We start from the raw sequence: 115,343 nt of genomic DNA, 5'->3' as shown, positions 1-115,343 counted from the left end.
GGCCAACGAGAGACCTTACGCATGAAGATACCAGGGTGCACGAGCATTGTTTTGCCTACGTGCGCCAGTGCTTCGACCTCTGCAACGCCTGGGGAGCCGGCTTCGTGGCGGGGCCCATGTATTCCGCCGTGGGCAAGGCGCGCATGGTGCCGCCTGAACAAAGGAAAACAGAATGGGACCGCGCGGTGCGCAACCTGCATAAGATGTGCGAAGAAGCAAAAGCTGCCGGCCTGGCATTGGCGCTGGAACCGTTGAACCGTTTTGAATCGGACCTGGTGAACACTGCCGAAGACGTGATGCGGCTGGTGCGGGACATCGATCATCCGGCGGCAGGCGTATTGCTGGACAGCTTTCATATGTCGATAGAAGAAAGGAACATGGAACAGGCCATCGTTACCGCCGGAGAAAGGCTGCTGCATGTGCAGGTATCCGAGAATTACCGCGGCGTGCCGGGCACGGGGCAAACGCCCTGGGACAGCTTCAGGCGCGGATTGGAGCGGGCGGGGTATAAAGGCGTGGTGTCCATCGAAAGCTTTACGCCTGAAATAAAAGAACTGGCGGGGGCCGTCTGCATCTGGAAGAACCTGGCAGACAGCCAGGACGGCTTTGCCGAAGACGGTCATCGATTCCTCAAAACATTATTAAAATAACGAGAATATGGAACAACGCAGGATCAACGTAGCCATTGCCGGGCTGGGGTTTGGCGCGGAATTTATTCCCATTTACCAGCAACACCCCGATGCAAACATCGTGGCCATCTGCCAGCGCACCCGCTCCCGGCTCGACGAGATCGGCGATGCTTTCGGCATCAGTAAACGTTTCACCGACTACGACGAAATGCTGCGGGATCCGGAAATAGATGCCGTGCATATCAACACGCCCATCCCTGACCACGGCGCGCAGACCATCAAAGCGCTGAAAGCCGGCAAACACGTGGCTTGCACCGTGCCGATGGCCACCACCGTGGAGGAATGCGAAGAGATCGTGCGGCTCTGCAAAGAAAAAGGGCTCACGTATATGATGATGGAAACAGTGGTGTACAGCCGGGAGTTCCTGTTCATGAAAGAATTGTATGAAAAAGGAGAGCTGGGCAAAGTGCAGTTCCTGAAAGCCAGCCACCAGCAGGATATGGACGGCTGGCCGGGTTACTGGCCGGGCCTTCCGCCGATGTATTACGCCACGCATTGCGTGGGCCCCGTGCTGGGGCTGCTGCGCAGCGAAGCGGAGTACGTATCCTGCTTCGGCTCCGGCACCATCCGCGAAGAAATGCATGGTCATTACGGGTCGCCTTATGCCGTGGAGACCACGCAGATCAAGCTGCGCAATTCCGACCTGAGCGCGCATGTATACCGATCTTTGTTCGATGTGGCGCGGCAGTACAGGGAAAGTTTTGAAGTATACGGCTCGCTGAAGTCCGTAGAATGGCCGCTGATAGAAGGGAAACCGCTGGTGGTGCATACCGCCAAGAAACCCGAGCCGGAGATACCGGCCGAAACGGAATGCCCCGATTATGCGAAGCTGCTGCCGGAACCTATACAGCGTTTTACCACCAAGGGCGTGTACGACGCGGACGAGCACCAGCACCTGTCGTTCGCGCAGGGCGGCGGCCATGGCGGCTCTCACCCGCACCTGGTGCATGCTTTTGTGAAAGCGCTGAAGGAGGGGAGCAGCCCGTACCCGAACGCGGTGCAATCCGCCAATATCACCTGCGTGGGCATCCTCGCGCATGAATCCGCCAAAGAGGGCGGGAAGATCATTTACCTGCCGTCTTTTACCCTTGCTGACTGACAGGGATATCATATTTATACCATTTACCCTTTGCTGAATAAACCATGGTCCGATACCGCGAACGGGAACTGCTGGTATACAGGCAACCATATCCTACAGGCATTCGCCCGGCAACCCGTTCTGCCGGGCCAGCCTTTCATCTTTGATCTGTGCCCGGCGGCCATAGTGCTAAATGACCGAATAATTGCTATTTTGCGCGGCATAAGCAACTATTATCATGTTGAAACAACGGAAAGACGTACTATCCTGGCTCGGCGAAAAAGAATGGCTGGCCCCCTCATTGTGGTTCGGTTTGTCTATGATCGTTGCCTGCAAAGAATTTTTCAGCGGCAATTATAACAACTACACCATTTTCAAACATGTTTTTCTGCACACTATTCACGGGCAGACCCTTTACGGTCCTTACCCCGAGTACTTCGACGTGAATAACTACGGGCCGCTGTTCAGCGTGCTCATTGCGCCCTTCGCCCTGATGCCGGATATGATCGGCGCCATTCTCTGGATGCTGTTCAACGCCGCCGTGCTTTTCCTGTCTATCCGCCAGCTGCCGCTTACGCGCATCCAGCAGAATCTGGTGCTGATATTCGCCAGCCACGAGCTGATGGCGGCCAGCAGCTACTTCCAGTTCAATCCCATCGTTGCCGCCTGCCTTATTTTCAGCTTTGCGCTGATCCGGAAAGGGAAAGAATTCTGGGCCGCGTTTTTCATCATGTTCGGCGCCCTGACAAAGCTCTACGGTATTGTAGGCCTTTCGTTTTTCTTTTTTACCAACAACAAATGGCGGCTGATCTACAGCATGTTCATCTGGGGCGTGGTACTGTTCGCCCTGCCCATGGTCCTTTCTTCGCCGTCGTTTATTGTGAGAAGCTACCGGGAATGGTATGAAGCGCTGGTATTCAAGAATGAGCGGAACGCCCAGTTCGACAAAGGGATACTGCTACAGGACATTTCCGCGATGGGTTTCATCAAACGCGTGTTCGGCCTGCATTACATGAGCAATCTCTGGGTGATAGGCCCTGCCCTCGTCCTGTTTGCCGCACAGTACCTGCGGCTGAAATACCGGGAGTACGCCAGCTACCAGCTGTATATCCTCTGTTCCGCCCTGCTGTTCACCGTGCTGTACAGCAGCAGCTCCGAATCGCCCACGTATATTATCGCGTTCATTGCGCCCTGCATCTGGTATGTGATGCAGCCTAAAACCTGGCAGAACAACGCTTTTTTCATATTCGTGCTCATCGGGTGCAGCTTTTCGCATTCGGACCTGGTGACGCCCTGGGTGAAAAAGAACATCGTGGTGCCGTACGCCTTCAAGGCATTTCCCTGCCTCGTGATGTGGCTGGTGATCGTTTACCAGGTGCTCACGCGAAGGTTCCTGCGAACCGTTTAAGATAACAAAGAAGGCTGCCTTAAAGGCGGCCTTCTTTATGCCGTTTGGGGCCGAAACGCAGGTTCATCAGTACAATAGCCGCCAGTATCAAGGCAATGCCCGTCCATTGCCAGGCATTCACCGCCTCGTGCAGCAGGAAGTAAGCCATGAGCACGGATACGGGTATCTCCACCGAAGCAATGATGCTGCCCAGGCCGCTGCCGGTGATGGGCATGCCTTTGGTGAACATCAGCGGCGGCAATACTGTACCGAATACGGCCAGGATGATCCCCCATTTCCAGAGCACCGCGGGATTGAATTGCTGTAAAAGCGCGGGGCCCCACACGAGCGCAACGATCACCGTTGCGCCGCATAGCAGGAACAGGCTGCGTTGCAGCGGGGAACGTTCCGTGGCAATATGCTGCGAAGCATAAATGGAGACGGAATACGCCACCGCCGCCAGCAGCCCGAACCCGACGCCCGCCCAGTGAATAACGACCTGCGAGCCCAGCAGGTCCGTGGCCAGCAAAGTGCCGGCCAGCACGATCAGCACAGCGATCACCTTTTGCAAAGAAGGCAATTTCTTTTCCAGTATGCTTTCCAGCAGCACGCCTATCCACACCGCCTGCATCAGCAGCACGATACAGACCGAAACCGATATGTAACGCACGGAGAGGTAATAAAAAATGCTGGTGAGCCCCATAGAGGTGCCCGCCAGCATCAGTTTCAGCTTGTCTTTTGTATTGGCCCGCGCCTGCGGGAGCCTCCGGCTTTTGGTAGCCAGGTTCATCACCGCCAGGATGATGAAGCCAAGGAAAGCCTGTGCGAATGTGACCTCAGCGGTCGTAAAACCTTCGTTGTTGGCAAGTTTCACGAATGTAGCCAGTATCCCGTAGCTGGATGCGCCAATGGCCACCAGCATAATTCCTTTCCATGTATTTCCTTTCATTCTGGTGGCAAATGTACACTTATCGTTTTAACTGGTAAGTGCCGGCTTCCGCGCCGAACGAACGCACCAGGCGGTTCCAGGAATTGATCTGGCAAACGGCCAGCGTGAGCACGGCAATTTCCTGTTTGGAAAAGAAGTTCAGCAGCTCGTCGTGCAGGTGATGGGTATGCTGCTCTGCGGGCATATGGGTGAGGGTTTCCGCGAAAGCCAGCACGGCCTGCTCTTTAGGCGTGTAATAGTTTGTTTCGCGCCATACGGAAACAGACAGCAGGCGGACGGGCTCTTCACCTGCATGAACGGCTTCTTTGTAATGCATGTCCATACAGTACGCGCAGCTGTTGATCTGTGAAACGCGCATCTGTAAAAGCTTTATCAGCTTCTGATCCAGTCCTGACTTGTAGATGTAAGCCTGAACGCCGCTCATCACTTCCATGAGTCCGGCGGGAATGTCCTCTTGATTAATTCTGGCCATGGTAAAATTGATTTTATATAAAGACATTTCCCGGGGCCGGAATGTGACAGCTAAACCATATTTTTTTTCAGATAACGTAATTTATCCGGGTTGCGGATAATGAAAACGTTGCTGATGGAGCCGTTGAGGAAGGTAAACACCTGGCAGCCTATGAGTTCGCCCTTGTAATGATACAATATCGCGGGTTGGTTATTGATTTCCGTGACCTGCGCGTCGAAATGCACGTAGGCTTTCCTGTAAAGACCTGAAAGGAATGCGATGGCCGGTTTCCTGCCGGTAACCGGGTTGATGGCCGCCGCAACCTTGCCGCCGCCGTCGGAGATGACGGTGATGTCTTCATTGAGCAGCTGTTCCAGCTTTTTAAGATCGTTGCGCAGGATGGCCTCCTGGTATTTACGGATATCCGTGCCCGTATACGGCTGTATAATGGGCGCATCCAGCTGCCTGCGGGCGCGGGTGAGCAGCTGCCGCGAATAATCTTCGCTGATGCCCAGCGTGGCCGCTATTTCGGCATGATCGTAATCGAAAGCTTCGCGGAGAATAAATACGGCGCGCTGGCGCGGGTTAAGCTTTTCGAGCAATACCATGAGGGAGTAGGAGAGCAGGTCGCCGCGCAGCAGGGAACTGTCCGCCCCTTCGGTGGATACCGGCTCCGGCAGCCACTCCCCGGGATAATCCGCAGCCTGCAGCTGCTGTTGTTTTTTACGGTTGATGGAGCGGTTGATGACAGTTCTTACAAGATAGGCTTTTTCGTCCTGCACATGGCTCCTGTCTGCCTGCATATAGTGCAGGTATGCATCCTGCACGATGTCTTTAGCTTCTTCCAGTGAACCGGTAATGTTGTAAGCATAAGTGGTCAGCAATGGTCTGATCGATTCCATGCCGGAAAATTATATAATCTCTCAGTAATCGCATGAAAATCGTTAACTTCCATATAACCATATTTGATACGGAACCATATTCAGTAACCAAAACAATGACGTATGAATCGCATACACCTGCTTTGCCTTGCATTGTTGGCAATCTCATTCACAAACGGAGCCCATGCACAATCCACCCCGGGAAAATTTTACATGAAAGTGTCCGGCGGTTATTTCTTCAGCGTGTCTCCCGGCCAGTTCCCCGACGTAGGGCCGTACCCGCCAAGAGATGAACGCGTGGCTATTAATCCAACCACCGGCGCAACGACCACCCTTTCGGAAAAAGTGCTCACCGGCTCATACGGCGAAGGCGTTCGCGGCGGATTGTCATTCGGCTACGTCCTCAATAAAAATTTCTCCATCGAGGGAACGTTCTGTTATTACCACAGCAGCAAAAACCTGATGACGAAAAACGTGACCACCATACAAGGCACCAATACAGTCGTAGGCAGCATCGAATCGCACGGGCATGTGAACGCCGTGGATTTTGCGCCCAGCCTGGTAGTAAGTCCGGGTTACGAGAAGTTTAATCCTTATGTGCGCTTTGGCGTTGTAGTGCCGTTGTGGGGAAGGCTGTACATTGAAACAGAGGCCACCCGCACCAGCGCGGTGCCCGGCCAGCCCGCGGCGGTAGTGGCGCAAACGGCCATTCACAGGAAAGAAGAGATCAAACCCAATCCCACCTTTGGTTTCCAGGGCGCGCTGGGCTTTAATTACGCGGTAGCGCGCAGGCTGGATATATTTGCGGAAGCGGAATACCGCAATGTGCCGGTAAAGGGTAAAAGCAAGGAAGTAACGGAATACGATGAAGTGACACGCGTTGTGAACACCGCCACGGGCGCAGAGATCGGCCGGCAAACGCGCGGCCTGAACGACCTGAGCACAGCGGAACGGGAAACGGAGTATAAAACAGTGCTGGATGAAAGCTCCAACACGCCGACCAGTACCACCGGCTCCAAAACGAATTACAAAAACGATAACGCCCCTGCCAACGACCTGAAATCATATATCAATGTCGGCGGCTTGGGATTAAATGCGGGCGTGAGATTCCGTTTTTAAACCAATTACAGCAATGGAAATAAACAGCGCCGGAAGGATACCTTCCGGCGCTGCCGTTTTATAAATATCGCATACGGCTACCAGCCGCCGCCACCGCCGCCTCCACCGCCACCGCCGGAAGAACCGCCGCCGCTGCTGCCGGAGCTCCAGCTGGAACTTCCGCTGGAGCTGCTGCTGGAACTGCCGCCTGAGCTGGGCGGCGGCGTGGGGTCTACCTGGGCGCTCATTACGGAAGAGGTAAGGCGGTTGGAGAAAGAGGATGAAAAACGGGTATAGTTCAGGTTGTCTCCCGCATACCAGGCGGGATCGTAGTTCGCCTGTTCCAGCACGCTGCTGAACTTGTCCGCCCACTGGTTCTCCAGGTCCAGCGCAATAGCGTAGGGCAGGAGCTTTTCGAACAGTGCCGGGGTGTGCTCCGGCGGCGTGAGCATATCCAGCCGGTGCTCTTCCGCCGTTTCAAGATACATCCTGAACCCTTCGATCTTCGCGTTCATAGCCGCTCCCAGCGGCGTGGGCGCCTTGATCAGTCGGATATAAAGGAAGTAAGCCAGGCTCATACCGGTCATGAACACCAGCGCGGTAAACGGCACTTCGTCCAGGTAAGAGAACATGATCACGACAGGCACGAGCGTGAAGGGGATACCGAAAATAAAATATACTACCGAAGCGCAGCCTTCCCTGATCTTTTTAAAACCGCTCAGGAGCATGCCCACGCCTACGCCCATGAAAGGCGTGAGGAAAAGCAGCAGGAAAAACGTACCGGCATTGATCAGCAGCATGTAAAGGAACAGCGTAACGCCGGTGAGTAAGCCGCCAATAAGTATCTGTTTGGTGTTCGGCAGGAAATAATCCTTTATTTTATGCTGTTCGGCCAAAGCCGCGCTGAAGGATTCGTTGGCGGCTTCAAATATCTTGTGCTGCTTGTTGTCCAGCGCAATTTCGCGGCGGGAGCTGAGCAGGCCGGAGAATAATTTTTGTTCTTCCTTCGGCAGGCCGTCAGGCGCATCGATGTGTTTTTCCAGGGCATATTCCCTCCGCCCGCTCTCTTTGATGCGGATGATCTTTTTCACAGCCAGGCTTACGAGTGCGGCGGCATTCGTTTTATTGTCCGCCCCGCGTTTCCAGATATACCGCAAAGCGGCCGGCGAAAGTCCCTGCGGCGGCTCGAAAGCGGGCACTGCTACGGGCTGCTCCGGGTCTACGCCGTGTTTCTTCCAGGTGGAAAAGAAATAGAACAGGAGGCCGGCGCCGCCGATGAAGGCCAGCAATATTTCGCGGTAATTCTCATACCATTCCAGCAGTTTTTCCCGGAAACCGGGCGGCGGCGGCCGCTGAATGATGCCTGCCGAGAAGGCCGGCGCAATGGTGAAACCTTCGCCGGGCTCCAGCTGGCTGCTGGCGGTGAAAGTAGGGTATCCCTCGTTGTTGTAAGACACGGTGCAGTTGCTGGCAGCAGAGCCGTCGGGGCCGGTATAGCAGGCGGCCCGCACGATCCGGGCGCCGCGGGGAAGCTCAACGGTGGCGCTGGCTTTCACGATCGGGAAGCTCCAGCCGCTGCCGGTCACGTTCCAGTAGAATTCATCGGAATCCTCGAAGAAACCGACATGGCCGGTAGTGGTGTAGCTGATGGCGTATTGGTACACGCCGGGTTCCAGTTCCACGTCCTTATCGCCAATGCGGATGATAAGATCGCCGTCGTTTTCCGTTGTGGTGTAGGGTTCCGGCATGCCGTCTTTCAGCACTTCGGTAATGTGAATGTCTACACGTTTGCTGCTGCCGTTCCTGTTGCGGCGGTACAGCGGGATGTTGCGGAAAATGCCTTTTTTGATGTAAAACCGCGCGGTGAACACTTTGATATGTTCCGTGATGCGGGCTTCCCCGGTGGGGTACAGGCGGATATCGGAATGGAAGCTGAGGATGCCGTCCGAATAAAGGCCGTGGGCCGCGTCTTCCTGGATGTAAGTGGTGGTATCGGCCTCCTGCGCCGGCGCTTTTGCGAAGGGCAGCAACAGGCAGAGGGCGAAAATGAGCTGTTTCATCAGAATGTTACGTTGGGCCTTTCGCGGTGCGCGGCATTGTCTATTTCAAAAAATTCTCCCGTGCGGAAGCTGAACATGCCGGCAATGAGGTTGGTAGGGAAACTTTCCACGAGCGTGTTGTTCTCGCGCACCGTGCCGTTGTAGTACCGGCGGGCAGATTCAAGGTTGCTCTCAATATCCGCCAGCTCCGATTGCAGCGCGGTGAAATTGGCGCTGGCTTTCAGGTCGGGGTAATTTTCCGCTACGGCGATAAGAGAGCCCAGTGCGCGGGTAAGCCCGGCTTCTGCCTGCATCTTGTCGTGCGGGGTGGCGGCATTCATGGAAGCGGTGCGGTAGCTGGTCACCTGTTCGAGCGTTTGTTTTTCATGCGCGGCGTAACCTTTTACGGTCTCCACGAGGTTGGGGATGAGGTCGTACCGTTTTTTGAGGCTCACATCTATCCCGCTCCAGCCTTCTTTCATGAGGTTCCGTTTGCTGACCAGCCGGTTGTATCCGCTGATGGCCCATATCAGCACAATGGCCGCGAGCGCGATGATTCCGATGGTAATTCCCATAGTTCCGTAGGTTTTAGGAAAAGGGAAAATAACTATAAATATCGGTTCAGCATAATGTATGGGTGCGAAGGATTTTAAGGGTGAAATAAAATAGGCTGAACATCGCGGCGAACAGGGCCGTAAAAAGCCAGACCTCCGCATGGCGGAAAGGGTGGATGAAATGTGCCGCCATGCTTTGCAGCAGGTCGTACGGTGCGGTAATCACATCCCAGCTGTTGAACCGCATGAACCGCCCGATATAAATGCCATAGCCGCAGAGCAATGAAACGAAGGCAACGCAAATATGCACGGTGCGTCGTTTAAAACCGGCAGCCAGGAATTGTTCCACCTGCATGAGCGATACCATGCCGAGCAATAACCCGTTCCATGCGGCGGTAGCCAGCAGGAAGAGGTCGAACCAGGCAGGCACCGGCGGTTTGGCTCTGAAATGGAACAGGTCTGTAAGCAGGTAAGGGGCATTGGGAAAAAAGAGGAGCCAGGCCGAAAGCAGTAACATATTCCGTAAGCCGGGTGTTTCTCCCGGTTTTAACCAGCGGCTGATGGCCAGCGGTATTACAGCGAGCACAGTGTTCCATGCGAGGAAAACATATGCGATGCTTTGCGTGTAGTACATGCGGCCGGCCAGCAGCATGAACATGAACAATATGCTCAGCAGGAGCATTTTTTCGGTATGTTTCATGAGTATGAGAATTGGGGTTTGGGTACGGTGCGGGTAACCCGGTACAGCGTTTTGTAATACTTGTAACGCATCTTGCGGAGGTAGGTGGTATAGGTGTTCCCGCCCGCTTTGAACAGCCTGCGGTGGGCAAACCAGATAACGTGGATGGTGGCGAAATAGAACACTTTGTAGAACAGCCTGCTGAATATCCGGCCAGGCATGGATTTGGCCCAGAACAGCTGCTCCATCCTTTCCCGCTGGAATTGTATGTGATAGGCTTCGTCTGTCAGTATTTCGCGGCAGATCTGTTTCAGGAGGATGCAGGAGGTGGCCTCTTTCAGCGACTGGTAGAACACCTGTGCGGCGCTTTCCACGGTGAGCACGGCCAGCGTCCAGGATTCCATGCTGGTATTGAAGTGGCGCGCGCGGCGGAAAAGCGTGTCGCCCCAGTTGTGCTTTATCCTCGGCTGCCCGATCATATCCAGGTAACGGCCCAGGTTCTCGCCGTGTTTCTGTTCCTCTTTGATGAAGAGCTGCATGGCTTCCACGAAATGTTCATCGCCGGTTTTGCTGGCATGAAAGGATGCGGCGCGCAGCAGGTTACGCCCGTCGGACGTTTCGCCGAGCTGCCATGCCTGGAGGGAGCGGAGCACAGCCCTGGTCTGCGAAAGCGTTATGGAAGGCGTAAGATCCCAGTTCACGCGGTGATGCGTGGCGTTGTAGCGGAAAAAACGGACCCAGTCCTGTGTAGAATGCATAGGAGTATTATTATTCACTTTGTGTTGCAAAGTGAAAGGGTGAAAAATAAGGCTGGACGGGCAGCCTGCTGATGTGCTATAAAATGAAGTGTGAAAAGTACTTTGTAATACAAAGTAAATAAAGCATTGTTGAAAATCCAAATTTATTTACCTGAATGAAATGTTAAAACGGTTTCAGAACCTGTTTTGAAAAAGTGTTTTTGAAGGGAGGAGATGTATGGCCAATAACGGTTTATTCTGTGAACCCGGCAAGGTTCTCCAGGCTGGAGGCCATGCCCAGCTGGTGATCCTCGGGTTTGATACCCGAGGGCACATCTTCCGCGATGAACGTCACCTCGGTGCCGCCGGGCACGGGCAGAAGGATGGTGGTGAGGGTCATGGTGCCGGCAAAAGCGGGGTCTTCCGATTCAAAGTCCACCGCTTCAACGATCTGTTCGCCCGGCTCCAGCTTTAGGAAGCGGCCCTGGAACACGTCCGCATTGCCCGCCGTTTTCCCTTTGATGTCCGCGTCCTCGTATTCGAAAGCCATTTTGTAAGTGCCGCCTTCGAAAGGTTCGAATGTATACACCCTGCAGGTCATGCCTTCGGGAGGGCGCCATGCGGATACGGCCTTGGGATCCAGGAAGGCCTGGTAGATCTTTTCAGGGGGTGCTTTGATCACCCTGGAAGCGGAATCGGTTCTGCCTGACGGGTTTTTCATGCTTTGGTATATTAGCTGTACCTGAATTTACGTTTTTTAAAGGAAAGGGCAGAACCAGGCGTATCCACGGATGAATAAAACAGGGATATTTCCACGGAAATTTTGTATATTCGCCTAATGTCAGGTAAGATCATATACCAGCGTATCCGCATCTTTTCCCGTCCCGCGCAGGACGTGATGCCGCTGTGTACCTGCATCAGCAAACATTTCCGCACATTTTGCAAGAAGTTGTATTACTTCTCAAATTTTAAAGACTTCAATACGCTTGCCCTGAACCGTATATCGTAGTGCCAGGGTTCAGGGGCTTCCTACTTTTTATCTTTTTTATCGACATTTCAAGCTGAATTGTTATGACCAGGAATAAAGAAACTGTTCCGGTCAGCGGTATGTTACTGGTTCTTCTCGTGATCGTCAACGCGCTGGTAATGCGCGCGGGGCTAACAAGAAGCACCGGGTGGTATTGGGTGTTATGCATCACTTTGCCGCTGCTGCTGATCGTAACAAGGAACGCACGTAAAAAGCAACCCGAGGGCGTACAACGGAACGTTGCAGGGCAGCTCCGCTGGCTGCTCCGCATCTGGTAGGCCGCGAAGGGCATGATGTTTGCACACAGCACCAGGACAATACTTACGCTGCACAGGTAACCGGCTGCCAGGGAGCCCGGCTTTCCCATTAAACATATTCATATTTCGGACCTGCCGCTACCGGCGGGGCCGGGATTTTCATTCAATTAAAAAAATTATGACCAATGCAAAAGACAAAACATCAACTGGTATTCAGGAAAGATGATTTCGAAATATTACAGGCCTGCCTGCTGGAAGACGAGCGCGTGAGCCAGTTTACGCCCGAAGTGGTGGAATCGCTGCTGGCAGACTTCAGGAAGGGCAAACTCGTCAGCAAGGAAGAATTCCCCGCAGACGTAGTGCGGCTCAACTCCCGCGTGATCGTGCAGGAAGCCAATAAAGACAAGGAAATGGAACTGACCGTGGTAATGCCCGATGAAGCGGACATCAAGCAGCGTAAGATCTCCGTGATGGCGCCCGTAGGCGTGGCCCTCATCGGTTTCAGGCAGGGGCAGGAAGTGATGTGGCCTGTGCCCGGCGGCCAGAAGAAATTCCGGATCAAAGAAGTGATCAACGACAACGAATAATAGCTCAAAATTGGAATAACACACAGCCGGCGCTTTTACAGGCGCCGGTTTTTTTACGATATACCGGTAAAAAGATACAAACGCTATTTACGGCTTACCGGTAAATAGTACCATAAAACCCCTGAATCTGCGTTGGCCGCCCGCGCCCTGCGGCGTACCTTTACAGTGTTATGAAACAGGCCATCCCGGTATATGATATCTGCACCATCAGCGCTGGCCACCAGCACCAGGACCTGCTGGCGGAGCGGCTGGACGGTTACCTGAAAAAGAACTACCAGCGCGTTCACCAGCAGCACGGGCATAATTTCTATCACCTGGTGCTTTTCACCAAAGGCACCGGGGCACATACGCTGGATTTTACGCGTTTTACGGTGCAGCCCTGGCAGATCTATTTCATGACGCCAGGCCAGGTGCACAGCTGGCATTTCAAAGAAGGGACAGACGGGTATGTGATCCACTTTGCCGCTTCCTTTTTCGATACTTTCCTCACGCAGCACCAGTACCTGGAACAGTTCCCTTTTTTCAGCGGCAACAGCGGCGAGCAGGTGCTCCATATCCCGGCAGGCGGCAGGAACGGGGTGAAAGCCGTATTCGAACAAATACTGGAAGAAGCGGCGGGGCGCAACGAGGCGGACATGATCCGCGTGCTGCTGCTGCAATTGTTCCTGCTGGTGAACCGGGCAACGGGAAAAGACACGAAAAAGGCCGTGCCGCAGCAGAAGCAGCTGGTGTTGCGCAACTTCCGGCAGCTGATCAACAAACATTACCGGAGGCTCCGGTTGCCGAAAGAATACGCGGAGCTGCTGTACATCACGCCCAATCACCTGAACGCCCTCTGCCAGGATCTGCTGGGTAAAACCGCCGGGGAACTTATCAGGGAACGCGTGCTGCTGGAGGCTAAGCGGCTGCTGACCAACGAGGGCCTGACGGTAACGCAGATCGCCTCCGATCTTAATTTCGAGGATAACTCCTACTTCTCGCGCTTTTTTAAAAAATATGCAGGCGTTACCGCGGAAGAATTTAGAAACAGTTTAATCTGAATATTATGTGTGCCGAAAGAACAGACCATAAGCCGAACCTTTTACTGAGCGTATTGGGTAACAGGTGTCCCCGTTGCAGAAGGGGCCGGCTTTTCGAAAACTCCAATCCTTACAACCTTTTCAAATTCATGCGCATGAACGGGCGCTGCCCCGAATGCGGCCAGCTCACCGAGCCTGAGACCGGCTTTTATTTCGGTACGGGTTACGTCAGCTATGCGCTGGCCATTGCCACGAGCGTGGCCACGTTCATAGCGTGGTGGGTGCTGCTGGGCTTTTCCCTTGAAGACAATAGCGTATTCTGGTGGCTGGGCGTGAACGGCCTGGTGCTGGTAGTGATACAACCGCTGCTGATGCGCCTCTCCCGCAGCATATGGCTGGCATTCTTTGTTTATTACGACAGAAACTGGAAAAGTAACGTACGAACGGTTAATTCTTAAGAAGAGTTATACATAAGCCTGGACCAACACCAGCCTTATCTTCCATTTCTTTTTTTGAGCCGGCCAAGGTCGAATGATTATTTCTCTAAAATTCCGTGCTCATGGTCTAAACAAACACCATCCCAGCACAATCTCTTTCTTTTTTTGGGGACCAGCAAAGGACGAATGACTATTTCTTTAAAATTCCGTGCTCATGGTCTAAACAAACACCATCCCAGCACAATCTCTTTCTTTTTTTGGGGGCCAGCAAAGGACAAATGACTATTTCTTTAAAATTCCGTGCTCATGGTCTACACAAACACCATCCCAGCACAATCTCTTTCTTTTTTTTGGGGGCCAGCAAAGGACGAATGATTAATTTTTTTAAAAAATTCTGTACCCACAGCCTATGCAAACACAGCCTAGTTTATTTTTTAAAAAAATTAATCATTCGTCCGCACAAAAATGTGATTACATTTTTCCGCTACATCATGAATGATCTCGTCCATTTCCTTTGAGATCTTTTCGATGTAAGCGAGCAGGGGAAGATTGTCCGGGTGCCCCAGGTTTTCCTTGTTAAGCGCGGCCATTACGCCAAGCATAGACGCCACGGGCCTGCGAAGGCTGTGTGAGCTCATGTGGGCTACTTTCTTTAGCTCTTCTATGTAGGTTTTCTTATCGTCGATATCTTCCATGGCGCCGATCATCCGGTAAGGCTTGCCATCTTCCCCGTACAGCACATAGCCGCGGTCCGACACATACCGGTAGTTGCCTTTGGCACAGCGGAAGCGGTATTCCACTGCCCATTGCTCCGTCTGCCTGCTGATCACATCTTCCAGTCCCTTAACCGCCGCCGCCGCATCATCCGGGTGAACGCGCTCTTTCCACCAGTCAGCGTTGTTGCTCACATCCGTGTAGCCGAAGAGGGTGAAGAGATTATTGTTCCAGAGCACTTTGTTGGTTTTAAGGTCCCAGTCCCAGATCACGCTGTGGGTGGCCATGGAGACCAGATCATAACGGTCCAGCGCTCTTTTGAGGCGGATCTCCTGTTTTTTCCTTTCCGAAACGTCGCGGGCGAAGCAGGCCACGCCGGTGATCTTACCGTCGTTGATAATGGGATTAAAAGTGATCTCAGCGGTGGATAATCCGAAGTTCGCCATCTCCCTGGATTCTTCAATGGTCTGTTTTTCGCCCTGGAGGCTCTTGCGGTAATACCCTTCCCACCGGTGCAGCTCCTCCCGGTCAGCCGACAGCACAGGCCTGGTGCCCGGTTTAAGGCTCACGCCGGTGAAGTGCAGGATAGCGTTATGGTAAGCATTATTGAAAGCGGTGAAACGCAACTGGTCATCTACCGCCCAGATGAGATCTTCCGTACTGTTGATCATGGAATCCATCAGCACCTTGTGTTGTGAGAGCGCCTCAAAAGCCTGTTGTTTGTCCGTTACATTCCATACGCTTACAATATCCGCTTCACGGCCTTTGTAAACGGTGGCGAAGGTGCGCACTTCCATGTACATTAGCGAGCCGTCCTTTTTCAGGTGCTTCCAGGTGCCGGAATCCTCAAAACCGTCTTTCAGCACTTTATGCGCTTCCAGCAGCCGGCCTACCTCTTCTGGCGGGCGTATCTGTAAAATGGACATTTTAAGGAACTCTTCCAGCGTATACCCGTACGTATTCAGCGCGGCATCATTCACGTCCATGAAATTTAACGTCTCACGGTCGTAGATCCACATGGGTTGCGGGCTTTGGCGGAAAATGCGGATGTAGGCAGTTTCTGAAGATTCCAGGGAACGTTTGTATTTTGCCAGCAGCCAGTAGAGCAGGGAGGTCGAGATCAGTATGAAAAGAACGCCCTTGGTGTACTGCCCCCGCCATAACATACTGGGTGTATGTGATGATAGCCAGCGCAGGAGAGAGTCTGTCCCCAGCACCCAGGTGAGGCCGAATACAAAATAGATGAGCACCGTTCTCGCGGGGGTCAGTAGGTTGATCATAAGTTACACATTTCAATAGACAGTTGCGGTAGATGTTAAGTTACTGAAATTTCGGGACGACGTTGCATTTCCCGGGAGAGATTTGTATCTTTTAGCAAATCCTAAAACCCCTTTTATGATGACACATTCCCGCCGTAGTTTTTTGCAGCATTCCGCCTTGCTGGGCGCATCGGCCCTGGTTTCGCCGCTGGCCGGCCTCGCATTGCCCTTCCAGGAAAAAAAGCTGGGTATCGCCCTTGTAGGCCTGGGCGGTTACGCCACCAACCAGCTGGCGCCCGCGCTGATGCAAACCAAAAATATCGAGCTGAGGGGTATCGTGACCGGTACGCCTTCCAAGATACCGGTATGGGTGGAAAAGTATAAGATCCCGGAAAAGAATATCTACAATTACGAGACTTTCGACCGTATTGCTGATAATAAGGACATAGATGTGGTGTACATCGTGCTGCCCAATTCCATGCATGCGGAGTATACCATCCGTGCGGCCAAAGCCGGCAAACACGTGATCTGTGAAAAGCCTATGGCTGTTAGCGTAAAGGAAGGCCAGGCCATGATAGACGCGTGCAAGGCTGCAGGTAAGCAGCTGGCTATCGGTTACAGGCTGCATTACGACCCGTTCCATCTTGAAATGATGCGCCTCACCCGCGAAAAAGTGTTCGGTGAACTAAAGCTCGTAGAGGCCAGTGACGGCTTCCGGGCGGGCGATCCTAACCAGTGGCGGCTGAAACACGCGCTTTCGGGCGGCGGCCCGCTGATGGACGTAGGCATTTATGCCATCCAGGGCGCGAGATATACGGTGGGCGAGGAGCCGCTGGCGGTGACCGCGCAGGAATTCCCGAAAACGATGCCTGAGAAGTTCAAAGATGTGGAAGAATCGCTTGCCTGGCAGCTGTATTTCCCCGGCGGCGCGGTCGCCAATTCCTTTTCTACCTATGCCACTGGCGTCAACCGCCTGTATGCGGCCGCTGAAAAAGGCTGGTACGAGGTGAACAATGCATATGGCTACGGCGGCCAGGTGGGCCGAACCAGCAAAGGCCCTATGGAATTCACGCACATCAACCAGCAGGCCGCGCATATGGACGGCGTGGCAAGATCCATCCTCACGAACACGCCGAACAACGTACCCGGCGAAGAAGGCCTGCGCGATATGAAGGTGATAGAAGCGATCTACGCGTCCATTGCGGCGGGCGGTAAAAAGATACAGATCAGTTGAGGGTATGGTCCAGCTCCAGCATGCCGGTGAACAGGAATTCTTTCCGGTCTGCGGTAAAGACCTTTACTTTCACGGAGGTCTGGTAATTGAGGGAGGTGAAAAGCTCGTTTTCCTGGAAAGAATGCAGGTCAAGCAGGGAATGCGGCGAATTGTCCTGCAGTTTTATCTTGATGGGCCAGATATTCAGCTCAGACAGTACAATGCCGCGGAGCAGCAGGTTGTTTTCCTGGATGCGCAGGAGGATGTGGCGGCCTTTCAGGTTGCCGGTAACGGTAAGGGACTGGCGGGAGGGGAGCCGGTACAGGAACAGCGCAAAAACAAAAGATACCAGCATTACGCCTGTGATAGCGGCCAGGAACATCGGGCTGGCAGGCATAAAATTAACGCTGAGCAACAGCGTCAGCGAGCCCCAAAGTACCAGCCTGCGCTTTTTCTTTTTTACAGGTATGTCTTTTTTATAAAGCAGGGCTGTGGCGAGCCACAGGGCCAGCGCAAAAGGAAAAGTAAATACCAAAGCGATCCGGAAAGCGGATACATAGGGAGCAGTAGGAAAATCAGAAAGCCTGGGGGTAATGATCAAACGAACGGCCAGGACGCCGAATGTACCTGCAACAACGGTAGCCCAAACCTTCAAAGCGTACAGGAATGTTTTCATAATACATCAAATAAATAAAGAATAACTCATCTTTACAATACCCCATTCGCAGTATTTCTACGGTTGTTTCCGCTTCAACTTTTTCGTAGATTTAGGCATGTTGAAAAAACAGATCCTCCTGGCTACGGTTGTTTTTTTCAGCGCCTGCGCGCCCCAACCGTATAAAGCCACCAACAAGGTTTACCGACATCAGACAAAGCACTGGGCGGATGTTTTGAAAGAGCAGCCGGGCAATATTCCCGTAGCCGCCGTAGCCGCCCCTGAATGGGTGGGCACTACCAACTTCAACCTCCGCAAGCCCAATTACGTCATCATTCACCATACCGCGCAGAATTCCTGCGAGCAGACACTAAAGACCTTTACGCTGGAACGCACGCAGGTAAGCGCGCATTACGTGATCTGCCGCAACGGCACCGTGCATCATATGCTGAACGACTATCTGCGGGCCTGGCATGGCGGCGTGTCCAAATGGGGCAGCCTTACGGATATCAATTCCACTTCCATCGGCATCGAGCTGGACAATAACGGCAGCGAACCCTTCGATTCGCTGCAGATAAACAGCCTGATGACGGTGCTGGATACCTTGAAACGGCGGTATAATATTCCTGCCGCCAATTTTATCGGCCATGGTGATATTGCGCCCAAACGGAAGGTGGACCCCAGCGTGCTGTTCCCCTGGGACAGGCTGGCGGCCCGGGGTTTCGGCCTTTGGTACGGCGATACGGCGGCCATCCGGGTGCCGGAGAACTTCAATGCGCTGCAGGGCCTGCGGCTGGTGGGGTATGATGTGAAAGACACTGCTGCGGCCATCCAGGCATTCAAAAGGCATTTTATTCCCGGTGATTCGCTGAGCGCGCCCGGTGAAATGAACGAAGCGGCAAAAAAGATACTGCTGGGCGTGATGCAGCAGGCAGAATAAGCTGTATGCCCAAAAATACCACCCGTCCGGGCAAAAAAAGAAGCGGAGAGAGAACTCTCCGCTTTCATTTTTCCACGTTACTCAATTCTAATTTAATAGAACGGATTTTGTTCGAGGTTAGGATTGAGGTCTCTCTCTCCCGTCGGTATCGGCCACCAGTAATCGCGTTTCGGATCAAAGGAGCGGGTGGCCTGCCTTTCCCTCTTATAGTTATATATGTCGGTGTTCATCACCGTTTCCGCTGTTTTCCAGCGGCGGATGTCGTTATAGTACAAACCTTCACCGGCAAGCTCTATCCTTCTTTCCAGGCGGATCACGTCGCGCATCTGCGCCTGGGTGAGGCCGGGGGTAATGAGGGGCATGCCGGCGCGGCTGCGGATGGAATCGAGCGCGGTGTAAACGGTGGCGTCGGGCCCGGCGGCTTCGTTCTGGGCTTCGGCGTACATCAGCAATATGTCCGCATACCGCAGCACGATGAAGTTTGTTTCCGACTGCCCGCCAACGAGCGATTCCACTGCTTTCGGCGGTGCCGCCGTATCGTAGATGCTGAATTTCTTCATGCCGTAGCCGGTGAATGAAAAACGGTTGTTGGCCACTACCTTGCCCATGTATTTATCGCCAGGGAAGGTTAACGTCGCATGCATGCGCGGATCACGGTTGGTCCACTGTTTGGCGGGATCGTAGCCGGAGCCGGGAGCGGTGCGGGGCAGGCCGTTCTTCATCAGGTAAGCGTCTACCAGGTCCTGCAGCGGCGCATTGGTGTTATACTGGCGGCAGATGAGGTCGAAGGAGTTGCCCTGCAGGGGAAAAATGTACTGCACATCAAAGATCACTTCGGAATTGTTCTCGTTTTGTGGAAGGAACATGGCGCGGTAATCCCGGTAAAGTTTGTAACCGAAAACATTAGCGTCTGTGATCACAGCCTTGGCGGCATCGGCAGCGGCTTTCCATTTTGCCGGGTCGTTCACGCCGTTATTCATCAGCGGGCTCGCCTCGTAGAGCAATACTCTTGCTTTCAGGGCCAGGGCCGCGCCTTTGGAAGCACGTCCCGGTTCGGTGGCTTTGGGAGGCAGGCCGCTGATGGCGCTTTCAAGGTCAGACAGTACTTGTGCGATCACGTCCTTACGCGGAGTGCGGGGCAAGTCCGAATCTTTTTTCTCATCCGGTGGGGTGAGTATGAGAGGCGCGTCGCCATAATAGGTGGCCAGCGTGAAATAATATAATGCGCGGAGGAAATAGGCCTCGCCTTTCATTCTTGTAATATCCGCGGCTTCCATGCCGGGCACTTCGTCGATTTTGGCGAGAAAGGTATTGCAACGGCCGATACCACCGTAGCTGTCGCCCCAGCGGCCGGTAACGATGCCACCGGTGGATGCGTTGTGCTGGCCCATCGCCACAGCATCGAAGCTATGTGAATTGCTATAGTTCCATGCATTGGGGGAAAGGGTTTCGTCCCAAAGGGCGGTGGCGTTGTTGGAGCCTTTGCCGCCGTAAAGACCGTCGTTGCGAAGGACTGAATAGCAGCCTACCAGCCCCGCGGCTGCCGCGTCCGGGGTGTTCCAATAGGTGGATTCCTGGTAGCGGTCGTTGGGTGTTGTTTCGAGCAGGCTTTTGTTACAGCCGGTTGCTATCAGCAACAATGTAGTTCCGGCCGCTAAAAATATTTTTTGCATATGCATGAGTTAATTAGAATTAAAAAGTAACGTTGATGCCGCCGGTGAATGTTTTCAGCATCGGATAGGTATACAGGTCGTTCCTGTTGAGCAATGATTCCGGGTCGAGATCTTTGTATTTCGAAATGGTGAGCAGGTTCTCCGCATTCACGTAAACGGATACGCGGCTGATCTTCACCTTTTGCAGCAGTGAAGCAGGCAGCGCATATGCCAGCTGGATGTTCTTCATACGCAGGTAATCGCCGTTCCTCAGCCAGAAGTTGGATAAATTGGTAAAGTTGCCCGTTCCCCCGGTGGTCAGCAGCGGCAGGCGCGCATTGGGATTCTCAGGCGTCCAGGTATCGCGCGTCCATTCCCAGGTAGCATTGGCGCCGTTTACGAAGGGATAGGCGAGGTTTGCCCTGGGGTATACTTTCACACCGGCCACGCCCTGCCAGGCTGAGGTCAGGGAAATACCTTTCCAGTCCACGTTGAAACCGAAACCGAAGGTGTACTTCGGCATAATGGAAGATGCGTTCATGATCACGCGGTCGTCGCCGTTGATGATGCCGTCCTGCTTCACGTCTTCGTAACGGATAAAGCCGGGGCGGGTATCTGTCCCTTGTTTGGGCCCTCTTGTCACCTCATCGGCATTCTGGAAATAACCGTCTGCCTGGAGAATGTAATAGGAGTTGAGCGGGTACCCTTCTTTGGTGATGGTAGCGCCGCTGTAGATGATCTCGCCGTTGAGATCCACTACTTTGTTTTTGTTGTAGGCGATGTTGCCCCAGATGCCGTAGTTGACCTCCCTGATATTGTTGCGGTATTGAAGCGTGATCTCGTAACCGGTATTATCCACCGTGCCGATGTTGCGCTGCGGACCGGTTAGATTACCCACCTGGGCAGGCAGGTTCACCGGGCGCAGAATGCCGTCTGTCCGCTTTTTATAAACGTCTACAGTAAGCGCGATGCGGTTCTTCCACATGTTCATATCAATGCCGCCGTTGTAGGTGGTAGTGGTTTCCCAGTGAATGCCTGGATCGGTTTCCTGTGTCTTCGCGTTACCCTGTTGCAGCGTACCGCCAAAACTGTAATCCTGGCCGGTAGCCACGGTCGGTGCATAACTGTAAAGGTCTACCGCCTGGTTGCCAAGCTGGCCTACAGAAGCGCGTAGCTTCAGCTGGTCAATGAATTTTACGTTCCAGAACTTTTCGCGGTCGATGCGCCAGCCTGCGGATGCGGCCGGGAAATATCCCCAGCGGTTGTTCAGCGCAAAACGGCTGGAACCATCTGCGCGGAAGGTGAATTCAAAGAGATATTTATCATCGTAATCGTAGTTGGCGCGGCCGAAGTAGGACATGATCACGTCTCTGGTGGTGTTGCCGCTGATGCCATTGAACGTAAGGCCGGCGTCGAGCGCGGTGAGCGTCGCGTCGCCATTGTCCAGGTAGCCGGTCATGGTGGCGTTGAACTGGTCTTTGTCAAAATTATCATAACTGGAGCCGATCATCGCGGACACATTGTGTTTGGAACCGAAGGTCTTTTTCCAGTCGAGCGTATTATAAAAGTGCAGGGAAATGTCGTTCTCATCCGTTTTGGCAAAGCGGGGCGCAGTGGCCGGGCTGTTCCAGTTGATCGCGGCGCCGGTTTTCGGGTTGAACGTTTGCAGGCGCGGCGTATTGGTCGTGAGCAGGCCGTCGTATTTATCCACGCCGAACTTGATATTGTAAGTGATATCGAACGGAAGTTTGTATTCCGCGTTCGCCGTTGCCAGGAAGCGCTGCACCAGTTTGGTGGTGATGGCGCCGAAGGCGTGCAGGCGGGGATGTTCCCAGTTGTTGCGGCCGGCGGTTTTCAGCCAGGAATTGCCGTAGCGGCCGTCTGCCAGGGTATCGGTGAGGATGGGCAGCGTGCGGCTCATGGCCTGCCAGAAAGTGTTGTAAGTGGGCTGGGTGTAGTTGCGGTAATAGCCGTCCAGCGTCAGGCCTACTTTCAGTCTTTTGTTCACGTTCATGGACGCGTTCAGGCCGAGGGAGTAGTTTTTGGCGTGGTTGGTAGGCCCGAACTGGATACCGTCGCGATCCAGGAAGCCGAGAGAAAGGCGGTATTGGTACTGGTCCGTGCTGGCGGCCACGCTCAGGTCGTGTTTCTGGATAGAGCCGTTGTCTACCGCGATCTTATACCAGTCGCTTTTCGGGTAAATGATATTGTCGGTGAGCATGCCCTGCTCATATTCGGCGATCTCCGCGTCGGAGTACTCGGCGGCTTTGTTCTCGTTTTTAAGCGCCTGGTTCTTGGTGCGCATGTAAGCGATCGGGTCGTTGATGGCGTCCGGCAGGTAAGTGGCTTTGTGGAAGCCGCGGTAGTAGCCGTAATTCACCTTGGGCGTGCCCTTTCCTTTTTTGGTGGTCACGAGGATAACGCCGTTGGCGCCGCGGGATCCGTAAATGGCTGCTGCTGCGTCCTTCAGTACGGAAATGCTTTCGATGTCGTTCGGGTTCAGCTCGTCCATGGAATATTCAATACCGTCCACCAGTACCAGCGGGTTGCTGTTATTGAGCGTTCCCACACCGCGGATGCGGATGGTGGAGCGGTCGATGCCCGGCTGGCTGTTGCTCAGGTTCACGAAAAGGCCGGGCGTGCCATGCAGCGCGTTGCTGACGTTGGTGATGGGCTGGCCTTCTTTTTCGGACATGTCTACCACGGCAATGGCGCCGGTAACGGTCGCTTTTTTACGGGTTCCGTAACCTACCACCACCGTTTCATTCAGTTTCTGCACGTCTTCCTGCAGCTTGATATCCAGGGTGGTTGTTTTGGTGATCTTTACCTCCTGCGGGAGATAGCCGATGAAGGAAAACTTCAGCACCGCGCCTATGGGGGCGTTGATCCTGAACGTGCCGTTCACGTCGGTACCGATCCCTTTTGTGGTGCCCTGCACGTGGATGCTGACGCCCATGAGTGGATTGCCGTCCGTGGCGGAGGTCACCTTCCCGGAAACGGGAACGTCCTGCGCGCGGAGGGTAAGGGAAGAAAGGCAAATAACCCCCAGGCAAACCGCCAGGAAGCGGAGAAGGAGTGATCGCTTAAAAAGCTCCATAATCATTGATTTTTTACGTAGTTGAATACCTCAGTTATGTAATTGGCCTGGTAAAATGCCTTATAGCGATGTACAAATAAAGCTGAGTAGCGGCCGGTTGCCGGCGATCCCGTGAGTAGCATGGTATACGTTTGTGAACGTGGCTCTTTTATCGCTGTAATTGTATCAGTATTATTATATATATCGATTTCGGCTTTTTTGTCCTTTCGTTTCAGGCCAAAAATATAAAAAATGAAAACAAAAGCAAATAAATTGAAATCAATTTATAAAATAAACTGAAATATCTTCCTGGAAATGGAACGGAGCTTGCCTGGAAGCGGGAGCGGGACTGCATATGGTTGATAATGATTTAATTATCAATGTTAAAGAATTTTTAAACCATGCAGGGAGAATCGGGGAATTGGCTATTTTTAGGAAAATCCTCCGTATTTTACAGGAAATTGCATGCCTGTACGATTGTAAGGGAGTGATTTTCAATATGCATAACGAGATTTCTACGTTAATTTAACCTAATATTTCAACCCATGTCAATGATCAATATTGCAGAGCGGCACAAGTTTATATTAAGCAGGTTATACGAAAAGGGCTATGTGAACGTGGTGGAATTGTGTAAAGAGCTGGACGTTTCCGGTGTAACGATCCGAAAGGATTTGAAGCTGCTGGAGGATAAATCGCTGTTATACCGCTCCCACGGCGGGGCTACCGTGCAAAACCCCTATACCAACGACAAACCGGTGAACGAAAAGGAGAAGATCCGCCGGGAAGAAAAGAACAACATCGGCAAAACGGCCGCTTCCCTGATCGTTCCGGGAGACGCTATTATTATTGCTTCCGGCACTACCGTGCTGGCGCTGGCCAAGCACATTCAGCCCCGCGGGCCGCTGATGATCATTACTTCGGCCCTCAACGTGGCGCTTGAACTGAACCGCTATCATGAAATAGAAGTGGTGCAGCTTGGCGGCGTGATCCGTAATAATTCATCGTCTGTGGCCGGCCCATATGCGGAGAAGATCCTGGAAGATTTTTCATGCAGCAAGCTGTTCCTCGGGGTAGACGGCATCGATGTTGAATTTGGCCTCACCACCACCAGCATTGCCGAAGCGCACCTGAACCAGCAAATGATGGCGGCGGCGCAGAAAACGATCGTGCTGGCGGATTCTTCCAAGTTCGGTAAACGCGGCTTCGGCAGGATATGCCGGCTGGAAGAAGTGGACCAGATCATTACCGACAAAGGTATTTCCGAGCACATGGTGAAATTGCTGGAGGATATGGGAATTGAAGTGGTGATCGTTTAATTTGTTCCCTGAAATATGATATACCCTTATACCTATGCTTACTGATCCCTCACAGGAAAATCTTTTCCAGGAAGAAGAATTTGAAGAAGTCCGTTACAGGAAAGAGCTGTTGCCGCTTTGGTTCAGGATAATGACCGGCCTGGGCGCTGTCTCCGGGTTTATCTTTGCGCTCGGCAGTATTGCAAATATCATTCACCCTGAGGAAACGAGCAGCGGCCTGGAACGCATAATGATGTTCGTTGTTTTGGGTATATTCGCAACATCGGGCGTTGCCTGCATACAGCTATTAAGGGAAAAGAAATGGGCTATATATGCCGTTACCTTCACAGCATTGTTTCAACTGCTCGTTTTTTCCGCGGCGACTTATAATATTTACGATGATGCCGGACACAATTCGAGGCCTGTTTTTATTTCCATAACCGTTATTGTAGCTATACTGCTGATCTTCCTTACCAAGATATTTTTTATCTTCAAAAGGTGGCTGGCCTACCAGCCATCGGTAACGGCTAAACGATAATTCAAACTTCCCGCTATGGAAAACCAGGATACCGACGACCTTCTCACCGGCCCCGGCCTCGAAGAACCCGCCATCCGCAGGAACCTGCTGCCGGAATGGCTAAAGAAGCTGCTGCTGGTATTGATCTTCTACAAAGCATATTCGCTGCTGCGGAGCTTCCAGCTCTTTTTACTGCTTGGCACCGGCAGTGTGAGCAGCGGCGGCGGTTCCGTTCTTTTATGGATCGTTTTTATCGCCCTCGATCTGCTGGAAGCTTTCGTGTACATTTCGCTGCTGAGACAATGGAAATTCGCCCCGGTTACCGGCATCGTTGTATTGTCCGTTTCCTCGCTTACCACGATCGTATATTTTGTGCGCTTCGTTACATCGCCGGTAATGCCGGGTTTTACCATGGAAGAAATGCCGTCGGGCCTTATGATACAGGGCGTTATTTCACTCATTTCGCTGGCATTGTCCATCCTCATCATCATCCGCCTGTTGAAGATCCGCCGTGCGTGGGAAAATGGCGTAGCGGGGAAATAACCTATGACCAATGAATGATGCGCGCTTGGAAAACGCGATATCAGGCACAAAACTCTTTTACGAATAACCACAACATAATACCTATGAATATGACACCCGCTCCTGAAGATCTTCTCACCGGGGACGACTATGACTCGCAACTGTTCCGCAACCAGCTGCTGCCGCTCTGGATGAAGATCGTTTCTTACCTGTTTGTATTTGGCGCCGTGGCGCTGGCCGCTATTTTTATTATTTTCCAGGTGGAAGAGAACTGGAGCGCCATTCTGGCTTTCCGCGGGTGGCAGGACATGCTTCCTTTGCTGTTGTTACTGAACTTTTGCCTGTTTGGCCTGACTGCCTGGGGCTTGCTGAGAGAAAAACGCTGGGCCGCGGGTTTTGGGCCGGTGAATATCGGCATCGGCGTGTTGGGGGTAGCATATGCCGTAGCGGAGACGATCTGGGCGAGGTTCAAATACCCCGCACACAGGCAGGGCCTTGAAGACCTGATTATCTTCGTTATTTTCATACTGCTGTGCATTTACCTCTACAGGCTGTTAACCATCCGCAAAGAATGGAAGCTCCGCAGGTCACAGATCACAGGCGATTTTTAATATGGAGGTATACTGCGTCATAGTTCCCCCGCTTCCGCATTTCCCGTTTCCTTCTTTACCTCCGGCTTCTCCGGCCGGTTGATCTTCAATACCACATGGCGGATGTTCTTACGGTCGGCCGTATAGGTGATATGCACCGAACCGTCGGGCGTTTGTATCACCGCGGGATAACTGTATTCGCCTTTCTTTTGATCTTCCAGCGCAAAAACATTCTGCCAGGCCGCACCGTTCTCAGACACGGCAACATACAGGCGGCTTCTGCCTTCCCACCATTCAGTGCCTGGCAGCAGGGGATTGTATACGATCACTTTCAGCCCGTTTTCCAGCGTAAGGGCGTCTGTGCCGGCGTTGGGATTGGGCAGGTCTGTAGCACTGAGGGGGCCCCAGTTGAGGCCGTTGTCTCCAGACCAGGCCTGCACCACCGTATTGTTGCGGCTGCGGCAAAGCAGCTGCAGCGAATCGTGCGGGTAACGTAATATGCTGGGCTGAATAACGCCGAAGGTATCGTTGTTGATGGGTATGCGTGCCCAGTTACGGGCATTGCGGTCGGACCGTTCGAGGTGGATATGCCATTGTTTGTTGTCGGCGCTTTCGGTGCTGGAAGGGTAGAGGATGTCGCCATTCGCCAGCTGCAGCGGTTTGTTCTTGATAGGCCCCAGCATGCCCTGCGGCAGCTTTTCGGGGGCGCTCCAGGTTTTCCCGTTGTTAGTGGAGCTCATCATCATGCCCCACCATAGCCTCGGGTTGGGGCCCACTTTATAGAAAAGGAAAAGTTTGCCGGCTTTGGTCTTGAACAACACCGGGTTCCAGCAGGGGTAACGCAAAGTGTCGTTCACCACGCCATTGGCGATCTCCCTGGCCTCGCCCCATTTGCCGTCTTCATTCACGGCTATCCAGATGCTGACGTCTTTATTGCCTTCTCTTGTGCCGCCGAACCAGGAGGCCATGAGCCTGTCCTTACCAAGCGATACGATCGTTGAGGCATGGCAGGCGGCAGTGGGCGGGTTCTCCATGATCATGACCCTTCTTTCCAGCTGCGGAACGATGGGCTGGGCATGGCTTTGCAAGAATGTAAAAAGGAGCGCGATACTCAGGCAAAAAAATCTTGGGCGCATACGGCATCAAATTAAAAAAGTAACCTTGTGAAGGAACGGCCCGCACAAGGTTGCTGATGAAGATAATGATTTTCACGCTATTCTGTATCCTTCAGGGACGATTGAGATCTCAGGTCAATGAAGACCCATTAAGCCGGGAAGGAATTATTTCGGTGCGGTAGCGGAATAATTCTTTGAGCTGGCGCCCCACAAAAACGTTATTGGCCAGGTCGCCCAGCCAGCCGAAGGGAATACGGTAATGCACGATGTCCGTCATTTCAACGCCGCCCGCTGTTTCCCGGAAATGATGCTGGTGGTGCCAGAGACTGTACGGGCCGTAACGCTGTTCGTCCACAAAAAAACGGTGGTTCTCCACGTGCGTGATCTCCGTCATCCAATACAGCGGGATGCCCAGCACAGGCCTGATCTTGTATTCAATGATCTGCCCCGGGTAGATATGATGGCCATGCGGCTCGCTGGTGACGCGGAAACCGAGGGCGGGCGGGGTGATATGCTGCAGGTTGTCAGGGTTGCTGAAATAATTCCAGGCCTGCTCCAGCGTAACGGGTAATAGCTGTGTTTCCCGGATGCGGTAAGTGCGCGACATACCGTAAATCTAAAACAATAATGGATAAAAAGAACCGCCCGCCTGCGGAGCCGCCGGTAAAAATGGCGAACCCCGGGCGGACGGCCTCATTTGCCGGAAGACTCCGGAAATGTTGTTGAATGCTAACACAAAAACTGTAAAACACTGCTTCCCGGAACCCAGGAAGTGGTTTTGTCAGTTAGCTGGAAAGAGGCCATAAGCTGACCTTTGGGTAATTCGCTGGCGGTATAGAAGAACCGGAGGTTGTCCTGTTTCAGCTGCAACAGTTCTTTCACGGATACCACCATGCCGGATTGTTTGCCGGTGGCGTCGGCGAATTTCCATTCGCGGATGGTATTGCCTTTGTCGTCTTTCACGGTGAGCTTGCGGCCCGTGCCGATCTTCCCGCAATGGCTGTAGTGGAAAGTGAGCTGGTCGTCCGCATTGGCTTTGTCCAGCCGGAGGTTAGACAGCTTCACGGGTTCGCCGATGTACTGTTCGTGGATGAGCTTGTTGTTGAGGTACACCTTCAGGTGATCCCCGCCCATGCCGCTGCCGGCTTGTGTTGCAATGGCTGAAAGGCAGAAGGAGAGGAAAGCGGCGGTTTTTTTAAAAAAGGATGAGCGTTGCATATACTATCAGTTTTAGGTGAATATTGACAGTACAAAGCAACGCAAACGCCGCTTCCTGGCGGAATGGGTTTGACGACCGGGAAGGTTTGCTTGACGTAAGGGCCGGTCCCAGTTATTCTTGTTGCGCTTCCCCCGGTACACGGGCCGCGGCAACCGCCAGCAGGAAATCGTACAAAGGCACGTCTCCCGGCACTTCCAGCTTTTTACGCAGGCGGTACCTGCTTGTTTCAACGCCTCTCACGGAAATGCCGAGCGATTGCGCGATCTCTTTGGTGGTAAGATTGATGCGCAGGTAAGCGCAAAGCTTCATATCCGTTGTGCTAAGTTCGGGGTAGCGGGTTTTGAGCGTGGAAAGGAAATTGTTGTGCACCTCGTCGAAGTGCCGGGAAAATTGTTGCCAGTCCTCTGTATCCTGCTCCGCTTCATCGAACAGGCGCAGCACTTTTTTAAATGGATGGCTGGGCGCCGGTGCTGTTTTTTTGATAGCCTGCAACAGCTCTTCGCGGATGTTGAAAAGCAGCTTCCCGCGTTGCAGCAGGTGCATGGTGGCGGTAGCCAGTTCTTTGTTCTTGAATTGTATCTCGCTGGCAAGTTTGTCGTGCTGCAGGCTGATGAGCTGTTTTTCCCTTTGTTCCTTTTCGTATTCATGGTGAAGGATGAGCTGTTGCTGTTCCCGGCGGTGGCGTAGCTGCTGCGCGGCGAACTTGCGTTTTTGCAGCCGGTAGCCGCCCCAGATGAGAGCCAGCAGCAGCGTGGCGTACAGGCTTTTGGCGGGCATGCTCAGGTGCCATGGCGGCAGGATGCGGAAGGCGTACGCGGCTGCGGGGGAAATATTGCCGAGATGGTCCCGCGCTTTTACCTGGAAAGTGTAATCGCCATGCGGGAGGTTGGTGTAATCTTTTTCCGTGCGCGCGGCCCATTCGCTCCAGGCCGGGTCGAAGCCGTTCAGCCGGTAGCTGAATTCCATGTTGTTGCCATGGCCGCAGGCCGGGGAGGCGTATTCGAAATGAAAACCGGCATAGGCGTTTGAAAGGGTTTTGAAAGCGGCTTCGCCGGAAGGAAGGAACCCGCCGAAAAGCAGGCTGTCGCTGCTGCCGCGGGCGCTTACCTGGCTGATCATTACGCGCGGCTCTTTTTGAGGCTGACGGTATTTTTGGTAATTGATATGATACATGCCTTTCTCGCCGCCGATGAAAACATTCTCCTCGTTGTAGGGGTAAATGTTTTCATAACCGCTTACGATCATGCCTTTCAGTTCCGGGAAGTACATGATGCGGTAGGGCTTGTCGCCGTGTTTGCGGTGAAAGTCCACCACACCGGGCGTTTTGCCTGACACGAACCAGATGTTCCCGCCCGCGTCTTCGGTCATGTACTGAACCGGTACGGCGCCCAGCACTGAAAAAAGCCAGGGCGAGGGCGCAAACGTTTGCCGGACGGGGTCAAATTCATAGATGCCGGCTTGTGTGGCCACCACCATCCTGCCGCGAATGCGGAACACGAAATTGTTATTGTCTGATGGCAGGCCATGGCGGCTGGTGAAAAGGGTGAAGCGCAGCGTGGTGTCCCCGTCCGTCACAATGCGGTATACGCCGCGGTAAGGGTGGGAGGCCCAAACGATGCTATCCTGCTCGGCGGTGAGGAACCGCAGCGACTCGAACAGCACATTCACCTGGCGGGCTTTGCTGAATGAGCCTTCCTGCTGATGCATGGTGCGCAACCCGTTGTAGCAGCCAATGAGCGTGCGGTGTGCCTGCGGCAGGAACAGCCAGCAGCCGGTGCCTTTCAGCAATGGTTCCGCTTTTCCGCCGGTGATATTAAAAGCGCCTTCGTGATGCCCCATCAGCAGCTGCCCGGCGGAAACGGCAAGGCTCCATACCTGGCCGCCGGACTGGTCCACTTTGCGGAAACGGTTTTGCCGGAAGCTCAGGTCTTCATAACGTTCCGTGCCCGGCGATACGATCGTTCCGCCATGCTCGCCCGCAGGCGCCTCCCCGTTGCCGCCTGCCGCAACCGGTTTGCGGTGAAGCGTGGCATGACTGCCCGTGGGGCCATTTCCCGCCATTCCTTCATTCCCTTCCAGCGGCGTTACAAATAAGCCGTTGGAGGTGCCGATGTATAGCTGCCGGTTGAACACCCTGGCGGCATAAGTGGTGAGGTATTGGTGCCTGTCCGGATGGATCTGTTTGATGGCGTTGCTGTACCGGATCATATCGATGCCGTTGTCCAGCGCCAGCCAGAGATTGTGGCCGGGGTCAGGGAATATCTTCCGCACACTGTTATGCTGCAGGCCTTCCTGCAGGCCGAATTGCTGGATAACTGCGCCCGTCCGCCTGTCCAGGATATAACAGCCCGCTTCGGCCGTACCAACGAGCAATTGATTATTTCCCCAATCCAGGCCGCACTGGATGCGCGCCTTTTGCAGCGTTTCCATATCAGGGGCCGCATAAGGGAAAAGTTCGCCGCCATGCAGCTTGAAAATGCCATGTTTGTAGGTGAAAAGCAGCAGCGTATCGCCGGGGTGATCGAGCACGGCGGTAACCAATAATTGCCGGGCCGCAACGGCCCTGCCAACCTGCTTCCAGCCGCTGCCGGTGAATTGCACCAGCCCAAGCCGCGCGTCCTGTGCATACAGTCCGCGGCCCGTGCTGCACAACAGGCGCCATTCCCCCGGTGCATGATACACCTGCACACGATTGCCGCGGTATGCGAATATCTTGTTGTTGCTCCTGAAGAACATGGAGCCGTTGTAAGGCACAATGTTCCAGATATCGGCAAACTCCCTTTCACTGGCAGGGATCAGCGGCTTGAGAGAAGTGTAGCGCAGCACTCCGTCAGCATCGGCACGGTAATACCCGAAATCGTCCTGCGCGCCCGCGTAGATCCGCCCGCCTGCTGCTTTTACGGAACGCATGCGGGTGTGGTTGGGCACGGGGAACATCTTCCAGCTATGACCATTGAACGTGAGCAACCCTTCGTTGTTGGCAAAATAAAGGATGCCCAGGGAGTCCATATCTGCATCCCAGGTTTGGCCGCCGCCGGAATATTGTTGTTTGCTAAAGTGGAGCACGGAAGGGGCGCCTATCAGCTGGCGCGCATGGGTAATAGATGCCCAGAGCATGGGCAGCACAAACAACAGGCCTTTCATTTTTCATAACGTTTGAATAAAAATATAATAAATCCCGGTGAAGTAGGCGAGGCGTATTTAAGCGCAATTGATTTTCAGATGATTAGGAATTCCTGTAGTAGAATTGACGTACCCCGGCAGAAAGCATCCTGCCATTAATTCGGGATATTTGACCCCGTAGCCACGTTAAAGAAAACACTTCCGCAAACCCGCCCTGAACGGAAGAGAGAGCACTATCATCATTCAACCCGGTATTATTCACACGTTAACTGAAAAACTATGAAACTTCAATCCTTATTGCCGGCTGCTGCGCTGGCATTTTTACTGTTCCTTACGGCATCCTGCACAAAAGACCTGAAAGCCCCTTCCTCGGAAAAAGTGCCCCTGGAGGATAAAAAGTCCGCCGTTCAGGCCCTGGCCCTGCAAATGGTATGGCAGGATGAATTCAACGGCACCAGCCTGGACCTGTCCAAATGGAGCTACGAAAACGGCGACCTTGGCGTGAACAACGAGCAGCAGTATTACCAGACGCCCAATGTAGCCGTAACCGGCGGCAACCTGGTGATCACCGCCCGCAAACAAAGCGTGGGAGGTAAGCCGTACACTTCCGGCCGCATCAACACCAACGGCAAATTCTCCAAACGTTACGGCCGCATCGAGGCCAATATCAAACTCCCGGCTGTACAGGGCCTCTGGCCTGCCTTCTGGATGCTCGGCACCAATATCGGCGCGCCGGGCGTTGGCTGGCCGCGTTGCGGGGAGATAGACATCATGGAACATGTGAACACCGGGAGTTCCGTTCTGGGCACCATCCATTGGTGGAACACCGCTTACAGCTATTATGGCGGCAATACCAGCACTTCGCCCACCAATTTCCACGTGTACGCTATTGAATGGGATCCCGCCAGCATCCGCTGGTATGTGGATGGCGTTCAATTCCACACCGCGAACATTCTTAACAATATCAACGGCACAGAAGAGTTCCACAACAATTTCTTTATCCTGCTCAACCTCGCTGTGGGCGGCAACCTGCCGGGCCAGGTGATCAACGACAATGCGCTGCCCGCCACCATGCTGGTGGACTACGTGCGCGTGTACGACATTGTGAACAGTCCCGGCGGGGCGCCCATCGGCTCCGTGATCTCCCTGAGAGGCAGCAACGGCCAGTATGCCAGCGGCGAAAACGGCACGCAGGCCATGCGCTGCAACAGGCCCAGCGTGCAGGCATGGGAACAGTTCACCGTGGTGGACGCAGGCGGCGGCAAAGTGGCGCTGAGAAGCATGAGCAAATATGTTTCCTCTGAGAATGGCGCCCAGCCCATTACCTGCAGCCGCGCTACCATCGGCGACTGGGAAAAGTTCGACTGGGTGACCAACAGCGACGGCACATTTTCTTTACGCGGCAACAACGGTTATTACATATCCAGCGAGAACGGCACGCAGGCCATGACCTGCAACCGCGCTACCATAGGCGGATGGGAGAAGTTCACTTATTAATCTGTCTATTATTTCACGTAAGAAAACAAAAATGAGAAAAATGAAATTCCACTTCCAAGCGACGGGCGCGGCAATACTTGCGCTCGCACTTTTCATTACATCCTGTTCAAAACCCGCTGCTGAAGAGCAGGAACAGCCCGTGTCACTGGACAACGAAACATCCGCCACAGACGTGGGGATCATGGCTATCAACAGCTCGTTTTCAGAGAACTGGAACAGCTACACGCATGGTACCCAGTACTCTCAATCGCAGGCTGCGGCCGATTTCGGGAATATCAGCGGCTGGAATGCCGGGCGTTCCATGATCTCCAACGGCAACCTGCGGATCACGCTTGAGCCGAATGCGCTTTCCGGCGCCGGCGGCGTAATATCCAATGTCGACGTTTCCGATGGCTCGGAATACCAGGTAAGCTTCACGATCCGTTTCCATAGTGCTTTCGACTGGAGCAGGGGCGGTAAGCTGGGCTTCGGCTTATTGATCGGCGAGGGAAATACCGGCGGAGACCCCGGCTGGGACGGCAATGGCGGCAGCTTCCGGCTGATGTGGTACAACAACAACGGGCGGGTCTATTTCCACCCCTATGTGTACCACCGCGACCAGGCCGGCCAGTATGGCGACAACTTCGGCGTAAGTTATCCCTCTTCAGGCAGCCTCGTAAAAGGCCAGACCTACAACGTGACGCTGTATGCCAAAAGCAACACCGGTACCAGCACCAACGGCCGCGCCCGCCTCACTATCAATGGCACTACTGTGCTGGACAGGGCTATGCGCTGGACCACCAACGACGGCAACCGCCTGATCCGCAACCTGAGTTTCCACACCTTCCGCGGCGGCAGCCAGAGCTACTGGATGAGCCCCACCGTGGGATATGTATATTATGACGACCTGGTGGTGACCAAGATCAATTAACACAACAACTTCTCCCACCGCTTTTGAATAACGGGCAGAGCCGGGCATTCCCTCGTGAATGATCCCGGTTCTGCTTTTTGGACGATATGAACGATTTATTTTGAATTCACAATAAGTCTAGCTAATTTGTAGACTATTCGAATCATTTAAAATCATACATCATGTCTAACACCCCTTTACGTTTCGAAACGTTGCAGGTACATGCCGGTTATCAGCCGGACCCCACTACCAAAGCCGCGGCAGTACCTATTTACCAGACAACCTCGTATACATTCGACAGCGCTGATCATGCAGCGGACCTCTTTCAGCTGAAGCAGTTCGGGAATATCTACACCCGCATCATGAACCCCACGAACGATGTATTTGAAAAGCGGGTAGCCGCGCTGGAGGGCGGCGTGGCCGGGCTTGCGCTGGCTTCGGGCCAGGCGGCGCAGTTCATTGCCCTGCATAATATCCTGTTGCCCGGGGATAATTTTGTAACCTCCAGCTACCTCTACGGCGGCACCTACAACCAGTTCAAGGTAAGTTTTAAGAGAATAGGCGTGGAAGCGCGTTTTGCGGACCTGGACGACCCTGCAAGCTTCGAGACGAAGATCGACGACCGCACCAAAGCCATTTACCTGGAAACCATCGGTAATCCCGGCTTTGCGATACCCGATTTTGAAAAGATAGCGGCCATCGCTAAAAAGCACGATCTGCCGCTGGTGGTGGACAATACCTTCGGCGCTGCCGGTTACCTTTTCAGGCCGCTGGAGCACGGCGCTAACATTGTAGTGCAGGCCGCCACCAAATGGATCGGCGGGCATGGCAACAGCATCGGCGGGGTGATCGTGGACGGCGGGAATTACAACTGGGGCAACGGCAAGTTCCAACAATTCACTTCTCCGGATGAAGCATACCATGGCATGCAATTCTGGGAAGTATTCGGATCTCACAGTCCATTCGGCAATATCGCCTACATCATACGCGCAAGGGTAACGGGCCTGCGCAGCTGGGGCCCTTCGCTGGCGCCGCAGAATGCGTTCCTGTTCCTGCAGGGCCTTGAAACCCTCAGCCTGCGTGTGCAACGCACCGTGGAAAATGCGCAGGCGCTGGCGGAATGGCTGCAACAGCACCCGGACGTCGAGTCTGTGAATTATCCCGGGCTGCCGGGCAACCGCTATCACGAGCTGGGCAAAAAATACCTGAAACGCGGTTTCGGCGGTGTGCTGAGCTTCAAAATAAAAGGTGGCCGTGAGGCGGCAGACAAGCTGGTAGCCAATCTGCAACTGATCTATCACCTTGCCAATGTGGGAGATTCAAAAACGCTTATCATTCATCCTGCCACCACCACGCACCAGCAGCTGAGCGAGGACGAGCAGCGCGCAGCAGGCGTGGAGCCGGGAATATTGCGGATCTCCCTCGGGATCGAGCATATCGATGATATTAAAGGCGATCTGCAGCAGGCGTTTGAGAAAGTAAATACCTGACCTGTATGTTCCACTATTAAATATTCAAAGGGCCGGGTATTTCCCCGGTCCTTTTTTATCTGAAGTTATTTCTCCTTCCCATCCATCCACACCACTTTCTGCTCCGGCACGTTTTCCTGCCCGATGATATCCCTGTACAGCGTGGGGTTCCGTGCTTTCCTGTAACGGTAACCGCCCGCCTGCTGCAGCTTTTCAGGAGTAATGAGCGCAATGGCGTAATCGTTGTCCAGCTTCCTGCATTCGGCAATAATGTCGCCGAACGGATCCAGGATCATGGAGCAGCCGTTCTTCAGCTGGTCGTCGTCCATACCGATCGGATTGGAGAACACCGCGTAAATAGCATTATCATAAGCACGGGCGGGCAGCCATTTCATGAGCCAGGCCCGGCCTTTCAGGCCGTCAAATTCCTGGCGCAGCGACGTTGGGTCGTCATGGCGCTTTTCCCAGAGCTGCGGGTCCACGAATCCCGCGCCCGGCCTCGTGCTGGGGGTGCACATGGTTACATGTGGCATGAAGATGATATCCGCGCCTAAAAGCGCCGTGGCGCGCACGTTTTCTATAATGTTGTTGTCGTAACAGATAAGGATGCCGCATTTCCAGCCCAGCAGCTCAAACACCACGTACCGGTCGCCTTTGCTGAGATAGGGGTTGATGAAGGGGTGGAGCTTGCGGTATTTGGCCACCAGCCCGTTCTTGTCCACACACACATATGCCTTGAAAAGATCGCTGCGCTCATCTTTTTCAAAAAGCCCCGCGAGTATCACGATATCAAGTTCTTCGGCGATTTCCCTGAGCCGCTCAATGCTCGGCCCTGCGGGAATGAACTCCGCCAGCTCCAGCATCTGCTGTTTGTCCAGGTGGCGGGCAAAAGTATAGCCTGTCACGGAGCATTCGTGGAAGGCGATCACATCGGCGCCGTCTGCTTTGGCCGCCGCAGCGAGGTTCCTGATCACCGAAAGGTTTTGTTGCTTATCCCCGCTGCTGTTCTCAAATTGTGCGGTCGCTATTTTGATCGGTCTCATCTTTTGTTCGGTTTAAGATGGCTAATCTAACGAAAATGCCGGTCATCATAAAACATTGGAGATAATGCCGGCGTGTTTTATCTTGGGCGTACTCTTAATATTTTTATTGTATGATAAAGCAAGCTACTCTTACTTGTGCCGCGGCATTGGCGTACCTGTGCGCCGGCGCGCAGGCCCTTTCACCGGCCAATGTGCTCATTACTCCCGAAAACCGCTTATCCGCCAAAGACACTGCTTTCCGCCGTGGCATCGCCGAATGGAGCAAGGCGCAGCTGGAATCTGCGGACTATGCGAAGATCAAGGCGCATCCTTCCGCTGCCGTGTTTCCCGGCGCCGTGAAAGAAGGCGCCGCGCGGGTATCGCGTTCCGTGGACATCAGCCACCGGCAGATCAGCGATGCGCTGGTGCCCGTGGTAAGCCGGCTGAACTACTCACAGCCCTGGAGGGAAAACCTGTACAGCACCGGCCTCTACGCCGTGCCGGGGGAATATATCGAAGTGAGCATTCCAAAGGAGCTGCTGGACAAAGGCATCGGCATACAGATCGGCAGCCATTCGGACAACCTGAACCAGTGGGTGGCCGGCAAGGAAGACTGGCGCAGGATGCCGCGCATCGTTCGCACAGATCTGCTGAAAAAAACAACTTCCCGCATCGCCAGTCCGTTCGGCGGGCTCATATATGTGACTGCGGAGCCAAAGGCCGCTTCCTGGGCAGGGCAGGTGAAGATCAGCCGCGCCGTGGAAGCGCCCTTGTACATTGCCGGCAAAACCACGCCTGAGCAATGGGCTGAGCAGCTGAAAAATAACAAAGCGCCCTGGGGCGAGCTGGCCACCGGCAAAGTAGTGCTCACCGTGCCGGATTCCATCCTGCAAAAAGTAACAGACCCGGCGCATGTGATGGCGCTGTGGGACCTGATCGTTGGCGGGGAAATGGAACTCGCGCAGATACCGCAGCCCTTTTACCGTCCGCAGCGGATGGTGATAGACGAGCACATCGGCGGCGGGTTCATGCACAGCGGTTACCCCATCATGATCCATCACTCGCCCAGCCGAAGGCTGTTGAGTGCGGACGTGATCGCTGATCCGCTCAAGCTGATGATCGGCAGCAAGGGCGGCGCCAACTGGGGCTTCTTTCATGAGATAGGGCATAACATGCAGAACCTGGACTGGGTATTTGGCGGCACCACCGAAGTAAGCTGCAATTTCTTTTCGCTGTATATGTTCGACCGGCTGCTGGGCGGCCGCGACGATGCGCATACCGGTGTGTCCAACAAAGAAACGCAGGATGCGATGAAGAAATATTTTTCCGAAGGGGCTTCTTACGAAAAATGGAAAGGCAGTCCCTTCCTGGGTCTGATCATGTTCCGGCAATTGCAGGAAGCATTCGGATGGGAAACCTTCAAAGAATTTTTCCGTGAATACCAGGCCCTGGCCGCAAAAGATCCCGACGGCGGCTATGCAAGGAAAGACGAGCAGAAACGCGACCTCTGGGCGCGCACCTTCTCGCGGGTGAGCGGCCGCAATGTGGCGCCTTTCTTTGAAAAATGGGGTATACCCATCAGCGCGGATGCAAAGCAGGAGCTGAGCAATCTGCCTGCCTGGATGCCTTACAATTTTCCGCCGGAGAACTGATCATTTTTTTTCTGTACCATAGCGTGCGGGTGCTTCAGCAATGGGGCATCCGCTTTTTTTTGTATTTTGTTTGCTCTTCCACAAAAATGAAAACATGAAACACTTCTTTTCACTATTGGTATTCAGCACCATTTTCCAGTTCGCCTCGGCGCAGTCCAAAGACGAAACGGCGGTGGGCGCAGCTGTGCAATCGCTCCGCAAGGCGATGATAGATGCAGACAAGGCTGGCCTTGAAAGGCTTACGGCCGCCAGGCTGAGCTATGGCCATTCCAACGGCAGGATCGAAGACAAGGCCTCGTTCATTGGTAACCTCGTAAGCGGCCAGTCGGATTTCATCACTATGGACCTCTCCGCGCAAACCATCGCCATCACCGGGCAAACGGCCATTGTACGGCATACGCTCTCCGGGCAAACGAAAGACGGCGGCAAGGAAGGCAATGTAAATCTTTATGTAATGCTTGTCTTCGGCAAAGAAGCCGGTCAATGGAAATTAGTGGCCAGGCAGGCGGTGAAAGTTCCACCGGCGCAATGACGGAGAGCTTTTGCTTCGTTACCCCGCCCGCTTTAGTGTGCTACCGCTCCTCCAATGACTCCGGGCTTGCAATGAGAGGCCTTCGCAATGATGAGCTTAACTAAGCGGATAATCATTAAAACAAAAACAACAAAGGTTGCCATGCGGCAACCTTTGTTGTACAAGATCATCCTGGTAAGCGGCCGCTTTTCAGCAACCGCCTGATATGTTTAGTATCCAGGGTTCTGGATCAGGTTCGGATTCTTCATCACCTCCGCAACGGGGAAGGGGAAGAAATAGTTCTGCTCAAAGAAGTAGTGAACCGGATTTTTATTCAGCGGTACTTCTTCGTAGGTGAACTTGCCGTCAGGCTGCTTGGTGATCCTGATGCGCGTCATGGTGGCATTCAGCTCGGTAATGGCGGTTTTCCAGCGGCGTACGTCCCAGAAGCGGGAGTCTTCGAAGCTGAGCTCCACAGCTCTTTCATTCCTCAACAGCGCTCGTGCGTCGTCCTGTGAAATGCCTGCGGGTATGCCGTAACGGCCGTCGCCGCCGGGTTTGATGCCTGCCCTTTTACGGATCGCGATGATGTGGTCGATGCCTTCTTCCACGCGGTTCAGCTCAATGAGGCATTCGGCGGCCATCAGGAGAATGTCCCCGTAGCGGATCAGCGGCATCACACGGTCCGGGTTGGTGCCGTTGGAACCGGTGGCGGATTCGTGGCAGAATTTCCTGCAGAACATACCGGTGTATACCAGGCTCACGTCGAAGCCGTCTGTCGGCGCACCTACATGCGTCCACACGGGTGTTCTGGTGCTGCTGCCGGTGGTGCGCCAGAGGGCGCCGTTGTAAAGATATGTGTAGCCGAAGCGCGGGTCACGGCCTTCAAAGGGTTTCGCCGGATCATATTCGGAAAGCGGCGCGGTGGCGATGGGCTTGCCGGTGATGGTACCAAACCTTTTGGAGTGGTTATAAGTGGGCGAAGAATTCACGTTGCCGTCCCTGGAATCGGGCAGGTAATTTTGCTCGATCTGGCGGTTGGCGGCAAACATGGCCGGGAAGATGTATTCGCTGTTGAAGCGGGTGATGAACAGCTTATAGAAACCGTCGCCAGGCCTTGATGCATTGGAGTTGTCTTCCACCAGCGAATACCAGCCGGAATTGATCACATCGTTACAGGCGTCGAGCGCGCGCTGCCAGCGGGCGGGGTCGTAGTTGCCGTAGCTGATGGCCTTTTCAACGGCGGGGTTCAGGCTTACCGTATTATACTGCGGTTTACTGTTGATCAGCGGGCTGGCCGCATAGAGCAAGATGCGCGCTTTCAGTGCCATGCACATGCCCTTGTTGGCCCTTCCGTAGTCCTGCTCCTGCTGGTCAGGTGTGGCCGCCAGCATGCCTGCCGCGTCGTCCAGCTCTGATACGAGGTAGTTCACGCAATCTTCGTAGCTGGCGCGGGGCTGGGTAATGTAGTCCGTATTGGAATAAATGCTGTCTTTGATGAGGGGCAGGCCGCCGAAATACTGCAGCATCTGCCAGTAGTACCATGCCCGGAGGAAGCGCACTTCGCCTTTCAGCTGTGTTTTCATTTCTTCGGCCATCGGTGTTTTGCCGATGTTCTTCAGGAAAGTGTTCACCCTGCGGATGTTTTTCCAGCCGCCATCGTATACGTTGATGTAAGGGCCGGTGGAATTGGCGGATGTGGTGCTGAGCGCCACCACCACGTAAGGCTGCGTGCCGCCGAAGAGGCGGGAGGTGCCTTCATCCGCACATTCGGCAAGACTGCCGCCGTTACCCCATCTTTTCTGGAAGTTGTAAAGGCCCACGTCGCTGTATATAGCGGTTACGAAATTGAGGGTGCGCACACTGTCGGAAAATACCACCTGTTCGTTCAAGGTGGTGGTCTCTGTTTTCTCCAGCAGGTCCTTGGGTTTGCAGGCGGTATAAACGCCGGCGGTCACAAGGCCGAAAAGGATATATGTCTGAATTTTTTTCATGTTCGCGGTTGTTAGAAGTTAACGTTTAAACCCACGTTGTATATTTTCTGGTTCGGATACACACCGCCTTCGGTATTGGAGGTCACTTCCGGATCCAGGTCGTACAGGTTCGGGCCGAGCATCCAGGTAACGAGGTTGGAGCCGTTTGCGTATAGCCTTACCTGTTGCAGGCGCATTCTTCTTACCCATTCGCGGGGCAGGGTATACCCGATCTCCGCGTTACGCAGCTTGATATAATCGCCTTTTACGGTCCAGAAATCGGATTTGTTGGAAAGGGCGTTGCTGATGTTGTCCAGGGTGGAGAGCCTCGGGAAAGCGGCGTCCGTATTGGTCGGCGTCCAGGCGTCCAGGTGTATCTGGCGCAGGTTGCCGAAGAAGGGCGTCACTGCTTCGGCGAACGCGCCGATCCTGAAGTTGGTGGCGGATTGGAAAGTGATGCTGAAATTGAAGCCTTTCCAGTCGCCTGCCAGCGTCAGCGCGTAGTTGTTGGTGGGTGTGTTGGCAAAGTCGTAGTACTTCTGGTCGTAAGAGTCGATCTTGTTGTCGCCGTTAAGGTCCTTGTATTTAATGTCTCCAGGCCGCGGGCGTGCGCCTACGGGCAGGGGACTCTTGTCGATGTCTTCTTCGCTCTGGTAGAACCCGACGAACTCATATCCTTTTTCACGGTCAGCCTGTCCGCCGGTCTGTTTCATCCAGGGATAGGGAGGCATGCCTTCATCCATGTACTCGATCATGTTCCTTGCGCGGGCCATGTTCGCGTTGATGCGGTAGTTGAAGGTGCCGATGCGGTTCTTGTAGTCGATGTTGAGCTCATAGCCGGAGTTCTTTATCCTGCCGAGGTTGGAAGGAGGCAGGCCGATGCCGATCACGCTGGAAAGGCTGCCGCGCTCCATCATGATGTCTGTACGGCGTTTGTGGAAATATTCGGCGGTAAACGACAGCTTGTTCTTGAAGAAGTTCATGTCTGTACCGATGTTCCATTGCGTTTCTTTTTCCCAGCTGATATCGTCGTTGCCGAGCGTGCCTTCGAAAATGCCGGTGAAGGCTTTGGGGCTTACGCCGAAGTTGTAGCCAGCGCCGGTGTTGTACACGTGTTCGTAGAGGTACTGGTAGGTGTTGTTCAGGTTGTCGGACCCCGTCATACCGATGGAGCCGCGGATCTTGAGCAGGTCCATGAACCGCACATTATCCCTGAAGAACGGCTCTTCGGCAATGTTCCAGCCGCCGGAGATGGCGGGGAAAAAACCGTAACGCTCGCTGGATTTAAAACGGTCGGTACCGTTGTAGGCGCCGCTCAGTTCCACCAGGTACTTGGTTTTGTAGTCGTAGCCCAGGCGGAAGGTGTAGCCTTTGAATTTCTCGGGGATATCAGCGCCGTCGCTGGAGTTGAACTGGTTCATTAACACCAGCGCATACACGTGGTGACGTTTGTTGAACACGGTGTCGTAGTTCAGGCTCAGCTGCAGGTTGAGGCGTTTTTTTGTGGTGCTTTCGCCGGCGGTCAGGGTGTATTTTTCATCCCTGTAGTTGTTGGCCAGCAGGGGCGTGTATTCCCCGGTCTTTGAATTGTAGATGTAAGAAAGGATGTTGGTGCGGCCCAGGCTTCTCACGAAATCCTGGTTGCTGGAGTAAGACAGCAGGCCGCTGAGCTTCAGGCCGCGGGTGATGAAGTGCAGCTTCTGCGACGCGCGCAGGTTCAGCTGGATGTCGCTTTCGTAGTTACGGCGGTAACCGCCTTTTTCGAGGCGGGCCACGATGTTGTTGCCCGCGCCGCCGCCGGTAACGATCGTTTCAGGCGCCGCGCCGTAAGTACCGTCCGGGTTGCGGATGGGATACGCGAAAGGAGGCAGTGCCTTGTAATCGAATATCTCGAACCAGATCTTGTTCCTGTTCGCACGGCCGCGGGTGTTTGGCTGGTTCTGCTCGGTAAAGTAACCGGAGAGGTCCATGCTCAGGTCCAGCGTGGGCGTCACCTGGAAGTCCAGGTTGGAGCGGTAGTTATAACGTTTCAGGTAGAAATTCGGGTTCACGTCTGAGTCCGGGTCCTGGAAGTTGTTCAGGATACCGTTCTGCCAGAGGTGGCCGATGGAAATGAAGTATTTCATTTTATCGGTGCCGCCGTTGATGCTGAGGTTGTTCTTGGTCTGCATGGCGGACTTGCGGATCAGCACGTCCCACCAGTCGATGTCCGGGTGGCCGAAGGGATCGGTGCCGTTCTTCCAGTGCTCAAGGTCTTCGTTGGTGAATTCCAGGGGCAGGCCGTCGCTTGCCAGCGCGTCGTTGCGCAGGCGCGCCATGTCGTAAGCGCTCAGGAAGTGCGGGCGGATGCTGTTCTGCTGCCAGCCGGTGTTGGAAGTAAGCCTTACGGAAGCTTTGCCGCTCGCCCCGCGGATGGTGGTCACCACGATCACGCCGTTCGCGCCTTTGATGCCGTAAACGGAAGCGGAAGCGGCATCTTTCAGGATGGTAACGGAAGCCACCTGCTCCGGATCGATATCGGAAAAGTTACCGGTAAATTCCACATCGTCTACAATGATCAGGGGCGACACGTCCCTGTTGGCGGCAAAGGTGGTGATGCCGCGGATCATGAACACGGCGCCGTCTTCACCGGGCTGGCCGGAGCGCTGCATGGAGAAGAACCCCGGCAGCTTGCCCACCAGCGCGTTCTGCAGGCTGGCGGTAGGCACGCGGCGGATCTCGTCGCCGGTAACGGAGCTGGATGCAATGGTCTTGCTGAGCTTGGTGGTCTGGCCATAACCCACGATCTGCACTTCTTCCAGGCCCTTCACGTCCTGCTCGATGGTAATGGCGATATTGTTCCTGCCTGCAATGCTGACTTCTTTCTGAAGATAGCCTACCAGCTTCACGATCAGCACCTGCTGCGCGCCGCGCGCTACCAGCTGGAACTGGCCGTTCTCGTTGGTGCTGGTGCCGTTGTTGGTCACATCCTTTTCATACAGGATGGCTCCGGGAACAGGACCGTTGGCGTCCCTCACGGTTCCGGTAACGGTTCTCCTTTCTACTACCTGGGCAAATACATGGGCCAGGGAGCAGAGGAGCAGTAAAGTGATTATAGTTCTTTTCATAACGTTTGCCTTTTGAGTGTTTACCAACCCGGGTTCTGAATGAGGTTCCGGTTCCTGTACAGTTCGTTTTGCTGGATGGGATAGAAGTACATTTTCGGCGCCTCGAACCGTATCTGGCCCGCCGGTACTTTTGAATAGGTGAAAGTATTGTCGGGGTTCTTTACGATGTGGTTGCCGCTCAGTGTTTTGTTCAGCAATGTTTCCGCAGTTTTCCAGCGGCGCAGGTCCCAGTAGCGGTGCTCTTCAAAGCAAAGCTCCACGCGGCGCTCATGGCGGATCAGCTCGCGCAGCTCTTCTTTGGTTACGCCCGCGGCGATGGGAGTGGTAAAGCCGCCGCGGCTCCTGACCTGGTTCAGCTTGTCGATAGCGTCCTGCGTGGGCCCGTCTGCCTCGTTGGTGGCTTCTGCAAAGCTCAGCAGCACGTCCGAATAACGGAACAGCGGGAAGTTATGCGCCTGTGTGGCGAGGGCGGTGGAATTGGCGGCGTTGTACATGAACTTCTTCAGGTAATAACCGGTCTTGGTCTTTACAATGCTGGTACCGGTGGGATTGTCCAGCCCGCCTTCCCACAGCTCGGTGTTGCGGTTCATGTACTTCACGCCGTTGTAGAAGAACACGATGGCGAAACGGTTGTCGCGGTTGGTGGCGGGATTGTTCGGGTTGAAGCCTGAGCCGGCTTCGGTAATGGCCTTGCCGTTCTTCATCAGGAAGGCTTCTGCAAGGTCTTCGGTAGGACTGGTGTAACCTTTGAACCCGAATTTGGTATGGCCAACGGGGCCGTTATTTTGTTCAACGTCGTTGGTATTGGCGCGCAGGTATGAGAAGATGATCTCTTTGTGCTTGCGGGTAACGAAGATGTTCAGGTAGTTGGCGGAGGTCTCCAGGCCATAAACGCCCAGCTGGATCAGGTCGTTCGCGGCATCTGCGGCTTTTTTCCAGCGGGCCTGCACGGCGGCGGGAGAAACGTCCGTATATCCTGCCACGGCTTTCTGCGCGGCAGTGGCGCCAACATTGCCTTCGTTGAAGAGCGGGCTGGCTGCATACAGCAGGACCCTTGCTTTGAGCGCCAGCACCACGCCTTCGCTGATGCGGCCGTATTCTGAGTCGGGCAGCGGCTCTTTGCGCACCAGGCCCCTGATGGCATCCAGCTCGGTCACCATATAGTTCACGCATGCTTCATAGGAAGCACGGGGATAGGAAAGGTCGTCCTGGAGGGTGGGGATCTTGTCGCCCATCAGCGGAACGCCGCCATAGCGTTTCACGAGCTCAAAATAGAACAGTATGCGGAGGAAGCGCGCTTCGGCTTTCCAGAAGTTCCTGGTCTCTTCTATTTTAGGCACCCTGTCTATCTTTTCGAGAAAAACATTGCATTTGCGGATGCCTGTGTAGTTCTTCACCCAGGCGTCTTCAGGATTGATGAAAGGGCTCACCCTGCCAAAGATCAGCTCCTCGATGTCGCTGCCGTTCATGGAAGGTACCGCGTCGTCTGTGGCCACATCCAGCATGGAGTTGTTGATGCGGTTCCAGCCGTTGGGCATATTGGCATAGATGTCTGTCAGGAACTGTTCTGCATAGGCGCCGTTCTTGTCCACCGGGTCGAAGATGTAACTCTCGTCCAGGTTCTCCAGCGGGCCTTGTTCCCCCTTCTTCATGCAACCGCCCAATATGAGCAGGGCAAAGACCGGGATGGATATAATTAATTTCTTCATGGGAAAATGCATTAGAATTTAATGTTGATACCTGCGTACAGCGCTTTCAGGATAGGATAGGAGCCGTTCAGGTTTTCGGGATCGGTGTATTTCACCCTGGTGAAGGTGAGGAGGTTGGAGCCGTTCACGAACAGCCTGGTGGATGCGATCCTGATCCTGCGGGTGAGCGCATAAGGAAGGGTGTAGCCTACTTCAACGTTTTTCAGGCGCAGGTAGCTGGTGTTCTGTATCCAGTAATCTGAATTCTGGCCGTTGTTGAAGCTGCCGCCGATGGCCAGCTTGGGATAAGTGGCGGTGGCGGCGGTTTCCGGCGTCCACCGGTCCAGGTGAAGGTCATAGATAGTGTTCCTGCCCTCATTGCCGAACTCCGTGATGCGGATGGTGCTGTAGCGGTTCGCAACGCCCTGGAACAATAAGGCCACATCAAAGCCATGGCAGGAAAGACCCATGTTCAGGCCGTAATACACATCCGGTTTTTCCGGGGTGATCAGCGTTTCGTCGAATGCGTTGATCACGCCGTCGCCATTGAGGTCTTTGTACCTGATATCGCCGGCCCTCGGGTTGGCGCCGGGTATTTGCGGGGCTTTCTGCGCTTCTTCGTCTGTGCTGAACAGCCCGTCTGACAGGTAGCCGTAGCTCATGCCGGTGTAACGGCCTGTGCGCATCAGCCAGGGGTAAGGCTTGACAGGCTCGTCCAGGTATTCCGATCTTCCTTTGCCGATGGTGAGGTTGCCATTCACCCAGTAGCTCAGTTTATTACCCACGCTGTTCTGGTAATTGACATTGAACTCCATGCCCGTATAGCGCGTTACGCCGATGTTCTCCTGCGGGTAGGCGATACCGAGCAGGGCGGTGTTGCTGCCGCGCACCATCAGCACGTCGTAGAACTTGTTGTTATAATAATCCGCGGAGAAGGTCAGCTTGTTGTCCAGGATGCCGAGGTCCAGCCCGATATTGGCTTTTTTGGCTTTTTCCCAGGTCACGAACGGGTTGTTCAGCGTGCCTTCCCTTACGCCGGTAAGCCCGGAGTGCGTGGTGCCGAAGCTGTAGCCGGAACCGGTTACATAGTACTGGTTGTAGATGTAGTAAGATTCGCCGTTGCCGAAGGTACGGTTGCTGTTGAAGGAGTTGCCCACTTTGCCGTAAGAGGCGCGGAGCTTCAGCATGTCTATCCAGGAGGCGGACTGCATGAAATTTTCTTTCGCAATGTTCCAGCCGAGGCCGAAAGCCGGGAACCAGTCGTAGCGCCGGTCGGGGTGATAGCGGTTCGTGCCGTTGTAACCTGCGGCGAACTCGGCCATGTACTTCTCGTCGAAGTTGTATTGTACGCGGCCGCCCAGGCCAATGAAGTACTGGGGTAGCTGGTTGCCGAGGGTACGGTTGTCGTTGCTGCCGGTGATGACCGCGTTCACGCCATGTTTGCCGAAGTTGCGGGTGTAGCCCAGCTGCGCTTCGGTGAACAGGAAACGTTCCGTAGTATTGGTACCGGTGCCGTTCGACATATCTGTGCTTTCGCCGAACTTCTGGTAGGTGGTATCGCCGGAGGGTTCTATGCGCATACCGTACACCGCGTTGTCTTTGGAACGCAGGATCAGCTCGGTGAAATTGGTGTAGAAGGAAGCGGTGCCTTTTATCCACATGCCTTTCACCAGGTCGCCCAGGTCGCCGCGCAGGTTGAGGTCCGCATTCAGGTCGCGGGTATAGAGATTGTTGTAGCCGCTCATCACGGTTCTCCCGTAGATGTTGTTGGTGTAGTTGGAATTACCGGCCAGCGAGCCGTCCGGGTTCTTTACCGGGTAAGCGTTCCTCGGTGTGGTGAGAATGGAGCTCATGATGTTTAGCCCCAGGTCGCCCGGTTCATTATTGGTCTGTATGCGGCCCATAATGTTGAGCGAAGCGGAAATGCTGCGGTTCACCTTCACGTCTACGTTCGAACGTACCTGGTAACGTTTTACATCGGCGTTGGTATTGTATTTATTGAAGGACTCGGTTTTGAAGAGGCCGTTCTGGTTCATATAATCCAGGCTTACAAAGTAACGGGCGTTTTCCCTGCCGCCTGATACATTGAGGTTGTAACGCTGGAATAAAGCGTTTTTGTTCAGCGCTTCCCTGCGCCAGTCCACATCCGGGTGCCCGAAAGGATCCGAGTGCGTGCGGTAGGCTTCGAGGTCTGCATCTGAATACGCGGCCGGCTTTCCGTCGTTGCCAAGCGCTTCGTTATACAGGCGCGCAAAATCGTAGGCGCTCACGGGCGAATACGTTTTGGTGGGCTGTGTAACCCCGGCCGATGCGGTGAAATCGATGCGCTGCGGGCCTGCGTCGCCTTTGCGGGTGGTGATCATGAGGATGCCGTTGGCTGCGCGCATGCCGTACATGGCGGTGCCGAGGGCGTCTTTCAGGAGCGTAACGGATTCGATCTGTTCAGGGTTGAGGCTGAGCACATTTCGTCCGGGGCTTCCGTCTATCATCACCATGGGAGCGCGGTCGCGAAGACTGGCAGCGTTCTCGTCGATGAAACCGGGGAGGCCGGCCTGGGTGGAAACGGCAAGCCCGGCCATGCGGCCGGTGAGCATTCCGTAGATGTTGGTGGAAAAGGTTTTGTTCAGTTCCTGGGTGTACACTTCGGAGATGGCCTGGAGGTTGGTGCTTCGTTTCTGCGTACCATACAGGATCTGGTAAGTGGAATCGTTTGCACGGAATTTTTGTTTAAGCCTGATGGTAACAGCGGCGGCATCGTTTACGGTGAGTTCCGTGCTGTTGTAGTCTTTGAGGGAAAGCACCAGCACATCGCCTTTTTGGGCTTTAATGGAAAATTCGCCATCAGTGTTGGTAAGGGCTGTAATGGAAGAAGATTTTACGCGGATCTCCACGAGGGGGAGCGGTTTACCGTAGGCATCCACCACGGTGCCTTTTATTTCATCCGCGGCATGCAGGGCGAAGGATGCTTCCGTGTGGTCTGCCGGCTTGGCCCTGGCGGGCAATGCCCAAAGGCCGGCAACCAGGAAGCCTGCTCCTGGTAAGAGCAGCAGCTTTCTTACGTGAAATTTTCTCATCAAGATCAGTTTTGTACAGTAATTGTGATTAGCATTATTGATAACGGGATTCTGCCGGAACGGGCGTCCGGGTGTCGATTACAGTTTAGTCCATTGTATTTTGTATCAGCGGCAAGGGCAGCTGTGTGGTCATTAATAATTAAGGAAGATTGTAGGCTGTTTTGGCAAAGCCCCGCAGCGTTCCTGGTGATAGAGAAATATTCATAACATGGTATGGAATTGATCTAATCTGATGTTATTTTATCATCTGGGTCGATCGTGAGTTTGGTTGACTTCCTCTTATTGGCAAACGTTTGCATCATAAATGTGCAATCGTTTGCAATTTGATCTCAAGTAAAAAAGAATTCCCGGGAAAAACAAATTTTCATGAAAATATTATTTTGTGTGTTATCGCATGGCAGGGAATTTCAGCGCTAATAAGTGTGATAACCTGAGGGCATCGGCCAGGCGCCGCGGCATTATTTCCGGGGATTAGGAACCTGTTAACAGAAGAATTGTTAAAAAAACATGATTTTAGGTTAAAATCACATCTTAAAATCCTATAAGTATAAGAATTTTATGAAATGGATCACTCTCCAACGCCCGCAAATGGAAACTATCGCCTGCTCATGGCTCATCATCCGTTTCATCGATCCTGACGCCAACATAGTGTATGTTGAACACGAACTGCTCACCGCCACTCTCGCTGAAAAAGACGTGATCCCCTTTAATATAAAAGGCTCTTCCTATACCGCACGTCACGACGAATGCCTGTTTGATGTGTTCATCCAAAAACATCATCTCACAGACCCCGCCCTCCAGGAAGTGGCCAACATCGTGAGAGGCGCCGCCACCAGCCGTTTCCACCTCACTCCGCAATCGTCCGGCCTGCGCGCCATCGCAGCCGGCATGGCGCATAACGAACAAAATGATCAGGCGCTGCTGCAACAAAGCATGGTCATATATGATGCGGTCTACAGCTGGGCCAGGCATGTTCGCAAACCTTTGCTGCCGGATGCGGAAAGTAAACTGATGGAAGTGTTCCACCGGTTCATTACGCAGAAGTATGCAGACAGGGCTAAGAAACCCGAATGGGTAAAAGAGATCGCCGCCTTCGTACAGGATGATATCGATACCAATCTTTCGCTGGACCTCGCCGGCCTGGCCGAACGCCTGAAAATAGACCCCGGCGGCCTCGCCAAACACCCTGACCATCACGCTTTCGGGGAAGAGATCCGCCGCCTGCGCATGGAAAAAGCCATGCAGCTGATGGAGGAAGATATATACTCGCTCTCCGAGATCGCTTATATGACCGGCTTTTCAGACCAGGGACATTTCTCCCGCATCTTCGGCAAACACTATGGCAAAACCCCCACGGGCCACCTCAAAACGATCAGGGCGCTAAAGGAAAAGGAGGAAGAGGAATAGTTCCGGAATTTGTATTATCTTGATATGTGCGTAAACGTTTGCATAAATACCGGCCGGAACGTTTCGGATTTCACGTTATGATAATTCACCAGTCAGGCCACAATAGCCGGTATCAGGAGCTGTAGATATTTCCAACACCACGTATGAAAACGGAGCGGCATTGCCGGCCCCTTTCCTGCGTTACCCAAAGCACAGGCCCATGATAAACATCAACGGATCATTACAGCCGCAGCACCTGGCTGCCCGGCTTCAGCAGTTCTGGCAACTTTCCGCCCAAAAGATCCTGCACATCGAAAAACATTACAACACCACCCAGGGCGCTCCCGTGTTCACCCGCCAGGGCCTTTACACCACCCGCGGCTGGACGGAATGGACGCAGGGTTTCCAGTACGGCTCCGCCATCCTGCAATACGACGCTACGGACGACGACCAGTTCCTCGACATCGGGCGGCACAACACCGTGCAGTCCATGGCCCCGCACCTCAGCCACACCGGCGTGCACGATCATGGTTTCAACAACGTCAGCACCTACGGCAACCTGCTGCGCCTCATCCGGGAAGAACGCATCCCGCCGAATGAATGGGAGATCAGCTTCTATGAGCTCGCCCTGAAAGTGTCCGGCGCTGTGCAGGCAGCCCGCTTTACACCGGTGGCCGGCGGCGGGGGATACATCTATTCCTTCAACGGCCCGCATTCGCTGTTTGTAGACACCATCCGCAGCTGCCGCATCCTCATGGTCAGCCACCAGCTCGGCCACGTGCTGCAAGGGGAGAACGATGTGCGCATCAGCCTGCTGGAACGCGCGCTGCAGCACATGAAAACCACCGCCACCTACAATATCTGGTACGGCGAAGGCCGCGACATTTACGATGAAAAAGGCCGCACGGCGCATGAATGTATCTTCAACACCAACGACGGCAACTTCCGCGCGCCCAACGCACAACAGGGCTTTTCAGGCTTCACCACCTGGACGCGCGGCCTGGCCTGGGCCATGCTCGGCTTCGCGGAAGAGCTGGAATTCCTCGTGAACATACCTTCCGCCAAACCGCACCTGCCCTGGATAGAAAAAGCCGCCAGGGCCACCTGCGATTTCTATATCCAGCATACGCCGTCTGACGGCGTGCCTTACTGGGACACCGGCGCGCCGGGCCTTGCCAGGATGGGCGATTATCTTTCCAAACCCGCCGATCCCTTTAACCCGTATGAACCGGTGGACAGCTCCGCTGCGGCCATCGCGGCGCAGGGCCTTGTCCGCCTGGGTAAATACCTCGGCGGCGAAGACGGCAAACAATATTTCCAGGCAGGCCTTACCATCCTGGAAACGCTGTTGCAGGAACCCTATCTCAGTACAGACGCATCGCACCAGGGATTGCTGCTGCACACCATATATCACCGGCCTAACGGCTGGGACTACACGCCAAAAGAAGGCCGCGCTCCTTACGGAGAATCCTGCATGTGGGGCGACTACCACATACGCGAGCTGGCGCTCACCGTGCAGCGCCTCATCACCGGCGAACCTTATTACGCATTCTTTAATTGTGTGGCATGAACAGGCTTTGCGTGCATACCATCACCACCAAGCCGCTGAGCATAGAACAGGCGGCGGATGCCTATCCCAAAGCGGGCATAGGCGGCATCACCGTTTGGCGCGACGCGCTGGTAGGCCGTGATATTGCCGCCATCGGCCGTTTGCTGCGGGATGCGGGGCTGAACATCGTATCGCTTTGCCGGGGCGGTTTTTTCCCGCATACGGACGCACAGGGCAGGCAGGCGGCCATAGAAGATAATCTCCGCGCCATCGAAGAAGCGGCGGCGCTGGGCGCGCCCATGATCGTGCTGGTATGCGGAGCGGCGCCGGGCCAGCCGCTGGAAACATCGCGCCACCAGATCGCAGAAGGCATTGCGGCTATAGAACCTTATGCGAAAGCCGCAGGCATCAGGCTCGCCATAGAACCGCTGCATCCCATGTATGCGGATACCCGTTCCGCCATCAATACATTGTCGCAGGCGAACGACCTGGCGGAACAGCTGGACTCGCCTTTTGTAGGTGTGGCGGTAGACGTTTATCATCTCTGGTGGGATCCCGCGCTGCAACAGGAGATCATCCGCTGCGGCAGCAACGGCAAGCTGTTCGCCTTTCATATCTGCGACTGGCGCGTGCCCACCCGCGACCTGCTGCTGGACCGCGCGCTGATGGGCGAGGGCTGCATCCCTGTAAAACAGATACGGGCCTGGGTGGAAGCAACCGGTTTTGAAGGGTACCATGAAGTGGAAATATTTTCCACTGAATACTGGGCGGGCGATCAGCTGGTTTTCCTTGAAAAAATAAAACAGGCATACATCCATCATTCCTGAAAACAACATCACATGGCTGATACACAAAAGACCATTCACCGCATCGGCATCATCATGAACGGCGTAACCGGCAGGATGGGCACCAACCAGCACCTGCTGCGGTCCATCGTGCCGATCATACAGCAGGGCGGCGTAAAGCTCAGCGATACGGAATACATTCTCCCCGAACCGTTGCTGGTGGGCCGGAACATGGCCCGGCTGAAAGCGCTGGCGGAAAGAAGCGGTATTGAAGCTTATACGACGGACCTGGATGCGGCGCTGAAAGATGCGCGCTACAGCATTTATTTCGATGCGCAAACCACGGGCATGCGCGCGGAGAGCGTACGGAAGGCCGCTGCCGCGGGCAAGCATATTTATTGTGAAAAGCCCATTGCTTCGGGAACCGCCGTGGCCATGGAACTATACCGGCTCTGCGAGGCGGCCGGCCTGAAACACGGCGTGGTGCAGGATAAGCTCTGGCTGCCCGGCCTGCTCCGCCTGAAACGGTTGATACAGCAGGATTTCTTCGGGCGGATATTATCCGTGAAAGGAGAGTTCGGCTACTGGGTGTTCGAAGGGCATTCCATTCCTGCGCAGCGCCCCAGCTGGAACTACAGGAAGGAAGAAGAAGGCGGCATCATCCTGGATATGCTTTGCCACTGGCGGTATGTGCTGGACAACCTGTTTGGCGAAGTGAAAGCGGTATCCTGCCTCGGGGCAACCCACATACCCGAACGGATAAACGAAAAAGGCGATCCATACGCATGCACCGCAGACGATGCGGCCTATGCCACGTTTGAACTGGAAGGCGGCGTCATTGCGCACTTCAACTCATCCTGGGCCACCAGGGTTCGCCGCGATGATCTGCTTACGTTGCAGGTAGACGGTACGCATGGCTCGGCAGTAGCCGGCTTGCGCGATTGTTATGTGCAGCATTACGGTCACACGCCCAAACCCGTATGGAACCCGGATGTGGAGCAGCCGATCCGTTTTTTCGAAGGCTGGGCGAAAGTGCCGGACCAGGAGGTGTACGACAATGCCTTCAAGGCGCAATGGGAATTATTCCTGCGCCACGTAGTCAAAAACGAACCTTTTCCCTGGAACCTGAAAGAAGGCGCCAAGGGCGTACAACTGGCGGAGAAAGGCCTGGAAAGCTGGGCCAGGCGCTGCTGGGTAAATATCGATCCGTTATGAAGCAGGAAGACCGTAAGGCAACAAAAAGAACGGCGCTGGTCACCGGCGGCAGCCGCGGCATCGGCCTGGGCATAGCCAGGCATCTTGCGCAGCAGGGTTTCAACCTGGCCATCAACGGCGTGCGCAACGAAGACGCGGTGCAGGAAGCGCTGCAATCATTGCGGGAGGCTGGGGCGGAGGTGGTCTATTGCCCAGGCGACGTATCGGACGCGGCGCAGCGGGAGCAGGTGCTGCAAAAGGTCTACAGCCACTTCGGCCTGCTGCATGTGCTGGTCAACAATGCCGGCGTGGCGCCGAAAGAAAGGAAAGACATCCTCGAAACCACGGAGGAAAGCTACGACCGCCTGCTGAATACCAACCTGAAAGGAGCGTTTTTCCTGTCGCAGGCCGTGGCCAACCGCATGCTGCAAACGCCGGACCTGCAGGGCTGCATCATCAATATTTCCTCTATTTCCGCTACGGTGGCTTCCGTCAACCGCGGGGAATACTGCATTGCCAAAGCGGGCATGAGCATGATGACGCAGCTGTTCGCCGTAAGGCTGGGCCCGCACGGCATTCCCGTATACGAAGTAAGGCCGGGGGTAATAGCCACGGATATGACTGCCGGCGTGCAGGAAAAATATGACCGGCTGATAGAGAACGGCCTGCTGGTGCAACCCCGCTGGGGCCTGCCTGACGATGTGGGCAAAGCGGTAGCCATGCTGGCTTCCGGCGTGTTGCCTTATTCCACGGGGCAGGTAGTGATGGTAGACGGCGGCCTCACCATTTCCAGATTATAAATTAAATCCAACGTATGACCCGGACAAATTCCACGGCCAGGGAACTGCTGCGCCTGCCTGTGCTGGTTGCAGCCTTCGGTTACCTGGTAGACATGTACGATCTTTTCCTTTTCAGCGTAGTACGCGTGCCCAGCCTGCAATCGCTCGGCCTGAAGGATGATGAGCTGCTGCATAAAGGTGCGTTGCTGCTGAATATGCAAATGTTCGGCCTGCTCCTCGGCGGCATTCTCTGGGGCGTGCTGGGCGATAAAAAGGGAAGGCTCTCTGTGCTGTTCGGTTCCATCCTGATCTATTCCTTAGCCAATATCGCGAACGGTTTCGTGGAAACGGTGCCGCAATATGCTTTCATGCGCTTCATTGCAGGCATCGGGCTGGCGGGAGAGCTGGGCGCGGGTGTTACGCTCGTTACGGAAGTGCTGCCGCGCAAGATACGGGGCTACGGCACTACGCTGGTGGCTACACTGGGCGTGATCGGGGCCATCCTCGCGTATTTCATGGCCGATCTTTTCCAGTGGCGCATATCGTACTTCATCGGCGGCGGCCTGGGTTTGCTGTTATTGCTGCTGCGCGTGCGGGTGATGGAGTCCGGCATTTATGCGAAAACAAAAGCGATGCAGGTGTCGAGGGGGAATTTCCTGTCGTTGTTTACAGACGGTGGCAAAGCGCTGCGTTACCTGCAATGCATTGCCATCGGTTTGCCGATCTGGTTTGCGGTGGGTATCCTCATCACGTTCTCGCCGGAATTCGGCCGGGCCATGGACCTGTCTGCCCCTGTAGTGGCCGGTAAAGCGGTGATGCTGGCATTCGCCGGGCAGGTGTTCGGCGATATTGCAAGCGGGCTGCTCAGCCAGCTGGTGCGCAGCAGGAAGAAGATCATCCTGTTGTTCCTGCTGCTGTCCACACTCATGATCACCGTTTATTTATTCCTCCCGTTCAAAGACATCACGACCTTCTACATCATTTGCGCGCTGCTTGGTTTTACAAATGGCTACTGGGCCCTGTTCGTAACGGTGGCCGCCGAATTGTTCGGCACCAACCTGCGCGCAACGGTGGCTACCACCGTTCCAAATTTCGTAAGAGGTGCGGTGATCCCGCTCACTACTTTGTTCCTTTACCTGAAACCTTTCTGGGGTGTGCTTTACAGCGCCGCCGCGGTGGGCTTGCTTACCATGATCGTTGCGCTGCTGGCCCTGCGCGGGTTAACTGAAACTTTTGATAAAGACCTGGATTACACGGAATAAAATTGTCCGGATACGGACAAATCTGTGCAATATCGTACAGGATAAACAGGCATGGCTATATGAAAATGAAGGAGTTATGCCATGGCATTAAACTTGCCTGCCGGTGTTATCATTGTTAGCGAAATTTTAATACCCGGCTGCCCCAAGATTGATTGCTACCTGCCGGGTTAACTTACGGAAACCACGCTTCGCGCGTGGTTTTACTTTTTCACCGGGTGTATGTCCCTGAGTTTTTCCAGTATTTCAGCCTCTTTGAACGGTTTGAGCACATAACCGTCTATACCCGCGGCCATGTACGTTTCAAGATCCTCCTTCACCACGTTCCCCGTAATGGCCAATATGGGCAGCCTGGATTTTTGGGGATCGCTGAGGCCGCGGATACGTCTTGCCAGTGTGAGCCCGTCCATTTCCGGCATCTGTATATCGGTGAGCACTACATCGAACTGGTTCTCGGCCATCAGTTTCAGCGCTTCCACGCCGTTGCCGGCAGACACGAAAGTGATGTTCAGCCGTTCGAGGATCATTTCCAGGAGCCGGCGGTTGAGGTTATTATCATCTACCACCAGGATGTGCGACTGGCGGGGCTTTGCCCTGGCGGGCGGCGGCTGGTGGATAATGATGGTGTGGCTGGCGGGTTGATAGGGAAGCGTGAAACGGAAGGTGGTGCCTTTGCCCGGAACGCTTTCCACTTCCAGCGTGCTGCCGTGCAGCTCCACGATCTTGCGTACGATGGTAAGGCCCAGCCCGCTGCCTTCATGCCTTCCTGAGGTGCCTTTGGCGCCGGGCACCTGCGTGAACTCGTCGAAGATATACGGGAGGTGTTTGGGGTCGATGCCGATCCCGGTATCTGCCACGGAGATCTTCAGCATGGCTTTGCCATCAAGCGTTTGCAGGTCGGCATTCACTTTTACGCCGCCTTCGTTGGTGAATTTGATGGCGTTGCCGATGATGTTGAACAATACCTGCTTCAAACGGAATGCATCGCCTTCCACCATGGTTTCCTTCGGGAAACGGATATCGGAGAGGAGGTCTAATTTTTTGCGCGAAGCCTGGATGTGCAGGCCCCTGATCGTGTCCTCAATGGCTTTCCGGGGCGAGAATACGGCCGTATCCAGCGCCAGCTTGCCCTGCTCCAGGGCGGAGAAGTCGAGCACATTGTTGACGATGTTCAGTAATACGCCGGCGGAAAGATTGATCGCGTTCATGATCTCTTCCTGCTCGTGGTCCATTTTTGTTTTCGCCATCTGCTCCGAAAACCCGATCACGGAATTGAGCGGCGTCCTGATCTCGTGGCTCATGCTGGCAACGAAGTCGCTTTTGAGCTTGGAGTATTTTTCGGCGGACTGCTTGGCTTTTTGCAGGCGGAGGCCTTTGCGGTAGTCGAACCAGAGCAGGAAAAGAATGAGCAGCGTAAGCAGGCTGATAAGCCATACGCCGCGCAGCGTGGCCCTGTCAAGCCCGGCGAGCAGCCGCCCGATGTCCGCAGCGAGTATTTCTTTTTTATGCGCGGAGGCAACGATCTCCTCTTTTTTCAGCGATGCGAGGTCTGCCTGCAAAGCCTTCAGCAGCCGGTCGCTGGAGGTGATCATGCCCAGCTCGGTGTTGTTGAGGTTCATCTGGCCCTGCGCTATTTTTTTATACAGGTTGTTGTAGTACGCATGGATCTGTTCCATCTGCTCGTGGTTCGGGCTCTCCACGGAATACACTGTCCTGATGGTCTTGGCGGTATCGGGCTTGTTCTTTTTAGGTGCAATGGCATCCGCGAGGCGGCCGAACAGTTTTTTCCGTTTCCCGTTCTTCGCCCCGGCACTGATGGTATCCACCTGTATCTTCTGCGAAAAACGGAAGCTGGGCATGGCGGCGAACGCGTTGTGCGCTGCGCTGGTATCCCAGCTCACCCTGTTGATCAGCAGCGAATCCATGCCCTGCTTCACCTGCAGGAAGAGGTTGCTTTTCCGTTCCACATCCTTCAGCATACCGCCTAGATCTTCCTGCCGTATGCGGTGCGCTTCCAGCGAATCGAGGTCGGCCGCTACCTGCTGCAGGGCGTTGCTGTAATTATTAAAATGTTCGTTCCCGTAAGTAAGGGTGAAATAGCGGAAATGATTTTCGGCGGCGTACAGGTTAATTACGGCATGGTCTATCCATTCCATCTGTTCGCCCGCTGAAGAAAGCTGGCGTACGGCGTTTTCGAGCCTGGCGGAGCGCTGCTGGCGCACATGCACGGCCAGCACAAGGCTCACCAGCGTAATGATCAGCCCTGCAATCAATAAATATCTCAGAAAATGGTTTCGGCTGCTCATAGGGGAAATTGAGCCCATCAGTTAACAATTTTTTGTGTCATGGTTTACGTCTTCAGTTGGTGGTCAAATATACCGCAAATGTAGAGCGTGCTTTGTTAACGTTCCAGCGTTGAAATGTAATTGATTTGTTAATGGCATGAAAATAAAACGCCCGGCGGATATATCGCCGGGCGTTTTAAACGATTTTTTACAGTAAGATCAATGACCGCCTCTGCCGCCGGCGCCTCCGCTGCTTTGCATGCGGAAGTTGAGGATGTCGCGGTCGAAGAGGTACAGGCCGCTTTTATCTTCACCGATCATTTCAAGCTTTTCGTTGAGGGTGCGCGCCAGTCTTTCTTCTTCTATCTGCTCCGATACGTACCATTGCAGGAAGTTGTGGGTGGCGTAGTCTTTCTCCTGGAGCGCCATATGCACCAGGTCGTTGATGCTTTCGGACACCTTGATCTCATGCGCGAGGAATTCTTCAAACACGCGTTTGATGGACTGGAAAGTGATGATGGGCTGGCCCAGGTGGGGAACGATGCCAAACCCGCCACGCTCGTTCACGAACTTGATAAGCTTAAGCATATGCACCCTTTCTTCGTCGGATTGTTTGTAGAAGAACTCCGAAACGCCCTGTAGGCCGGGTTGAATGTCTGCCCAGGAGGCCATGGCAAGGTATGCCTGGGATGATGCGGCTTCCAGCCCTATTTGCGCGTTCAGCGCTTCCTGTATGGTTTTACTCAGCATAAATTAGATGTCTTTAAATCAAATTACGAATTATTTTGAAAGAATGCCCTTAAAGGTTGAGGTGTTTGCTGCTCACAGGCTCTTCAAAAAAGATGCCCGCCTGCCGGTCGAAGGTCTCGGTATCGTCTGTGGTGTAGAATTCCCGTGTGCCCCCGGTGCTGCATTTGGCGGCCATTTCGGGGTGCCGCCGGAGATAGTCCGCCAGGCTTTTCGCGGCAATAGTACCCTGTGAAAGCAGGGTGACGTCCGGCGGAAGATGCTGCTGTATCTTGTCTGCCAGCAAGGGATAATGCGTACAGCCGAGCACGATAGTGTCTATATCCCCGCTCTGCACCATCAGCTGCCGGATGTATTTGTTGATGAAATAATCCGCGCCTTCGCTGTTGTATTCATTGTTCTCCACCAGCGGCACCCACATGGGGCAGGCCTGCTGGTACACGGTAATATCGGGAAAGAACTTTTCTATTTCGATCGGGTAGCTCTGGGAACTGACAGTGCCGGTGGTGCCGAAAATGCCTACCTGCCTGCTTTTGGAGTAATCGCCCACTATCTCCGTAGTGGGTCTTATAATGCCCAGCACGCGTTTTTCGGGATCTATACCCGGCAGGTCATTCTGCTGGATGGTGCGCAGGGCTTTGGCGGAAGCGGTATTGCAGGCCAGCACTACCAGGTGGCAACCCATCCTGAAAAGATGCTGCACGCATTCGAGCGTATAGTGGTACACGGTTTCGAAGGAGCGGATGCCGTATGGCGCCCGCCCGTTGTCGCCAAGGTAGATGTAGTCGTATTGCGGCAATTCCTTTACGATCTCCTTCAGCACGGTGAGCCCGCCATATCCTGAATCAAAAACGCCGATCGGTCCTGTCTTTTTACCCATGTGGCAAAAGTACAATTTTTTACTCCGTAACGGTTTGCGCCCCCACTTTCTCCGCTAAATGAACGGCACGGCTCTGTGCTTCGGATAAACATAATGGAGTGGCTCATTGGCGTGTTCGCGCAAACGGGCGGGAAATTTTATCTGAGAAGAAACAGTTCTTTTACCTGGAAGGCGTTACGCGCCATATGGTATTGGATGCGTCGTCCGTCACCAGCAGCGCGCCGTCCTTTGCAACGGCTACGCAAACCGGCCGTCCGTAAACCTCGGACTTGTCAATATCCGAAATGAACCCGGTAAGGAAGTCCTCCATTTTGCCCGCAGGCTTCCCGTTGCTGAAAGGCACATAACCCACTTTGTAGCCTGACAATACGGAACGGTTCCAGGAGCCGCGCTGGCCGATGAATGCGCCGCCTTTGTATTTCTCCGGGAAAGTGTTGCCGGTGTAGAACACGAGGCCGAGCGAAGCCGTATGCGAGCCCAGGCCCAGTTCCGGCACAATGGCTTTCGCCACGAGGTCCGGCTTTTTATCCGTGCCCTGTATGCGCGGGTCTTCATGCTGCCCGAAATAGGAGTAAGGCCATCCGTAGAAGCCGCCGCTCTGCACGCTGGTGAGGTAATCAGGCACCAGGTCGTCTCCCAGCATATCGCGTTCGTTCACCACGGTCCAAAGTGTATTGGTGCCGGGCGCCCAATCCATGCCCACGGGGTTCCGCAGGCCCGATGCGAATACCGCTTCGCCGCTGCCGTCAGGGTTTATTTCAAGGATGTTGGCGCGGCGTATTTCGTTGGCCATGCCATGCTCCGCCACATTGCTGCCCGAGCCGACGGCGATGTATATTTTCTTCCCGTCCCTGGATGCAATGATATTCCGCGTCCAGTGATTGTTATAGCCCCCGAGGGGCAGGTCCAGTATCTTTTTGCCCGGGTCTTTTATTTCCGTTGCGCCGGCGGTGTAAGGGAATACCATCAGCGCGTCCGTATTGGCCACGTAGAACTGGTTGCCGAGCAGCAGCATGCCGAAGGGGGAATTGAGGTTGCTCATGAATATCCGCTGTTCGTCGGGCAGCCCGTCGTTGTTGGTATCGCGGAAGAGGGTGATGCGGTCCGCACTGGGGCTGCGAGGCTTTTTATTGGCTTCGGCCACAAGGATGTCGCCGTTTGGCAGCACATATATCCAGCGGGGATTCTTCAGGTCTTTGGCGAATTTTTGCACGGTAAAGCCCGGAGGGGCCTGCGGCGTTTTGCCTTCGGGCCAGCCCACTACGGTGGAATTGTTCCGCACGGTGTCCGTTGCATAGGGCGCCGGCAGACTGTCGCCGGTGGCTACTGCTGCGGGCGGCTCAATGGCTGTAGAGCCTGCGGTTGTTTTTTTAGCTGCGTTGTTGCAGGCGGTGAACGCAACGGCGGAAATGAACAGGGTCTGAAGTGCGTGTTTCATAATGCAGGGCTGTTAGTAACAACAGTTTTCCCGCAATTATGCTGCCACGATCGCCGGTGTGGACGAATGCCTACATCCGCCTGTGCACGCTTGTTCAGCTATACCAGCGCGTCATATAATATTTCCACGGGGTGCTGTGCTTTCGCTCCTGTGCCGTCTTTGATCTGGTGGCGGCAGCTGGTGCCGGGAGCGGCTATCAGCGTGCCTTCCGCGGCATTGCGCACGGCGGGGAACAATACCAGCTCGCCGATCTTCATAGACACATCGTAGTGCTCTTTCTCATAACCGAACGAACCGGCCATGCCGCAGCAGCCTGAAGGGATCACCTCCACGGAATAACCCCCGGGGAGGCTCAGTATCTTTTTGCTGTGCAGCACGCTGCTGAGCGCCTTTTGCTGGCAGTGCCCGTGCAGCTTGATCTTCGTGTCCGCGGCTTTGAACATATCGCTGCGGATGTTTCCGAGGTCGGCTTCGATAGACAGGAATTCATCTACCATATACACGTTCTTCGCAAGCTGTTTGGCGGTATCGCGCAGGCCGTCGCTCACAAGGTCCGGGTATTCATCCCTGAAACCCAGGATGGCGGAGGGTTCTATGCCTACCAGCGGTGTTTCTTCGCTGATGAGGTTACTGAAGAGCGTTACATTCTTTTCCGCGATCACTTTCGCTTTGCGCAGGAAGCCTTTGGAAAGCAGGGCGCGCGCGCTTTCAGGGTGATCTACGGGTATTACTTCGTAACCCAGCCTGCGCAGCAGGTTCACCGCTTTGATGCCCACGTGGGTGTCGTTGTAGTTGGTGAATTCGTCGCAGAAGAGATATACTTTGCGGGCCTGTGTTACGGTCTGCGGGTTTTGTTTCAGCCAGCTGCGCAGCGTTTTCCGTTCCAGCGTGGGCATAGAGCGTTTTTCGGCGAAGCCGGAGAAACGTTTGATCAGCCTGCTGGACAGGTCGCCCTTTACGAGCCAGTTGTAAATGCCCGGCGCAATGGCCGCCATGCCGGTCAGCATCCTGAAATTCGCGATCATCCAGGTGCGCATGCTAACGCCGTTGGCATCGTAGTAATGTTGCAGGAACTCCATCTTCATCTTGGCCACGTCCACGTTGGAAGGGCACTCGGACTTACAGCCCTTGCAGGCCAGGCAGAGGTCCAGCACATCGTATATTTCTTTGGAATCGAATTTATTATCCTTGGCGGAATTGGTGAGCACTTCGCGCAGGATGTTCGCCCGGGCGCGGGTGGTGTCTTTCTCGCTGCGGGTGGCCATGTAGCTGGGGCACATGGTGCCGCCGCTGAGATGCGTTTTGCGGCAGTCGCCGGAGCCGTTGCACTGCTCCGCGTGCTGAAGGATGGTCTGGTGCGGGAAATGGAAAATGGTCTTCAGGTCCGGCGCCTTTTTGCCGGGCTCATACCGCAGGTTGCTGTTCATAGACGGGGTGTCCACGATCTTGTGCGGGTTGAAGATGTTCTCCGGGTCCCAGGTGTATTTCACCTGGCGGAGCAGCTGGTAGTTCTTCGGGCCTATCATCTGCTGGATGAACTCGCCGCGCAGGCGCCCGTCTCCATGCTCGCCGCTCAGCGAGCCGTTGTATTTTTTAACGAGGGTCGCAATCTCTTCCGCAATGGTGCGGAAAAGCTGGTTGCCTTCTTCTGTTTTGAGATTGATGATCGGGCGGAGGTGGATCTCCCCGCTGCCGGCGTGCGCGTAGTGAACGGAGAAGAGATCGTATTTTTCGAGTATCTGGTTGAACTCGGCGATGTAATCCGGGAGGTCTTCCACGGCCACCGCCGTGTCTTCGATCACGGGCACGGCCTTTTCGTCGCCGGGCAGGTTGCTGAGCAGGCCCAGTCCTGCCTTGCGCAGGGTCCATATCTTTTTGGTGTCTTCCCCGAAAAGGAGCGGGAAATGGTACCCCAGCCCCGCGGCCTGCATGTCGGCCTTCAGCCTGTCCGCCACTTCAACGATCTCTTCGCGGGTATTGCGCAGGAATTCCACTACGAGTATCGCGCCGGGGTCGCCTTCCACGAAGAAGCGGTTCTTGCGCTGCTCGATATTGTCTTTGGTGCATTCGAGGATAAAATGATCGATCAGCTCGCTGGCGCTGGGTTTGTACCGCATGGCGATGATGTTGGCCCGCAGCGATTCGTTGATGGTATTAAAATGCACGCACAGCAGCCCTGTTTCTTTGGGCGGCAGCGGCGAAATGTTCAGTTTGATCTCGGTGAGGAAAGCAAGGGTGCCTTCGGAGCCTGCTATCAGCTTACAGAAGTTGAAATCTTCTTTCCCGGCGGTAAACGGCGCGGTTTCCAGCAGCATATCTACGGCGTAGCCGGTATTGCGGCGCAGTATCTCCGGTTTGGGGAATTCTTTCCTTATTTCCCGCTGGGTGTCCGCATTGCCCAGCAGGGTACGGATCTGCTTATATACAGCAGTTTCGAGCTTCCCGTCTTCCGCCTCGCATTTGGCATGGAATTCATCGGCTGTAAGGGCGCCGAAGCTGGCTTCGCTGCCATCGCTGAGGATGGCGTTGACGGACAATAAATGCTCGCGGGTGCTGCCGTATACCACGGAATTGGAGCCGCAGGAGTTGTTCCCCACCATGCCGCCTATCATGGCACGGTTGGCAGTGGAGGTCTCGGGCCCGAAATAAAAGCCGTAGGGGCGGAGGAAGAGGTTCAGCTCATCGCGGATCACGCCGGGCTGCACGCGCACCCAGTGTTCTTCGGTATTGATCTCCAGGATGCGGGTGAATTTTTTGGAAACGTCCACGATAATGCCGTTCCCCACCACCTGGCCGGCCAGCGAGGTGCCGGCGGTCCGTGGTATCAGCGAGGTTTTATGTTCCCGGGCGAACCGGATGAGGGTCTTGATGTCGGATTCGTCTTCAGGGATGGCTACCGCAAGGGGCATTTCCCGGTATGCGGAAGCGTCTGTGGCGTACAGGGTGCGCATGGTATCGTCCGTAAACAATTCGCCTTTCAGTTCCCGGCCTAGCTTTTCCAGCAATTCTCGCTTGATCATGAGGGCGAAAATAATACATTCACCAGACTGTTAAAATAGGCCCTAAAAGAGGGTATTTTCCCGGTGGATGTACGGCTTTCTGATCTTCAGGCCTGTAGCGGCTTCCAGCTTATCCGCCAGGTAAATGGCCATTTCAGGAACGGCGATATCATCGTGCATATGCATGAAAATATAGGCATCTTCGAGCCCGTTGGCCAGCCAGAAGGCCAGCCGGTTCACCCAATCGTCCGCCCGCTGGTAGTCCGTCGGGTGCAGGCTGTTGCCCACAAAGCGGATCATGGCCCGGGGCACCGGCAGGTGCATATGCACCACGTCCCGGCGGCCGGCGGTATCGGTGATGATCAGCCCCATGCCCAGGTTGCGGAGGTTGTTGTACAGCGCGGTGGCATGATGGGGATCGGCAAACCAGTCCGGGTGGCGCAGCTCCAGGAAAAAGCGAAGGTCGCGGGGCAGGGAGGCCAGGTAGGTGAACAGCAGGTCTTTCCGCGCCGGGCTGAAGCTTTCGCTCATCTGCATGAACACGGGCCCGAGCGTGCCCTCAAAGGCCAGGATGCTTTCCAGGAACGCGTCCGTCTGGTCTTTTGCGTTCACAAGATTGGAATAATGGCTGATGCTTTGGGGCAGCTTGGGGCAGAAGCGGAACTCCGGGTTGCCCACCTTTTCCGCCCAGCCGCGGAAGGTTTCCGGCGGATAGATCTTGTAATGGGTGGCGTTCAGCTCCACGCTGCTGAAGTGTTTGGAATATTCCTGGAGGAAGTCCTTTTCTTTGGTGCCCTTTGGGAAAACCCCGCCCAGCCAGTCTTTCCGGTTCCAGCTGGTAGCGCCCATCCTGATAACAGGCTGCGCGGCGGGCCTGCCGGGAAGCACCCCGCGGTTAAAAGCCGGTTCCGCGGGTAATTTGAAATCGATGTTGTTGAGGACGCTGAGGTCCTGCCGTCCGAACTGCATATTGCAATGTATTATTTTTTTGGAACAGGGGAGCCCCGGCTCATTCTCCGGAGCCCGTCATTTGCATAAGTTAACGTTGGCCGGCAAAGCCCGTCAACGCGGGGAGCCAGGTCATTGTGCATAAGCTAATCCAGGCCAGCAAAGCCCGTCATTGCGAGGAGCAGCGGAGCCAAAGCGGGAGGGCGACGAAGCAATCTCCTGCATTGAATGGAGATGCTTCCAATACCAGGAGAGATTGCTTCGTCGCTCCTCGCAATGACGGGCTTTTCCCGATCCTTTTTTAAATTTTATTGCTGATCCTTTGAATTCTGGCTTTATCGGTTTAAATTATATGCAGTATGGAAATATTACACGTCAGCGCGGAATGTTACCCGGTCGCCAAAGTCGGCGGCCTTGGAGATGTGGTAGGCGCTTTGCCAAAGTATCAGTATGAGGCGGGAGCCATTGCCAAAGTGGTAATGCCCGCTTACAAGACCCCTTTCAGGGAAAACGGCCAGCATCAGTTTGAGCTGGTGCACCAGGGCGGGTTGTGGCTTGGCCACGACTGGTACCACTTTAATGTCTGGAAGGAAAGCGCCAACGTGCTGGGGTTCGACCTTTACCAGGTGGACATTCCCGGCCTGCTGGACACCGCGGGCGTTTACGGTTATTTCAACGATACCGAACGGTTCCTGGCCTTCCAGGTAGCGGTGCTGGACTGGCTGAATGAATGGCAGCACCTGCCTGATGTGATCCACTGCCACGATCACCACACCGGCCTGATCCCTTTCCTCGTTCAATACGGCTACAAATACAAACGCCTGAAAGATACCCCCACGGTGGTCACCATCCACAACGCCCAATACCAGGGGCAGTTCGGATGGAACAAGCTGTACCTTATCCCATCGTTCGACCTGTGGAAGAGCGGCATGCTGGACTGGAACGGCGCCATCAACCCGCTGGCTTCGGCCATCAAATGCTGTTGGCGTTTCAACACCGTGTCTCCCAGCTATATGGAAGAGCTTTTCCACAATGCCAACGGCCTGGAAGCCTTGCTGAGCACGGAGCGGGTAAAAGCGGGCGGCATCCTCAACGGGATAGACGATAAGGTCTGGAACCCTGCCAAAGACGCGATGATCCCCACCCGTTACGGGTTGAAGGACGTGGCCAAAGGAAAGCTGGCGAACAAACAGGCGCTTTGCGAAGCGTTCGACCTGGATCCGGGCCTTCCCATGTTCGTGTTCATCGGCCGGCTGGTGGGAGACAAAGGGGCGGACCTCCTGCCGGAGATCATCGGGCGGGCGCTGGCAGACCATCCCGGGCAGCTCAACTTCCTGGTGCTGGGCAGCGGCGACGCGCACATCGAATGGATGTTGCAGCAAACGCGCACATATGCCAATGAACACTTTAACGTGTATATCGGTTATAACGAAACGCTCAGTCACCAGTTATACGCCGGGGCAGACTACCTGCTCATGCCTTCGCGCGTGGAGCCATGCGGCCTGAACCAGATGTACGCCATGCGGTACGGCACTATTCCCATTGTACGTACCACGGGCGGACTGATAGACACAGTAACCGATTTCGGGGACGAGGGCGGCACCGGTATCCGGTTCTTTCACGCCACGGCGGGCGATGTGCTCCATGCCATCAGCCGCGCGCTGGAACTGTCCGCCACCAAAACAAAATTTTCAAAGATCAGGAAGGCCGCCATGCAGCAGGACCATTCCTGGGATAAAGCAGCACAACAGTACATCGATCTATACACCAGCCTAAAATAGTTTTACGTTATGTCTAATGCAGTGATCTCCATAATTCTTGGCGGCGGAGCCGGAACGAGGCTCTATCCCCTGACCCGCAGCCGCTCCAAGCCTGCCGTGCCCGTAGCAGGAAAATACCGCCTGGTGGACATTCCCATTTCAAACTGCCTCAACGCAGACCTCCACCGCATTTTCGTGCTTACGCAGTTCAACTCCGCCTCGCTGAACAAACACATCAAGAATACCTATCACTTCAGCCATTTCAGCAAGGCATTCGTGGATATCCTGGCTGCGGAGCAAACGCCGGACAATCCCACCTGGTTCCAGGGAACGGCCGATGCTGTGCGGCAAACGCTGCGGCACCTGGAGAACTTCGAATTCGAATATGCCCTCATCCTGTCCGGCGACCAGCTGTACCAGATGGACTTCCGGGAGATGATCAAGCACCATATCGACAAAGGGGCGGATATTTCCATCGCCACCATTCCCGTGCATGCGCGGGAGGCCACAGAATTCGGTATCCTTAAAACGAACGAGGAAAGCTTTATTTCCTCTTTTATCGAGAAGCCGAAGAAGGAGCTGCTGCCGGACTGGAGCTCCGAGGTGAGCCCTGAAATGCAGCGGGAAGGCCGTATTTACCTCGCTTCCATGGGTATCTACATTTTCAACAAACAGCTTTTGTTCGATCTGCTGACCAACAGCCCTGAAGCGACGGACTTCGGCAAGGAGATCATTCCCAACAACATCGACACGCACAAGGTGCTCAGCTTCCAGTACGAAGGTTACTGGACGGACATCGGTAATATCTCTTCCTTTTTTGAAGCCAACCTTGGCCTTACAGACGATATCCCGCAGTTCAACCTCTTCGACGATTCAAAGACCATCTTCTCCCGCGCCCGCATGCTGCCCCCTGCGAAGATTTCCGGCACCACGCTGGAAAAGACCGTGATAGCGGACGGCTGCATCATCAATGCCAGCCGCCTGGAACGTTGCGTGGTGGGCATCCGCACGCGTATCGGCAAAGGCACTACCATCAGCAACAGTTACCTGATGGGGAACGATATCTACCAAACGCTGGACGAGATCAACAGCGCCCGCAGCAAAGGCCGGCCGCCTATCGGCATCGGCGACCGTTGTTATATCAACAATGCGATCATCGACAAAAACGCCTGCATAGGGAACGACGTACGTATTAACGGCGGCAGGCACCTGGAAGACGGTGATTTTGAAAAGTATACCGTGAAGGATGGCATTGTTGTTGTGAAGAAAGGGGCGGTACTGCCCGATGGCTTCCATTGTTTGGAATGACCAGCGGGCTCACATGCATGTTTATCGTCTAAAAAAATTGTTGGTATATGAGAATTCCTATCGAGCGGCAACAGACTAAAATCACCCCTGATCTTAAGCGGGTGGTAGCAAGGTTCTTCTTCAACGGCGACGCGCGGGCGAAGGGCATCATTCTTAAAGTGATGGAAATGTCGGAAGAGGATGTGGAAAAGGAATTGACCCCGCTGCTGCGTAATTTTTCCAGGCGCCACCGGAACATTACCCGCGTTTTTGAAAGGCATGCAGAAAAGCTGAGGAATTTATTCAGCGCGCTAAAGATCGAATATAATGAGCTGAGCCAGCGGCGGAAACTGCTGATCGGCTCCTTTTTCACCAACGAGTTTTCCATCGAATCGGCCGCGTTCTTCAATCCTTCCATCGTGGAAGATGTGGACCAGAGCGGGCTGGAAGAAGGGGAAAAGCGCGTGGTGCTTAGCTTCAGGGCCGTGGGCGAAGGGCACGTGAGCTCTATCGTATTCCGCCAGGCCATCATCAACCGGTTCAACGAGATCACCATTGTGCCTGCCGGCAATTATGTGGACGAGCCGGACATTATCCGCAACACCGTTTACCATAAGAATGTTTTTTTCCAGAACGCCGTATCCATCAAGCTGCCCGATTCCGTGATCCGCGAGATCAGCAGCGCACTGCCGGATACATTCGAATACGTGGCGCTCAAAAAGCTGATCCGCGATATGCAGCAGCGCTACCAGGTGGACCACCTGCTGAAACGCAACCTGGAACGCCTTCTCTGGCTGGCGGATTCTTATTACGAGATCAACTTTTCGCTCGATACCGATATATCCGACCGCGTGATATTCCCTTATTCCGAAGCGGAAAGCCGCGGGATCGAAGATGCGCGCTTCGTGAAATACACAGGCGACAAGAGCGGCGTTACCTATTACGCCACCTACACCGCCTTCGATGGCGTTACCATCCAGCCCAAGCTGCTGGCCACCCGCGACTTCTATCATTTCAAGATCATGCCGCTGTACGGCGAAGGCGCGCAGAACAAGAACCTCGCGCTGTTCCCGCGGAAGATCAACGGCAAATACGCCATGATGAGCCGGATAGACGGGATCAACAATTACATCATGTACTCGGATAAGATCAATATCTGGGAGAACCCCGAGATACTGCAAACGCCCAAGTATCCCTGGGAGTTCGTGCAGATCGGCAATTGCGGCTCGCCCATCGAAACGCCGGAGGGCTGGCTGGTAATCACGCACGGCGTAGGCCCGATGCGCACCTACTGCCTGGGCGCCACGCTGCTGGACCTGGAGAACCCGAAGATCGAGATCGGCAGGCTGAAAGAGCCGCTGGTAGTGCCCAACAAGGATGAAAGGGAAGGGTATGTGCCCAACGTGCTCTACAGCTGCGGTTCGCTGATACACAACAACGAGCTGATCATTCCATACGGCCTGTCCGACTACGCCTCTTCCTTTGCTACCGTGCACCTGGAAGACCTGCTGGAAAAGGTGCGCGAAGGATGACCGCAGGTTAAAATAATTAAAAGGGCGCAGCCGTTTCAGATAGCTGCGCCCTTGGTATTTGTTATTATGGAAGCCCTTATAAATTATTCCGTGGAAGTATCGTTGTTTGCAACAACACCTTCTCATATACTTTCACGTAGTCGTCCACCATCTTTTGCATACTGAACCGTGAAATGGCCCATTCCCGGCATTGTTCGCGCCGGATGGCATGCAGCTGGCCGACGAACGCAGCGGCTTCTGCGGTGTTTTTTGCCAGGAAGCCGGTCTTTTCATGCCCGATCAGCTCAGGCATGGAGCCCCTGTTGAAAGCGATCACAGGCGTGCCGCACATCATGGCTTCCGCCACGCTCAGCCCGAAGGGCTCTTCAAAATGAATGGGATGCAATAAGGCCTTCGCATTGCCCAGCAGCCGGTTGCGCTGCTCAGGCCCGGCATGCCCTACAAACCGCACCTGCTCGCCGTCTATCAGCGGTTCCACCTTTTCCCGGAAATACGCCTCATCCTGCACAATGCCCGCCATCAGCAGCCGGTGACCGGTTTGCCTGGCAATGTCTATCGCATCGCGGGCGCCCTTGTCCGGGTGGATGCGGCCGAAGAACAGGAGATAGTCCTCCGGCGTTTCAACGTAACCGAAGCCGGAAGGATCAATGCCGTTGTATACCGTGGCGGCATAACGCAGCTGCGGGCTGCGGTCTGAATTGCTGATGGACACGTAATGCCCGGTGTCGTTATATTTTTTGTAAACAGGAATGATGCGCGGGGAGGAGAAACCGTGAATGGTGGTCACCATCGGCGTGCGTATCAGTCCCGAATAGGTGAGGGGCAGGAAGTCGAAGTGATTGTGGATAATGGCGAACTGGTCAGCCTGTTCCATCAGGTGGCTGATGTGCAGGCATTCCAGCACCTTCGCGTCCTGGCTGCGGTCTTCTTCGTAACCGCTTTCGCAGATGGATTCGAGCTTGCCGGCCGTCTGCGAATTGCCGGTGGCAAAGAGCGTAACGTCCCAGCCTTTTGCCACCAGCCCTTCCGCGATATTGGAGGCCATTTGTTCCCATGGACCGTAATGCACGGGCGGCGTACGCCATGCAACGGGGGAGAGTACCGCTATTTTCATGTATGCCTAGCTGATTTTACTGACCATCCCGGTACTGGTGCTGATGATGGTGGTTTTGACATTTTTTTCCTGCCTGGGCATCATTTCGAGGCTCTTCAGCACGGCTATGTGCGAGATGAAATAAGCCACCGTGCTTTCGGCGCCCTGGTTGCGGTTCACGCCGGCGGGTGAAAGCCCGTCGCAGCAGCCGTGCGTTTCGTGGTCGTACAGCGGCACGCGCAGCGCGTTTTCGCCGAGGAACCAATTGTAGCAGGTGAACATCTTTTGCAGGTACGAACGGTTGCCGGTAACGGCATGCGCCTGCTGGTAGAGCAATACCATGGCCATGGTTTCGATGGCCTGCTGGTCGAACAGCGGGCAGTCGCCGCCTTCGCAAAGCCAGCCTTCGTTGCCCACCGGTGCAAAGTAGCCACGGTGCATGGTGAGGTTTTCCAGGAAGGAAAGGCTTTCCATCGCGATGGCCTGTATCTTTTCATTGCCGGTCAGCCCGGCAACATGGAACAAGGCAAGGGGCAATATGCCGTTATCGTAGGTCATGCTCTTTTCGAACCAGTGCCATTTATCGGTGCTATTGGCTTCCCAGGCTGTTACCAGAGGCTGAACGAGATTGTCCAGCACGGTGAACATCCCTTCGTCGGAGGGGTGGTAATGCAGGTAATGGCATACGCCGATAGCTGCGTTGGCGCGCCCGCGGAGGTGTTCCAGCGAAGCGAAGTGCTGTGTCGATTTATGGAACAGCTCGGTGGCGAACTCGCGGTAGGAGTTGTTGGGCGCGTGCCGCACGAGGTAACCCAGCGCCCATACGGTGCGGCCGAACGAATCTTCAGAACCCACCTCATCGAGATACTGGCGGCTGAAGCTCAGGAAGTTCCTGAAATTGCCGTCCGGCGTTTGCATGTAGTGGATGAAGCTGAGGTAGATCGGCAGCAGGTCCGGGTTCTCCTTGCTTTTACGGTGAGGCTGCGCCATGAGCATCATCATCAGCGCGCGGGAGTTATCGTCCAGGCAATAACCTTCCTTCAGGTTGGGAATGCCGTATTTGGCGTGCTGCACGATGCCGGTGTCGTCCGTTAAACGGCGTATGTGCGTGAAGTTTAGCGGCGGCAGGTACGATGCGTCCGGCAGGGGGCGGTTGTTGACGGCCGCAGGCCTGGGCGTGCTCAGGATCTTGCGTGCCAGCTGGCGGTAACGGGCGCCCATACGGCTCCACTGTAGCTCGCGGCCGTATTCGCTGGCTTTTGAACGCAGGGCTTCGAGCGCGTCGGGATCGTCCAGCAGGTTGTGGATGAGGGAGCCCAGCTCTTCGTGCTGGGAAAAACCGAAGAGCTGGCCGCGGCCGTCTTCCAGCAATTCTTTCGCATACCAGTATGGCGTGGAAAGAACAGCGGCACCTGCACCCAGTGCGTAAGTAAGAGTGCCGCTGGTAATCTGGGTTTCACTAAGATATGGAGTAACGTAAATATCGCTGTGGATGAGGTAAGCGAACAGGTCGTGTTCTGTCAGGAACTTGTCCACGAACAACACATGGTCTTCCAGCTTCAGCTGTGATACCAGCGCGTGAAGGCTCTCCCGGTATTCTTCGCCCGCATGCCGGAGCACGGCGGGATGTGTTTTCCCGGCCACCACATACAATATATCGGGATGTTTGCTGATCACGGAAGGCAATGCTTTGATCACCGTTTCAATGCCCTTGTTCCTGCTCAGCAGGCCGAAAGTGAATATCACCCTGCGCTGGCGAAGGGCCTCCGGCAATACTTCGGAGCGGATGGTCAGCTTTTCGAAGTCCGGCACGCCATGAGGGATCAGCATCATTTTATCGGCGGGCACTTCATAAATATCTTCCAGGAAAGAAATGGCCAGCTTGCTCATCACGATCACGCGCGATGCATGTCGGGATATTTCCCGCACCACGCTCTTCTGCATAAAGGAAGGCTCTTTCAGCACAGTATGGAACGTAACGATATAAGGTACTTTGATCTGGTGAAGGAAAGGAAGAAGGTATATGCCGCTTTCCCCGCCGAATATGCCGAACTCATGCTGCACCACTACGAGGTCCACATCGCTGCTGTTCACATGCGCGGCTGCGTCCAGGTAATCTTCCATATGGTTCTGCCTGATGGTAAACGTTACTTCGGGCGGGTATTCATACACCTGCCCTTCGTCGTTCATGGCAATAACGGATACTTCAGGTACATCGTCCGCGTCACGGCAAACGGCCTTTATCAAATGCTCGGTAAACGTAGCAATTCCACACTCTCTGGGAAAATACGAAGCTATATACGCAATCTTCATAAGATGTATTTTTTTTCTGTTTTATCTGGTATTTCAGCAGGGTATAGGGTCGGCGGATTGGAACATCCGGAGGACATTATTCATTTGCAAATCTGGTGCCGTGGAAAATTGTGGAATGGGTGTAACAGTCATTAGCCGGTCACCCTATGAATTGTGATAAATGGTAATATCAGCAGGAAGGAATAATTGTAGTTTCGAGTTATCTTCGTGTCCTCAAAATAAGAACAGGTGACTCAACAGATATTGCCAGCAGTGAATTATCATACTTTGCCTTTTGCCGCTACAGGCTACTGCAGCCCGCTGATTGCGGATTTTCTTGCAGCGCGCGCGCCATTGAGCAATTTCTACGAATATAACCCTATTAATCCGGACTTTCATAAAGCAATGTTGTTAAAAGCCGCGCAGCCGCTGCGTCGGGACATATTGGCAGATGTGCTCTATGCGCAATACAGGCATATGGAACTGCGGGAAGAGGTGCGCGCCAATATCGGTCTTTTACAGGCTACCAATACCTTTACGATCTGTACAGCGCACCAGCCGAACATCTTTACGGGTTACCTGTATTTCGTGTACAAAATACTCCAGACTGTCAAACTAGCACAGGAGCTGCAACGCAAATACCCCAAGAACCATTTTGTGCCGGTGTATTACATGGGCAGCGAGGATGCGGACCTGGAAGAGCTGGGCTCCATCAACCTGGAAGGCGGCAAACTGACCTGGGAAACGGAGCAGACGGGCGCCGTGGGCCGTATGAGCACCGCAGGACTGGAAAAGCTGATCAATGAAATTGAGGGCGCAACGGGCTATATGCCGCATGCGCCGCTGCTGCTGGACATCCTGCGCAGGGCTTACCAGGAGCATACAACCGTACAGGAAGCCACGCTGTTCCTGGTGAACGAGCTTTTCGGCTGTTACGGCGTGGTAGTGCTGATACCGGACAACCCGGCTTTCAAACAGCAGCTGATCCCCGTCATGGAAGAAGAATTGCGGGAACAAAGCTCCGAAGCCATCGTCAGCAAAACCATAGAGAAGCTGGCTGAACATTATAAAGTGCAGGCAACTCCGCGTGAAATAAATCTTTTTTATTTAAAGGATAATATCAGGGAACGCATTGTACGTGAAGGTGATATGTGGAAGATATTACACACATCGTTGTCGTTCACCTGGGACGAATTGCGGGCCGAATTGCACGCCCATCCGGAGCGTTTCAGCCCCAATGTGATCCTCCGCGGCATCCTCCAGGAAACGATCCTGCCCAATATCGCCTTTATCGGCGGCGGGGGCGAAGTGGCGTACTGGCTGGAGCTGAGGGACCTGTTCAGGCATCATAAAGTGCCTTACCCGGTGGTGCTGCTGCGCAATTCTTTCCTGTGGATAAAGCGGGAGGAAAACAACCGCCTCAAAAAGCTGGGGATCGCCCCGGTAGCGCTGTTTGAAGATACGGAGCTGCTGGTGAACCGCTTTGTGCACGAGCACACCAACGCCGCCCTCGTGCTGCGCGACGAATATGCCGCCATAGAAAAATTGTATAACGAGCTGGAAGAAAAAGCCCGCTCCATAGACGTTACCCTGGCTGACGCGGTAAATGCGGAACGCAGCCGGGCCATCAAATCCATCGGCAAGCTGGAGCATAAGTTCCTGCGGGCGGAGAAGAAAAAATTCCAATGGCAGACGGACCAGATCAGGCATATCAAAGACCGCCTGTTTCCCGGCAACTCGCTGCAGGAGCGGAAGGAAAATTTCATCCCTTATTTCGCCCAGTACGGGCCTTCTTATTTCGATGATATCTTAAAAGCCATCAACCCGGTAACGGACCAGCTGATGATCATTTCAGAGCTGTAGTTTTAGCTGTGGATGATCTCCTCGCCATGCACGGCCGCCTTTTTCATGTCTTTGAGAACGGTGAAAAGCGCCTGGAACTGGTCGCGCACGTGTTTTATTTCCAGCATTTCCTCTCTTTCCTGCGTATGGCCCTGGCCCTGGTTGATCTGCTCCTGGCGCAGCTTCAGCAGGTGCTCCAGCCTCTCTTCCAGGCTGTGGAAGGCCGCGGGCATGTCCGGATCGGGCATGCGGGCCCCTATGTTCACATATTGCTCTATCTGGTCCATGATGGTAAGCAGGAATAGCAGGATGTCCTTATACTCCGGCCGCTTGTATTTCAGCCGGTGCTGCAGGGCATAGGCGCTCAGCTGCGCGATATGCGAAGCCAGCGAATGGCTCAATACCACGAAATGATACAGCTCTGAGCCGTGCTTCTGCTTGCTCTTGGGCTCGCTGAGCATGCGCTGGAACGCCGCCGTCAGGTTGGCCGTGGTCACATGCACGTCTTTGCGCGCCAGCTTGTAGGCAATGAGGCTGAAAGGCCTGTCCGTATACAGGTTCATCACCTGCGTGAGGTATTGTTTGTTGGAAGAGATAGCCTTTATCATATAATCAGGCAGGAAGCGGAACTCCCAGCTGGGCCAGAAGATGTAGTTGAACGCGAAGGCGATGCCCCCGCCGATCAGGGTGTCCAGCACGCGCTGCGTTACGTTCTGGAAATCCGCCGGGTGCAGGAAATGCAGCAGGAACACGATGAACGGCGTCATGAACACCACGCTGGTGATATAGTGATAGGTCTGGAAGCTGTAAGCGCCCAGGATGCAGACGAGCATGATGATGAAGATGGCTGTATCGTCTTTCGTCAGCCACAGGATGCCCGCTGCAAAGAAAGCCCCGATGAGCGTGCCGACGATGCGCTGGTAGCTCCGCGTTTTGGTCAGGCTGAAGCCGGGTTTCATGATCACGACGATGGTGAGCAGTATCCAGTAGGTGCGGCTCAGGTGCAGGGCCTGCCCCAGCAGGAAACCCGCCATCATGGCCAGCGCGGTACGTACGCCATGGCGGAAGATGTGGGAGTCGAACGTGAGGTTGTTCATGAACGTGGTGAGGTCGTATTGCTGGCGGGTGGTAAACCTGCTCAGCTCCAGCTGGTGGTCGAAGCTCGCCTCCTTCACGCGTTCAAGCCGGGTGAGGCGGTGCATGTTGTAGATACGCTGGGAAATATGCTGCAGGTTGTCGAAGATGCTTTCGAAATGAATAAGGTCCGCCCGCTCCTTGAGCGTGGGCAGCGTGGCCTGGTAGGTTTTGAAGGCGCGTTTGCTTTTTTCCAGCTCCAGCTTCAGGTTCACCCTGGGCATGGAGCGCTGGCCGGCGCTTACGGCGATGCCGATATGGTCCAGCTCTTCGGCGTACTGCAAAATGGCATGATGCAGCTCCGCGATCACGGGGGTGCCGGCAAAACGTTGCTGGAGGCTGGTGTAATCTATCTGCGAAGCCATGATCTGCTCGTACATGTCCACCAGGTCCAGGAAAATGAGCACCATGCTTTTGCTGATGCTGGTGGTTCCCTGCTGGGCGGAGCGCATTTTGAGCAGCAGCTCGCGCACAGCTTCCTGTTTTTCGTTGACGATCACCTGCTGGGCCAGCACTTCCCGGTAGGTTTCCGTGATGTCCTGCACGGGCTCGTAAAAGCCGGAACGGAGGCGGAGGTATTTGGCGGTTTGCTGGATGCAGTCGCCCAGCGTTTGCTGCACGGTGAGGTAAGGCCTGATCTGCCAGAGCAGGAGCGCCAGCAGGGCATACCAGATGCTGCCGCTGAGGATGAGGAAACTGACGGGTATGGCCTCGCGCCAGGAATAGGATTCGGCCATCACGCTGACCATTACCAGCAAACAGCCCAGGCCGATGTTGCCGCCGCGGTTGCCGTATATAAGCAGCATGCTGTATAAAAAGCTGCAAATGCCCACCCAGACGGTCAATACAGGCCAGTAAGGCAGCAGCAGGCCGGTTCCCAGGGCGGTGATAAAAATTAAAATGGTGCTGATGATCAGGCCGTTCCGCTTATGGATGATGGTGCCCGGCACATCCGCCAGAGCGGTACAGAGGGCGCCCAGCGAAATGGATATCCCGGTTTCCAGGTGGCCGATAGCGGCGAAAATGACGGAGGGGACAACAACACTCAGCGTGGTGCGAAGCCCGTTGCTGAAATGATAACTGAAAATAAAGGCTTTCGCTTCTTTGGTCCAACGTTCTTGCATTGCGGCAAAATTACAAATATCAGGCTGTATTTATAAGAGGTGGGTTTAATGCATATATCATTCGCATTCCGCTCATTTTCAGTAAGATACTCGATATCGTTGAAAGTTGTGGTGTACAAATTATCCCCAGGTGTGTATAAATAATGCCCGTTATTTATGCACAGGGAACTAAATTACCGGTAGTTGCCATATCTCGAAAACCGCTGGCCCCACCCACCGCCCATCTCCGGATGCGGGAATCAGCAGAATTCGACTATCTTTGGCGGCCAAATCATTCATTCGTAATCCGAGAAATGTGCGTTTAAAAACACTAGAGATCAAAGGTTTTAAAAGTTTTGCGGACAAGACCGTGCTGCACTTCGATGAAGGGGTGACAGGCGTAATTGGCCCCAATGGCTGTGGAAAAAGCAATATCATCGACTCTATCCGCTGGGTGATAGGCGAGCACAAGATCAGCAACCTGCGTTCTGAGAACCAGGCCGGGCTTGTGTTCAACGGTTCCCGTACCCGTTCCGCCAGCGGCATGGCCGAAGTGAGCCTTACCTTCGAGAATACCAAGAATGTACTTCCCACCGAATTCACTACGGTTACGATTACACGGAAATTCTACAAGAACGGCGACAGCGAATACAGGCTCAATGATGTAGCCTGCCGCCTCAAAGATATCCACAACCTTTTCCTGGACACCGGCGTGAGCACGGATTCCTACGCCATCATCGAATTGGGGATGGTGGACGATATTATCAAAGACAAAGAGAACTCCCGCCGCCGCATGCTGGAACAGGCTGCCGGCATTTCCATCTATAAAACGCGGAAAAAAGAAGCCAAATCGAAGCTGGACGCTACCGAAGGCGATCTTAACCGCATCGAGGACCTTCTTTTCGAGATCAATAACAACCTCAAGACCCTGGAAAGCCAGGCGAAAAAGGCCGAACGTTATTACGAGATCAAGAAGGAATACAAGGAAGCCAGTATAGAGCTGGCCAAAGCCGCGCTGGAAGGGTTCAACATCACTTTCCGCGACCTCACCGAGCAGCAGCAGCAGGAAACCGACCGCAGAATGGCCCTGGAAGCCGAGATCGGTACAGACGAAGCGGCTGTGGAACAGGATAAGCTACACTTCGTGGCCAAAGAGCGCGAACTGCAGGTGATGCAGCGTTCCTTCAACGAGCTGGTGTCCACCATCCGCACCAAGGAAAACGATAAGAACCTCGCCACCCAGCAGCTCACCTACCTGCGCGAAAGAGAAAAAAGCCTGACGGACTTTTTGAACAACGCCGAAGGCACCGTGACCGGCCTCACCGACTCCATCGCCTTCACCGAAACCCAGGTGGCGGACGAGCAGGAGGTGTTCGATTCCATGCAGGACGAACTGGAAACCCTCCACGAAATGGTGGACGAGAAAAAACATCACTTCGCCGATAAGAAACAGGCCCTAGAAAACTTCCGCAAAGACCAGCAGCAATGGCAGCGCCAGCAGTTTGAAGCGGAAAAGAAAGTGGCCGTAGCCGATACCTCCGTGCAGAACCTCCAGCGCGGCATCCAGCAATTGCAGGAAGAAAAGGCCAACCGCCAGGTGCAGATCCAGCAGCTGGAAGAAGAAAAAGGCATTCTCCAGGAAACACTGGAAACCACGAAAGAAGAGCTGGAAGACATGGTGCAGTTCCAGGAAGAGACCAAAGGCAGGATACTCGCCACACAAGGCGAAATTGAAGGCCTGCGCGATAAGCTGGTGGACGAAAACCGTTCCCTCGATTCCAAAAAGAACGAGTACGACCTGCTGAAATCGCTGGTAGACAGCCTGGAGGGTTATCCCGAGAGCATCAAGTTCCTCAAAAAGAACAGCGACTGGAACAACAAAGCGCCCATTCTCAGCGATATATTTTTCTGTAAGGAAGCTTACCGCACCTGTATAGAAAACCTCCTCGAACCATACCTGAACTATTACGTGGTGAACAACGCGGAAGAGGCCATCACGGCCATCCGCCTGCTGGACCTGCATAAGAAGGGCAAAGCGAACTTCTTTATCCTGGACCAGTTCAACCACCAGGCCGGCCATCTGTTCACCCCGCCCGGCACCATCCCGGCGCTGGAAGTAGTGGAGATAGACGAGAAATATAAAGGCCTGGGCAATTACCTCCTGGGTAAAGTGTTCATCGCCGAAGACCTGACCGCCATCAATTTTGCCGAACTGCCCGAGCAGGACGTGCTCATCACCGAGCAAAGCGGCCGCGTGCACCGTGGCAAATACAGCATGAACGGCGGTTCCGTGGGGCTGTTCGAAGGTAAAAAGCTGGGCCGCGCCAAGAACCTGGAAAAGCTGGACGCGGAGATCCGCGTGCTGGAAACCAATGTGGCCGACCTGAAAGCGCGCCTCCAGGCCAAGCACGATGAAGTGCTGGGTTATAACAGCCAGCTGAACGAAAACAAGATCAACGCTACCCGCGAAAAGGTGAACCAGCTGAATAACCAGCTGTTCGGCCTGCAGAACCGCATCGAGAACTTCCACCACCTCATCGAAACCGGCAACAAACGCCTCGCTGAAATGGAAGCCTCCCTCGCGGCGAACGAACAAAGCATTTCCAGCGTGCGCGATGAGCTGGACAGCCTGAACGACCGCGTGCACCAGCTGCACGACAGCATCCTGGAGGCCGACCGCGCCGCACAGGAAGCAGAGCAGCAGTTCAACCAGGCCAATATCCAGTTCAACAACCAGAACCTCCAGCATACCCGCCAGCAGAGCAAAGTGCAGGGGCTGAAGCAGGAGCTGGACTTCAAACGCAAACAACTCAGCGACCTGCATGCGCAGGTGATCAGCAATAAAGCACAGCTGGAAGATACCGCCGGCAATATCGCCGCGGCTGAAGACCGGCTTACGCAAAGTGAGGACGGCCTGGTGGAACTTTTCCGCCGCCGCGAAGAAGAAGAGAAAGGGCTGAATGAAAAGGACCAGGAATACTACAACTTCCGCAACCACCTGCAGGAACTGGAAAGCGCCCTGCGCAGCAAGCAGAAAACGCGGGACATGCTGGACCAGAACCTGAACCAGATCAAGGACAAGGTGAACGAACTGAAGCTGCAGCTGGCTTCCATGAAAGAAAGGCTCAGCGTGGAATTTAAAGTGAACCTGGACGAGATACTGGACGAAGAGCGCACCGGCACCGCCGCGCTCGAAGACCTGCAGAGCAATGCCGAAAGACTGAAGAAACGCCTGGAGAACATGGGCGAGATCAACCCCACGGCCATTGAGGCCTATACGGAGATGAAAAAACGTTACGAGTTCATCCTTGAACAGAAGAATGACCTCGTGAATGCCAAGGAATCGCTGCTGGCAACGATCCAGGAAGTGGAGTCCACCGCCAACCAGAAGTTCCTGGACACTTTCAACCAGGTGAAGGAAAACTTCATCCGCGTGTTCAAAGCGCTGTTCACCGAAGAAGACCAGTGCGACATGATCCTGAATGATCCGTCCAACCTGGCGGACACCGGTATCGAGATCATCGCCAAACCCAAGGGTAAACGCCCTGCGGCCATCACGCAGCTGTCCGGCGGTGAAAAAACGCTGACGGCCACCGCGCTGCTGTTCGCCATCTACCTGATCAAACCCGCGCCGTTCTGTATCCTCGATGAGGTGGACGCGCCGCTGGATGATGCGAACGTGGGCAAATTCACCAATATGATCCGCAAGTTCTCCGACAATTCACAGTTCATCATCGTAACCCACAACAAACAAACGATGGCGGCGGTGGATGTGATCTACGGGGTAACCATGCAGGAGCCGGGCGTCAGCAAGCTGGTGCCGGTAGACTTCAGGAGCCTGAATTAACAGCATTTGTCAAAATACAGCGAAGCCGGCAGGTAATACCTGCCGGCTTTTTATTTGCTTTGACGAAGTAATGACGGCCTTTCCGTCTGTATACCCAGTAGATAATCTTTTGCAGAATAAACCTATACATATTTTGATGAGTAAAGCTTAATCTCTATATTCGCAACTGCGTTGCAATAACTTGACAGCCTTTACCAAATACCGCCAATGGAGTGCCGCCTTGCTGCTGGCTTTATACGCATTTATTGCCGTACCCGTTCAATATTGGCACACACACCCGGAAAGCAATGAGGCTGCGGCCTGCCGTCCGGCGGATGCTTCAGCAAGCGCGTCCTTCTTCCAGGCCCACGAGCAGCTGAAGGGTGATTGTAAGATTTGCGACCATCATTATTCCGCTTATTACGGCGACCAGTGCAGGCAACCCATGCTGCCGCAGGCCGTAAAGAACTTCTCTTTTCAATTCCCCGTTCCCGCATTGTTTGAAACAGTGCGCCTTTCCTGCCCGAATAAAGGTCCGCCGGAAACGGCCTGATTTCCTCTTTTCCGTACTGAAAAAACGCTGCCGGCAGGCAGGCGTTACCGCGTCCATCCGGCTGCCGGCGAATGCTGCATGCAGGCGCATGTGAATGTTCTTCGCGGGAATCCGCCTGCATGGCCTGTTTGCGCAATGCTGTATTATTCGTCACACTCAAACAATTTGTCCCTAATAAACTTTAAGATGATCCAACGGCTATACTTTTTAATCGTTCTCGGTTTTTTTTCAAACAGCCTGTATGCACAGCAGGGCAGGATTGCCGGGAATATTTCCGGACCCGACCAGCAAATACTGGCGGGCATCACGATCAGCCTCGAAGGGCATGCGAAGCTCACCCAAACGGATGATAACGGCAATTTTTCCTTTACCGGCCTTGCCGCCGGCCATTACATCCTCCTGGCAAGAGGCGTTGGCTACAGGGCCAAAAGCAGCCAGGTGAGAGTGGAGGAAGGTAAAACGGTGTTCCTCCGCCTGGAGCTGGACATTGCCACATCCACCCTGAAAGAAGTAAATGTAACGGCCAGCCGCGGCCCGCTGCCAACGGCAACGCTTACACGTACCAGCACGCCGCTGCGGGATATTCCGCAGAATATCCAGTCGGTAGACAGGGCAGCCATGAACGACCAGCAATTTTTCCAGCTCAACGATGTGTTCGCGAATGTGGCGGGCATCACTTCCGCCAATTATTACGGCGGATTCAGCTCAAGAGGTTTCACGTCTGAGGTCAGCGGCATTACCACCAACGGCATCAAGGGCTCGCCGTATCCCGAAGGGCAGATCCCTTTATTGGGCAATATCGAAAGTGTGGAGGTTATACACGGCCCCTCGGCTATTCTCTACGGCCAGGGCGGGCTGGGCGGCAACATCAACCTGGTCACCAAACAGCCGAAGAAATTCACGGTCGTAAATGCCAGCGTTTCCGCGGGCTCCTTCGATCTGCTCCGGGTGCAGGCGGATGTAACGGGCAGCATCAACAAAAAGAAGAACCTGTATTTCCTGGCCGGCGCCGGCTGGCAGAACGGCGGCAGCTTTACCCGGCACTTCAACCGCAGGAGCATCCAGGCATACGGCTCCCTCAAATGGGAGATCGCGCCCCGCACCAGCTGGCAGGTGAACGTAAATTACGTGAACGACGACGCAAGCAATAACTACCAGCCCCGCGTACCGATCTACAACAGCCGGGATAAGGACAGCGTATTCCTGGTGCCTTACGACTTCAATCCCGGTTACGGCAGCCGGTACAAAGGCAACAACTATCAATTGCAGTCCGTGATGGAACACAGCTTTTCCGCGAACTGGAAGGTCGGGTTGCTGGCGGCTTACAGCGAATCCAGGGCGGAGCGTAACCAATATACCGCTTCCGGTTTCGTGAGAACTACCGATCATACCGTGAGCCGGTCGTACAGCTGGCAAACGATCCATTCGCCCCAAACTACCGTTAACCTCTATACGAATATCCGGGTAAAGACCTGGAACATGTTGCACCAGGTGACCGCCGGCGGTGATGTGATGCTGGCCCGCAACAATTATCCCGGGGGCATCACGCAGTATGCCGCCACCCGCCTCTCTGTGCTGCAGCCAATGCATGAAGACCATTACGATTCTACCGGCATGACCTTATATGGGAAGTCCGCCACCGAAAAATTCACCTACAACACCCTGGGCGCCTACGTGCAGGACCAGCTGGAGATCACTCCTCAACTGAAGCTGCTGGCAGGTTTGAGATATAATAACTATTTCAGGCGGTATCTCGCCAACCGGCCTGACGGCTCCGTGATATACGACGAAAGACCGCTGAGAACGGAAAACTTCTCGCCGCGCCTGGGCATCGTTTACCAGCCCGTGCCCGCCGTTTCCCTTTACGTGGATTACAACGAGGGTTTCTCACCGCAGTACGGCAACAACGCAGAGAACGGCGGCCCGTTTGACCCGGAAACCTCCAAACAATACGAATTCGGCGCGAAAGGCGAATTCTTCAAAGGCGCCTTGCAGCCGTTTATCACCATATACCAAAGCACGAAGAAGAATGTGCTGCAATCCGCTCCCAGGCCGGATTTTCCCTATTGGCAGGAAGCCATCGGCGAAGTGCGGAGCAGGGGTGTGGAAATGGGGTTGAAAGGAAACATTTTCAGCAGCCTTTTCCTTACGCTGAATTACAACTACAACAAAACGAAGATCACAGAGAGCAAAAAGCCGGAAGATATCGGTCAACTGTTTGCCAATGCACCGGAGAATTCCGCGAACGGCTGGGTTAAATATTCATTTATGAACGGCGGGTTAAAAGGGCTGTTCCTCGGCGGCGGTTTCCAGTATGTGGACGACCGTTTTTTCAGCAATAAAAAACCAGGCGCCAATGTACTTGAAATGCCTGCCTATACCATATTCAACGCCGTGGCGGGGTACCGGTACAAACAATACAGCCTCCAGGTGAACGGGAATAACCTGGCGGACGAGCGGTACGCCTCCAGCGGCTTTTCCAGCGCTTACACGCCGGGCATGCCGCGCAATTGGATGGTTACGCTCAGTTGTTCATTCAGGTAAAAACGGTCATATGAGAAAACAGAACATCGTGTTTACCATCGCCATCAAAGAAGTGGTTACGGCCTTCCGGAGCAGGGTGGCGATATTGCTGGCCTTTATCATCTGGGTTTTGCTGGGTGCGGCGGTATACACCGGCATGCAGCAGGAGCGTGAAGCAGCCCGGAAAAAAAGCAGGGCGGCGTCGCTTTTCAGGCATGAATGGGAAGAACAGGAAGCCAACCCGCATTCAGCGGCGCATTTCGGTACCTACCTGTTCAAGCCCCATACTTTCCTCAGCGTTTACGATCACGGGCTGAACCGCTTCCTTGGCGAAACCTACAGGGTGGAAGCACATGTTCAGCACGAAGTGAACCATGCGGAAGCTGAAACGGCCGGCAGCCAGCTGCGTTTCGGGGAATTATCGCCCGCCATGGTGTTCCAGCTGCTGGTGCCTTTGCTGGTGCTGCTGCTTTGCTTTAACACCATCACCCGGGAACGGGAGGGCGATACCCTGCGTTTGTTGCTGATCCAGGGTGTGAGCCCTGCCGCGCTGATACGCGGGAAAATATGGGGCAGTTATGCCATTGTGCTGCTGGTGGTACTGCCCGCATTTATATTGATGGGCATCCCGGTGATGATGCAGGACCACGGGCCGGATACACTGCTGCGTTATGGTCTTTTTGCGGGCGCTTACCTGGTGTATTTTTTCCTGTTTGCAGGTATCGGCGTGCTGGTATCGGCCTGGAGCCGCCATTCGAACGCGGCGCTCATCGGCTGTATCGGCGTATGGTTCCTGCTGTGCGTACTGGCGCCGCGGGCCGCGGTGCGGATGATAGACGAGCACAACCGGCTGCCTTCACGGTTCGAGCTGAACAGGCATATTACGCAGGGATACAGCAAGGGAATGGGGCAGGACGGTACAAGCACCGAACGGAGCCGGAAGCTCCTGGATTCCACGCTCAGGCTGTATGGTGTGGATTCCGCGCAACAATTGCCCGTTAATTTCGACGGCCTGGCCATGCAGTACGGGGAAGACTATAACACGAAGGTCTATGAACACTACGCCGGCGAAGTGGAGCGCATCATTCAGCAGCAGCAGGAAAGCCTGGGGCGGGTGAGCCTTTTCGATCCCTTCATGGCGGTACAGCAGGTTTCAATGGGCGTTGCAGGCACGGATTATCATCATCATCTTTCTTTCCACCGCCAGGCCAAAACGTACCGCGACGAATTCATCCGCACGCTGAATATGAACCTGGCCAACAGCGGATCGGCCTACCTTGCCTATGACTATAAAGCCGGCCCGGAATTTTTTAAAAAGATGAAGGACTTCAGCTATAACCCGCAGCCGGCGGGCCTTGCGGTCAGGCAGCACGGCTGGTCGTGGCTGGCCCTTGTTATGTGGTGCCTGCTTGTGTTTATCCTGGTAAATATTTCCGCGAAGCGCTTAACTAATGTATACCCATGAAACTCCTGGAAACAATTTTCATATTCGAATGGCGGCAGTTATGCAGGCAGCGCTGGTTATTATCCGGCCTGTGTTTATTCGCGGCCATCAGCCTGCTGTCCGTGTATTCGGCCAACCGCACGGTGGGAAAGCGGTTTGTGCAGGCAGACAACATCCATGCGGCTTATCGAACAGATCTTGACGCGGCGCTGAAGCGGTTTACGGATACATCGACCGCTAAGGGGAAGGCCGAGGCAAGAACCGCCGGGATGGCCGCCGTGATCAATTTCAGGCTGCCGCAAAATGCCGTTAAATACCCGGAGCCGCTGGCCGCCCTTTCATTGGGGTTAACAGATATCCAGCCCTGGCACGAACAGATCAGGTACGTTAAAAATTACAACGACGTTACGAACATGCCCGTCAACAACCCGATGACACTGTTCGCCGGTAATTTTGATCTTGCTTTCGTGGTCATTTATTTCCTTCCCCTGCTGGTGCTCGCGTATTGTTATTCGCTGTATGCTTCTGAGAAGGAAGCCGGGACCTTGGCCATGCTGGCCATTCAGGCGGGAAGCGTAGCGCGCGTCATCCGCCTGAAGCTGCTGTTCCGCTTCCTGGTGCTGGCTGCATTGCTGCTGATCATAAACGCACTGGGGTTTGCGCTGGCCGAAAAGCGCGCTGCGCCCGGTGTTCCGCAAATGTTGTTGTGGTGCCTGCTCTCGTTATTGTACCTGCTGTTCTGGCTCGGTATCGCGTATTTGATGGTGGCGTTCAGGCAGGGCGCCACGGCTACAGGATTGTACCTCGCGGGTTGCTGGATGCTGGTGCTGGTCATTTTGCCCTCCCTGGCCAATACGTTCGTTCAGCAACGGCATCCCTTGCCGATGAAGGACGAGATCGCGGCTTACCGCCGCCACCAGGCAGAAGAGATATGGAACACGCCGGCCCGCATCTTATCAGACAGCTTTAACCGGTATAACCCGCAATATGCATCCACCGCCGATCCCGCGAAAGATACGCTTCGCCTGAGCACGCGTTATGTAGCGGGATATTACGAGCTGCTGGACAGACGGATGGAGCGGGTCATTATTCCATATGAACAGGAAATAAACGAACGCAACCGGCAGCTAACCCTGCTGTCTGCCTGGAACCCAGCATCCGCCGCGCAGGAATGGCTGAATACGCTTGCCGGCACAGAGATCTCCGCCTACCACCAGTTCTCCCTGCAGGCGGACCAGTTCCAGGAAAGCTGGCAGGCCTTCCTCTACGATTTTCATATACCCGGCAAACAGCTGCAGGCGGCGGATTTCGGGCGGTTCCCGGTTTTCCGGTACCACCCGCCGGAACTGCCGGTGCGCCGGATGCTGTACGAGGCCCTCCGGCTGTTAGCTGGCCTGTGCGTATTGTTCGCCGCGGGCTCATTTGTATTCAACAGAAAAGATCAGGCTTCTTAAAATTTATATTATGCTACAGGCCATTCATCTCACAAAAAAATACCAGCAGCACACCGCGCTCGATAACCTCAACCTGGAGGTTGCCAAAGGAGAGATCTTCTGCCTGCTGGGGCAGAACGGGGCGGGAAAAACTACCACCATCAATCTTTTCCTGGGTTTTACAGCCGCCACTTCAGGCAAGGCCGTCGTAAACGGGAGGGAAGTAACGCCCGGCGCGGCGGACACCCGGAAATTCATCGCTTACATCCCCGAGGTCGTGCAGCTCTATGGCAACCTCACAGGTCTGGAGAACCTTGGTTTTTTCAGCAGGCTGGCCGGGTTCGATTACCCGGTTGACATGCTGAAACAATTCCTGCAGAAAGCGGGGCTGCAACCGGAAGCCCACGCCCGGCGGCTTTCGGGCTATTCAAAGGGCATGCGGCAAAAGGTGGGCATCGCCATCGCCCTGGCTAAAAATGCGGAAGTGATCTTTATGGACGAGCCCACCAGCGGGCTGGACCCGCGCTCCACCCGGGAATTCGCCGATATCGCCCGGCAGCTGGGAAGCGAGGGGAAAACCATCCTCATGGCTACCCACGACATTTTTAACGCCGTCAACATAGGCACCACCATCGGCATCATGAATAAAGGATCGCTGGTGCATACCATTGCCACAGCGGGCATTACCGCCGGGGAATTGCAGCGGTTATATCTTGAAACCATATAAAAGGGGTTGTTTCCATGAAATAACAAAGAGAAAACACACCGGTCGCCCCTAAGTGGTACAATGATTGCTCCCCAACCCCAAACCGGAGTGATGAATTTACAGCCGAAAGAAGTACTCACAGAGCAGGATGTAAGGCGGGGCTTGAAGATGGTGATCGGTGACGGGCTCTCGTCCGAGGCCATGACCACGTTAACCGGCGGGGCTTTTATTGTTGCCATGGCTATTTTGCTCGGCGCCAATAACGTACAGCTGGGTTTGATAGCGGCATTACCCACGATGGTGAATGTTTTCCAGCTGATCTCCATCTGGCTGGTGAGGCGTTTCAACAACCGGCGCGGCATTACCGTTATCTGCAGCCTGCTGGCAAGGCTTCCGCTGGTTTTCATCGGCCTGCTGCCGCTGGTGCTCCGCGATGTGGTGACCATCGAGCTGATCATTCCCATCCTTTTCTTTTATTATCTCTCCGGGGCTGTTGCCGGGGCCGCCTGGAATTCATGGATGAAAGACCTGGTGCCGGAAAAACAGCTGGGCGCTTTTTTCGCCAAAAGGAGCAGCCTCATGCAGTCGCTGAACGTGGTGCTGAGCCTGCTGCTGGCATTGGGAGTGGATTACGTCCGGCGCGACTTCCCGGCCTATGAGCTGGACGCTTACGGTTATATGTTCATTGTTGCAGGGGTGGCCGGTATTTCGGGCACGCTCATCCTGGCCGGTACGCCGGAGCCTAAAAAGATATTGCCGCGGGAGAATTTGTTCATCATGCTGCGCCGGCCGTTAAAAGACCCGAATTTCGTGCGGCTGCTGATATTCAATTCCGCCTGGGTGTTTGCCGTGAATATCGCCTCGCCGTTCTTCACAGTATTCATGATGAAAAGCATGGGGCTGGGACTGTCTTTCATCATCGGGCTGAACATCCTTAGCCAGGTGAGCAGCATTTTCACGATCAGGATATGGGGGCTGTTTGCGGACAGGTATAGCAATAAGACCATCATCGCCATCGGCGCGCCGATCTATATCCTTTGTCTCATAGCCTGGTGTTTTGTGGGCATTTATACACAATTGTGGCCCAACCTGGTGCTGCTGGCGTTTATCCATTTGCTGATGGGCTTTGCGAATGCGGGCATTAACCTCTCCCTTACCAATATCGGGCTGAAACTGGCGCCCACGGCGGATTCCATTATATACCTTTCCACCAAGAACATTATTACCGCCGTATTTTCCGCCCTGGCGCCGCTGGCAGGCGGTATGCTGGCGGATTTCTTCACCGGCAGGCACCTGAAAATGGACGCCGAATATGGCGGCCCCAAATGGACGAAAACGCTGCATATCATCGAGCTGCAGGACTGGAACTTCCTGTTCCTTTTCGGCGCATTGCTGGCGCTGATCGCCGTGAACCGGCTCGGCCGCGTGAAGGAAACAGGAGAGGTGGAGAAAGACGTGGTGGTGCGTATCATGCGAAGCACGCTGCGCAGCAACCTGAAGGAGAACTTCCTGACGGGTTCGCTTATGAACGGGTACTCTACGATCAGGAACGTTTTCAGGAGGAAGTTTTTCTGACGCCTGGTTTTTTGGGCTTCACGCCTCTGCCTGCCAGGCATGCGCTTACATGTTTAAAAGCTAAAGATCTCATCTAACGATACAATGTGCTTTCCTGAAGTAAATACTTTGGGCGCTTTCGCAAGTTTCTTTGCCAGTATGGCAGTAGGCAGTGGTTTAAACCTCCTCGCTATTCCAAGCCCATTCAGCAACTTCAGCAAAGCGGCGAATATACGTTCGCCAATCCGGCCGGTACCCTTACGCAGCAACAACCCCGGCCGGAAAATAATGTACCGGTCGAATGCGAGCGTAGCAATCCGCTCTTCCAGCTTCCCCTTCATCCTGGAGTAAAACACATGGCTGGCAGGAGAAGCTCCATAGGCCGACAGCAGAACAGCCGATGCGACCCCGTTTCTTTTTGCTATCTCGGCAAATTTTACCGGAATTCCGTAATCGACATGCCACTGCTGATCCTTTGAACCGGCCGTTTTGCGGGTAGTTCCCAGGCAGGAAAACCACACATCTCCTTTAATAAATCCGGCAACCTGTTCGAGGTCGTCAAAATCGGTCAGGATTTCAAATAATTTTGGAGCGCTAACTCCAATGGGGCGGCGCACAAATATTACTACGATGGTGTACTGGCTATCCTCCAGCAGTAGTTGTACGAGATCTCTTCCCGTCGCTCCCGTCGCTCCTGTGATCAACGCTATCATATGTGTATGATTTAGAAAAAAAGGCAACCCGGAGCCGGAAAGGCTCCGGGTTATACCTAAACTGCCAGCCCGTTTGCGTCAGATTATTTATTTGTGAGCCAAGCCTCAACCGCCCTCGAAAAATCAGCTACGTCTATGGGATGCCTGCTGGTGATCAGGTTGCCGTCTGTCACTACAGGTTGGTCCAGCACGGTTCCGCCGGCATTTTTCAGGTCTACCTGTATATTCCAGTAACCCGTCAGTTTTTTTCCTTTGAGGATATCGGCTGAAGCCAATACTACCGGCGCATGGCAGATGGCTGCGATCAGCTTGCCCGTCTTATTGAACTCCCGGAGAAAATTGATAACATCCTTGTCGTAGCGCAGATTGTCCGGGTTCCAGGCGCCGCCGGGGATAAAGACGGCATCGTACTCATCCACTTTTATCTGGTCTGCCGTGCGGTCGAATTTTATCCATCCTACGGGCTGCAGATATTGTATAGCCATGATATGGTTTTTCGCCATTTCAGGATACATAAGTCCATATCTTTCAGGAGCGGGATTATACCTGGGCGCTACGATGTCCACTTTGGCGCCCAGTTGCCTGAAATACCATACAGGGCCTAACAATTCAATTTCCTCGAAGCCATCCGCGGCAATCACCGCTATGTTTCTGCCTTTCAGCAACGAGGGATCCTTCACGGGATCAAAAAAGAATGCACGTAACGCTTCATTGCCCGGGGCATTCAACAGCTGCGATACCGGCATATTGACAACCACCGCATGAGATGATAATTGATTCAGTACGGATAGTTCATGATCAGTATCCTTCACCTGGGCTTGCACGTTAAACACTGTGAGTGTGCCTGCTATCAATGGCAGCAGGCTCTGGCTGATATTTTTCATCTTGTTTATTTTTTGTTTTTGTTAATAGTTTTTTAGATGCTGAAGAGTTATGATTTCCTTTTCGGTGTGAACGCTATGAGCCTGTGCAGCCCTTTTTGAAAAGGCTGGCTTTTTATGCTGGTATTCAGGTAGTCGATCACCGGCTGTATGGGAGGAAAATTCAAGTGGTACTGGAAGGCATCTTCGCTCCTGAATTTTTCGTAAGTGACAAACTGTGTACTGTCTTCTTCCAACCGGGATAGCTGGTAATTAATAACACCGGGCTCGCTCCGGAATTGCGGCATGGCAGTGTGATACACCTTCCTGAAAGTACCTTCTGTTCCGGCTTTGCTATCCACGAACAACATGATGGTGATGGGCTCATCTTCCTCTGCCGGGCGCCTTCTCCATTCTTCTTTTGAAAGTGGTTCCAGGTCGTTGATGTAGATTGTCCGGGCCGGCTGCATCAGCATTCTTTCAACCTTTTTTAACTGGTAGGTTACGTCCTTTCTCATTTCCTGCAGGGCGCTTTTGCTGTCCCATCTTTCGATGATCCAAAGAACAGAGGGTTTTTCCTGCTCGTGATATGCTTCTGCCATGATGTTGCTTTCACGGGCAACTGCCTGCTTTACATATTTCCGAAGTGTTTTCCGGAGCGTTTTTTCGTAGCCGCCTTTCACTTCGAAGCGGGTCAGCACGGCTGCCGGTTCTGCAAGGCCTCCCGGCATTATTCCTGTGGGGTCTTGGGCCGTTGCGCATACTCCTGTCAGCACGAGGTAAATGGCTGTCAGTGAAAGTATCTTGAACAATGATGTAATTTTCTTCGCTGTCATTGTTTTAGTTTTAATGCCGCCGGTTAGAGAAAAATATTTTCTTTTCTATTATGGGTTATCTGGCGCGGGAATATCGAACCCGTTCAGGATAATAGCAATAAGACAGTACCCCGCAATGAGGAAGAACAGCTCCGCTACTGCGTCCTGGCCGAGCAAGGTTACCGCCCGGTTGTATGTTGAAGCCGGGACAATATGGCCGGTTGCCAATGCAAAGGCAACATGGTGCGCAATGGCTTCCTGCTCGCTCAATCCGGACGGATGGCCGCCCGCTGATATCGCGGCGATCGTATCCGCCGGCAGGCCGGAAACCTCCGCCATGATTGCATGGGCATATAGCTCGAAACGCGCGCCAAATGCAGCGCCTACAGTGAGTATCGCAACTTCCCGTACCCGCTTGTTGAGTGTTGCATGGGTGTCGAGCGTTCGCAAAAAGCTCAGTGCAGGTGTGCCGAATTGGGGGTAACGCAGCATTGCAGGAAACGGGCCTAACAATGCTCCCCCGGCATTGAGCATGGTTACCTGGCTCTGGCTGCGGCCCACCAGGCCGGCAATCTCGTCGTGAACGAAACGTACTTCCGGGCTGAGCTGCTCCGGCGGTATGGGGTGAATACGCATGATGTTTTAATTTGATTTTTATGCAATTCCATCGGCGGCTTCGCCGTCGATCAGGATAAAAGCCATGCGGCAGGCCTTGCCGGACCGGTTCGCCCAGGCGTGGTTGGTGCCGTTTTGCACAATAATGTCGCCCGCCCGGATGGTCGTTTCGCCAAGGTCAAGCACCAGCGTTATCTCGCCTTCGAGCACAATTCCGTAATCAACCGTTTTTGTACGGTGCATCAATGGATGAGGGGCACTTTCTCCCGAGGTGGACGCTTGCTCGTCGCCCATGGTTTTGAACTTCGCCGCCGCGTCTGCAACGGTCATTTTCCGGATTTCTTCCCCTTCCGGCGGAAATTCTATCACGCGGATGCGCGTTCCGTTTTTGGGAGGCGGCAGCACCAGGCCCTGCTCATCCCGGCCGTGCGGCCGGGCGTAAATGAAAGCAGGCGTTTCCAGGGTATGCCAGACTTCAAAAAAGGTGGGGCCGCCAGGGCCGCCTACGAGTTGCGCGTTAACGGGCGGCGCATCTGAAACGATCATTGCTTTTCCATTTGCATCATGGCCTGTTACGACGCGCCTGAAGGTTTTTTGTGAAGGGTTCATATCCTGTTCTTTATTTAGACTTCGATTTCTTAAAAACAAATACGCCGAGGTAATGAAAGAGTACGCCTATTGCCCAGGCGGGGGTAGACCACAGGGGCCAGGGATAGGTTCTGTCCGTCAGGTACCATACCAGCCAGATGGCCGGTGCGCCAAACAGGAAAACGATCAGGTGGATCCTGAAGCCCTTTTTCGGGTCAATAGGGGGAGTGGTGCTCCAATCAGTGTGATGTGTCATTGTGATGATTTTATGGGTTCATGACCAGTTGCATGCCATTTAGGGAAAGGATAGGCAAAGAGCGGCGGCGATTTTTTAAAATGCTGATATATAAATTTATATGGGTTGGGATTACATGTAATTAGATGAGAGCGGCGTGCAGGTTGCTCCGAAATGTCGGAGTTTGGATGCGTTCGCTCCGATAAGCTGGAGCGATGATTCAATCATACCAAAAATGAGAACAAGCTGAAAACAAAACGTAATTTGCATTGTGCAATAGATGGAAGCTGCCAGTGAAATAGTGCATGATTATTGGTTGCCTTGCTGGTCCTGCAAACGCATTTAAAACAGTCCAACCTTTACGGCTATACTTAAAATGAAAGCTATGCCCAGAGCAATTATATTGTGCATCATGCTTGGCCTGCTGATATCTGCTGACGGATACTCCCAGCATCCAGCACCATCGGCGGGCTCAGCCGGTGTTTATCATCATCCCTCCAGGGACAAGGAGTCGTGGCAGCGGTTGAATCTGTTACTCAGTTCCACCTATCTTGTGGTTGCCAGTGAAGGAATGGTTGGGGCCGACAGCTGCCTGTACGTAGCCAGCCGGTCGCTGGGCCTGAGCCGGTTGCCCGTACTGGCAGAAGGGATTGGCGGCTACGGCTTGTTTAAGCAATCGCAATGGATAGATCGCCAGGAGCCTGGTGTCGGGGTCCGTTTGCTTTCAGAGGCCACCGGCCGCCAGCGCCTGCGCTTGCTCCTGCTGCTTGGTTCTTATTACGCATTTCAACCCCGTAGCTACTACCGGTATGGGGACTCTGTGCGGTATTTTTTAAACAGGGCGGTAGCAGAAAGCAGGTCTTTAAAGGAAGAGAAGCTGGGCCGGATCGCGCTTTGCCTGCTTGGAAAGATGTATGTACAGGAAAATGACAGCAGGGGCGATTCCATTTATAATGTGCTGATCAGTCAATGCCGGGAAGCCGGGGATAAAGAAACCGAAGCAAGGGCATTTGCATACCGGGGTAGGTATACCGCCCCGGCATCTGCTACTTTACTGGGAAAGGTTGCGGACCTGCAGAAAGCAGCCGGCCTTTATCACAGCCTGGGCGATACGGAAGCAGAGATCAATGTGCTGACAGATTTAGGATATATGTTCGTTGTAACCGGGCAATTGCAAACAGCTAATGACGTTTTCTTACAAGCGCTTAAGCTGGCGGATCTTATTCTTTACCCCTACACGCATTATAACACGGAGGCGCTTGCGATGGTCACCCTGTTCCAGGGGAAGTTCGGAGAGCCGCTGCGATATATCTTTCAAACAGTCAAAGTTGCGGAACGCAGCCGCGACAGCATTGGCTGGGGGTATTTTTATGGCCGGCTGGCATTGCTTTACGAGCTTGAAGGCAACCAGCAGGAATGCCTTAAAATGGCACAAAAAAGCATCAACAGGTTTATTATTGACCGTAACCCGGCCGGATATAACATCCTGTTTATGATCGTTGAGCATATGCATAATAACCAGGGGCGTGCCAGGGAAGCACTCGATCTCGCACTGGATATCTCCGGGAAGATGGGCGCGCCGTCGATTATTTCCGACCAGATCTTTTATAATTCTTTGTTTTCCGTCTGTTATCTGAACCTGGGAAACCTGGATCTGGCCGAAGCGTATCTCAACAGGATGGACTCGCTGGAAGCTATAGCGGAAACCATCAGGGGGCCGCTCCGGAGGTCGCGCATCAACGACCGGTATGCAGTTATCGCTTTTAAGCGGAAGCAGTACCGGAAATCACGGGAATTGTTCAATAGAAGTTTAGCGGACACTTTATCGTTTGACCGGACTTTGGCAAGTAATCTTAGCGCATACCGCTGGCTGATCAGCATCGATTCCACGCTGGGGGATGATGCCGCTGCTGCTGCCCATTACAAGCAATATACACGGTTGCTCGATTCCAATTTCCGGGTAACGAAAATAAGGCAGGCGGAAGAGCTGCAGGTCATATATGAAACGCAGGAAAAAGAAAGCCTTATTACCCTGTTGAATAAAGAGGCAAGCCAGGCAACGCTGGTGAGGAACCTGACCTTTGCAGGGATCGCCGCTGTGATCATCATTGCCGGCTTATTGTACCGGCAAAACCGTTTGAAACAGAAGAACAATGAAGTGATCACGCTCAAAAATGACCAGCTGCGGCACCTGCTTACCGATAGGGAATGGCTGTTGAAGGAAATACACCATCGCGTGAAAAATAATCTCCAGATAGTAATAAGCCTGCTTAATTCACAGGCCGTGTATATTAATAATGAAGCCGCGCTCTCTGCCATACAGGACAGCAAACGCCGCGTATATGCCATGTCTCTTATCCATCAGAAGCTCTATCAATCCGAAAATATCGCGTCCATTTCCATGCCTGAATATATCAATGAATTGGTGAACCATGTCCAGGACAGCCTTGGCGCCGGAAGCCAGGTAGCTTTTGAGCAGGATGTTGAGCCGGTAGATCTTGACGTATCACAGGCAATTCCATTGGGGCTGATCATCAATGAAAGTATTGTAAACGCCGTCAAATATGCTTTCCCCGGCGGACGGAGGGGAGGGGTGAGCATTGGCCTCCGGCACGAAGATGCCGATCATCTGCTGTTGAACATTTCGGATGACGGCGTTGGCTTACCGGCGGATTTTGATGTAACGGAGCATCACTCGCTTGGGCTTGAACTGATACGCGGCCTTTCAAAACAATTAAAAGGCCGCTTTACCATGGTAAATAATAACGGTTTCCATATAACGATCAGGTTTGCGGTTATCAGTAAATTGATTTCGGAGGAGGTATTGGCTGATGTCTAAGCACATATGCTATGAGTAAAAAAATATTGATTGTAGAAGATGAATTCATTGTAGCAAATGATCTCCGGCTGATACTGGCGCCGGCCGGTTACCGGGTGGTTGGTATTGCCGCGTCTGCCGGGGAGGCAGATGAATATCTTCAAAGCAACAGGCCGGATATCGTCATACTTGATATCCGTTTGGAGGGAAATATCTCAGGTATCGAGTTTGCCCGGAAACTAAGGGCGGAAAACATTGCATTTATATACCTGTCCGCGAATTCGAACCAAAAAGTGCTGGAAGAAGCAAGAACAACGGAGCCTTACGGATTTCTTGTCAAACCATTCAGGGAGCGGGACCTGCTGGTGATGCTGGATATTGCATGGTACCGGCATACGCATAGCCTTGAATCAAAATTGCGGCAGGAAGAACATTTGCAGAAACAGCTAACGGCAATAAGCAATGAAGCTTCAGGCATTCCGGAAAAGATGTTGAAAGTTGCCGGGGCTATTCAGTCTTTTATACCGTTCGATTTCGTCACAAATGGCCTGAGGCCGCCTGGCGCCGGGTATTTCGGCGATTCGGGATATCTACGTACGGGTTTCGGCGAATACCAGTTTATCGGGGAAAAGGAGATAATGACAGTTACAGGATTAAGCCAGCACGACCTTTCCGCAATGGTAGCGAACGATCCGGTAGAAAATAATGCATGCTTATATCACGCGGAAACAGCCGGCAGGGACCGGGGCATTGCCTCACTGCAAAAAGTAATATTCAGCCGGTTCCGGATGAGGTCCTGCCTGGTATTCCCGGTTGCGCTGGGCTATGGGCTGTCGGTTCAATATTGTTTTTACAGCAGGCAGCCTGCTGCTTACACGAATGATCACATCCGTTTACTGGAACGGTTGAAAACCAGCCTGGAAGAGTTGGCCGGGAGAACGGCTTATGGCGCGCCGCCGGCAACTGCGGTTAAGAATGAGGCTGTTGCCGCGGGCGGGAGGCAGGAGGACATGATGAACCATCCCGGGTTTAAAGGGATCATTGGCAGCCACCATCTTTTGTTGTCTGCGCTGGACCTGGCGGCAAAGGTAGCCCCTTACAGCACATCTGTTTTGATATTGGGGGAAAGTGGTACGGGGAAAGAACGCGTCGCCCAGTCCATTCACCTGTTCTCACCAAGGAAAGACGGGCCTTTCGTTAAGGTAAATTGCGCGGCTATTCCCGCCACATTAATAGAGTCGGAGCTGTTCGGCCACGAAAAAGGCGCGTTTACCGGCGCTATTGAAAAGCGGAAAGGAAAGTTCGAACTTGCCGACGGGGGAACGATCTTCCTGGATGAGATCGGGGAATTGCCGGTTGCTATGCAGGTTAAGTTGTTGCGCGTTCTGCAGGAAAGAGAAATAGAATATGTCGGGGGAAGGGCGCCGGTGAAAGTTAATGTCCGGATTGTAGCCGCTACGCACAGGAACCTCGAAAAAGAAGTGGCGGAAGGAAATTTCAGGCTCGACCTGTACTACCGCTTAAACGTTTTCCCTATTACGCTGCCGCCGTTGCGGGAACGGAAGCCGGATATCGAAGCGCTTTCCTTATTTTTTGCAAAAAAGTTCTGTAAATCATTTAACAAGCCGTTCAACGGCATCAGCGAAACCATGCTGGAAACGCTGTACGGATATGATTGGCCGGGGAATATCCGTGAACTGGAAAATATATTGGAACAATCCGTGGTGCTCAATGATGGCAAGTCAAAGTTACAACTGGCCCGGAAGCTTCCGGCAGGCGTACCGAAACCGCCCGGCAATAATATCGGCACTATAGAGGAAATTAAAGGCATTCAGCGGCAAACAGAAAAAGAATATATCATAACCATCCTTAAAAAAACGAATGGGCGGATCCGGGGAGCGCAGGGGGCGGCGGAAATGATGAAAATCAAACCCACCACGCTGGAATCAAAAATGGCCAAACTGAATATCAGGAGACAGGATTTTTTCAATACCGGGGAAAACGGGTAAGATTCCGCCCCTTGAGAAGTTATTTCACCGGTAACACCCTTCGTCCGCCCGTCATTAATCCCTCTTTTTTACCCCTCCCGGGTATTATTTTAGCGCCCTCAGATTTGATAATTACCCTCCCGGGTATTATTTTAAAGGAAAATTTCAATCGATTTCACGATATGGCAGATGCTATCACTAAGGGCGGAATTTGGATGGTTTTTTTGTTGGCGGGAATTACTGCAACCTCCTGTAACAATGCGGAGAAAAATTCAAAGGCGGATTCCATCGCCATGCGGCGCCAGTTTGCCGAATCGCCGGTGCTTTCACCCGCGCAGTCCCTGGAAAAATTACAGGTGGAAGACGGCTTTACCGTACAGCTGGTAGCCGCAGAACCGCAGGTGGTGGTACCCGTGGCTATGACCTTCGATGAGCGCGGCCGGATGTATGTCGCGGAAATGACCGGCTATATGCCGGATACCGTGGGCACCGGCGAAGAGGCCATGAACGGGAAGATCGTGATACTGGAAGATACGAACGGGGACGGCGCGGCGGATACCCGCACCGTGTTCCTGGACTCGCTGATACTGCCCCGCGCGCTCTGCATCGTGGGCAACGGCCTGCTGGTGGCCGAGCCGCCCAGGCTCTGGTACGTGGAAATAAACGGCGGCAGAGCCGGGAAGAAAACCCTGGTAGACTCCGCCTACACAGAAGGTGGCAACGTGGAGCACCAGCCCAACGGCCTGTACCGCGCCATGGACAACTGGATCTACAACGCCAAAGCATCCAAACGCTACCGCAGGGAAGGCAGCCGCTGGCTGAAGGAAGACACGCACTTCCGCGGGCAATGGGGCATTTCGCAGGACAGCTACGGCCGCCTCTATTACAACAACAACTCCGAGAACCTGCTGGGCGACTATTTCTCACCCGGTCTTGGCTCCACCAATAAGAACCAGCGCCGCCTGGCCGGCTTCAATGAAAATATCGTTCCGGACAACCGCACCTATCCCATCCGCGCCACGCCGGGCGTGAACAGGGGGTATATGAAAGGCGTGCTGGACGACAGCCTGCGCCTGGTGAACTTCACCGCCGCCTGCGGCCCGCTCGTATACCGTGGTGGTTTATTTGGCGGAGGATATGAAGAGAACGCGTTCGTGGCCGAACCTTCCGCCAACCTGGTGAAAAGGAACATCCTCAAAGACAGCTCATTTTTTGTGATCGGCCGCCAGGCCTATGCCGGCAGGGAATTCCTGGCCAGCACCGACGAACGGTTCCGCCCCGTGAACCTCCACGCAGGGCCCGATGGCGCGCTGTATGTGCTGGACATGTACCGTGGCATCATCCAGCATAAAACCTACCTCACGCCTTACCTGAAAAACGAGATCGGCATACGCAGCCTTACGCAGCCGCTGAACTGCGGCCGCATTTACCGCATCATCCCGGAAGGGTCGAAGCCGGTGAACGAAGTGCTGAACAACAACCCGGCAGACCTTGTGAAAGCGCTGGGCTCAAAGAATGGCTGGATCAGGGATAAAGCGCAGCAAATGCTGGTGGACGGCCAGCTGAAAACCGCGGTGCCGCTGTTGAAAAAGCTGCTGGAAGATTCCGTAAGGTCGCTGGCGGACCTGCATGCGATTTGGGCGCTGGAAGGCCTGCATGCGCTGACGCTGGACGATATCCTTCGCGTATACCAGAAAGGCGGCAACATCTCCGCGAATAACAACGCACTCGCAGCCATACCCTCCGTATTGAATAAAAGCAATGTTAAATTCATCACGGAATTCCTGGCTGAAACCGGCAGCCACGCTGAATATGCGCCGGTAACGGCGTACCTGCTGCCCGCGCTGCAAAAGCTGGATGCCGCGGCGGCAAAAGACCTTCTCAGGATGCTTTATCACAACTTCCCGAACAATCCCTATGTAGCCGATGCTGTGATCAGCAATATGCAGGACAGGGAAGCGCAGCTGCTGGCGGATATTACGGGCTGGAACCCGGATACAGGCCTCATCGTGCGCCGCAGGCTGGAGAAAGTGATGAAGGATATCAAGAACAACCGCCAGGCAAATACAGACGGCGCCCTGGCGAAAGAATACCCGCGCGGCGCCCTCATCTTCAAAACAGTTTGCCAAACCTGCCACGGTACAGACGGCGACGGCATTCAATCGCTCGCCCCGCCGCTGAACCATTCCGAAATAGTGACCGGCAAAAAACAACGCCTCATTGCGATCGTGCTCTACGGCCTCACCGGCCCCGTGGAAGTGAACGGCAAATTATACAAAGCACCGGAGATCAATGCGGACATGCCGGGTATTGCCAACAACGATGAATTCTCCGATGCGGACATTGCCCAGCTGCTCAGCTTCGTGCGCAACGCATGGAGCAACAAGGCGGAAAAGGTGACGGAGAAAGAAGTGCAGGCGGTAAGGCAGCAATACAAAGGCCGGCAGAAATCCTTCACGATGGAAGAGCTGAAGTAAAGTGGTTTGGCGTAGCGTTATTGTTTAGTGAAAGCGATCTTGTCGCCATACGCAACTTTATACTTGTCGGCAAATCCTGCGTTGGTTTCCACCACGTACTGCGCTTTCTTGAAAGACGGAAGGCTTTCTTCAGACAGGGGAGTGGCGTACTTCTGGATGCTCACGATCTCGAAATTCTCATTTACGTACATGATATCCAGCGAAATGTAGGTGTTCTTCATCCAGAAAGACTGCTCTTCGGGAGCGGAAAAAATGAACAGCATGCCCTGCGTGTCCTGCATAGACTTGCGGTCCATCAGGCCCTTGGCTCTTTCTTCATCTGTTTCGGCTATTTCAATATCGATCGTTCTGATCGTATCGCCTTTTGCTTTGCTGATGAAAGACAGCTGGCCTTCTTTCTTAAATACCGGCCCGTCCGCCGCAGGTGCGGCAGAGGGGGGAGTGGTGGCGGACGACGTGTCTGCGCTGCTTTCCTGCTTTGATTGGTTTTGGCAGGAAGCGGCCAGTACAAAGCCGGAAAGCGCCATTATCCACATAAAATTCTTCATGATAACTCAATTTGAGGCTTGAAGGTAATAAAAAACGAAAAGAGGAAAAGCCGGGCCTTTCCTCTTTTTTGCAATATTTAACGGCTATTTTAATTCAGTAATTCTTCTTCGCTGAATTCCACGCTGGAATAATCTTTCACTTCGTTGTACACGGTGTCTCTTTCCACGGGCGTTCTGCCGGCCTGTTTAATGAGCATGGCCAGCTGCGCGGTGTTCATGGAAGGGGATTGTTCTTCGGAACCCGCCATGGAGTAGATCTTCGTCGTATCGTCGATCGTACCGTCCAGGTCGTTTACGCCGAAGGAAAGGGTGAGCTGCGCGCTGTTCCTTCCCAGCATGGGCCAGTAGGCTTTCAGGTGCCGGAAATTGTCCATATACAGCCGCGCGATGGCATACATCCTGAGATCTTCCACGATGGTGGACTCAGGCACATGCGCCATATCGTTGTCTTTATTCCTGAATTTCAACGGGATGAAAGTGTTGAAGCCCTGCGTTTCATCCTGCAGCTGGCGGAGGCGCTCCATATGGTCCACCCGGTGCCAGAACTGCTCGATGTGGCCGTAGAGCATGGTGGCGTTGGTAACCATGCCCATCTGGTGTGCTGCGCGGTGAATGCTCAGCCATCCGTCCGCATCCACCTTATCGTGGCAGATCTGGTTGCGGATATCGGGATGGAAGATCTCGGCGCCGCCCCCGGGAAGGGATTGCAGGCCGGCCTCTTTCATCATGCGCATACCTTCTTCCACGCTCACTTTCGCTTTGCGGAACATGTAATCCAGCTCCACGGGCGTAAAGCCTTTGATGTGCAGGTCAGGACGGTGGGCCTTGATGCGGCGCATCAGTTCCATGAAAAAGTCGAGGTTCATTTTGGGATGCACGCCGCCAACGATGTGCACTTCGGTAACGGGCTGGTTGTCGTATTTCTTCACGATGTCCAGCATCTCGTCTATGCTGAGTTCCCAGCCGTCCTCCCGGTTTTTGTAAAGCCTGGAGTAAGAGCAGAATTTGCAGGTGAACACGCAAACGTTGGTGGGCTCTATATGGAAATTGCGGTTGAAGTAAGTTTTGTTGCCGTGTAATCTTTCACGTACATGGTTGGCAAGCGCCCCGAGATACCCGATGTCCCCTCTCTCAAACAGCGTCACGCCGTCTTCCTGCGTAAGCCTTTCCTGGTTCAGCACTTTGTCGGCTATTCTTTTGAGATCCTTATCCAGGGCGGGTGCAGACAAGATGGTCAGTAATCCGGGCTTTGGTGCTATGGTCGTCGTCATTTTGCTTTCACTATTTTATATGTCCTCACCTGTTGGCTGTAAAATAACGTTACAAAGTAAACACCATTTGAGGCATTTACCAAATCAATTGTAGTGCGGTTGCCGCTGCGGATCACGGGCTCCTGGCGGTACACCTGCCTGCCCGCCGCATCGTACACGGCAATGGCTTTCAGGTCATCCGGCCAGCTGCGGAACTCGATATAGAACTGCCTGTTGAAGGAGTTCGGCCACAGGAGGATGCCGCGGCTTACGAGGTCGGGGTTGGCGTCTTTTTTAAAGATGTTCACCTGGTCGATATACACGTTGTTCTCGTAATTCGTCGTGTTGCGGAACACGACGCGGAAGGGTTGTTTTTTCACGAAAGGGGTGAGGTCTACCGTATCCCTCCGCCATTCGCCGGCGGTGGGCACAAATTCGAGATCGGTTGGCGTTCTGCGGGTGATGAGCGTGCCACCCCATTTTTTGTACCCGGTGGGAATGAACGTTTGCCCGCAATCGAGCGTTACCATCACTTCCAGGGTATCCCAGGCGTTGCCGGTGGTATTTAGCGCGGTGGCTACTGCCGCGGCCACATCGAAGCTTACGAACACGGAATCCGCCAGGGAAGCGTCTACTACTGGGCCCAACAGGTCGTCCACCTGGTTATTGGTAGCATAGCCCAGGTTGCGCACGAAGGCGCTGCGGCTGCCGCCCTGGCTGCCGGTGGAGGCTCTTTCCCAGGTAAAGCTCCGGTCGGGGTTACGGATGCTGAAGGCTTCCGGCGGGAATGCCGCGCCTTCGAAGGTTTCGGCAAACGGCATGGCGGCCGGGCTGCGGTAGAAGAAATTCACGGAAGCGGTATCGTTCTCCGGCTGCTCGTCCGCGCCGCCATTGGGGTTCAGCGTCCAGGCTTTGAGGGTGAAGGCGCCCTGGCCGGACTGGAATACGGGCAGCACTACGGCTGTTTGCTGCAGGGAAGCCAGGTTGCCCGTCCAGCTGTAATCCACCGGCGCCCCGCTGTTGATGGTGTAGCGGATGGTTACTGCCGTAAGCGGGTCGAAGCCGCGGTTCTTCAGTATCACAAGGGGCGTTTGGGCCGCTTCGCAGCGGTAGCCCGCCGGTTGCGATACCTCGGCTATCCCCGCGTCGCGGTTGCGGATATTGACGGGCGTGCAGCCGTCGGAAGTAAGCAGCGAAGCGCGCTGTGCGTCCAGCGCATTGCGCATGCGGTCTGTTTGCCCGGTGGTGAACAATATCATGCAGGCGTCGTTCACATAATCCATGTAGTTCATGTACATGTAACCGGGCGCTGCGGGGGAGCACATGTCTGTAGCCACGCCGGAAGGGCAGCCGTAGGTGGCGTCTCCCTGCGGCGGGGTGTCCGTCACGCCGTCGTCGGACGAGCAGTTGCCGTTATCGTCGCCCCAGATGTGCCGGAGCCCTAAAAAGTGGCCTATTTCGTGGGTAAGGGTGCGGCCCAGGTTGAAGGGCGCGCGGGCGGAGCCTTCGTTGCCAAATGCCCGGTAGTTCACCACCACGCCGTCTTCCTCGGCCGGGAATACATTGCCGGGAGGGGTAGCCACGCCCAGGTAGTTATCGTCCAGCACGCAAACCCAGATGTTGAGGTAGCGGGTATTGTCCCAGCCGTTGGCGCCGCCGCTGCCGGCGTATTTCACTTCGGGGGCGGCCCCGTTGATGGAAAAGCTGCTGCGCTGCGTTACGGTGCGGGTAATGCCGCTGGTGGGGTCTCCGCCGGGCGTGCGGGCGGCAAGGCAGAACTGGAGCTCCGAGTTGCCGATAATGCCCTGCCATACGGCGGGAACGTTCGCCACGTCCGCGTTCCGGGCAATATAGTCCTGGTTAAGGGAGGCTATCTGGTTAAGTATCTGTTGGTCGGTTACGATGGAAGGGTCCGGCAGCACAATATGCACTACCACGGGAATGGTCACGCGGGGATTGACCCTTTGCAGGTCGCGCGGGGGCCTGGTTTTCCGGAGAGTGGCCTCCACAGCCTGCATTTTGGCCAGGAGTTTAGGCTGGGCTTTCAGTTTTTGCGCCAGGGCTGTTTCCGTTCCGCATTTCCGTTGAGCCGACGCGCCTGCGAAGGAAAGCATGAACAGGGCGAGCAGGGTAAAATTACGCAAGTGATATCCGTTATAGGTGATAGTGATATGATCAAAGCCTGTCTGTCACGGTTCGCCCTGTAAATGTACTCACAGCGGCTGAGATTAATGTGGATTAATCGTTAAATCGCCTGAAATTACCGGGCAACCGGCGCTATCGGCCAGCGGGCGGTAAACGGGGGAATTTCCTCAGCTCAGCGCCCCCGCAATGCACCCGCACATCAGGCAGGCGATCGTGCCGCCAATGAGCGCTTTCACCCCCAGCTCCGTCAGGTTGCGGCGCTGGTTAGGCGCAAGCTGGCTGATACCCCCGATCTGAATGCCGATGGAGGCGAAGTTGGCAAAGCCGCAAAGGGCATAGGTCACTATCAGCAGCGATTTAGGGTCGTGGATCATATTGCCGTCCTTCATCACTGCCAGCGACTGGTAAGCAATGAACTCGTTCAGCACGGTCTTCTGCCCCAGCAGCTGCCCCACGGCCAGCATATCCTGCTGCGCCACGCCGATCATCCAGGCAACGGGGCTGAACAGGTATCCGAGTAACATTTCCAGGCTCAGTTCCTTGTATTGCCCGCCGCTCATGGCCGCTATCTGCGGGTTGAGGGCGGTCTGGTCGCCCACCCAGCCCAGCATGCCGTTCACCACGTACATGAGGGCGGTGAATACGATCAGCATGGCGCCCACGTTCACGGCCAGTTTCAGGCCGTCGGTGGTGCCGATGGACAGCGCGTCCAGGAAGTTGTCGCCGAGCTTTTCTTTGGGTACGTACAGGTCTTTTTGAATAAGGTGCGTCTGCGTTTCGGGGAACAGCAGCTTGGCGCAGACAATGGCGGCCGGGGCGCTCATGATGCTCTGGCTGAGCATGTGCAGCGCGAAATATTCCTGCTGGCTCACATCGGCGCCGCCCAGCATGCCCACATAAGCCGCCAGCACGCTGCCCGCGGTATTGGCGAAGCCGCCCACCATGATACAAAGTATCTCCGAACGCGTCATTTTTTCAAGATAAGGCCTGATCATCAGCGGGGCCTCCGTTTGCCCGAGGAAGATATTGGCCGCCGTGGAAAGGCTTTCCGCACCGGAAATGCTGAGCTTGTTGAGCAGGTAAGCGAAAACGTATACGATCTTTTGCAGCACGCCGAGGTAATACAGGATGGAGCTTAAAGCGGCGAAGAAAATGATATTGGGCAGCACCTGCACCGCGAAAATATACCCCCAGGCCCCGCGGTAGTCCGCCAGCCCCTGGAACATGAATTCGGTGCCTTTGTGGCTGATATTGATAAGGTTCACGAAGGAGCTGGAAACGGCGGATAAAGTGCTTTTGAATACCTCGGGAGAGCACCAGCGCATGTAAACCGACACGGTCAGTACGATACAACCCGCCAGGATGGTCCATTTCAGCAGCTCCAGGTTCCTTTTCTGCAACACTTTTATCATCGCCACAATGGGCACCAGCCCTGCAAAGAACGCCACCGCCGGCAGCGGGAACTGCGTGCTGCGGATAATGCCGATATAAAAGCCGGCCAGGGCCGCAATGGCCAGCAGCCAGCTGAGCATATCTTTGGGAAGGGCAAAGCCCTCTTTTTGTTTGCGCCTGAAACGGTTGAAGGAATAGAGGAGGATCATGATCCCGAAAAGGACCCAGAAAACCGGCTGCCCGCCCACCTGCGTGTTCAGCACGCCCATGGCGAACATGATCTGTGCGCAGATCCCGATGCCCACCAGCTTCCAGTTGATGGCGCGGCGGTTATTGCTCAGGAGGTAACAAACCATGACAAGAAAGAACATACCCAGCAGGCCGCGGGCAACATTTTCCCATTGTAGCATTCTCAGAGATTGATTTATCAGGCAAAATAAGGGAATATGTTCATATGAAGCGGCCCGGGCTTAAAAAAGTCGGCCGGGAAACCGTCATTGCCTGGGAAAAGTCCGTCATTGCTTCGACGCCCCTCCCGCTTAGCCCTGCTGCGCCTCGCAATGACGAAGTGCTCTGGCAATGACAGGCCAAATACATAAAAAAACGCAGCTCATAAGAGCTGCGTTTTTCAATTTTATGCGTTTCCAGTACTAGAGGTTAGCCTGGATCTTCTTTTCCAGAACAGATTTGGGAACTGCGCCCACTTGTTTATCCACCACTTTACCGTCCTTGATGAACAGGATAGCGGGGATGCTGGTGATGCCGTAGTTCATGGAGATCTGCGGGTTGTTGTCCACATTCACCTTACCAACGTTCACTTTACCATCGTAATCTTTAGACAGTTCTTCGATCACGGGACCGATCGCGCGGCAGGGACCGCACCATTCTGCCCAAAAGTCTACCACAGTCAGCTTGTCCGAATTGAGAACGGTGGTCTGAAAGTTCGCATCTGTGAATTCTAAAGCCATTTTTATAGATTTAAAAGTTTATAATTTTTATTTAAATGATTGGTTTCCAGGTTGTTTCCGGTTTTTGTTTTCCTTCAAACCGGTATGCAATATATACAAAAACTAAACCGGTGTAAAACTACTGCTTTTTTGGCATCGCTACTTATTGAAAGTGTCGATATAGACATCGATATCCGGCTGTGAGCTTAAGAACTGTGCCAGTTCGTCATTCATTTCCACATGTTTGGTAAAGGTGTGCAGTTTTACCATCAGTTCTTCGTCGCGGTCTATCAGCTGGCAGTAGATCTCAGCCTTGCCGGGGTGCTTTTGGATGTTGTCCGCCAGGAAGTCGATCACCTCCGGGGTGACGAACTGCGGCATGGTGATGAGCCCTATCTTGCGGGTCTGCGTCCGTTTCACCTCCTGCAAAAGCTGCATGCTGTTTATTTTGAATTCGTATTCGTTGTCGTTGAACCTTCTCGGCTTAAAGCCGCCGTTCACATACAGGCAAAGCCCGGTTTTGAAGTGCGTGGCAAACTTCAGGAAGTCTTCGCTCCAGAGCGCGAACTCGAATTTCCCGGTATAATCTTCCAGCGTCATGATGCCGAACTGTTTGTTGTTCCGCGAAATGCGCTCCACGGCGCCGCTTACGTACACGGCCATCCTGAAGTCCTTGGCTTTGCCTTTATTGTTGTCCGAAGCGCCGCTGATCTGGTTCTGGTATTCGGTCACTTCCGCCAGCGTGTTCATGTGGTAGTGCTTCATTTCGAACTTGTAATCGTCCAGCGGGTGCCCGGAAATGTAAATGCCGGTCACATCCCGTTCGTTGTTGAGCTTGATGGTGAGCGGCCAGGGATCGCAGGGCGGGATCTTCGGCGGCTGTATCTCATCCATGAACGAATCGCCGAACAGGCCGCCGGTGCTCTGGTTGCCCGCTGTTACCTGCTGCCCGAACTTGATGATCTTTTCCAGCCCGGTGCTGTTTTCCACGGAATGGAAATACTGGGCGCGGTGCAGTTCCGGGAAGCAGTCCAGCGCGCCGCTCATGGCCAGCGCTTCCAGCGATTTTTTATTCACCGCGCGCTGGTTCACGCGTTTGATCATATCGAAGATGCTCGCATAGGCGCCGCCTTTTTCACGCTCTTCGATGATATTCTCGATGGCGGCTTCTCCCACGCCTTTCAGGCCGGCAAGGCCGAAACGCACCTGCCCTCTTTTGTTCACCGCGAAACCTTTGAAAGATTCGTTCACATCAGGCGGCAATACGTCCAGCCCCATGCGTTTACATTCTTCCATAAAGAAAGTGATCTTTTCCAGGTTGCTGGCGTTGTTCAGCACGGCGGCCATATATTCGGCAGGGTAGTGGGCCTTGAGGTAAGCGGTCTGGTAAGCCACGAAAGCATAGCAGGTGGAGTGGGATTTGTTGAAGGCGTAGGATGCGAAGGCTTCCCAATCCGTCCACACTTTATCGCACATTTTCAGGTCGTGCCCGTTGGCCTTGCAGCCTTCCATGAACTGCGCCTTCATTTTGTCCAGCACGGCTTTCTGCTTTTTACCCATGGCCTTGCGGAGGATGTCCGCGTCGCCTTTGGAAAAGTTCGCCATTTTCTGGCTGAGCAGCATTACCTGTTCCTGGTATACGTTGATGCCGTAGGTTTCGGCGAGGTATTCCTCCATCACCGGCACGTCGTAGGTAACGGGCTCCAGCCCGTGCTTACGGCGGATGAAGGTGGGAATATACTCCAGCGGCCCGGGGCGGTAAAGGGCGTTCATGGCGATCAGGTCCGCGAATTTGTCCGGCTTCAGCTCGCGCAGGTACTTCTGCATGCCGGGGCTTTCGAACTGGAACGTGGCGTTGGTTTCGGCTTTCTGGTAAAGTTCAAAGGTCTTGGTGTCGTCCAGCGGGATGTCGTCTATCACGATGTCTACCCCGTGGTTCTTTTTGATCATCTGCAAAGCGCCTTTGATGATGGTGAGGGTCTTGAGACCCAGAAAGTCCATCTTGATAACGCCGGCGCTTTCGATCACGTTGCCTTCGAACTGGGTTACCAGCAGGTCGGAGTCTTTCGCGGTGGTAACGGGTATCAGCTCGGAGAGGTCTGTGGGCGCAATGATGATGCCGGCGGCGTGAATGCCGGTGTTACGCACGGAACCTTCCAGCACACAGGCTTCACGCAGCACTTCGCCCTGCAGGTCGTTGCCTTTGATCAGCTCGCGGAGCCGTCTTACGTTTTCAAGGTCTTCCGCGGCAAGGCCTTCTTTTTCCGCAAGGCTCTTATCGCCGTCCATCGGGGCGTTGAAGATGCGCGACAGCTGGATGCCCGGCTTATCCGGCACCAGCTTGGCCAGCATGTTGGACTCCTGCAGCGGCAGGTCCATCACGCGCGCCACGTCCTTGATGCTCATTTTGGCGGCCATGGTACCGTAGGTGATGATCTGCGCTACCTGCTGCTTGCCGTATTTCTGCACCACGTAGTCGATCACTTTCTGACGGCCTTCGTCATCGAAGTCTGTATCGATATCGGGCATGCTCTTACGTTCCGGGTTCAGGAAACGTTCGAACAGGAGGTCGTATTTAATAGGGTCTATATTGGTGATGCCGATGCAGTAAGCCACGGCGGAACCCGCCGCGGAACCGCGCCCCGGGCCGATGAACACGCCCAGCTCGCGCCCTGCCTTGATGAAGTCGCCCACGATAAGGAAGTAACCGGCAAAACCCATATTCTCGATCACGTTCAGCTCGAAGTTGAGGCGCTCTTCCACCTCGGGCGTGATCTCCGCGTAACGCTGGCGCGCACCTTCAAACGTCAGGTGGCGCAGGTACTGGTCCTGCGTGATGAACTCGGGCGGGATAGGGAAGTTGGGCAGCAGGATGTCGCGCTTCAGGTCCAGCAGCTGCACTTTGTCCACGATCTCGTTGGTATTGTCGATGGCCTGCGGAAGGTCTGCAAACAGCTTGCTCATTTCCTGCGTGTTCTTGAAATAGAACTGATCGTTGTAAAAAGCGAACCGTTTGTTCTTCACCACGGCGTCGTCGTCCGAAAATTCCTTCATGGAAGGCGTGCTTTTCTTCTCGCCGGTGTTGATGCAAAGCAGGATGTCGTGCGCGTTGGCGTCCGCCTGGTCCACATAGTGGCTGTCGTTGGACGCGATGATCTTCACATTGTACTTCTCCGCGAAACGCACGAGGGATTCATTTACTTTTTCCTGTTCGGGAATGCCGTGGCGTTGCATTTCCACGTAGAAGTCCTCGCCGAAGATGTCCAGCCACCATTTGAATTCCTTTTCGCCTTCCGCTTCCCCTTTTTTGAGAATGGTTTTGGGCACGGAAGCGCCGAGGCAGCAGGTGGTGGCAATGAGGCCTTTATGGTATTGAAGGATCAGTTCTTTATCGATACGGGGATATTTGCCGTACAGCCCTTCCATATAGCCGAGGGAACAAAGCTTGATGAGGTTCTTGTAACCCTGGTCGTCTTTCGCGAGCAGCACCTGGTGATAGCGGAGATCTTTTTCTTCACGGGTAAACTGGCGTTTGTGGCGGTTTTCCACGAGATAGAACTCACAACCCACAATAGGCTTCACTTTCAGGCGTTTATCCTTGGGGTCTTCCGGGTTCAGCTTGTTATTATAAGCTTCCGCCACGAACTGGAAGGCGCCGAACATATTACCATGGTCTGTAATAGCAAGGGCCGGCATATTGTCCGCCATGGACTTCTTGTAAAGCTGCTTAATATCTGCGGCCCCGTCGAGCAGGGAAAACTGTGTGTGTACGTGCAGGTGAGAAAACTTCATCGTCGGTTCGGAATTACAGCGTAAAGATCGTAATGTAGCAAGCAGCAAAAATCGGATTTTTTTTATATTGCAGCAATTTTAAAACGGGGGCCAATGCACAGAAGAAAGGGGAAATTATACCTGATACCGGCCGGCGCGCTTTTATTGGGAAGCTGCGCGCTGCTGAAGCCGAAACAAACGGCGAAGCAGAAAGAAACACCGGTAAAGCAGCAGGAGATGGAGTTTATAGATGGAATTGCGATCAAACGCGACGCCCGGGGCGGCGAGCACCAGGCTAAAACGCGCAGCGCCCGCATCGGTAATGCGCCCAATACGGTCAACAGCATTGAAGAAGCGCGCCCCTGGCAGTTTAAATACGCCCAATTGCTCGATCTGCCGGTGGAGAACGTGGTGAATGAAAAACTCTACAATTTTATCGAAGAATGGTGGGGAACGCCGTACCGCATGGGTGGCAACACCAAAAGCGGCATCGACTGCTCCAATTTTGTGAATACCCTCATGGCCGCCGTGTACCAGATCACCCTGGCCGGCAATTCCATCCAGCTATACAACCAGGTGGCCCGCCTTGGCAAACGGGCGGAGCTGAAGCCCGGGGACCTCGTATTTTTTGCGATCAACCGGAAAAAACGCATTTCCCATGTGGGCATTTACCTGGAGAACGAACGTTTCGTGCACGCATCCAGCAGCAACGGCGTCATGATCAGCGACCTGCGGGAGCCTTATTGGGTAAGATATTATGCCGGGGCAGGCAGGATCAACTGATTTTTTATAGCTTCGCAGGATTAAACTATTCTAATGGACCTGGTGAACCAGCAATACTGGGATGCTTCCTACAGTAACTTTCAGTACTTTATAGCGGAAGACAATATCACGAAGTGGCTCGACCAATATGAAGGCCTGCTGCCGAAAGGAGGCCGCATGTTCGAATTCGGCTGCTTTCCCGGCAGGTATATGGCGCACCTGGGCAAAAAAGGCCTGGAAGCGAACGGCATGGACCTAGTGCCGAATATGGACGAAGGTTTCAGCAATTGGCTGCAAAGCCTCGGCATCGCTACCGGCCGGCTGGAAAGGGGCGACGTGCTGGCGTATGCGGCTGATACTGAAGACAGGTATGATGTAGTGTGCTCATTCGGGTTCATTGAACATTTCCGGAATTTTTCCGAGATCATTGCGCTGCATCACCGGATATTGAAGCCCGGCGGCCTGCTGATCATCACCACGCCGAACTTCAGGGGCGGCCTGCAGCAGTTCCTGCGGAGCAATCTGGACAAGGAAAACCTCGGCCGTCATTATATCCCTTCCATGCAGCCTTCGCTGTGGGCGCAGCAGCTCCAGGCGCTCGGTTACAAAGTGCCGTATGCCGGCTGCTTCGGCAAATTCGATTTCTGGCACGACCCCCAGGCGCGCAACATTTTCCAGAAAGCAGGCCTGCAGGTGGCCTATAAACTCATTCCTCTCCTGAAACCCCTGCCTGACGGCACCTTTCATTCACCCTACTGCGGCATCCTGGCGCAAAAACCGTCAGCATGAAAATAGCCTTGCTCTATATCTGTACAGGAAAGTACAAGGTGTTCTGGGACGAATTTTTTACCAGCAGCGAACAATATTTCATTCCCGGCGCGGAAAAGGAATATTTTGTGTTCACAGACGCAACGGACCTGCCTTATAAGGACCATCCCCGCGTGCATGTAATCGCACAGGAGTGGCTGGCATGGCCTTATGCCACGCTCATGCGGTTCCATATTTTTTCCCGCGTGGAAGCGCAGCTGGAAAACTTCGAGTATATCTTTTTCTTCAACGCCAATGCGCAGTTCCTGCGCACCGTTTCAGCGGAGGAATTCCTGCCCGGGCCGGAGCATGGAGGGCTGACCGTGGTGAGCAGCCCCGGTTTCCACGGGCAGCCGGTGAAAAATTTCCCTTACGAGAAAAAGGACAAACGTTCCAAAGCGTATATGCCCCCCGCGCTCAGGAAGATCTATGTGCAGGGCGGCGTGAACGGCGGTACTGCAGCCGCTTACCTGGCATTGATCAGGGAATTGAAAGATAATGTGCAGGCAGACCTGGATAAAGGCATCATTGCCGAGTGGCACGACGAATCGCACCTGAACAGGTACATCGCGGAGCGGCGCCCGAAAGTACTTTCCCCTGCATACATTTTCCCCGAAGAAAGAAAAGACCTTCCTTTCGAACCCGTCATCCTCATCCGCGACAAGAACCGTCTCGGAGGCAATGCCGCTATGCGGCAACATACGGACCTGCATCCCCGCCCGGGGATCGCAAAGCGCATCTTACGGCGCGTGCGCAACTGGTTCAGCTGACTATCTCCGTTTGGTATACTTCCCCACCATGGCCAGGCCTTTGCGCCAGCTTTCCGTCACGTCCTGCGACCAGCGGAAATAAATGATGGGGAAAAGATAAATGGCGCAGAAAATGCCCGTGCGCAGGATGGCGCGCACCCAGGCATTTTCCATGGTAATGAAGAATTGGCAGATGAACCAGCCCAAAGCCGCCAGCAGTACGACATACAGCGTTCTGAGCGTAAAGGGCTGCATGCCGAACCTGAAGTAGAGGAAAGCGTAACGCAGCGAATTATACACCAGCGCCATGATCAGCGCGGCCACGCCGGAGCCGGTTATGCCCAGCCACTTGATGAGCCAGATATTCATCGGCACCGTGCCCACCAGCAGCACCAGCGTTAAATAGAACTGGAAACGCCACATGTTGGACGTGCCGATGATCTGTTCGTTCACACCCGTGCCAAGGTCCAGCACCTTGCTGATGCCGAGGAAGAGGATGACGTAGCGGCCCTGCAGATAAAGTTCGGGGATATGCAGTATTTCAAAAACGGAATCCAGGTTGAGCCATACCATCATGAACAGGAAGGTGGCAAAGATGAGCAGGGTGAGGGAAGAGCGGCGGTACATGCTCTGGATGCTGTTGTAGTCCTTGTCTTTCCAGGCCTTGGCCAGTATGGGAATGGCAATGGCGATCAGGCTGCGTTGCGGGACCGCAATGGCATTGCTCACATAAGTGCTGGCTTCCAGCACGCCCGTTTGCACAAGGCCCTTGGTGCTGCCCACCACCAGCGCATCGATATTCTGCGCCAGCACGCCGAACACGCTGCCGCCGAATATGAGCAGGTTGAAGGAGATCATTTTGTCTGACAGCTTGCGGGTGACCTTGCTGATCCGGAAAGAAAAATGCAGGGAATCTTCCCGCCGCAGGTACAGCACCAGCGCGATGAACAACGCGGCGTAGATGAACGAGAACACCCAGATGAACTGGATATTGGTAAAGAAATGCACGATCAAAAGCAGGATCATCAGCGTGGTGATCACGCGGAGGCCCACTTCTTTCAGGAATATCGGGAAGATGGTCTTGAAATGATTGTAGCTGAAGTTCTCGAACAGCGTGAACAGCATGAGGAAGAACGTGAAAGGGTAAAGCAGGTAAAAATGCTCCACGAATATCTGCGAGTTGGCGGAATATTTCTGCACCACCAGGTCGTGAAAGATAATGGTGCCAACGGTCACCAGCGCAAAGCCGATCAGGCTGGTGGTGAGCACGATGCCGAACAGGTCGCGTTTCGCGAAAGGCAGGTGGTCGCGGTAATAAGGGTAGAATTTATTCAGCAGCGTAGCCGTGCCCATGGAAGCGATGGAATAGAATACCATAGCGGTGCTGGACATCAGGCGGGTGAGGCCGTAGATCTCAGCCGGTACGAACGACATAAAAAGGTAGGTATTGAGCGCCCCGATGGCGAAACCCACGTAGGTAATGATGGCGGACCGTATGCTTTGGCTTCTTATAATTCCCATATAGATACCCGCGAAAATAGATATTTTTGCGCCTAAAACCGGTAATTCTTGATCCTTGTTCAATTAAAGGGAGGGCTGGGCAACCAGATGTTCCAATACGCCGCAGGCCGCACGCTTGCGCTGCAACACGATGTTCCGCTGTTCCTGGATAAGGGTAGTTACGAACCGAAACAGGCCGGCATGTACGGGCTGGATGGGCTTCGTATCGCGGCGTCCGTTGCGGGGGAAGATATGATCCCCCGTCCCGGGTTGCTTCAGAAAGCGTTCAACCGCCTGGCCCCGGCGCCATGGCGGCGCATCTTCCGGGAAAGGGGCATGGACTTCGATCCGCGTTTTTTCAGCCTGCGCCCGCCCGTGTACCTGAAAGGATACTGGCAAAGCTGGAAATACTTCGGGCCGCAGGCCGCGCAGATCAGGCAGGACTTTACCTTCAGCCTGGAATTTTCCCCCGCCATCCGCGCCAAAGCCGCAGAGCTGCCGCAGCAGGAGACCGTGGCCATGCACTTCCGCCGCGGCGACTATACGAACAGCGAAGCAGCCGCTTTTCACGGGGTGCTGGGGCCTGATTATTATGAAAAGGCTGTGCAGCGCTTCAGCGGCGCAAAGTTCATTATATTCACCAACGACCCGGCCTGGGTGCGGCACAACCTGCCCGCCGGCATCGATTACGAAATACTCAGCGGCAGCCTGAGCCATACGCAGTACGAAGACCTGTTCCTGATGAGCCGGTGCAGGCACCAGGTTATTGCCAACAGCAGCTTCAGCTGGTGGGCCGCCTGGCTGAACGGGCACCCGGACCGGCAGGTGGTGGCGCCCGCGCGCTGGTTTGCCCAGCCGGGGCAAACTGCGATTGACCTGGTGCCCCCAAGCTGGCACCGTATTTAAAAAGAGATTATGCAGCCATCGCCACTCATATCAGTTGTGTTGCCCGTGTACAACGGTGCGGATTACCTGCGCCCCACCATCGACGCCATACTGGCGCAAACGCAGGGCGATTTTGAGCTGCTGGCTGTCAACGACGGCTCTTCGGACGATAGCGAAGCGATCATTCAATCGTATGCGGACAGCCGTATCCGTTATTTCCATCATCCTAACAAAGGTTTTGCCTACACCCTCAACCGTGGCATAGCCGAGGCCCGCGGCAAATACATCGCCCGCATCGACGCGGATGATATCTGCATGCCGCGGCGTTTCGAAAAACAGGCCGCCTGGCTCGAAGAAAGGCCGGGAACGGACCTGGTAGGCTGTTTCATTACGTTTATCAGCGAAAAAGGAGAGGAGCAGGGCGAGTGGCCCGAAGACCGCGCCAATTACACCAATGCGCAGATCAGGAAAGCGCTGCCTTATGTGAACTGCATGGCGCACCCCGG

88 protein-coding genes (2 of these 88 only partly in view) are annotated in these 115,343 nt (G+C 54.3%); 45 read left to right on the top strand and 43 right to left on the bottom strand.

Annotation, left to right across the window (positions count from 1 at the left end; translation table 11 throughout):
- From ACTJIK_RS18715 to ACTJIK_RS18705, 3 genes are all read left to right on the top strand, one after another.
- On the top strand, window positions 1–650 hold the 3' portion of the coding sequence (locus ACTJIK_RS18715; RefSeq protein WP_440648893.1) for a sugar phosphate isomerase/epimerase family protein. Its footprint begins 208 nt before the window's first position; only the last 650 of its 858 coding nucleotides appear in the window; its start codon lies off the left edge, out of view; it ends in the stop codon at window positions 648–650.
- A 7-nt stretch (window positions 651–657) separates the two neighbouring features.
- Window positions 658–1,788, top strand: a complete 1,131-nt coding sequence (locus tag ACTJIK_RS18710) for a Gfo/Idh/MocA family protein (RefSeq protein ID WP_440648891.1) — start codon at window positions 658–660, stop codon at window positions 1,786–1,788.
- Window positions 1,789–2,005: 217 nt separating this feature from the next.
- Window positions 2,006–3,175: a glycosyltransferase family 87 protein gene (locus ACTJIK_RS18705; RefSeq protein ID WP_440648889.1), complete on the top strand. Its 1,170-nt coding sequence runs from the start codon at window positions 2,006–2,008 to the stop codon at window positions 3,173–3,175.
- 19 nt (window positions 3,176–3,194) lie between these two features.
- Here the strand turns inward: ACTJIK_RS18705 and ACTJIK_RS18700 are convergent, their stop codons facing one another.
- The 3 genes from ACTJIK_RS18700 to ACTJIK_RS18690 are packed head-to-tail and all read right to left on the bottom strand — an operon-like array spanning window position 3,195 to window position 5,456.
- Window positions 3,195–4,103: an EamA family transporter gene (locus ACTJIK_RS18700; protein WP_440648887.1), complete on the bottom strand. Its 909-nt coding sequence runs from the start codon at window positions 4,101–4,103 to the stop codon at window positions 3,195–3,197.
- A 19-nt stretch (window positions 4,104–4,122) separates the two neighbouring features.
- Entirely contained in the window at window positions 4,123–4,575 is a 453-nt protein-coding gene (locus ACTJIK_RS18695) for a carboxymuconolactone decarboxylase family protein (protein ID WP_440648885.1), read from the bottom strand.
- Between the two features lie 50 nt (window positions 4,576–4,625).
- The gene (locus ACTJIK_RS18690; RefSeq protein WP_440648883.1) at window positions 4,626–5,456 is read right to left on the bottom strand and encodes a sigma-70 family RNA polymerase sigma factor; all 831 of its coding nucleotides are present in this window, start codon (window positions 5,454–5,456) and stop codon (window positions 4,626–4,628) included.
- Between the two features lie 102 nt (window positions 5,457–5,558).
- Here ACTJIK_RS18690 and ACTJIK_RS18685 point away from each other — a divergent pair, with 102 nt between their 5' ends.
- Complete coding sequence (locus tag ACTJIK_RS18685; RefSeq protein ID WP_440648881.1) at window positions 5,559–6,554, top strand: outer membrane beta-barrel protein; 996 nt, start codon at window positions 5,559–5,561, stop codon at window positions 6,552–6,554.
- Window positions 6,555–6,631: 77 nt separating this feature from the next.
- Here the strand turns inward: ACTJIK_RS18685 and ACTJIK_RS18680 are convergent, their stop codons facing one another.
- From ACTJIK_RS18680 to ACTJIK_RS18660, 5 genes are all read right to left on the bottom strand, one after another.
- Window positions 6,632–8,593, bottom strand: a complete 1,962-nt coding sequence (locus tag ACTJIK_RS18680) for a DUF2207 domain-containing protein (RefSeq protein ID WP_440648879.1) — start codon at window positions 8,591–8,593, stop codon at window positions 6,632–6,634.
- Window positions 8,593–9,147, bottom strand: coding sequence for a LemA family protein (locus ACTJIK_RS18675; protein WP_440648877.1), 555 nt, complete (start codon window positions 9,145–9,147; stop codon window positions 8,593–8,595). The genes ACTJIK_RS18680 and ACTJIK_RS18675 overlap by 1 nt, the downstream gene beginning before the upstream one ends.
- Window positions 9,148–9,193: 46 nt before the next feature.
- Window positions 9,194–9,826 carry a DUF1361 domain-containing protein gene (locus ACTJIK_RS18670; RefSeq protein WP_440648875.1) on the bottom strand — a complete coding sequence of 211 codons (633 nt, stop codon included), beginning with the start codon at window positions 9,824–9,826 and terminating at the stop codon, window positions 9,194–9,196.
- Entirely contained in the window at window positions 9,823–10,563 is a 741-nt protein-coding gene (locus ACTJIK_RS18665) for a ferritin-like domain-containing protein (RefSeq protein WP_440648873.1), read from the bottom strand. Before ACTJIK_RS18665 ends, ACTJIK_RS18670 begins: the two co-directional genes overlap by 4 nt.
- Window positions 10,564–10,795: 232 nt before the next feature.
- On the bottom strand, window positions 10,796–11,263 hold the full coding sequence (locus ACTJIK_RS18660; protein ID WP_440648871.1) for an SRPBCC family protein: 468 nt from the start codon (window positions 11,261–11,263) through the stop codon (window positions 10,796–10,798).
- A 117-nt stretch (window positions 11,264–11,380) separates the two neighbouring features.
- Between ACTJIK_RS18660 and ACTJIK_RS18655 the strand changes: the two genes are divergently transcribed.
- The 5 genes from ACTJIK_RS18655 to ACTJIK_RS18635 all read left to right on the top strand — a co-directional run bounded on the left by ACTJIK_RS18655 (window position 11,381) and on the right by ACTJIK_RS18635 (window position 13,890).
- Window positions 11,381–11,551, top strand: a complete 171-nt coding sequence (locus ACTJIK_RS18655) for a hypothetical protein (protein WP_440648869.1) — start codon at window positions 11,381–11,383, stop codon at window positions 11,549–11,551.
- Window positions 11,552–11,649: 98 nt separating this feature from the next.
- Window positions 11,650–11,847 carry a hypothetical protein gene (locus ACTJIK_RS18650; protein WP_440648867.1) on the top strand — a complete coding sequence of 66 codons (198 nt, stop codon included), beginning with the start codon at window positions 11,650–11,652 and terminating at the stop codon, window positions 11,845–11,847.
- A 164-nt stretch (window positions 11,848–12,011) separates the two neighbouring features.
- Window positions 12,012–12,413, top strand: coding sequence for a GreA/GreB family elongation factor (locus ACTJIK_RS18645; RefSeq protein WP_440648865.1), 402 nt, complete (start codon window positions 12,012–12,014; stop codon window positions 12,411–12,413).
- A gap of 170 nt (window positions 12,414–12,583) precedes the next feature.
- Window positions 12,584–13,453: a helix-turn-helix domain-containing protein gene (locus tag ACTJIK_RS18640; RefSeq protein ID WP_440648863.1), complete on the top strand. Its 870-nt coding sequence runs from the start codon at window positions 12,584–12,586 to the stop codon at window positions 13,451–13,453.
- 134 nt (window positions 13,454–13,587) lie between these two features.
- On the top strand, window positions 13,588–13,890 hold the full coding sequence (locus tag ACTJIK_RS18635; RefSeq protein ID WP_440648861.1) for a hypothetical protein: 303 nt from the start codon (window positions 13,588–13,590) through the stop codon (window positions 13,888–13,890).
- 422 nt (window positions 13,891–14,312) lie between these two features.
- On the opposite strand, the gene ACTJIK_RS18630 is transcribed toward ACTJIK_RS18635, so the two are convergent.
- Entirely contained in the window at window positions 14,313–15,863 is a 1,551-nt protein-coding gene (locus ACTJIK_RS18630) for a PAS domain S-box protein (RefSeq protein ID WP_440648859.1), read from the bottom strand.
- A gap of 115 nt (window positions 15,864–15,978) precedes the next feature.
- Here ACTJIK_RS18630 and ACTJIK_RS18625 point away from each other — a divergent pair, with 115 nt between their 5' ends.
- On the top strand, window positions 15,979–17,076 hold the full coding sequence (locus tag ACTJIK_RS18625) for a Gfo/Idh/MocA family protein (RefSeq protein WP_440648857.1): 1,098 nt from the start codon (window positions 15,979–15,981) through the stop codon (window positions 17,074–17,076).
- On the opposite strand, the gene ACTJIK_RS18620 is transcribed toward ACTJIK_RS18625, so the two are convergent.
- Complete coding sequence (locus tag ACTJIK_RS18620; RefSeq protein WP_440648855.1) at window positions 17,069–17,731, bottom strand: hypothetical protein; 663 nt, start codon at window positions 17,729–17,731, stop codon at window positions 17,069–17,071. The genes ACTJIK_RS18625 and ACTJIK_RS18620 overlap by 8 nt on opposite strands.
- A gap of 97 nt (window positions 17,732–17,828) precedes the next feature.
- Between ACTJIK_RS18620 and ACTJIK_RS18615 the strand changes: the two genes are divergently transcribed.
- Window positions 17,829–18,650, top strand: a complete 822-nt coding sequence (locus tag ACTJIK_RS18615; RefSeq protein WP_440648853.1) for an N-acetylmuramoyl-L-alanine amidase — start codon at window positions 17,829–17,831, stop codon at window positions 18,648–18,650.
- A gap of 92 nt (window positions 18,651–18,742) precedes the next feature.
- Here ACTJIK_RS18615 and ACTJIK_RS18610 read toward each other — a convergent pair whose 3' ends face one another.
- Together ACTJIK_RS18610 and ACTJIK_RS18605 are read right to left on the bottom strand one after the other, a co-directional pair.
- Window positions 18,743–20,323: a RagB/SusD family nutrient uptake outer membrane protein gene (locus ACTJIK_RS18610; protein ID WP_440648851.1), complete on the bottom strand. Its 1,581-nt coding sequence runs from the start codon at window positions 20,321–20,323 to the stop codon at window positions 18,743–18,745.
- A 19-nt stretch (window positions 20,324–20,342) separates the two neighbouring features.
- Window positions 20,343–23,399, bottom strand: a complete 3,057-nt coding sequence (locus ACTJIK_RS18605) for a SusC/RagA family TonB-linked outer membrane protein (RefSeq protein WP_440648849.1) — start codon at window positions 23,397–23,399, stop codon at window positions 20,343–20,345.
- A 524-nt stretch (window positions 23,400–23,923) separates the two neighbouring features.
- On the opposite strand from ACTJIK_RS18605, the gene ACTJIK_RS18600 reads away from it, so the two are divergent.
- From ACTJIK_RS18600 to ACTJIK_RS18585, 4 genes are all read left to right on the top strand, one after another.
- The gene (locus tag ACTJIK_RS18600) at window positions 23,924–24,694 is read left to right on the top strand and encodes a DeoR/GlpR family DNA-binding transcription regulator (protein WP_440648847.1); all 771 of its coding nucleotides are present in this window, start codon (window positions 23,924–23,926) and stop codon (window positions 24,692–24,694) included.
- A gap of 34 nt (window positions 24,695–24,728) precedes the next feature.
- Window positions 24,729–25,211 carry a hypothetical protein gene (locus tag ACTJIK_RS18595; protein WP_440648845.1) on the top strand — a complete coding sequence of 161 codons (483 nt, stop codon included), beginning with the start codon at window positions 24,729–24,731 and terminating at the stop codon, window positions 25,209–25,211.
- Window positions 25,212–25,226: 15 nt separating this feature from the next.
- Window positions 25,227–25,733 (top strand): hypothetical protein, encoded by a 507-nt coding sequence (locus tag ACTJIK_RS18590; RefSeq protein ID WP_440648843.1) that lies wholly within the window; start codon window positions 25,227–25,229, stop codon window positions 25,731–25,733.
- An 83-nt stretch (window positions 25,734–25,816) separates the two neighbouring features.
- Complete coding sequence (locus ACTJIK_RS18585) at window positions 25,817–26,323, top strand: hypothetical protein (RefSeq protein WP_440648841.1); 507 nt, start codon at window positions 25,817–25,819, stop codon at window positions 26,321–26,323.
- Window positions 26,324–26,340: 17 nt separating this feature from the next.
- Here the strand turns inward: ACTJIK_RS18585 and ACTJIK_RS18580 are convergent, their stop codons facing one another.
- From ACTJIK_RS18580 to ACTJIK_RS18565, 4 genes are all read right to left on the bottom strand, one after another.
- Window positions 26,341–27,438 (bottom strand): sialidase family protein, encoded by a 1,098-nt coding sequence (locus tag ACTJIK_RS18580; RefSeq protein WP_440648839.1) that lies wholly within the window; start codon window positions 27,436–27,438, stop codon window positions 26,341–26,343.
- A 109-nt stretch (window positions 27,439–27,547) separates the two neighbouring features.
- Entirely contained in the window at window positions 27,548–28,024 is a 477-nt protein-coding gene (locus ACTJIK_RS18575) for an SRPBCC family protein (RefSeq protein ID WP_440648837.1), read from the bottom strand.
- Between the two features lie 122 nt (window positions 28,025–28,146).
- The gene (locus tag ACTJIK_RS18570; RefSeq protein WP_440648835.1) at window positions 28,147–28,635 is read right to left on the bottom strand and encodes a hypothetical protein; all 489 of its coding nucleotides are present in this window, start codon (window positions 28,633–28,635) and stop codon (window positions 28,147–28,149) included.
- A 112-nt stretch (window positions 28,636–28,747) separates the two neighbouring features.
- Window positions 28,748–31,780 (bottom strand): triple tyrosine motif-containing protein, encoded by a 3,033-nt coding sequence (locus ACTJIK_RS18565; protein ID WP_440648833.1) that lies wholly within the window; start codon window positions 31,778–31,780, stop codon window positions 28,748–28,750.
- 258 nt (window positions 31,781–32,038) lie between these two features.
- Here ACTJIK_RS18565 and ACTJIK_RS18560 point away from each other — a divergent pair, with 258 nt between their 5' ends.
- The 3 genes from ACTJIK_RS18560 (at window position 32,039) to ACTJIK_RS18550 (ending at window position 35,635) form a co-directional block, all read left to right on the top strand.
- Window positions 32,039–33,256 carry a family 16 glycosylhydrolase gene (locus ACTJIK_RS18560; RefSeq protein WP_440648831.1) on the top strand — a complete coding sequence of 406 codons (1,218 nt, stop codon included), beginning with the start codon at window positions 32,039–32,041 and terminating at the stop codon, window positions 33,254–33,256.
- 40 nt (window positions 33,257–33,296) lie between these two features.
- Window positions 33,297–34,166: a polysaccharide lyase gene (locus ACTJIK_RS18555; protein WP_440648829.1), complete on the top strand. Its 870-nt coding sequence runs from the start codon at window positions 33,297–33,299 to the stop codon at window positions 34,164–34,166.
- Window positions 34,167–34,327: 161 nt separating this feature from the next.
- Window positions 34,328–35,635, top strand: coding sequence for an O-acetylhomoserine aminocarboxypropyltransferase/cysteine synthase family protein (locus ACTJIK_RS18550; protein WP_440648827.1), 1,308 nt, complete (start codon window positions 34,328–34,330; stop codon window positions 35,633–35,635).
- Window positions 35,636–35,700: 65 nt separating this feature from the next.
- On the opposite strand, the gene ACTJIK_RS18545 is transcribed toward ACTJIK_RS18550, so the two are convergent.
- Window positions 35,701–36,657, bottom strand: a complete 957-nt coding sequence (locus ACTJIK_RS18545; protein WP_440648825.1) for a nitrilase family protein — start codon at window positions 36,655–36,657, stop codon at window positions 35,701–35,703.
- A gap of 110 nt (window positions 36,658–36,767) precedes the next feature.
- Between ACTJIK_RS18545 and ACTJIK_RS18540 the strand changes: the two genes are divergently transcribed.
- Together ACTJIK_RS18540 and ACTJIK_RS18535 are read left to right on the top strand one after the other, a co-directional pair.
- Entirely contained in the window at window positions 36,768–38,288 is a 1,521-nt protein-coding gene (locus ACTJIK_RS18540) for a M60 family metallopeptidase (RefSeq protein ID WP_440648823.1), read from the top strand.
- A gap of 94 nt (window positions 38,289–38,382) precedes the next feature.
- Window positions 38,383–38,820 carry a nuclear transport factor 2 family protein gene (locus ACTJIK_RS18535; protein ID WP_440648821.1) on the top strand — a complete coding sequence of 146 codons (438 nt, stop codon included), beginning with the start codon at window positions 38,383–38,385 and terminating at the stop codon, window positions 38,818–38,820.
- A 209-nt stretch (window positions 38,821–39,029) separates the two neighbouring features.
- Here ACTJIK_RS18535 and ACTJIK_RS18530 read toward each other — a convergent pair whose 3' ends face one another.
- The 4 genes from ACTJIK_RS18530 to ACTJIK_RS18515 are packed head-to-tail and all read right to left on the bottom strand — an operon-like array spanning window position 39,030 to window position 48,641.
- Window positions 39,030–40,793, bottom strand: a complete 1,764-nt coding sequence (locus ACTJIK_RS18530) for a RagB/SusD family nutrient uptake outer membrane protein (protein WP_440648819.1) — start codon at window positions 40,791–40,793, stop codon at window positions 39,030–39,032.
- An 11-nt stretch (window positions 40,794–40,804) separates the two neighbouring features.
- Entirely contained in the window at window positions 40,805–43,879 is a 3,075-nt protein-coding gene (locus ACTJIK_RS18525) for a SusC/RagA family TonB-linked outer membrane protein (protein WP_440648817.1), read from the bottom strand.
- A gap of 20 nt (window positions 43,880–43,899) precedes the next feature.
- Complete coding sequence (locus ACTJIK_RS18520) at window positions 43,900–45,588, bottom strand: RagB/SusD family nutrient uptake outer membrane protein (protein WP_440648815.1); 1,689 nt, start codon at window positions 45,586–45,588, stop codon at window positions 43,900–43,902.
- Between the two features lie 11 nt (window positions 45,589–45,599).
- On the bottom strand, window positions 45,600–48,641 hold the full coding sequence (locus ACTJIK_RS18515) for a SusC/RagA family TonB-linked outer membrane protein (protein ID WP_440648813.1): 3,042 nt from the start codon (window positions 48,639–48,641) through the stop codon (window positions 45,600–45,602).
- A gap of 558 nt (window positions 48,642–49,199) precedes the next feature.
- Between ACTJIK_RS18515 and ACTJIK_RS18510 the strand changes: the two genes are divergently transcribed.
- From ACTJIK_RS18510 to ACTJIK_RS18485, 6 genes are all read left to right on the top strand, one after another.
- Window positions 49,200–50,048, top strand: coding sequence for a chromate resistance protein ChrB domain-containing protein (locus ACTJIK_RS18510; protein WP_440648811.1), 849 nt, complete (start codon window positions 49,200–49,202; stop codon window positions 50,046–50,048).
- A gap of 199 nt (window positions 50,049–50,247) precedes the next feature.
- On the top strand, window positions 50,248–51,597 hold the full coding sequence (locus tag ACTJIK_RS18505) for a glycosyl hydrolase (RefSeq protein WP_440648809.1): 1,350 nt from the start codon (window positions 50,248–50,250) through the stop codon (window positions 51,595–51,597).
- A complete protein-coding gene (locus ACTJIK_RS18500; protein WP_440648807.1) occupies window positions 51,594–52,403 on the top strand; it encodes a sugar phosphate isomerase/epimerase family protein in 810 nt (269 codons plus the stop codon). Before ACTJIK_RS18505 ends, ACTJIK_RS18500 begins: the two co-directional genes overlap by 4 nt.
- A gap of 12 nt (window positions 52,404–52,415) precedes the next feature.
- The gene (locus ACTJIK_RS18495; RefSeq protein ID WP_440648805.1) at window positions 52,416–53,576 is read left to right on the top strand and encodes a Gfo/Idh/MocA family protein; all 1,161 of its coding nucleotides are present in this window, start codon (window positions 52,416–52,418) and stop codon (window positions 53,574–53,576) included.
- Window positions 53,573–54,355, top strand: coding sequence for a 3-ketoacyl-ACP reductase (locus tag ACTJIK_RS18490; RefSeq protein ID WP_440648803.1), 783 nt, complete (start codon window positions 53,573–53,575; stop codon window positions 54,353–54,355). Before ACTJIK_RS18495 ends, ACTJIK_RS18490 begins: the two co-directional genes overlap by 4 nt.
- A gap of 14 nt (window positions 54,356–54,369) precedes the next feature.
- On the top strand, window positions 54,370–55,596 hold the full coding sequence (locus ACTJIK_RS18485) for an MFS transporter (RefSeq protein WP_440648801.1): 1,227 nt from the start codon (window positions 54,370–54,372) through the stop codon (window positions 55,594–55,596).
- Window positions 55,597–55,796: 200 nt separating this feature from the next.
- Here ACTJIK_RS18485 and ACTJIK_RS18480 read toward each other — a convergent pair whose 3' ends face one another.
- The 6 genes from ACTJIK_RS18480 to ACTJIK_RS18455 form a co-directional block, all read right to left on the bottom strand.
- Window positions 55,797–57,899 carry an ATP-binding protein gene (locus tag ACTJIK_RS18480; protein WP_440648799.1) on the bottom strand — a complete coding sequence of 701 codons (2,103 nt, stop codon included), beginning with the start codon at window positions 57,897–57,899 and terminating at the stop codon, window positions 55,797–55,799.
- A 198-nt stretch (window positions 57,900–58,097) separates the two neighbouring features.
- Window positions 58,098–58,628, bottom strand: coding sequence for a ferritin (locus ACTJIK_RS18475; protein WP_440648797.1), 531 nt, complete (start codon window positions 58,626–58,628; stop codon window positions 58,098–58,100).
- Between the two features lie 49 nt (window positions 58,629–58,677).
- Window positions 58,678–59,505, bottom strand: coding sequence for a glutamate racemase (gene murI, locus ACTJIK_RS18470; RefSeq protein ID WP_440648795.1), 828 nt, complete (start codon window positions 59,503–59,505; stop codon window positions 58,678–58,680).
- A 160-nt stretch (window positions 59,506–59,665) separates the two neighbouring features.
- A complete protein-coding gene (locus ACTJIK_RS18465) occupies window positions 59,666–60,943 on the bottom strand; it encodes a PQQ-dependent sugar dehydrogenase (protein WP_440648793.1) in 1,278 nt (425 codons plus the stop codon).
- A gap of 98 nt (window positions 60,944–61,041) precedes the next feature.
- Window positions 61,042–63,963, bottom strand: coding sequence for an FAD-binding and (Fe-S)-binding domain-containing protein (locus ACTJIK_RS18460; protein WP_440648791.1), 2,922 nt, complete (start codon window positions 63,961–63,963; stop codon window positions 61,042–61,044).
- A gap of 42 nt (window positions 63,964–64,005) precedes the next feature.
- Window positions 64,006–64,911 (bottom strand): DUF72 domain-containing protein, encoded by a 906-nt coding sequence (locus tag ACTJIK_RS18455; RefSeq protein WP_440648789.1) that lies wholly within the window; start codon window positions 64,909–64,911, stop codon window positions 64,006–64,008.
- A gap of 338 nt (window positions 64,912–65,249) precedes the next feature.
- Between ACTJIK_RS18455 and ACTJIK_RS18450 the strand changes: the two genes are divergently transcribed.
- The 3 genes from ACTJIK_RS18450 to ACTJIK_RS18440 are packed head-to-tail and all read left to right on the top strand — an operon-like array spanning window position 65,250 to window position 69,469.
- Entirely contained in the window at window positions 65,250–66,671 is a 1,422-nt protein-coding gene (locus ACTJIK_RS18450) for a glycogen synthase (RefSeq protein ID WP_440648787.1), read from the top strand.
- A 9-nt stretch (window positions 66,672–66,680) separates the two neighbouring features.
- The gene (locus ACTJIK_RS18445; protein ID WP_440648785.1) at window positions 66,681–67,958 is read left to right on the top strand and encodes a glucose-1-phosphate adenylyltransferase; all 1,278 of its coding nucleotides are present in this window, start codon (window positions 66,681–66,683) and stop codon (window positions 67,956–67,958) included.
- A 47-nt stretch (window positions 67,959–68,005) separates the two neighbouring features.
- Window positions 68,006–69,469: a glycoside hydrolase family 130 protein gene (locus tag ACTJIK_RS18440; RefSeq protein ID WP_440648783.1), complete on the top strand. Its 1,464-nt coding sequence runs from the start codon at window positions 68,006–68,008 to the stop codon at window positions 69,467–69,469.
- 76 nt (window positions 69,470–69,545) lie between these two features.
- Here the strand turns inward: ACTJIK_RS18440 and ACTJIK_RS18435 are convergent, their stop codons facing one another.
- Window positions 69,546–70,583 (bottom strand): glycosyltransferase family 4 protein, encoded by a 1,038-nt coding sequence (locus tag ACTJIK_RS18435; RefSeq protein WP_440648781.1) that lies wholly within the window; start codon window positions 70,581–70,583, stop codon window positions 69,546–69,548.
- Window positions 70,584–70,589: 6 nt separating this feature from the next.
- Window positions 70,590–72,875: a glycosyltransferase gene (locus ACTJIK_RS18430; protein ID WP_440648779.1), complete on the bottom strand. Its 2,286-nt coding sequence runs from the start codon at window positions 72,873–72,875 to the stop codon at window positions 70,590–70,592.
- 228 nt (window positions 72,876–73,103) lie between these two features.
- Here ACTJIK_RS18430 and bshC point away from each other — a divergent pair, with 228 nt between their 5' ends.
- Window positions 73,104–74,717, top strand: a complete 1,614-nt coding sequence (gene bshC / locus ACTJIK_RS18425; protein WP_440648777.1) for a bacillithiol biosynthesis cysteine-adding enzyme BshC — start codon at window positions 73,104–73,106, stop codon at window positions 74,715–74,717.
- Window positions 74,718–74,719: 2 nt separating this feature from the next.
- Here bshC and ACTJIK_RS18420 read toward each other — a convergent pair whose 3' ends face one another.
- Window positions 74,720–76,954, bottom strand: coding sequence for an FUSC family membrane protein (locus ACTJIK_RS18420; protein WP_440648775.1), 2,235 nt, complete (start codon window positions 76,952–76,954; stop codon window positions 74,720–74,722).
- A gap of 295 nt (window positions 76,955–77,249) precedes the next feature.
- Between ACTJIK_RS18420 and smc the strand changes: the two genes are divergently transcribed.
- From smc to ACTJIK_RS18385, 7 genes are all read left to right on the top strand, one after another.
- The gene (gene smc, locus ACTJIK_RS18415; RefSeq protein ID WP_440648773.1) at window positions 77,250–80,780 is read left to right on the top strand and encodes a chromosome segregation protein SMC; all 3,531 of its coding nucleotides are present in this window, start codon (window positions 77,250–77,252) and stop codon (window positions 80,778–80,780) included.
- Between the two features lie 181 nt (window positions 80,781–80,961).
- Window positions 80,962–81,312, top strand: coding sequence for a hypothetical protein (locus tag ACTJIK_RS18410; protein WP_440648771.1), 351 nt, complete (start codon window positions 80,962–80,964; stop codon window positions 81,310–81,312).
- 186 nt (window positions 81,313–81,498) lie between these two features.
- Window positions 81,499–83,856 (top strand): TonB-dependent siderophore receptor, encoded by a 2,358-nt coding sequence (locus ACTJIK_RS18405; protein WP_440648769.1) that lies wholly within the window; start codon window positions 81,499–81,501, stop codon window positions 83,854–83,856.
- Between the two features lie 10 nt (window positions 83,857–83,866).
- Window positions 83,867–85,300 (top strand): DUF3526 domain-containing protein, encoded by a 1,434-nt coding sequence (locus ACTJIK_RS18400; protein WP_440648767.1) that lies wholly within the window; start codon window positions 83,867–83,869, stop codon window positions 85,298–85,300.
- Window positions 85,297–86,733, top strand: a complete 1,437-nt coding sequence (locus ACTJIK_RS18395; RefSeq protein WP_440648765.1) for a DUF3526 domain-containing protein — start codon at window positions 85,297–85,299, stop codon at window positions 86,731–86,733. The genes ACTJIK_RS18400 and ACTJIK_RS18395 overlap by 4 nt, the downstream gene beginning before the upstream one ends.
- Before the next feature lie 10 nt (window positions 86,734–86,743).
- Entirely contained in the window at window positions 86,744–87,439 is a 696-nt protein-coding gene (locus tag ACTJIK_RS18390) for an ABC transporter ATP-binding protein (RefSeq protein WP_440648763.1), read from the top strand.
- A 90-nt stretch (window positions 87,440–87,529) separates the two neighbouring features.
- Window positions 87,530–88,993 carry an MFS transporter gene (locus ACTJIK_RS18385; protein ID WP_440648762.1) on the top strand — a complete coding sequence of 488 codons (1,464 nt, stop codon included), beginning with the start codon at window positions 87,530–87,532 and terminating at the stop codon, window positions 88,991–88,993.
- A gap of 53 nt (window positions 88,994–89,046) precedes the next feature.
- Here the strand turns inward: ACTJIK_RS18385 and ACTJIK_RS18380 are convergent, their stop codons facing one another.
- The 6 genes from ACTJIK_RS18380 to ACTJIK_RS18355 all read right to left on the bottom strand — a co-directional run bounded on the left by ACTJIK_RS18380 (window position 89,047) and on the right by ACTJIK_RS18355 (window position 92,819).
- Window positions 89,047–89,685 (bottom strand): NAD(P)H-binding protein, encoded by a 639-nt coding sequence (locus ACTJIK_RS18380; protein WP_440648761.1) that lies wholly within the window; start codon window positions 89,683–89,685, stop codon window positions 89,047–89,049.
- A gap of 83 nt (window positions 89,686–89,768) precedes the next feature.
- Window positions 89,769–90,569 (bottom strand): DJ-1/PfpI/YhbO family deglycase/protease, encoded by an 801-nt coding sequence (locus ACTJIK_RS18375; RefSeq protein ID WP_440648760.1) that lies wholly within the window; start codon window positions 90,567–90,569, stop codon window positions 89,769–89,771.
- 47 nt (window positions 90,570–90,616) lie between these two features.
- Window positions 90,617–91,381: a putative quinol monooxygenase gene (locus ACTJIK_RS18370; protein WP_440648759.1), complete on the bottom strand. Its 765-nt coding sequence runs from the start codon at window positions 91,379–91,381 to the stop codon at window positions 90,617–90,619.
- Between the two features lie 48 nt (window positions 91,382–91,429).
- The gene (locus ACTJIK_RS18365; protein WP_440648757.1) at window positions 91,430–91,996 is read right to left on the bottom strand and encodes a carboxymuconolactone decarboxylase family protein; all 567 of its coding nucleotides are present in this window, start codon (window positions 91,994–91,996) and stop codon (window positions 91,430–91,432) included.
- 18 nt (window positions 91,997–92,014) lie between these two features.
- Window positions 92,015–92,584 (bottom strand): cupin domain-containing protein, encoded by a 570-nt coding sequence (locus ACTJIK_RS18360; protein WP_440648756.1) that lies wholly within the window; start codon window positions 92,582–92,584, stop codon window positions 92,015–92,017.
- A 10-nt stretch (window positions 92,585–92,594) separates the two neighbouring features.
- Window positions 92,595–92,819, bottom strand: a complete 225-nt coding sequence (locus tag ACTJIK_RS18355; RefSeq protein ID WP_440648755.1) for a 2TM domain-containing protein — start codon at window positions 92,817–92,819, stop codon at window positions 92,595–92,597.
- Between the two features lie 364 nt (window positions 92,820–93,183).
- Here ACTJIK_RS18355 and ACTJIK_RS18350 point away from each other — a divergent pair, with 364 nt between their 5' ends.
- The 3 genes from ACTJIK_RS18350 (at window position 93,184) to ACTJIK_RS18340 (ending at window position 100,081) form a co-directional block, all read left to right on the top strand.
- Entirely contained in the window at window positions 93,184–95,637 is a 2,454-nt protein-coding gene (locus ACTJIK_RS18350; RefSeq protein WP_440648753.1) for a sensor histidine kinase, read from the top strand.
- 11 nt (window positions 95,638–95,648) lie between these two features.
- Entirely contained in the window at window positions 95,649–97,625 is a 1,977-nt protein-coding gene (locus ACTJIK_RS18345; protein WP_440648751.1) for a sigma 54-interacting transcriptional regulator, read from the top strand.
- Window positions 97,626–97,831: 206 nt separating this feature from the next.
- Window positions 97,832–100,081, top strand: coding sequence for a DUF7133 domain-containing protein (locus tag ACTJIK_RS18340; protein ID WP_440648749.1), 2,250 nt, complete (start codon window positions 97,832–97,834; stop codon window positions 100,079–100,081).
- Between the two features lie 17 nt (window positions 100,082–100,098).
- On the opposite strand, the gene ACTJIK_RS18335 is transcribed toward ACTJIK_RS18340, so the two are convergent.
- From ACTJIK_RS18335 to dnaE, 6 genes are all read right to left on the bottom strand, one after another.
- A complete protein-coding gene (locus tag ACTJIK_RS18335; protein WP_440648747.1) occupies window positions 100,099–100,629 on the bottom strand; it encodes a DUF192 domain-containing protein in 531 nt (176 codons plus the stop codon).
- An 89-nt stretch (window positions 100,630–100,718) separates the two neighbouring features.
- Entirely contained in the window at window positions 100,719–101,900 is a 1,182-nt protein-coding gene (mqnE, locus tag ACTJIK_RS18330; RefSeq protein WP_440648745.1) for an aminofutalosine synthase MqnE, read from the bottom strand.
- Window positions 101,897–104,023, bottom strand: a complete 2,127-nt coding sequence (locus tag ACTJIK_RS18325; protein WP_440648743.1) for a M43 family zinc metalloprotease — start codon at window positions 104,021–104,023, stop codon at window positions 101,897–101,899. The genes mqnE and ACTJIK_RS18325 overlap by 4 nt, the downstream gene beginning before the upstream one ends.
- Window positions 104,024–104,191: 168 nt before the next feature.
- Complete coding sequence (locus tag ACTJIK_RS18320; protein ID WP_440648741.1) at window positions 104,192–105,826, bottom strand: NupC/NupG family nucleoside CNT transporter; 1,635 nt, start codon at window positions 105,824–105,826, stop codon at window positions 104,192–104,194.
- A gap of 240 nt (window positions 105,827–106,066) precedes the next feature.
- A complete protein-coding gene (gene trxA, locus ACTJIK_RS18315) occupies window positions 106,067–106,384 on the bottom strand; it encodes a thioredoxin (protein WP_120514865.1) in 318 nt (105 codons plus the stop codon).
- 138 nt (window positions 106,385–106,522) lie between these two features.
- Window positions 106,523–110,155, bottom strand: coding sequence for a DNA polymerase III subunit alpha (gene dnaE / locus ACTJIK_RS18310; RefSeq protein ID WP_440648738.1), 3,633 nt, complete (start codon window positions 110,153–110,155; stop codon window positions 106,523–106,525).
- Between the two features lie 93 nt (window positions 110,156–110,248).
- Between dnaE and ACTJIK_RS18305 the strand changes: the two genes are divergently transcribed.
- The 3 genes from ACTJIK_RS18305 to ACTJIK_RS18295 are packed head-to-tail and all read left to right on the top strand — an operon-like array spanning window position 110,249 to window position 112,473.
- Window positions 110,249–110,917 carry a C40 family peptidase gene (locus tag ACTJIK_RS18305; RefSeq protein WP_440648736.1) on the top strand — a complete coding sequence of 223 codons (669 nt, stop codon included), beginning with the start codon at window positions 110,249–110,251 and terminating at the stop codon, window positions 110,915–110,917.
- Between the two features lie 33 nt (window positions 110,918–110,950).
- Complete coding sequence (locus ACTJIK_RS18300) at window positions 110,951–111,685, top strand: class I SAM-dependent methyltransferase (protein ID WP_440648734.1); 735 nt, start codon at window positions 110,951–110,953, stop codon at window positions 111,683–111,685.
- The gene (locus tag ACTJIK_RS18295) at window positions 111,682–112,473 is read left to right on the top strand and encodes a family 6 glucosyltransferase (protein ID WP_440648732.1); all 792 of its coding nucleotides are present in this window, start codon (window positions 111,682–111,684) and stop codon (window positions 112,471–112,473) included. The genes ACTJIK_RS18300 and ACTJIK_RS18295 overlap by 4 nt, the downstream gene beginning before the upstream one ends.
- Here the strand turns inward: ACTJIK_RS18295 and ACTJIK_RS18290 are convergent, their stop codons facing one another.
- Window positions 112,474–113,973: a lipopolysaccharide biosynthesis protein gene (locus ACTJIK_RS18290; RefSeq protein WP_440648730.1), complete on the bottom strand. Its 1,500-nt coding sequence runs from the start codon at window positions 113,971–113,973 to the stop codon at window positions 112,474–112,476.
- 48 nt (window positions 113,974–114,021) lie between these two features.
- Here ACTJIK_RS18290 and ACTJIK_RS18285 point away from each other — a divergent pair, with 48 nt between their 5' ends.
- Both ACTJIK_RS18285 and ACTJIK_RS18280 read left to right on the top strand, forming a co-directional pair.
- On the top strand, window positions 114,022–114,858 hold the full coding sequence (locus ACTJIK_RS18285; RefSeq protein ID WP_440648728.1) for an alpha-1,2-fucosyltransferase: 837 nt from the start codon (window positions 114,022–114,024) through the stop codon (window positions 114,856–114,858).
- A gap of 9 nt (window positions 114,859–114,867) precedes the next feature.
- Window positions 114,868–115,343 carry the 5' portion of a glycosyltransferase family 2 protein gene (locus ACTJIK_RS18280; protein ID WP_440648726.1) on the top strand. The gene runs 337 nt beyond the window's last position, so only the first 476 of its 813 coding nucleotides appear in the window; it begins with the start codon at window positions 114,868–114,870; its stop codon lies beyond the right edge, outside the window.

The organism is Chitinophaga sp. 22620, from assembly GCF_052044405.1.
Lineage (GTDB): Bacteria > Bacteroidota > Bacteroidia > Chitinophagales > Chitinophagaceae > Chitinophaga.
This window is presented reverse-complemented; position numbering and strand designations above follow the sequence as displayed.

Excerpts from the sequence above, each read along its gene's own strand:
- ACTJIK_RS18345 (WP_440648751.1), top strand. The coding sequence starts at position 95,649 with ATGAGTAAAAAAATATTGATTGTAGAAGATGAATTCATTGTAGCAAAT.
- ACTJIK_RS18420 (WP_440648775.1), bottom strand. The coding sequence starts at position 76,954 with ATGCAAGAACGTTGGACCAAAGAAGCGAAAGCCTTTATTTTCAGTTAT.
- ACTJIK_RS18530 (WP_440648819.1), bottom strand. The coding sequence starts at position 40,793 with ATGAAAAAAATTCAGACATATATCCTTTTCGGCCTTGTGACCGCCGGC.
- ACTJIK_RS18565 (WP_440648833.1), bottom strand. The coding sequence starts at position 31,780 with ATGAAAGGCCTGTTGTTTGTGCTGCCCATGCTCTGGGCATCTATTACC.
- ACTJIK_RS18355 (WP_440648755.1), bottom strand. The coding sequence starts at position 92,819 with ATGACACATCACACTGATTGGAGCACCACTCCCCCTATTGACCCGAAA.
- ACTJIK_RS18640 (WP_440648863.1), top strand. The coding sequence starts at position 12,584 with ATGAAACAGGCCATCCCGGTATATGATATCTGCACCATCAGCGCTGGC.
- ACTJIK_RS18695 (WP_440648885.1), bottom strand. The coding sequence starts at position 4,575 with ATGGCCAGAATTAATCAAGAGGACATTCCCGCCGGACTCATGGAAGTG.
- ACTJIK_RS18375 (WP_440648760.1), bottom strand. The coding sequence starts at position 90,569 with ATGAAAAATATCAGCCAGAGCCTGCTGCCATTGATAGCAGGCACACTC.
- ACTJIK_RS18710 (WP_440648891.1), top strand. The coding sequence starts at position 658 with ATGGAACAACGCAGGATCAACGTAGCCATTGCCGGGCTGGGGTTTGGC.
- ACTJIK_RS18630 (WP_440648859.1), bottom strand. The coding sequence starts at position 15,863 with ATGATCAACCTACTGACCCCCGCGAGAACGGTGCTCATCTATTTTGTA.
- ACTJIK_RS18465 (WP_440648793.1), bottom strand. The coding sequence starts at position 60,943 with ATGAAACACGCACTTCAGACCCTGTTCATTTCCGCCGTTGCGTTCACC.
- ACTJIK_RS18655 (WP_440648869.1), top strand. The coding sequence starts at position 11,381 with ATGTCAGGTAAGATCATATACCAGCGTATCCGCATCTTTTCCCGTCCC.
- ACTJIK_RS18445 (WP_440648785.1), top strand. The coding sequence starts at position 66,681 with ATGTCTAATGCAGTGATCTCCATAATTCTTGGCGGCGGAGCCGGAACG.
- ACTJIK_RS18680 (WP_440648879.1), bottom strand. The coding sequence starts at position 8,593 with ATGAAACAGCTCATTTTCGCCCTCTGCCTGTTGCTGCCCTTCGCAAAA.
- ACTJIK_RS18620 (WP_440648855.1), bottom strand. The coding sequence starts at position 17,731 with ATGAAAACATTCCTGTACGCTTTGAAGGTTTGGGCTACCGTTGTTGCA.
- ACTJIK_RS18320 (WP_440648741.1), bottom strand. The coding sequence starts at position 105,826 with ATGCTACAATGGGAAAATGTTGCCCGCGGCCTGCTGGGTATGTTCTTT.
- ACTJIK_RS18610 (WP_440648851.1), bottom strand. The coding sequence starts at position 20,323 with ATGCAAAAAATATTTTTAGCGGCCGGAACTACATTGTTGCTGATAGCA.
- ACTJIK_RS18590 (WP_440648843.1), top strand. The coding sequence starts at position 25,227 with ATGGAAAACCAGGATACCGACGACCTTCTCACCGGCCCCGGCCTCGAA.
- ACTJIK_RS18390 (WP_440648763.1), top strand. The coding sequence starts at position 86,744 with ATGCTACAGGCCATTCATCTCACAAAAAAATACCAGCAGCACACCGCG.
- ACTJIK_RS18500 (WP_440648807.1), top strand. The coding sequence starts at position 51,594 with ATGAACAGGCTTTGCGTGCATACCATCACCACCAAGCCGCTGAGCATA.
- ACTJIK_RS18450 (WP_440648787.1), top strand. The coding sequence starts at position 65,250 with ATGGAAATATTACACGTCAGCGCGGAATGTTACCCGGTCGCCAAAGTC.
- ACTJIK_RS18440 (WP_440648783.1), top strand. The coding sequence starts at position 68,006 with ATGAGAATTCCTATCGAGCGGCAACAGACTAAAATCACCCCTGATCTT.
- ACTJIK_RS18510 (WP_440648811.1), top strand. The coding sequence starts at position 49,200 with ATGAAATGGATCACTCTCCAACGCCCGCAAATGGAAACTATCGCCTGC.
- ACTJIK_RS18690 (WP_440648883.1), bottom strand. The coding sequence starts at position 5,456 with ATGGAATCGATCAGACCATTGCTGACCACTTATGCTTACAACATTACC.
- ACTJIK_RS18645 (WP_440648865.1), top strand. The coding sequence starts at position 12,012 with ATGCAAAAGACAAAACATCAACTGGTATTCAGGAAAGATGATTTCGAA.
- ACTJIK_RS18615 (WP_440648853.1), top strand. The coding sequence starts at position 17,829 with ATGTTGAAAAAACAGATCCTCCTGGCTACGGTTGTTTTTTTCAGCGCC.
- ACTJIK_RS18480 (WP_440648799.1), bottom strand. The coding sequence starts at position 57,899 with ATGAGCAGCCGAAACCATTTTCTGAGATATTTATTGATTGCAGGGCTG.
- ACTJIK_RS18670 (WP_440648875.1), bottom strand. The coding sequence starts at position 9,826 with ATGAAACATACCGAAAAAATGCTCCTGCTGAGCATATTGTTCATGTTC.
- ACTJIK_RS18600 (WP_440648847.1), top strand. The coding sequence starts at position 23,924 with ATGTCAATGATCAATATTGCAGAGCGGCACAAGTTTATATTAAGCAGG.
- ACTJIK_RS18295 (WP_440648732.1), top strand. The coding sequence starts at position 111,682 with ATGAAAATAGCCTTGCTCTATATCTGTACAGGAAAGTACAAGGTGTTC.
- ACTJIK_RS18650 (WP_440648867.1), top strand. The coding sequence starts at position 11,650 with ATGTTACTGGTTCTTCTCGTGATCGTCAACGCGCTGGTAATGCGCGCG.
- ACTJIK_RS18335 (WP_440648747.1), bottom strand. The coding sequence starts at position 100,629 with ATGAAGAATTTTATGTGGATAATGGCGCTTTCCGGCTTTGTACTGGCC.
- ACTJIK_RS18405 (WP_440648769.1), top strand. The coding sequence starts at position 81,499 with ATGATCCAACGGCTATACTTTTTAATCGTTCTCGGTTTTTTTTCAAAC.
- ACTJIK_RS18700 (WP_440648887.1), bottom strand. The coding sequence starts at position 4,103 with ATGAAAGGAAATACATGGAAAGGAATTATGCTGGTGGCCATTGGCGCA.
- ACTJIK_RS18555 (WP_440648829.1), top strand. The coding sequence starts at position 33,297 with ATGAAATTCCACTTCCAAGCGACGGGCGCGGCAATACTTGCGCTCGCA.
- ACTJIK_RS18385 (WP_440648762.1), top strand. The coding sequence starts at position 87,530 with ATGAATTTACAGCCGAAAGAAGTACTCACAGAGCAGGATGTAAGGCGG.
- ACTJIK_RS18305 (WP_440648736.1), top strand. The coding sequence starts at position 110,249 with ATGCACAGAAGAAAGGGGAAATTATACCTGATACCGGCCGGCGCGCTT.
- ACTJIK_RS18675 (WP_440648877.1), bottom strand. The coding sequence starts at position 9,147 with ATGGGAATTACCATCGGAATCATCGCGCTCGCGGCCATTGTGCTGATA.
- ACTJIK_RS18300 (WP_440648734.1), top strand. The coding sequence starts at position 110,951 with ATGGACCTGGTGAACCAGCAATACTGGGATGCTTCCTACAGTAACTTT.
- ACTJIK_RS18525 (WP_440648817.1), bottom strand. The coding sequence starts at position 43,879 with ATGAAAAGAACTATAATCACTTTACTGCTCCTCTGCTCCCTGGCCCAT.
- ACTJIK_RS18490 (WP_440648803.1), top strand. The coding sequence starts at position 53,573 with ATGAAGCAGGAAGACCGTAAGGCAACAAAAAGAACGGCGCTGGTCACC.
- ACTJIK_RS18625 (WP_440648857.1), top strand. The coding sequence starts at position 15,979 with ATGATGACACATTCCCGCCGTAGTTTTTTGCAGCATTCCGCCTTGCTG.
- ACTJIK_RS18380 (WP_440648761.1), bottom strand. The coding sequence starts at position 89,685 with ATGATAGCGTTGATCACAGGAGCGACGGGAGCGACGGGAAGAGATCTC.
- ACTJIK_RS18460 (WP_440648791.1), bottom strand. The coding sequence starts at position 63,963 with ATGATCAAGCGAGAATTGCTGGAAAAGCTAGGCCGGGAACTGAAAGGC.
- ACTJIK_RS18575 (WP_440648837.1), bottom strand. The coding sequence starts at position 28,024 with ATGTCGCGCACTTACCGCATCCGGGAAACACAGCTATTACCCGTTACG.
- murI (WP_440648795.1), bottom strand. The coding sequence starts at position 59,505 with ATGGGTAAAAAGACAGGACCGATCGGCGTTTTTGATTCAGGATATGGC.
- ACTJIK_RS18485 (WP_440648801.1), top strand. The coding sequence starts at position 54,370 with ATGACCCGGACAAATTCCACGGCCAGGGAACTGCTGCGCCTGCCTGTG.
- ACTJIK_RS18395 (WP_440648765.1), top strand. The coding sequence starts at position 85,297 with ATGAAACTCCTGGAAACAATTTTCATATTCGAATGGCGGCAGTTATGC.
- mqnE (WP_440648745.1), bottom strand. The coding sequence starts at position 101,900 with ATGACGACGACCATAGCACCAAAGCCCGGATTACTGACCATCTTGTCT.
- ACTJIK_RS18665 (WP_440648873.1), bottom strand. The coding sequence starts at position 10,563 with ATGCATTCTACACAGGACTGGGTCCGTTTTTTCCGCTACAACGCCACG.
- ACTJIK_RS18350 (WP_440648753.1), top strand. The coding sequence starts at position 93,184 with ATGCCCAGAGCAATTATATTGTGCATCATGCTTGGCCTGCTGATATCT.
- ACTJIK_RS18430 (WP_440648779.1), bottom strand. The coding sequence starts at position 72,875 with ATGAAGATTGCGTATATAGCTTCGTATTTTCCCAGAGAGTGTGGAATT.
- ACTJIK_RS18455 (WP_440648789.1), bottom strand. The coding sequence starts at position 64,911 with ATGCAGTTCGGACGGCAGGACCTCAGCGTCCTCAACAACATCGATTTC.
- ACTJIK_RS18545 (WP_440648825.1), bottom strand. The coding sequence starts at position 36,657 with ATGAGACCGATCAAAATAGCGACCGCACAATTTGAGAACAGCAGCGGG.
- ACTJIK_RS18560 (WP_440648831.1), top strand. The coding sequence starts at position 32,039 with ATGAAACTTCAATCCTTATTGCCGGCTGCTGCGCTGGCATTTTTACTG.
- ACTJIK_RS18435 (WP_440648781.1), bottom strand. The coding sequence starts at position 70,583 with ATGAAAATAGCGGTACTCTCCCCCGTTGCATGGCGTACGCCGCCCGTG.
- ACTJIK_RS18605 (WP_440648849.1), bottom strand. The coding sequence starts at position 23,399 with ATGGAGCTTTTTAAGCGATCACTCCTTCTCCGCTTCCTGGCGGTTTGC.
- ACTJIK_RS18475 (WP_440648797.1), bottom strand. The coding sequence starts at position 58,628 with ATGCTGAGTAAAACCATACAGGAAGCGCTGAACGCGCAAATAGGGCTG.
- ACTJIK_RS18685 (WP_440648881.1), top strand. The coding sequence starts at position 5,559 with ATGAATCGCATACACCTGCTTTGCCTTGCATTGTTGGCAATCTCATTC.
- ACTJIK_RS18595 (WP_440648845.1), top strand. The coding sequence starts at position 24,729 with ATGCTTACTGATCCCTCACAGGAAAATCTTTTCCAGGAAGAAGAATTT.
- ACTJIK_RS18505 (WP_440648809.1), top strand. The coding sequence starts at position 50,248 with ATGATAAACATCAACGGATCATTACAGCCGCAGCACCTGGCTGCCCGG.
- ACTJIK_RS18365 (WP_440648757.1), bottom strand. The coding sequence starts at position 91,996 with ATGCGTATTCACCCCATACCGCCGGAGCAGCTCAGCCCGGAAGTACGT.
- trxA (WP_120514865.1), bottom strand. The coding sequence starts at position 106,384 with ATGGCTTTAGAATTCACAGATGCGAACTTTCAGACCACCGTTCTCAAT.
- ACTJIK_RS18515 (WP_440648813.1), bottom strand. The coding sequence starts at position 48,641 with ATGAGAAAATTTCACGTAAGAAAGCTGCTGCTCTTACCAGGAGCAGGC.
- ACTJIK_RS18535 (WP_440648821.1), top strand. The coding sequence starts at position 38,383 with ATGAAACACTTCTTTTCACTATTGGTATTCAGCACCATTTTCCAGTTC.
- ACTJIK_RS18360 (WP_440648756.1), bottom strand. The coding sequence starts at position 92,584 with ATGAACCCTTCACAAAAAACCTTCAGGCGCGTCGTAACAGGCCATGAT.
- ACTJIK_RS18290 (WP_440648730.1), bottom strand. The coding sequence starts at position 113,973 with ATGGGAATTATAAGAAGCCAAAGCATACGGTCCGCCATCATTACCTAC.
- ACTJIK_RS18540 (WP_440648823.1), top strand. The coding sequence starts at position 36,768 with ATGATAAAGCAAGCTACTCTTACTTGTGCCGCGGCATTGGCGTACCTG.
- ACTJIK_RS18570 (WP_440648835.1), bottom strand. The coding sequence starts at position 28,635 with ATGCAACGCTCATCCTTTTTTAAAAAAACCGCCGCTTTCCTCTCCTTC.
- ACTJIK_RS18660 (WP_440648871.1), bottom strand. The coding sequence starts at position 11,263 with ATGAAAAACCCGTCAGGCAGAACCGATTCCGCTTCCAGGGTGATCAAA.
- ACTJIK_RS18495 (WP_440648805.1), top strand. The coding sequence starts at position 52,416 with ATGGCTGATACACAAAAGACCATTCACCGCATCGGCATCATCATGAAC.
- ACTJIK_RS18370 (WP_440648759.1), bottom strand. The coding sequence starts at position 91,381 with ATGACAGCGAAGAAAATTACATCATTGTTCAAGATACTTTCACTGACA.
- dnaE (WP_440648738.1), bottom strand. The coding sequence starts at position 110,155 with ATGAAGTTTTCTCACCTGCACGTACACACACAGTTTTCCCTGCTCGAC.
- ACTJIK_RS18520 (WP_440648815.1), bottom strand. The coding sequence starts at position 45,588 with ATGAAGAAATTAATTATATCCATCCCGGTCTTTGCCCTGCTCATATTG.
- ACTJIK_RS18580 (WP_440648839.1), bottom strand. The coding sequence starts at position 27,438 with ATGCGCCCAAGATTTTTTTGCCTGAGTATCGCGCTCCTTTTTACATTC.
- ACTJIK_RS18705 (WP_440648889.1), top strand. The coding sequence starts at position 2,006 with ATGTTGAAACAACGGAAAGACGTACTATCCTGGCTCGGCGAAAAAGAA.
- ACTJIK_RS18550 (WP_440648827.1), top strand. The coding sequence starts at position 34,328 with ATGTCTAACACCCCTTTACGTTTCGAAACGTTGCAGGTACATGCCGGT.
- ACTJIK_RS18400 (WP_440648767.1), top strand. The coding sequence starts at position 83,867 with ATGAGAAAACAGAACATCGTGTTTACCATCGCCATCAAAGAAGTGGTT.
- ACTJIK_RS18635 (WP_440648861.1), top strand. The coding sequence starts at position 13,588 with ATGAACGGGCGCTGCCCCGAATGCGGCCAGCTCACCGAGCCTGAGACC.
- ACTJIK_RS18585 (WP_440648841.1), top strand. The coding sequence starts at position 25,817 with ATGAATATGACACCCGCTCCTGAAGATCTTCTCACCGGGGACGACTAT.